Raw genomic sequence first — 115,343 nt, forward strand, 5'->3', positions numbered from 1 at the left:
TGGCGCTTTTGATGCCCGCTTCGTCGCCGTACTGCATGTCGAGCACTTCGGTCTTGTAGCCGTTGCGGTCGCCCCAGCGCAGGTACATGCGCAGGAGCATCTGCGCCCAGTCCTGCGATTCGGTACCGCCGGCGCCGGAGTTGATGTTGAGGATCGCGTTGTTGCCGTCGTTGTCGCCGGAGAGCATCGCCTTGAGTTCGGCTTCGGTGAGCGCCTGCTCGAGATCGTTCACCAGCGTCTCGCCCTCACCTTCCATGGACGCATCTTCCTCCTCTTCCATCAGGTCCAGCATGGCGTCGAGGTCTTCGCTTTGCTTGATGAGGTCCTGGTACACCTTGACGGTGCGCTGGAGGGAGGCGCGACGTTGTAAAATCTTCTGCGCGGCTTCGTTGTCGTTCCAGAAATCGGGCGCGGCGGTTTTGGCGTCGAGGGTTTCGATTTCTTTCAGTTTGTCATCGACGTCAAAGAAACCCCCTGATCCGCTCGATCCGTTTCACCTGTTCGCGATGCTGTTTTTTCAACTCGTCGATCATAACGACGCCACCTCCTGATAGGAATGTTTAACGATTGATGATGAGTCCCCGTATTGTCGCCGAGAACCGCACCCGGCGCAACGGTCCGGAGCGGGTCAATGCGCGTTGACAAGCGTGTAGGGAATCTTGCCCACGGGGTCGAGCCGGTTGTTGTTGTCGATAATGCGTTTGAGATCGTTTCCCTGGATGGCGTCCACGAACACCCGTGCCGAGGGCGACGTGACGTCGGGTTCCACCCACCGTTCGGCCAGATGGACCAGGTCCAGGTTCATGCCCGGAGGCCCGGGATACGCCGCCGCCCGTTTTTTCAGGGCGTCCGCGGTCATCCGGGATTTATCACGGGTGCCCACCGCCACCGTGGCGCGGCCTTCTTCGTCCTCGAAAAAATACAGGTGTTCGAACACGGCGGTCAAGGTCTTCCAGTCCGAGGGTTTGTGAATGTTGCTCGGCCCGTACAGGTTTGTCGCCACCACCCCGTCCGGAGACAGCACAGCGCGCAGGTTTTCATAAAACTCCACCGTTTTCAGATGAAACGGGATCGATCCGCTTTTGAACGCGTCGAGGATCACCAGGTCGTAATGCCATTTTCCCCGGACACGCTCCAGAAAGCTGCGCCCATCCTCGGTGTGCACGGTCACGCCATTCTGGTCGAGCGCATAAAAGAATCGTCGGCACAGGCGCGTGACCTTGGCATCGATTTCCACCACGTCGATCACCAAACCCGGGAACCAGTGCGACAGCGCCGCAGGCAGCACTCCGCCGCCCTGCCCGATAACGAGCACCCGTTTGGGGGGTGGCCGGAACAGCAGAGCCACCAGGGTCAACCGCGAATACACCAGCACCAGCTCCCGGGGCCGGGCGGGGTCGATGCGGCTTTGCAGGAAAAAGTCGCCGTTGCCCTTGAACCACATCTCGCGGTGCGTCCCGCTCTGGATGACGAAGATATCGTTGTACCGGCTGCGGGCGTGGGCCAGCACCTTCAAATCCTCGCCTGTTTCCTGATTTTTCGTCGGTTGGAAACTCATAGCCCGGACAGAGTAGAGAGGCGTTTCAGGGGAGTTTATTCACCAAAATTTGCCCGATTGGATCATTTTTTACAAAAATTTTTCTTTGATCCGCCTCTATGATACCATGAGAAGAATTTAAAAATTCCCAATTTTCCCTATGAAATCCGTCCGTTCCAGCACTTCCGAACGGTGAATTTCCTCAAACCCAACCTTTACTCACTTACAACAAGGGAGTGAACCATAATGGCGCAGAAAGTATTGAAACATAAAGTCGGATTGGAGCACCACGGAATCCGCAACGTGAAACAGAGCTTCTGGAACCTGAGCACGCCGGAGCTGTACGAGCACATCATCCGGAACCAGGAAGGGCACCTGTCTCACCTCGGACCCATGGTGGTGACCACCGGCGAGCACACCGGCCGTTCGCCCAATGACCGGTTCATCGTGCAGGAGCCGTCCAGCCAGGAAAACGTCTGGTGGGGCAAGGTCAACGAACCGTTTGCCATGGACAAGTTCGACTCCCTCTACGAACGCGTCCTCGCCTACCTGCAGGGCAAAAACGTGTACGTGCAGGACTGCATGGCCGGCTCGGACCCGAACTACCAGCTCCACATCCGGGTCATCACCGAATACGCGTGGCAGAGCCTGTTCGCCCGCAACATGTTCATCCAGATCAAGGACCGCCTGAAGCTGGAGAACCACAGCCCGGCGTTCACCATCATCGGCGTGCCCAATTTCAAGGCCGTGCCGAAGATCGACGGCACCAACTCGGAAACGTTCATCATCATCGACTTCAGCAAGCAGTTGATCCTGATCGGCGGCACCCACTATGCGGGGGAGATCAAGAAGTCCATCTTCTCCGTGCTGAACTACCTGCTTCCGCACCGCCACAAGGTGCTGTCGATGCATTGCTCCGCCAACATGGGCGAGGACAACGACACCGCCATCTTCTTCGGCCTGTCGGGCACCGGCAAAACCACGCTGTCCACCGATCCGCACCGCAAGCTGATCGGCGACGACGAGCACGGCTGGAGCCAGGAAGGCGTGTTCAACTTCGAGGGCGGCTGTTACGCCAAGGCCATCCGCCTGAACCCGCAAGCGGAGCCGGACATCTACGCCTGCACGCGGCGTTTCGGCACCATCCTCGAAAACGTGGTGATGGACCCGACCACGCGGCGGCTGGACCTCGACGACGCCAGCCTGACGGAGAACACCCGCGCGGCGTACCCGCTGACGCATATCGAACACACTGTCGAAGACCGGCGCGGCGGCCATCCGAAAAACGTCATCATGCTGACCTGCGACGCCTACGGCATCATGCCCCCCGTCGCCAAACTCACGCCGGAGCAGGCGATGTACCACTTCATCTCCGGTTACACGGCGAAGGTCGCGGGCACCGAGCGCGGCATGAGCCGCGAGCCCACCGCCGTGTTCAGTACCTGTTTCGGCGCGCCGTTCATGGTCCTGCACCCGTCGGTGTACGCCAACCTGCTCGGCCAGCGCATCGCCGACCACCATGTGGACTGCTGGCTTGTGAACACCGGCTGGACCGGCGGACCCTACGGGGTCGGCGAACGCATGTCCATCGCCCACACGCGCGCGATGATCAACGCCATCCTCGACGGCAAACTGAGTAACGTCGAAACGCGGCCGGACCCGATCTTCGGCATCCACGTGCCCACGTCCTGCCCGGATGTGCCGGCGGATGTGCTGAATCCGCGCAATACGTGGAAGAACCCGAAGGCGTACGATGAAAAGGCGCGCGAACTGGCGGCGCAGTTCATTGAAAACTTCAAGGAGTACGAAGGCGCAGTGAGCCGCGAAATCCTGGAAGGCGGACCCCGTCTGCCGAACGGGAAGAAAGCGTCGATCAAGAAGATCAAGTAACACACGAAGCGGCGGCCCGGGCCCCCGGGCCGCTCTTGCTTTGTTCCCACTCCTCTTATTTAAAGCACACCGTCCTGGAAGGATTCATTGACTTGGAAACACGCCCCCTCATTGCCGTCACGCTGGGCGACCCCGCCGGGATCGGTCCCGAAATCATCGCCAGGGCCCTGCCGGGGCGCGTGCTCAATTTCTGCCGTCCGCTCGTGATCGGCGACGCGGCGTGCGTCGAACGTCATCTGCAGCAATACAACCCGGCGGTCAACGTTCATAAAGTCGCCAGCCCGAAAGACGCGCAATTTGAAGCAAACCAGCTCGATGTGCTCGACTGCGCGCACGTGCCGGACGACCTGCCGATGGCGCAACCGTCGGCGGCGAGCGGCCGGGCCGCGGTGGAGGCCATCCGCAAGGCCGTCGATCTCGCACTGGCGCATGAAGTCCACGCTCTCACCACCGCACCGATCAATAAAGAAGCCATTCATCTCGCCGGGCATCCCTACCCCGGCCACACGGAAATGCTGGCCGACTTCACCGGCACCGAACACGTCGGGCTGATGCTCGCCGGCGGCGACCTGCGCGTGGTGCTCGCCACCACGCACGTGCCTCTGGAGCAGGTGAAGGCGCTCATCACGAAAGAACGTGTCGAAACCATCCTGCGCGTCACCCACCAGTGGTTGCGCCAGGTGGGCATCGACCGTCCGCGCATCGCGGTGACCGGACTCAACCCGCACTGCGGCGACGGCGGCGTGTTCGGCGACGAGGAATCCAAAGCCATCGTGCCCGCGCTCGACACGGTGCGCGCCGAGGGGATGGACGTAACCGGACCCCACTCCGCCGATGCGTTGTTCGGGCGCATCCACAAAACGCCGTGCGACGCGGTGGTGACGATGTACCACGACCAGGGCATGATCCCGATCAAGATGGCGTCGATGGGTTCCGCCGTGAACATCACGCTGGGCCTGCCCATCCTGCGCACCTCGGTCGATCACGGCACGGCGTACGACATCGCGGGCAAGGGCATCGCCTCGGCCGACAGCCTGGTGGAAGCCCTGCGCATGGCCGCCCGGTTGTCCCCCACCGCGCACGCCGCCTCATGAGAAAAAAACGCACACTCGGACAGAACTTCCTCACCGATCCCGCCATCGCGGAGGAGATCGTTGCGCACGCGCAGATCGAGGACGGCGGCACGGTGATCGAGATCGGTCCCGGTCCCGGCATCCTCACCGGTCTGCTGCTCGAACGGTGCGGCAGGCTGATCGCGCTGGAGATCGACCCCAAACTCTGCCACCTGCTCAACAAACGCTTCAAGTCGAACCCGAAATTCGACCTGCACCAGCAGGACGCGCTGGTGTACGATTACAGCCAGGCGGGGCCGCGGTTCCAGGTGGTGTCGAACCTGCCCTACTACGCGGCGATGCCGATCCTCAAACGGCTCATTCAATACGGGAGCCACATCGCCAACATGACGCTCATGCTGCAGCGCGAGGTGGTGGACCGGCTGGTGGCGCAACCGGGAAGCCGCGATTACGGATCGCTCACCGTGTTCACGCAGTTTCACTGCGAGGTCGAGCGCATCATGGAAGTCGGTAAAAAGAATTTCGATCCACCGCCGAAAGTGGACTCGTCGGTGATCCGCCTCGTTCCCCGCTCCGCGCCGCCGGTGGAGGTGGACAACCTCAAAACGTTTTTCCACGTCGTGCACGCGGCGTTCTTCCACAAACGCAAGATGCTCAAGAACAATCTCAAAAGCCTGGCGAAGCATTTCGATTTCACCTGGCAGGGCATTGAGGATGCCGGGATCGATCCCGCCCGCCGCGGCGAGACGCTGTCGCTGGAAGAGTTCGCCACGCTGGCCAATTTGATGGAGAGCAAACCGCAATGAGTGCGGCAGGCAGGCAGGGGAAAGTGATCCTCGTCGGCGCGGGGCCGGGCGATGTCGGCCTGTTCACGCTGAAAGGCAAGGCGTGGCTGGAGCGCGCCGATGTCGTCATCTACGACTACCTCGCCAACCAGCGCCTGCTGGCGTTCGCGCCGAAACACGCTGAAGTCATCTACGCCGGAAAGAAGGAAGGGCAAGTAACGTTCTCCCAGGACGAGATGAACGCCATGCTGGTCGCGAAAGCGAAGGCCGGCAACGTCGTCGTCCGGCTCAAGGGAGGCGATCCGTTTGTCTTCGGGCGCGGCGGCGAGGAATGCGTCGCTCTGCAGAAAGCGGGCGTGCCGTTCGAAGTGGTGCCGGGGGTGACGGCCTCCACCGGCGTCTCCGCCTACGCCGGCATCCCGCTCACGCACCGCGATTTCTCCTCCACCATCTCCGTCGTCACCGGTTCCAACGAAAAAGGCAAGGAAGACCTGCACATCGACTGGGAAAAGATCGCCAGCCGCGCGGGCACGCTGGTGTTCCTGATGGGCGCGCGCAAACTGCAACGCATCAGCGAAAACCTCATGAAGTACGGCAAAGACCCGAAGACGCCGATCGCCGTCATCCAGTGGGGCACCACGCCCCGGCAAAAAACCTGGACGGGCACGCTCGACACCATCGTCGCCATCGCGCAGAAAGAAGAAATCAAACCGCCGGCGCTGACCATCGTCGGCGAGGTGGTGAACCTGAAACCGCACATGGACTGGTTCGAGACGCTGCCGCTGTTCGGCAAGACGGTGGTCATCACCCGCGCCGAGGAACAGGCCGACGATTTTACGCAGGCGTTGCTCGAACGCGGCGCCGAGCCGTACCTGTTTCCGGTGATCGAAACCGTCGAGCCGGAAAGCTGGGAGCCGCTCGACCGCGCGCTGGGCGAACTGGAAAGTTACGACGGACTCATCTTCACCAGCACCAACGGCGTGCGTTGTTTCATGCAGAGGTTGAAGGAGACCGGACGCGACATCCGCGACCTCAAAGGACTCAGGCTGTTCGCCATCGGGCCGAAAACCGAACAGGCGGTGACGGACCTCGGCATCCCCGTCGAGGCGGTGCCGGAAAAATTCGTCGCCGAGTCGTTGATCGAAACGCTGGGGAAAGCGGACTTGAAGGGCAAGCGATTGTTATTGCCGCGCGCCGCCGTGGCGCGGGAGACGTTGCCGGACACGTTGCGAGGGATGGGCATTGAAGTCGATGTGTGCCCGGCGTACCGCACGGTGCTGCCGGACACGGATGCCGCCGATCTCATTGCGCGTTTGCAGGAGGGATCGGTCCACGTGCTCACCTTCACCGCCTCGTCCACGGTGAAGCACTTCATGGACCTGGTCGGCGACAAAGTAAAGGATCATCTGAAGGGCGTCACCGTCGCCTGTATCGGCCCCATCACGGCGAAGACCGCCACCGACCTCGGCCTGCCCGTCCACCTCACCGCCAGCGACTACACCGTCGCGGGGTTGATCGAGGCGATGGAAGATTTTTTTAGAGAAAACGCGTGATCAAATTGCCAACATCAGGCGGGTGCCGATGGCGAGGGTGACGGCGGCGGTGGCGTAACGGATTTTCCCCAGGTGTCGGGCGACGTGCTCGAATGCGGTGACGCGGTTCACCATCGCGGCGTACACGGCCATCGTCACAACCATCCCCAGGCAGAACAGCGCGATGTAACCGATCACTCCCGCCGGGAACTGGAACAACGCCACCGGTACCAGCAACAGCACCCCGGCCCAGCCCGCCGTGCCGTGCAACACCCCCATGCCGAACAGCACCCAGCCGGAACGCATCGGCGTGCCGCCCGCTTTCACATGCGCATCCCCTTTGCGCCGCACCTCACGCAGGGCCAGCCACACGGCGAGGTAAATCATCGACAGGCCGACGACCCGTTCCATCACGCCCAGGTTCACCTCGGCGAACACTTCGCGGAGCGGGGTGATGAGTCCGGCCAGCATGAGCAGCGTCAGGCTGTGGCCCAGGGCCCAGCGGAGCGCGAGGAACACCGTCTGTTTCAGCGAGCGGCGGTCGAGGAGAAGCGACGACACGGTGGCGACGTGGTCGGCGTCCAGCGCATGCAGGCAACCGAGGAGAAACCCCCCGGCCAAAAGAAATCCGTATTCCATAAAAACCGGCCCTCAGGCAGTTGATCCGCCTCGGATTATAGGGGGTCCCCTCACCGCCCGCAACGGCTATTCCGAAGGAAGCCCGGAAACGGCGGCCTCATTTCGACCCTCCAGAATCCGCCCCGGCCCGGCCGCCCCATTCTTTCTTGTGAATTCCGCCAAAAGGGGTACAATTTCGGTTAATCTCCCACTGTCGTCGGCATTGCACCCCGGCGGCGTTTGTGAAGGAACGAAATTCATGCGATCCATACGTGTCAGCCACATTCTGTTGAGCACGGAAGACCTGGCCAACACCCTGCTCGACGGAATGAAGGACATCGACGACCCCAAACTGTTGTACAAGATGTTCGCCAAGATGGCGAAGAAGTACAGCGCCTGCGGCACCCGCGACAAGGGCGGCGATCTGGGATTTCTCGAGTACAACTCCAACGCCAAGGAGCTGGAAGACGCCGCCATGGCCACGCCCGTCGGCAAGCTGGGCGGGCCGGTGCAGAGCAAGTTCGGCTACCACATCTTCCTCGTCACCGAAGAAGAGCGCATGGACGACCTCGGCATCGACGGCCTGCACGCCATCTCGCTCAAATAACACCCCGTATACTGTGAACGCAAACACCACCGCATCCGATTCCCAGGCCGAAGCGATCCTGCAGAAAGCGCTGGACGGCCACCGCCTGTCGCGGGACGAAGGCGTCGCCCTGTTCGAGGCCAACGACCTGACCCTGCTGGGCAACGTCGCCACGCGCCTAGCGCGCCAGCGCCGCAAGAACGCCGACAACGCCGTCACCTACATCATCGACCGCAACATCAACTACACCAACGTGTGCGTCACCGACTGCTCCTTCTGCGCGTTCTACCGCAAGGAAGACGCAGAAGATGCCTACGTCCTGCCGTTCGAGATCATCGCGCAGAAGATCGACGAAATCCTGCAGCACGGCGGGCGTCAGATCCTGATGCAGGGCGGGCACCACAAGGATTTGAAGATCGAATACTTCGAGGACCTGCTGTCACGCATCAAGGAGCGCTTCGACATCCACATCCACGCGCTGTCGCCGCCGGAGATCGTGCACACCAGCAAGATTTCGAAAATCTCCCTGAAGGAAACGATCGAGCGGTTGCAGAAGGCGGGACTGGATTCCATTCCCGGCGGCGGGGCGGAGATCCTGGTGGATCGCGTGCGGCGCGTCATCAGTCCGAAAAAATGCAATACGGACCAGTGGCTGGAGGTGATGGACATCGCACACCGCCTCGGCATGCCCACCACGGCGACGATGATGTTCGGTCACGTCGAGACCCTCGCGGAGCGCATCGAGCACCTCGACCGTCTTCGTGAACAGCAGGACAAAACCGGCGGCTTCACCGCGTTCATCCCGTGGCCGTTCCAGGCGGGCAACACGGACCTGCGGAAAGAAATCGGCGCGAAGAAAACCAGCGGCTGGGAATACCTCAAGACCCTCGCCATCTCGCGCATCTACCTCGACAACATTCCCAACATCCAGTCGTCGTGGGTGACGCAGGGGCCGAAGGTGGGACAGATGGCGCTCTACTTCGGCGCCAACGACATGGGGAGCACCATGTTCGAAGAAAACGTCGTCTCCGCGGCAGGCACGGTGTACCACCTCGACGAAGAAGCCATCCGCCGCCTCATCACCGACAGCGGCTACACACCCCAGCGCCGCACCATGCGTTACGAATACGTGTGAAGACGGTCAGGTGAACGCGGCCGATTCGCGGTACATTTTGACACCGCGCCGGACGAGGACGTTCAGGATCGCGGCCACCGGCACCGCCAGCAGGATCCCCAACAGGCCGAACAGCTCCGCGCCGATCAGCACCGCCACCATGATGGCCACCGGGTGCAGGCCGACCTTGTCGCCCACAATGTAGGGCGTGATGAGGAATCCCTCGATCGCCTGCACCACACCGAACACCGCAACCACCCCGATCAGCGGTACCCAGTCCTGCGTCTGCAGAAACGTCAGCAGGACCGCCGGGATGAATCCCACCACGATGCCGAGATAGGGAACGAGGTTGGCGTATCCCGCCATGATGCCGATCAGAAGACTCAACGGAGTTCCGCAGAAATAGAGACCGACGCTGTAAAGGATGGCCATGAACGTCGCCACCATCAGCTGCCCGCGCACGAACTGCGACAGCACATCGTCGATCTCCTTCACCACCTGTGTCGTCTGCTTGTAAAAGCGCGGCGGGATGAGCTTGCCGAGTTTCTCGACGATGACGTCGAAGTCGCGAAGCAGGTAAAACATGGCGATGGGAATGATGACGAGGTTGACCACGAACAGGAGCGTGTTGACGAAACCGGTGATCGATCCCCACACCCAGCCGCCCGCGGTGCCCAGCAGCTCCAGCGGCACGCGGCCGAGTTTCTGCATGCTGTCGTGCAGGACTTCGCCGATGCGTTCGCGGTCGATGCCCGCCAGGTCCTGCAGGTACGGTTGAATCCAGCCCTTGATGACGGTCAGGTAATCCGGCAGGTTTTCGGCGAGGCTCTGGATCTGCACCTGCAGGATGGGAATGAGCACGATGCCCGCCACCAGCACGACGATGAAAAATGAAACGATCAACACCACCACCGCGGGTGTGCGCTGGAGTTTCCAGGTTTCCAGCCGGTCCACCAGCGGGTCCAGCAGGTAGGCGATGGCGAAGGCGAGAAAGAACGGCGTCACCACGCGCCGCACGAAGTAGAGGAACACCAGCGCGACAACGGTGCTCACCAGCAGGGTTATGAGGAGTTTCTTGTCCTTTTCATCCATGCGATCACAGGTCGCCCATCATGGGCGGCAGGTTGGAAGGAATCTGTTGGGTCGGCGGCGGTTCTACAGGAGGCGGCTCGTCATCTCCACCCAACTCATCGCCGGGAGGCAAATCGTCGTCTTCCTGTTGCTGGACCACCTTCTTCTTATCCGGCCCCCAGTACCGGCCCAGCGCGTCCGCCAGAAAACGCACCATGTTTTCACTGACTTTTTCGAACGCTTTCAGCTCACCGTCGAAATCCTTTTCCACCTTGACGGTGGCGATCTCGCTTTTGGCGGCGATCAGCACACCCTGCGTCGCCGAGACGGCGCGCACGTTGAGGTTCGCCTGAATGGTTTTGGTGCCGGTGCCCGCGTCTTCGTTCACCACGGTGGACCGGGCCGTTCCCAGCACCACCACGTCGGCGGCGGCTTTCAGTCCCACCTCCACCGACGCCTGCAGGTCGCCGTTCACCGCCCGAAGCACCAGGGTTTCCGGAATCTTGTCACGCACGTCCCCGCGCTTGACGATGAGGATGTCCTTCGCCACAAGGTGTTTGTACATGGACACCTCGGCGATGGGCACCGCCTCCCAGAAGCTGTAAACCGTATCGGCGGTGAGGCTCTTTTCTTTAAGCAGGACCAGCACCGTACGCGGTTTCACCAGCGCCGCCAGCACGCCGCGGGTGTTCAGTTCCTTGTTGAGCGCTTCCTTGAAAAACATCACCTCCAGCTTCACGCGGCTGACTTTCTCGATGAGATCGTCGGTGGCCTCCAGGTAGCGGTAACTTTGAATGTACGATTCCGGGTTGGAGTACATGCTTTTGAGGGCGCTCTTATTCTGGTTGTACACCGTCGCGCCGAGCATGTCCCGCAAGGCCTCATCGAGCGAATTGCGGAAAGCTTCCCTCACCGCACGGTCGCGTCCGGCCACGTAATTCTCGTTATGAACCGCCGAATCGCCGAACGCCTCGTAACCCATCGATGGAATGTCCACCACGTCCTGCGCGTGGACCGGGGAGCCAGCCCAGGCAAAAACACACGACATCAATATCCAAAACCATGCGTGTTTGAATGCGCCAAACGGGTTCACGATGTCTTTCCCTTTCGCCTCCCGGTGGAGGCGGTTTTCGTGCGTTTCGTCGATTTCACCGCTGGCGGACCGGATCTCCGGTTTGCGCCCCTGGCGGATTTCGTCCGGGGGGCCTTCGTCCGCGAGGCGGGCCGTGCCGGCGCCTCCGGTTTGGGTTCGGATTTCTTATTCGCCACCAGCCGGCGAAGCGCCTTCACCTCGGCGATGGTCAACGGGCGGAACGTGCCGGGTGGTAGCTGGTCGTGGGTCAACGGCCCGAACTGAATGCGCGTGATCTTGATGACCGCGTGCCCCACCAGCTCGCAGATGCGGCGGATGTGGTGCTTCTTGCCCTCGATCAATTGTAATTCAAGAAAGCTGTTTTTGCCCGTGGTCCGGTGCAGGCTTGCCTTCAGGGGAAGGGTGGGACGACCGTCCAGCCTCACCCCTTTTTCCAGTTTACGCAGCGTTTTTTCAGTGGGAATGCCACTGACTTTCACGTGGTACGTGCGCGGAATTTTATTTTTCGGATCGAGCAGCTGGTCGGCCATTTCGCCGTCGTTGGTGACCAGCAGAACGCCTTCGGTGTTGTAGTCGAGGCGGCCGACGGGAAACACGCGCACACGGATTTTCTTGAGCAGGTCCATGACCGTAGGGCGGTCCTTTTCGTCTTTCGTGGTGGTGACGCAGCCGCGTGGCTTGTTGACCAGGATGTAGGTTTTTTCTTTCGGTGGGGGAATGAGGCGGCCGTTGACGTGAATGAGGTCGGCGCCCGGATCGACCAGCGTGCCCTGCTTGGTGACGACCATGCCGTTGACGGAGACTTTACCTTCTTCGATGTAGCGCTCCGCCTCGCGGCGTGAGGCCACACCGGACTGGGCAATGATTTTCTGCAAACGCATGGCCATGACGGGGCATCCTTATAGAGGGTTGCGCTCAGGCCTGGGGGTCGTTGTCGACCGGCGGTTCTGCCGGATCAGCCGACACATTGTCAGCCGTCGCCGCGGATTCCGTATCAACGGCCTCCGTGTTTTCCGGGGTAGCAGAGCCATTTTCTCCACCGCCGGAACCGAAGGACAACTCACCCTGCTGCGGCGTGTCCTCGCCTTCGATCTCTTCGCTGAAATCTTCCAGCGTCGGCAGTTCGCTCAGGTCGCGCAGGCCGAAGTATTCGAGAAATTTTTTCGTGGTCTTGTACATGATCGGCTTGCCCGGCACGTCCTTGCGTCCGCCGGGGGCGATGATCTTTTTCTCCAGCAGGGTTTTGACGACGCCGCTGGAATCGACGCCGCGGATCTCCTCCACCTCGGCGCGGGTGAGCGGTTGCTTGTAGGCGATGATCGACAGCGTGTCGAGCGCCGGTTGAGACAGGCGGAACGTTTTGTCGAGCTTCAGCATGCGGCGGATCCACTCGAAGTAATCCGGCCGCGTTCCGATCTGGTACCCTTCCGCCACCTCGACGATCTGCAGACTGCGGTCCTCGTAGTCGGCGCGCAACTCTTCCAGGATATCGCGGACGGCGTCAGCGGTGGTGCCGTCGGCCAGCACCTGCTGAAGGGTCTCCGGCGACAAAGGCGCGTCGGAGGCCAGGAGCAGGTTCTCTATGATGGCTTTGATTTTTTCGCGTTCCACGTTGTCCGGTTCCGGTCAGTTCTTGAAATACTTGCTCAACGAAAGTTCCTGCGTGTGGTAGTGCGACTGCAACTGCTTGCCGTACAGGCGCGTGGGTTCGGAGATGATTCTCTCGAACTTCATCCGGCAGAAGGTCTGGCCGTCTTCGATCATGAACGGCACGTCGTGCGGCCGCACTTCCATGACGGCGCGGGTGCCCTGGCTTTTCGCGCCCTTGCCCGGATGCCAACCGAAACCGGGATCGAAGAAGCCCGCGTAATGCGTACGCAACTCGCCGCTGTTGGGCTCGTACGCCACCATCTCGGACACGAGGTCCGGCCAGATGCAGATCTTCTCCTTCGACATCATGATGTAAAAGCTCTCCGGCTCCAGAATGAGCCGGTGCTTTTTAGAGTAATACACCGGCTCCCAAAAATCATCCGCATGATAGTGATTGGTCTTGCTGAGATCGACCACCTGGCTGTTGGCTTTGGCCTTGTAAGCGACGATGGAGTTCTTGCGGTTCGTGCCCTGCAGATCGACGCTGATGAACAGGCCGTCGTCGGCCTTCACCTTGTCCCAGTCCACCGCCCCGCCGTTTTTGTGATAGAGAATCGGTTTCTTCTTATACAGCGTCTGCAGCTGGCGGTCGGTGATCTCAGCGTTGCCCTGCTTGAGGCGCAACTGGTTGAGGGAGATGCCCTCCTGCACGCGCACCGGAAACGACCGCGACAGCACCTCCAGGTACAGCTTGCCCTTGTAGCCCGGCGCGATCTCGTCGAAGCGGTGACCGCGGTCGATGATCACCCGGGTGAACATGTCGAGCCGTCCCGTCGAGCTTTTCGGGTTGGTGCACCCGAACAGGCTGGTGGGCAGGTCCAGTTCCTCCAGCAGGGGAATCAGGTAGATCGCACCCTTTTCCAGGATTCCGCCGTCGCGCAGGTCGACCTCGTACAACTTCAGGTCCTTGAGCTTTTTCTCGACGGTTTCGTTTTCCGGCAGAAAACTGCTCTGGATGCGGTACGCCTTCTGCCCCAGGCGCAGGTCCAGACTGACAGGCTGGATCTGGCTGTCGTACAGCGTGCGCGGCGTGTGGATGATGCCCTGGTGGTACGCCAGCTCGATCTCGCGGTCGGTCAGGTAGCCGGACTTCCCCTTCAGACTTTGTTGCAGGGACGTTTTAACCAGAGACTTGGCGGTCAGCTTTTTCATTCAACCAAACGTGGGATTCGGGATTGCGCGGATCGGGGTGCCGATGGCCCGGGATCAGGCTTGGACGGACGCCAACAGGCTGGAAAATCCGATTGACAGGCCATTTGCCGCTATGATTAAATCCTAATATTCATCACTTTGCAACCATTGTTTTCGAGTCCAAGTTTCAACGAATTATGCCTCTTTACGAGTACTTCTGCGAAACCTGTGAACAGGAATTCACCCTGTTGCAATCCACCTCCGCAAACAAGGAGGAAACGGTGTGCGACCTGTGCGGCTCCGGTAACGTGAGGTACAAATTTTCCTCTTTCGCGTCCAAGGTGGTGGGAGGCACTCCCAAAACCTCCAAGCCCGTGACGATGGACGATTATCCCAACAAGGATGTGTTCAAGCTTCCTGTCCCGAGATTGCGTTCGGAACTTTAGCGGCACGTGACGAATTCTGAATAAAACACCCCGGAGTCGCAAAATCCGGGAGGCGGGATCGGGTCCCCGCCGGGCGACGGCCCTTCTCTATTATTGTTACATTCCTGCAAGGTGGGTGCATTTCATGGGTTCTTCTTCAAAACAATCGCGTAAAAAATCGTGGACCGGTCCGGTGCTGGGTGTGGTCGCGGCGGGCCTCGTCGTCTGGACGTTCACGGAGTTGTCCACCCCCGAGGCCAATCTCGAACCTTACAACCAGTTCCAGGCCATCCCCGCCAGCACCACGGAACCCGAGCCGCCCGCTCCCGTTGAAACCATATCCACCCTTGCCCCGGCTCCGGAAGAAGTCGAGCAGGCGGTGCCGAAGCAGGAACCCACGCTGGAGGACAACCTGGTCGCAGAAGCGGAGGTGGAACCCGGCATCGATCCGGCCACCGGTATCGACCTGGATAAGGAACTGCGCGAGGCGCGGCCGAAAACCCCCACAGGCAAGGACCTGCCACGTCAGACCCTGGAGCACATCGCCAAGGGCATCGAGTACTCGGAAAAAGGCATGTTCAACCACGCCGACCTCGAGTTCGAAAAAGCCTCGAAGATCAGCCCCAACGCGCCGGAAGTGTATTCCCTGTGGGGTACGTCGATGCGCATGGCGGAAAAATACGCGGGCGCCGACCGCAAGTTCAAACGCGCCCACGAACTGGCCCCGAATGACGCCGAGATCACCCTCAACTGGGGCATGGCCCGGTTGTTCGGCAAAAACGCCGACGGCGCGCTGGAACTGTTCAAGGAAACCGTGGCGCTCGATCCCGACAACCACCTCGCATGGAACTACCTGGGCAAGGCGTACGGCCTGAAAAAGGATTACGTCAACGAGGAAGAGAGCTACATGAAATCGCTGGAGCTCAAGGAGGACTTCGCGCAGGCGCATTTCAATCTCGCTGTCGTTCGCAGCCTGCAAAAAAAGTTTGAAGACGCCGCGCCGCATTTCATCCGCGCCATCGAGCTGGACAAGCAGTTCGAAAAACCCTTCGTCGTCCAGTTCCTCACCGCCATGGGCCTGAAAAACAAAACCAGCATGAAGGAAGCGAAGTTGAAAGAAACGGGTGAGGACAAGGCCCACGATCACGACAAGCACGGAGACCATGAACACGAGAAAGGCGAGGAGCACGCCAGGCACGAGCCGCAGGAAGCCAAAAAATCCGAAGGCTCCGACCACAGCATGGAGGGCTCCGGCTCCAACATGGTGAAGACCGTCACCCACCTCGACGGGCAGGTGCTCGTCAACGGCGAACCGGCGGGCAAGCGCGGCGTGGTGTACCTGGAGACCACCAACAAGCTGAAGGTGCCGGAGCAGGCCACGCAGAACATCACCATCACACAGAAGTCCAAACAGTTCCTGCCGGGTCATTCGGTGGTGATGGTCGGTTCCACGGTGACCTTCATGAACGAGGATTTCGAGGTGCACAACATCTATTCCAAATCCAGCGGCAACCAGTTCAACCTGGGGGCGATGTCCGGCGGCGTGCAGAAGCAGATCACGTTCGACACCCCGGGCCCGGTGGTTTTGCGCTGCAACATGCACAAGGACATGGTGGGCACCCTGTTCGTCGCCCCCAACGGCTACGTTGCGGAAACGGATGAAAACGGCCGTTTCGTCCTGCCGGTGGTCAAGAGCCAGGACTACAAGATGGGCTTCTGGCATCCGCGCATGTTCCCGCAGGAAGTGGAAGCGAACATGCGCTTCCTCAACCTGACCGGTGAAGACAAGACGCTCAAGCTCGAGATCAAGACGCAGTCCGATCCGGCAGACATCCACGACCTGGTGGACGGCACGGATTACAACGAGATCGTGGACAAGATCGAGACGGAAATTTACGGTGCCATCGAGCACTGGAAGCAGGGCAAGAAGTATTCTTCGCAGAAACGCATGCTGACGGCCATCACGCGTCACTTCGACGGTGGCGGACTGAAAGACGCCATCACCAAAAGCTTCAGCGAAAACCGGAGCCAGAACCTTGAAGACGGTCTTGACAAAATCCGCAAGCAGATCGCGGGCATCGACAAGTCCGAGGAAGTGACCGAGGCCTCGCTCAAGTTCAAGGCCAAGCGCATCATCGCGCAGCTGAAAAACAACGTGCGCGAGCTGGAACACCGCCTCAATCCGGACAAGAAAACCACCCAGTGACCGCCGTGCCGGGCAGTTTGATTTTGCCCTGCCGGGATGGTACTTTGAACGCATGACACTGCGCATTTTCAACACCCTGACCGGCAACAAGGAGGAGTTTGTCCCGCTCTCGCCGGGCAAGGTGCGCATGTACGTCTGCGGCGTCACCGTATACGACTACTGCCACGTCGGCCACGCACGCGCCGCCATCGTCTTCGACACCGTCTACCGCTACCTGAAACACACAGGCTTCGACGTCACCTACGTCCGCAACTTCACCGACATCGACGACAAGATCATCAACCGCGCCCGCGAGCAGAAGGTGGATTGGCAGGAGGTGACGCGCAAGTACATCAACGCGTTCTACGAGGACATGGACGCGCTCAACGTCGAGCGTCCGACCACCGAGCCCCTGGCCACCGAACACATCGGCGACATGATCGCAATGATCGAGGGCCTGGTGAAGGCGGGCAAGGCCTACCCCGCCGAAGGCGACGTGTATTATTCGGTCAAGGCGTTCCCCGAATACGGCAGGTTGTCCAAACGCAATGTCGAGGACATGCAGGCGGGAGCGCGCGTGGAGCCGGGGGAACACAAAAAAGACCCGATGGATTTTGCGCTTTGGAAAAAAAGCAAACCCGATGAACCGGCGTGGGACAGCCCCTGGGGACCCGGCCGTCCCGGCTGGCACATTGAGTGCTCGGCCATGAGCTACCAACTGCTGGGCGACACGTTTGACATCCATGGCGGCGGCAAGGACCTCGTGTTCCCGCACCACGAAAACGAAATCGCCCAGTCGTGCGGCTTCACCGGCAAACCGCCGGTGCGTTACTGGGTGCACAACGGCTTCGTCAACATCAACAAGGAAAAGATGTCGAAGTCGCTCGGCAACTTCTTCACCATCCGAGACATTTTAAAAACGTTCCACCCGGAAGTGCTGCGCCTGTTCCTGCTGACCAACCATTACCGCGGGCCGATCGATTTCTCCGACCAGTACCTGAAAGACGCCGAGAAGAACCTCGACCGCTTCTACGAATTCTTCGCGCAGGCCGAGTCCAAACACGGCGGCTTGAACGGCGGTGCGGCACAGATTCCGGAGGACACCCTGCGGGCGCAACCCCTGATGAAGAAGTTCGACGAGGCGATGGACGACGATTTCAACACCGCGGTGGCTCTGGCGGATTTGATGGAAGAGTTGCGCCGACTCAACAGGCAGTTGGGTGAAGACGGCACCGACCGGGACGCGTTTCACCGGGACGCGGCGACGCTGCGGCATGCGGGACAACTTCTGGGCCTGTTCTGCCGAAAGCCGGAGGAGTACAAATCCGAGACGCGCGTCATCAAGGGCGGCGGGCAGGAGCTCGACGTCGCGCGCATCGAACAGCTGATCGCCGAGCGGCAGGCGGCCAGGTCGTCGAAGGATTTCGCCACCGCCGACCGGTGCCGCGATGAATTGCTGAAAATGGGCGTGGTCCTGAAAGACACCAAAACGGGCACGACATGGGAAGTCCAGTAAACAGCACGCATGATTCTTTTTCCGATGCCTACCTGAAATTCTACCGGCTCCATTCGCGGATGGAGGTGAACGAGGCGGAAGAACCGCCGGTGCCGGAGAAGGTGATCCGCTGCGTGTGGAACGACCAGTTGTTCAAAACTCCCCACCTGAAAACCACCGACGGACAATCCCTCGAAGTCGTCTTTCCCGGCTACTGGAATTTCGGAAGCGGTCCGGATTTCAAAAGCGCCGCCGTCCGCATTGGCGGCGAACTTTTGGAAGGCGACGTGGAACTGCACGTGTTCGGCTCCGACTGGGCGGCGCACGGCCACAGCGGCAACAACGAATACGACAACGTCATCCTGCACGTTTTCATGTGGAAGGGCCGGGGCCGACGCAAGCTCAGCACCAAAGAAGAATCAACAACACCGGAACCGAAGCTGTCGCGTCCGCACATCCACGAACTCGAACTGAAAAAATACCTGAAGCGCGGCATCCTGAAACTGAACGAGGAGCTGGATTTTGAATCCTATCCCGTCCTGCACTCGTTCAACTACGGCCTGTGCCACCAGCCGCTGTCGCGCCTGCCGGAGGAAAAACTGCTGAAACTGCTGAACGCCGCCGGCGACGCGCGCATCCACACCAAGATGGACCGCTTTCACGACCGGGTCATAACCAGGGGTTACGAGCAGACGTTTTACGAAGGGGTGGCGGAGGCGATGGGCTATCCAAGCAACAAACTGCCGTTCCGCCTCCTGGCGGAAAATGTACCGATCGTGGAACTGCGCGAGACCCTCCCCGCCCGCGCCAGCGAGATGGAACGCACGGAAATCATCCAGGCGGTGCTGTTCGGGGTGTCGGGACTGATAGATTTCGATGAGATCGTCGAAAACGAAAACCTTCTGCCCGCCGAGCGCATCTTCTTTGACAGGATGGCGAAACACTGGACGTCCCGGCGGGACCGCTGGGAGGACCGGCTGATGAGCCCGCGCGAGTGGAAATTCGGCAAAATGCGCCCGGCCAATTTCCCGTACCGTCGCATCGCCGCCCTCAGCCACCTTCTGGTTCGGCACTGGGAAAACGGCATGTTCGCCGATTTTCTCGACACGCTGCAATCCGCCGTTTCCAATTCCGGCGAGACAGGGTATACTAGGCCGACCCGTAACAGGCTGACGCAGTTTTTCTGTGTGGAAGCCGCGGACTACTGGTCGCGGCACTACACGCCGGGAGGCAAGCCCCTCAAGCAAAATCAACAGCTTGTGGGCCCCGACCGATCGCGGGAGGTGGTGGTGAACATCGCCATTCCCATCGGCCTGATCTACGCCCGGGCGAGCAAATCGGTTCCACTGGAGCAGGCTCTCAGTTCCCTGTTCCAGGTCAAAAACCGGCCCGCGGACAACAAGTGGATCCGGTTCATGAAGCACTACATCATGGGCAACGAAGAGCGCATGCTCAAACCGTTGACCAGCGACCAGCAGACGCAGGGATTGATGCAGATTTACCAGGACTACTGCACCAAAAATGAAAACAACTGCCTGCGTTGCAAGTTTCCCGGCATGGTGGAGCGGTATTTCTCCTGAAAAGCCCCGTCCGTCCCCCGGTTTTTCGCGTAAAACCCTTGATTCGATTGAATTAAGAATATAAAGTGGGATCATTCATCCCCATCCCGGCCCTCGCGCCGCACAGGTACGTTTATCATGGATCATTTGACTGACCTCGAAGATCAGAGCATTTACATTCTTCGTGAAGCTTATAAAAATTTCAAAAACCTGGCCATGCTGTGGTCCATCGGCAAGGACTCCACGGTGATGCTATGGCTGGCGCGCAAGGCGTTTTTCGGCCACTGCCCGATCCCGCTGGTGCACATCGACACCTCTTACAAGATTCCGGCAATGATCGAGTACCGCGACCACTACGCCAAAAAATGGGGCCTGAACCTCATTGTCGGCCAGAACAAGAAGGCCCTCGACGAGGGCATGAACCACGAAATGGGGCGCCTGGTGTGCTGTGAAGCGCTCAAGACCCAGGGCCTGCAACAGACCATGGAAGAGTACAATTTCACCGGACTCATCCTCGGTATCCGTCGCGACGAAGAGGGCACGCGCGCCAAGGAGCGCTACTTTTCGCCGCGCGATAAAAACTTTGAATGGAACTTCAAGGATCAGCCGCCGGAGTTGTGGGATCAGTTCAAGACCACCTTCGCCGAAGGCACTCACATCCGCATCCATCCCCTTCTGCACTGGACGGAGTTGAACGTCTGGGAATACATCGAGCGGGAGAACATCCCCATCATCGACCTGTATTTCGCCAACAAGCAGGGAGAACGTTACCGGTCCCTCGGTTGCGCCCCCTGCACCGGCTCCATCAAGTCCAAGGCGCGGAATGTGAAAGAGATCATTGATGAATTGAAAAACACCACCGTATCCGAACGCTCCGGGCGCGCGCAGGACCAGGAAAACGCGTACGCCATGCAGAAGCTTCGGGCTAAAGGTTACATGTAAATATGGGAGACAACGGATTCAAGACTCCCCAGGATGGCCGCCTGATGAAGCTGGTCATCGTGGGACACGTGGATCACGGCAAATCCACGCTCGTGGGTCGTCTGCTTGCCGACACCGACAGCCTGCCCACGGGCAAGCTGGATTTCGTAAAGAACATCTGCGACCAGCAGGGAAAGTCGTTCGAGTTCGCTTTCCTGCTCGATGCTCTGGAAGAAGAGCAGGAGCAGGGCATCACCATCGACACCTCGCAGATCTTCTTCAAGACCGAGAAGCGCTGGTACGTCATCATCGACGCCCCCGGCCACAAGGAATTTCTCAAGAACATGGTCACCGGCGCCGCCAACGCGGAGGCCGCCCTGCTTCTGATCGACGCCCACGAAGGCGTGCAGGAGCAGTCGCGCCGCCATGGCTACATCCTGCGCCTGCTCGGCATGACGCAGGTAGCGGTGGTCATCAACAAGATGGACCTGGTGAAATACGACCCGGAAGTGTACTTTCGCATCAAAAGCGAGTACACGCAGTTTCTGGAGTCGATCGGCATCGAGGTGCGCGAGTTCATCCCTATTTCCGCGAAGGAAGGTGAGAACGTCGCCAAGCGTTCCGAGCACATGCCGTGGTACACCGGGCCGACCATCCTCGAACGCCTCGACCAGTTCCAGGAAAAAGTCAGTACCGTGGAAAAACCGTTCCGCATGCCCATCCAGGACGTGTACAAGTTCGACCAGCGACGCATCATCGCAGGCCGGGTGGAATCGGGCACGGCGAAAGTCGGCGACCGCGTCCTCTTTTCTCCGTCCAACAAGAGCACGGTGATCAAGAGTATCGAAACGTGGAATGCGGATACCCCGGCAGCGGTGGAAGCGCAGCACTCGGTGGGCATCACGCTGGCCGAGCAGTTGTTCCTGGAGCGTGGTGAGATCATCAGCCTCGAAAAGAACGCACCGGTGGTCACCACCACGTTCGACGCCAACGTGTTCTGGATGGGACAACGCCACCTGAAACGGGGCGAAACCTACAAGCTGAAACTCACCACGCAGAACGTGGACTGCGAGGTCGTCGAGTTCAAGAAAGCCATCGACGCCTCGACACTGGAAACCCTCCCGGACCAGGATTTCATCGCCAAGAACGACGTGGCGGAAGTGACGCTACGCACCAAGCGGCCCGTCGCTTTCGACCTGTTCACCGACATCGCCGAAACCGGACGATTCGTGCTGGTGGATGAGTACGACGTGTGCGGTGGCGGCATCATCACCCACTTCACCCCGCTTGAGGAAGTGGATCGCCTGCGCAACGAGGCACGCTACCGCGACTCGCACTGGGTGAAGGGCACCGTCACCTCGGAAATGCGCGCCTACCGCAACGGGCACCTGCCCGCCATGATCCTGTTCACCGGAAAGTCCGGCACCGGCAAGGCAGCGCTGGCAGGCAAGCTGGAAGAAGTGCTGTTCCACCAGAATTTCCAGAGCTACCTGCTGGACGGACGCAACATCCAGGTGGGCGTCGGCGCCGACATGGACGCGGAGACGTATTTCTCCGACGGCGAGGCGGTTCGCCGCTTTGGCGAGGTGGCCAAGTTGTTCCTCGACGCGGGCCACGTGGTCATTTCCACCTCCAACGTGTTCAACCAGGAGGACCACTCGAACGTCAACCTGCTGATCGAACCGAGCCCGCTGGTGGAGGTGCGCATCACCGACGACCAGTACCCGAAAGGCATGCCGGAAATCGTGCTCAGCCTGAACGACGCCAAGGACATCGACACGGCGGTCACCCGCATCGTTGATTACCTGAAGGAAAAGAAAATCCTGACCGGCCACAACTATTCAATCTAACCCCACTCCATGGGGTGGAAGCGGGCACGGAAAATGAATCCAGAACAGGGCCCCGGACCCTCGTTCGCGGTCAACGTGCTGACCCGTTTCCCTCCCGCATGGCGGGAGAGAATTTGTTTGACTTTTGCCGCTTCCCATGTCAATTTACAATCTTCATTCTGGGGTTAATTGACCGAAAATACGGCATTTTGAGGAAACATCCATGCCCAAGATCACCGTTCACGACACCGAAACCGGTGAACAGAAAGTCTTCAAAGTCGGCTACGGCGGCAACCTGAGAAAAGCCGCCCAGCACCACGACATCAGTCTCTACCGGGGCCTCCACGAATACACCAACTGCCACGGCATGGGGTCCTGCGGCACCTGCCTCGTGGAGATCGAGCCCATGGAACACGTGAACGATCACGGTCTCATCGAGAAACTCCACAAGATCAACGGCAACCGCAAGCTGGCCTGCCGCACCAAGGTGTACGGCGACATCTCCATCAAGACCAAGCTGGTGGAGTGAGCGCCCTCTCCGGCACTCCCCTTTCCTTCTTATCCGTCTGAACGACCCGGCAAAATATGTGGACGGCGAAAGTGCGTCTTCAAATGATCTGAAGCAGGATCAGCATCGGCAGGAAGATGAGCCCCATCACCGTCACTCCCGCATGCAAAACCACATCCCATTTGCGGCTCATCGGAATGATTGTGATAAAGTAGAGGGCCACGAGGTAATCCCAGATCGTGTTTTCTCCATGAATTGCATTGATCACGAGGTAGGAACCGAGTCCGAACAGCACCGCAATATAAACCAGCAGATGCGTCCGCACCAAAGAGGGGGTCTTCTTCTGAAACCCGAGCGACAATCCGACGAACACGTTGATGATATGCAGGCAGATGGTGGCCGCGACCCAAATCAGGGACGGCGACGCCTGCACCTGATCGATCATGTTCGGGGGATTCATGGATGCATCTCCAAAGGCTGGCTGGAAAACAGGAAAGGAATTTTAACATGGATTTGAATCTGGCAGGACGCAAAGTCCTGATCACGGGCGTGGGAGACGGCATCGGCCGCGAACTGGCGCTGGCTTTCGGAAAAGAAGGTGCGCGCGTCGCCGGGTGCGCCCGCACCACGGAGCGCCTGCAGACTCTGGAAAAGGAAATCGAAGGCGACGGGCACCTGTTCCAGTACGCCGACCTCATGCAGAAGGACGACCTCGAACGCTTCTTCTGGTTTGCGGTGGAGCAGCTGGACGGACTCGACGTACTCATCAACAATGTCGGTTCCATCACCAAAATGGCGACGTTCTTCGAACTCACCGACGACGACTGGCAGGAGGCGTTTGACATCAACCTCATGACCGCCGTTCGCCTGTGCCGGTTGGCGGTGGCGGAGCTGAAAAAATCGAAGTCTCCCTGCATCCTCAATATCTCGTCGATCGCGGGCAACCGTCCGACCGGAATCTTCCCGCATTACGCCGCCATGAAGGCGGGGATTTCGAACCTCACCGTGTCGCTCGCACACACCCTCGCGCCGGACGGCATCCGCGTCAACACCGTCGCGCCGGGTCCGGTGTGGACACGGTCCTGGGAATTCGAAGCGGAGGCCGGCGCCAAAAGTTCGGGCCAGAGCAAGGAAGAAAAAATTGAAGAGATCAAGCAGTCCACGGCGCAGGAAGTGCCGCTCAAACGCATCGGTGTGCCGGCGGACGTCACCGGTCTCACGCTGTTTCTCGCCTCGGATCAGGCATCGTGGATCACCGGCGCGCATTACACCGTTGACGGGGGCATCGTCAGCAACCCGTTTTAAAAAATAAACCGTGTCGTTAAATCCGCTTGCGCAGTCCGTCGTGTATTTCCTGGAGGGTCTGTTGCAGGGTGTATTTGTAATCCCATTCGGGATAATCGGTTTTGAAGCGCGTGACGTCACTGATCCACCAGATGTGGTCTCCCGCCCGGGCCTTATCCACATATTCCCATTTCAGTTTGTTGCCTGAAATTTCCTCGCACATCTGGATCGCCTCCAGCACCGAGCAGTTGCTGTGGCGCCCTCCTCCCAGGTTGTACACCTTGCCCACTCCCGGCCGCATGTAAAACTGGTAGAGCGCCGAGACGGTGTCGCTGCTGTGGATGTTGTCGCGCACCTGCTTGCCCTGGTAGCCAAACACCTTGTAGGGGGTTTTCTTCATGGTGCACATCATCAGGTACGAAAGGAAACCGTGCATCTCCGTCCCGGAGTGCGCGGACCCGGTGAGGCACCCCGCACGGAAGCACGCCGTCTTCATGCCGAAGTAGCGGCCGAACTCCTGCACCATCAGGTCGCCCGACAGTTTGGACACGCCGAACAGGCTGTGCATGCATTCATCGATGCTCATGCTCTCGTCGATGCCGTGGGCGTAGTACGGATGCTTGGTTTCCAGTTCCCAGCGCGTCTCTTCTTCCACGAAGGGAAAGGAATTCGGCCGGTCCCCGTACACCTTGTTGGTGGACATGTAGATGAAAACGGCGTCCGGACAGAACAGCCGGGCCAGCTCCAGAAGGACCAGCGTGCCGTTGGCGTTGACCGTGAAGTCGGTCATCGCCTGCTCTGCGGCCCAGTCGTGCGACGGCTGCGCCGCGGAATGAACGATGAGTTTCGTGTCCTTGCCGTACGTCTTGAACAACCGCTCCATGTTGGCACGGTCGCGGATGTCCACGGAGTGGTGGGAGTAGGAGTCGTAAGTCTGGGTCAGGCGCTGTTCGTTCCACACGGTGGAAGCCTGTTCGCCGAAATAGACCGAACGCATGTCGTTGTCCACGCCGTGCACATAAAATCCCTCACCCAGCAGAAACTCAACGGCTTCGGAGCCGACCATGCCGCTCGAGCCGGTCACAATCGCAATGTCTGTCATTGTATGATCCTGCAGCAGGCGTCCCGCGGCCGTATCTCGCCCGGCGTGCTCACCATTTCCTGCGTTGCCAACGGGTCGCAATTATTCTATTCTTGAAATCATTCAGCTATTCAATATAACAGACAACCTTTTCCCCCTCAAATGATGAACCCTCAAATCTTCCGCGAATACGACATCCGGGGCCTCGTGGAGCAGGACCTCGCTCCCGAAAACGTCGAGTTGATCGGCAAGGCCATCGGCACCTATTTCCGGCGCCACAACAAAAAGACATTGTCACTGGGTTGGGATATTCGCGCCAGTTCCAAAGAGTTCCGCGTCATCCTGACCCGGGCCCTGAACGCGACGGGATGCGATGTCATCGACATCGGGATGGTGCCGACGCCGGTCGCCTATTACTCCCTTCACAAACTGGACGTCGATGGCGGGGTGATGATCACCGGCAGCCACAACCCGCCGGAATTCAACGGATTCAAAATCAGTTTCGAAAAGCACAGCCTGTACGGCCAGCGCATCCAGGAATTGAAGGCACTGATCGACAATAACGATTTTGAGACCGGGAGCGGAAGCGCCCGGGAACAGGACATCAAGCAGGACTACATGGACCACATTGCCGGCCTGATTGAAATCAAGCGTCCGATCAAGGTGGTGCTGGACGGAGGCAACGGCTGTTTCGGCATCGTCGGCCCCGAACTCATCCGCCGCATCGGCGTGGAAAGCATCGAGCAGTTCTGCGAACCGGACGGCACGTTTCCGAACCATCATCCCGATCCCACCGTGGCCAAATACATGGAAAGCCTGATGGCCCGCGTAAAACAAGAACAGGCGCAGATAGGAATCGGTTTCGACGGCGACGCCGACCGCATCGGCGTGGTGGACGACAAGGGCAACCTGCTGTGGGGCGACCAACTGCTCATCCTGTTCGCGCGCGACCTGTTGAAACGCCACCCCGGTACGGCGGTGGTGGGCGAGGTGAAGTGTTCACGCAACCTGTTTGAAGACATCAAGAAACACGGAGGCCAGCCGCATATGTCCGCCGCCGGTCATTCGCTCATCAAAAAAAAGATGCAGGAAACCAAGGCCCTGCTTGCAGGCGAGATGAGCGGACACATGTGTTTCGCCGATTCCTACTTCGGATTCGACGACGCCATCTATGCCGCCTGCCGCATGCTGGAGATCGTTTCCAATACAGAGCAGCCGGTTTCCGAGATGCTCGCCGACCTGCCCGTCATGCACAACACGCCGGAAATCCGCATCGACTGCCCCGACGACCTGAAATTCAGCCTGGTGAAGGAAGTGACCGAAATCTTTCGCGCACGCTACAATGTGATCGACATCGACGGCGTGCGCATCGAGTTCGATGAAGGCTGGGGCCTGCTCCGCGCGTCCAACACGCAGCCGGTGCTGGTTCTGCGGTTCGAGGCGACGAACAAGGAAAAGCTCAACGAGTACCAGCAGCTGGTGAGCGCCGAACTCGAAAAATACAAACCTGATGTCAACTTCGTCCCGGTGCCTGCATGAAGTACGCGCACACACGCTTCCGCGTGTCCGACATGGACGCATCGCTGAAGTTCTACCGCGACGTGCTGGGAATGAAAGTGGTTGAGGAATCGACTTCGCCGCGCGGCTCGAAACTGGTGTTCCTGCAGTTTCCGGAAAACGACGCCGAACTGGAGTTGTGTTCGTTTCCCGACAGCGGCGAGGTTTCCGTGCCCGAAGACCTCGTTCACCTCGCGTTCGAGGTGGACGACCTGGATGTGTGGTTGAAACGGTTGAAGGAAGGTGGCGCGCCCATCACCGAAGGACCCACCGAAAGCCGCAGCGGCTCGCGGTTCCTCTTCACCGAGGACCCGGACAAATACGAGATCGAGATCATTCAGCGCGGAAACCCCTGAATCCGCCTCAGGTCACGATCACCCCGGCGTACCCCACCACGCTTTCCATATCGCCGCTCACTTCCCCCGACGTCATGTAGCGGCTGAGCACCGCCTGCTTCGCGCCGAGGTCGCGCACGGTGGTCAGCATGACGGTGGCGGGATTGACCCCGCACATGGTGATGCGCTCGTCGTGCACGGTGGTGTGGAGTCCGGCGGCATCGAGTTTCAATATCCGGTCAATGGCCCGGCGATCCTTTTCCAGCGCGCTTTCATGCGTTTCATAATGCGTCATGTCCGAGCTCGCCACCACCAGCACCGGTTCATTCATCTCCTCAATCGCACCCGCCAGCGCGTGCCCCACCTTCACGCAGTCATTGAGGCTGAGCCGTTTCAGGCAGAGCGGCACAAACTTGAATGTTTTTTTCAGGTATTGAAGGAAAGGCAGTTGCGTTTCCAGGGAATGCTCGTTTTCGTGCGCGGCTTCATCTTCCTCCACGCCGGGCAGGTGTTTCCTGATGGCGGCGGCGAGTTCGGTGTCGATCTGCACGTCGCCCATGGGCATGACCCACGCGCCCTGGGACTGGATGGCGACGGGCCGGCCGCGGCCCGTGTGGTTGGGTCCGATGAGAAGGATGCGTTCGGGAATCTCGATGCGCTCGTACACGGATCCCGCGACGTCACCGGAGTACATGAAGCCCGCGTGCGGCGCCACCACCCCCAATGCACGCACGGCATTGCGGTCGCCTGACAGGTGGCTTTTGACTTCCTCGATCAACGCCTGGGGCTGGTCCGGATAAAAGCGGCCGGACACCGCGGGTTGGCGAAGCATCCCACACCTCCCGTTTCAAACTACCGGTTGCGCACCGCCCCGGTCATCGGCACGAAGCGCACGCCGGTGATGACCTCCTGCGAAATGCCCCCGGCATCCTTCCGGATCAGCAACAGTTTTTGTGCCACCTCGGCTTCCACCGGAAGCACCATGCGCCCGCCGACCTTCAACTGGTCGAGCAAGGGTTCGGGCACCTTCGGGGCGGCTGCGGTGATCATGATGGCATCGAACGGCGCGTGTTCAGGCCATCCCTTGTAGCCGTCGCCGTGGCGGGTGTGAACATTATTGTACCCCAGTTTTCGCAGGCGGTCGCGGGCCTCACGGGCGAGGGGTTCGACGATCTCGATGGTATAGACTTCGCTTGCCAGTCCGGAAAGCACCGCGGCCTGGTAGCCGGAACCGGTGCCGATCTCCAACACGCGGTCGCCGGGTTTCAACTCCAGAGCCTGGGTCATGAGGGCAACGACGTAAGGTTGCGAGATGGTCTGGCGGTGGCCGATGGGAAGGGGGAAATCAGAGTAAGCGAACGGTTGCCGCGAGGCGGGCACGAATTGGTGCCGGGGAACACGGCCCATGGCCTCGAGCACCCGCGGGTCGGTGATGTCCCGCCCGCGCAGGTCCTCGCTTACCATGCGGCGGCGTTCCTGTTCGAAACTATCCGGCCAGGACAGGCCGGGTGGAAATGAAACCGAGAAGACGGCTGTGAAAAGGAAAAAAAGAAGAAGTTGTTTACAAAATGAGACCGTTCTTTTTAAGCCATTCTTCCGTATCGAAGTTTTCGCTGACGAATTCCTCAAACTCGATTTCCTTTTGCGACAAAGGCTGGCCATCGATGTACTGAGATGTGTCCGCGGCTTTCTTTTTGGAACGGCGGGGTTTCTTCTTGGGTTTTTCCGAGCCCTCTTCCACTTCCACGTCAAACCCTTCGGTCAGGGTCTGCAGCTTGAGAACCAGAACCATGAAGCTCTGCGGGCAGATTTCCTCCCGCTTCTGTATTTCCGCAACGATCTTTTTAACTTTCTCGGAGCTCAGCACCGCTTCGGTGATGGCTTTCGAAAGCTTTTCGTAATCGCGTTCGGGATCCTCGGAGTGACTCAAGGAAACCTCCTTTCCTTAATTACACGTGTTTCCCCAAACAAAACTTGATTGCTTAGAGGCACCTTAAACCGGGGACCGCCCCATGTCAAGAACGGTAAACGGAACCTCGTTGCAGGTAAGCCTAATTGAACGATTAATATTGCGGTATCGAAGTATCGATTTTCTCCGACCACTCCAGAATCCCGCCGCGCATGCTTTTGACGTTGTCGAATCCCATCGACTTGAGCGCTTTGGCCGCCTTGAGGCTGCGCACCCCGCTCTTGCAATGAATCACGATTTCGTCCGTTTTCTGCAGGCCGTTCAGCTTTTCAGGATTCCGCTCCTCGATGACGTCGAGGGGGATCATCGTGGCGGCATCGATGCGGCAGATCTGCCGTTCGCCGTCCCCGCGCACGTCGATGAAACGGAAATTCCTGCCTTGATCGAGCATGGCCTTCACCGCTTCCGGTTCGATCTCCATCGCCCGGTCGGCTTCTTCATCTTCCGCCGCTGCAGGCATGATTCCGCAGAACTGTTCGTAATCGATGAGTTCCTTGATCGTCGGGTTGTCACCGCAGATCGGGCAGTTTTTGTCCCGGCGCAGTTTCATCTCGCGGAACTTCGTGGCTAGCGAATCGAAGATGAGCAGGCGTCCGCCCATGGGATCGCCCTTGCCCAGAATGATCTTGAGGGCTTCGTTGGTCTGCAGGCACCCGATGATGCCGCAGAGCACACCCAGCACTCCGCCTTCCGCACAGCTCGGCACCAGGCCGGGAGGGGGCGGTTCCGGGTACAGGCACCGGTAGCACGGGCCGTCCGCATGGTTGAATACCGAGACCTGCCCCTCGAAGCGCAGGATGCATCCATAAACATACGGCTTGCCCAGGAGAACGCAGGCGTCGTTCGCCAGGTAGCGCGTCGGAAAGTTGTCGGTGCCGTCCACGATCACGTCCCAGTCCTTGAAAATGCGCAGGGCGTTTTCAGAGGTCAGGCGCTCGTTGTACACGACGACGTCCACGTCGGAATTGATGTCTTTGATCCGCGCCTTGGCGGATTCCGTCTTGAGCACACCGACGGTCGATTCGCCATGCGCGATCTGGCGTTGCAGGTTGCTCTGATCCACCACGTCGAAGTCGATCAGACCCAGGGTGCCCACGCCCGCCGCGGCGAGGTACAGGGACACCGGAGATCCCAACCCGCCGGTGCCGATGCACAGCACTTTCGAGTTGCAGATTTTCTCCTGGCCTTCCACGCCCACTTCAGGCAGAAGCAGGTGGCGGCTGTATCGATTGATCTGGTCTTGCGTCAAACTCATGGTTCTGTTCCAGTGAATGGTTTATCCGGGATGGTTAGGTATGAGGTCATTCTATCAAATAGTGAGATGCTCGGAAACCGCAATTGGATTTATTCGGCCTGCGGCTACCCGTTTTGCGCCTCCCGAAAGGCCGCTTCCAGCCCCGGCAGGGCCCCCTCGATGACCGCATCCGGAAAACAGTACGACAGGCGGAAATAGCCCGGAGCGCCGAATCCGCGCCCCGGCACCACCAGCACCTTTTTCGCCGTCAGAATCTCGATGAACCGCATTTCGTCCTCCAGCGGCGATTTGGGGAAAAAGTAAAACGCCCCGCCCGGTTTCACCACGTCGTAGCCGATGCGCGTCAGTTCCGAGTAAAGCAGGTCGCGGCGCCTGCGGTAGGCGTCCACATCCACCGTCACGTGCTGGACCTCTTTCACCACCCGCTGAAACAGCGCCGGGGCATTGACGAATCCCAGCACCCGGTTGCAGAAGATGAGTCCCGACATGACGTTCGCCGCATCGGCGCATTCCGGGTGTACCGCCACGTAGCCGATGCGTTCGCCGGGCACCGCGAGGTCCTTGGAGTGCGAAGTGATGTACAGGCTGTGCTCGTACACCTCAATCGGGTTCGGCGTCGGTTCGCCCTCGAACAGGATCTTCTTGTACGGATCGTCGGCGATGAGGTAGATCGGTCTGCCTCGTTTCAGCGACTGCTCCTTCAGCAGGGCTGCCAGTTCTTCCATCGCCTGCCGGGTGTACACCACGCCGGTGGGGTTGTTCGGCGAGTTGATGATGACCGCCTTGGTCCGGTCGGTGATGGCGGCGGCAAGCGCGTCGAAATCGATCGAAAAATCCGGCCTGGTGTTCACCGCCACCGCCTGCCCGCCGTGGTTGTCCGCGTAGAAAAAATATTCAACAAAGTACGGCGCGAACACGATCACCTCGTCGCCCGGATCGAGCAGGGTCTTGAGCGCGATGTTGAGTCCGCCAGCCGCCCCGCAGATCATAACGATGTCGTCCGCACCCAGCGTCACCTTGCATTCCGCCGACAGGGCCTCTGCGATGGCGGCGCGCACATCCGGGAAACCCGCATTCGGCATGTAGCGATGGCGGCCGGGGGTGGGGTCCTGCGCGGCAGCGAGGATGGCCGCCTTCACCGCTTCCGGCGGTTCCGCCACCGGGTTGCCCAGGGACAGGTCGAACACGTTTTCCTCGCCATGTTCCTGCTTCAGGCGAATGCCTTCCTCAAACATCTTGCGGATCCAGGAGGCCCGCTCCATGAACCCCGCCACTTTTTCAGAAATCGCCATGCTTCCGTCCTTGCCGTTTTATTCTTTATGCCCGCCCGCGCGGCGGACCAAAAACCGGAATGATACTCCCCCGGGCGCCAAACGCAAACCCGGAATATTTTCCGCTCCGCAGATGCAGGTCTTTTTCGAAAAACCGATATAATCAAAAATATTTCGGCTTTAGGGAATTCGAGGGTTTTCCCTTCACACAAAATCCGCAATAATTAATGTTCCAAAGCCCGGGTTTCGATAAGGGAGGGACCAGGCGCCAGTAAAAAGATTTAAACAAAACGGTTTCAATTGTTTATCACGGCTCCAGGTTGAGCTATAAGGGGTAGAAACCGAATTCGAATACCCTGAACGGAAAACAATAATTGAATGCGGTCCCGAACTTCCTGCACCCTCTCCGGGCCTTTCTGGGTTTTGCTTGATTGGATCGGCCCGTCTACCCATTGCCATGACCCCACGATTCCCGAGACTTCTCTTATTCTTCCTGCTCTTTACCGGGGGCATTTTAACACAGGCCCATTCGGGCTTTGCTGAACCCGGGGAATCGTTTGCGGTGGAGACGCCGCCGGTTTTTTCGGAGCCGCACGATACCTTGATGGAGGTGCCGCTGGAGGAATTGTTCCAGATCACCGTCACCTCTCCCGCCAAAAAAGAACAACCGCTATATAAGACTGCATCCGCTATCTACGTGCTCACCGGAGAGGACCTGCGCCGCACCGGGGCCACCAGCGTGCAGGAAGCTCTGAGGCTGGTGCCGGGCATGATGGTGGCTCAGATCGATTCCGCCAGCTGGGCCATTTCCGCCCGCGGTTTCAACAACCGGTTCGCCAACAAGCTTCAGGTGATGATCGACGGCCGGTCGATTTACACCCCGGTGTTCTCCGGAGTGTTCTGGGACGAGGTCGATCTGATCCTGGAAGACATCGAGCGCATCGAGGTGATCCGCGGTCCGGGGGCCTCGCTGTGGGGCGTCAACGCCGTCAACGGCGTGATCAACATCATCACCAAGTCTGCCCAGCGCACGCAGGGTGGCCTGGTGAGCGCGGGGGCCGGCACCATGGTGCACACCATCGATTCCTTCCGCTATGGAGGGCAGGCCAGTCCGGAAACCGCCTACCGCGTCTGGGGAAAATACGTGCAGCGCGCGCCCCTCGACACCATGCAGGGCATGGAAGGAGTGGACGACTACCGCGTGGGGCGCGGCGGGTTTCGCGTGGACTGGAACCACTCGCCATCCAACACCTTCACCTTTTCCGGAAACTATTATGACGGGGAGCTGGAACGGAGGAACCGGAACGGATTCGTTTCGTTCGCGCCTCCCCAGGCCGGGGTTCAGCAAAGCGACTGGAAGATCGACGGCGGCATGTTCCTCGCACGGTGGAACCGCAAGCTGAGCCAGGATTCCGACTTTTCCCTGCAGTTTTATTACAACCGCCAGCATCGGCGCACCTTCCAGGTCGCGGACCTGACGATCGACACTTACGACCTGGATTTCCAGCACCGGCTCCAGATGGGACCGCGCCATGAAATCATCTGGGGATTCGGCCAACGGTTCTACGACGATTCCTTTGAAAACACGCTCGGCTTCCAGTTCGACCCCGATCGCCGGTTGAATTACATCACGAGCGGTTTCGTGCAGGACCAGATCGTGCTGTCGCCGAACCTGTGGACGCTCACCGTCGGCACCAAGCTTTCGGTCAACAACTTCACCGGCTTCGAGTACCAGCCGAGCGCGCGTCTCCTGTGGACGCCGGACCCCAGACACACGGTTTGGGCGGCGGTGTCCCGTGCGGTGCGCATCCCCTCCCGCGCCGACGATTCCCTGCGCATCAACCAGCCGGGTCCGGCCGGACCGGCCATCACCGCGCTCATCGGCAAAGAGGATTATGAGTCGGAAGACATGCTGGCACTGGAGTTGGGATACCGCGTTCAGCCGAGAAAAGACCTGTTGCTGGACATCGCCACATTCATGAATTTTTACGAAAACCTGAGGACGCTTGAACAGGGGGCCGTGTTTGTGGAGGGCACGCCCGCTCCGGCTCATCCGGTGGTGCCGTTCACTTTCCAGAACCGCAAGTCCGGGTACAGCTACGGCGTCGAGGCCGCTGTCAACTGGAACCCGCTGGACTGGTGGCAACTGAAAACGGCATTCACCTGGTTCGACTTGAACCTGGAGTTGGATCCGGGAAGCCAGGACACCACCATCGGCCAGGAAGAACAGGTGGACCCGATGTACCAGTTCAACGTGCGTTCCCACATCGACCTGCCGCGCCAATTCGAATTCGACCAGATCCTTTACTACGTGGACTCCATTCTGGCCAGCAGCACCCGGATCAAATCCTACACGCGGCTGGACCTGCGTCTCGGCTGGCGGCCCAATTCATCTTGGGAGTTCAGCGTGGTGGGACGCAACCTGCTCGACCCGCATCACCTGGAACTCACGACCGGCACGGCCCAGACCACAGACCTTTCGCTCATTGAACGCTCGGTTTTCGGCCAGGTGGTCTGGAGATATTGAAATGGTCCGGTTTCGGGGCAAACAGGGAGTGGGAAGAAGGTGTGGGGCGGTGCTGTTGCTCGCAATGGCCTGGCTCTTTCTTTCCAGTTTCCTCTATCCTTCCCGGATCATCGAGGGTCAGGTCCCGGAAAAATTTGACCAGGCCAAAGCCACGGCACTCAAGGTGGCTTACCTGCGTTACATCGCCGAATACACCACGTGGCCTTCACCGAAACTGGGAGCGACCGGCAGGCCGATCAAATTCTGCGTACTGGGTCACGATATTGAGGGCATGGCCCGGAGTATCGACCGGCTCATCATTGAATCCGGTTCTTCCATACAGGGCCGGCCGGTTCACCTGGAAATCCTGTCGCTGGGCATCCTGCCATTTTTCTCCACCAACACGGAACTTGCCGAATCGGTCCGATCCTGCCACCTCCTCTACGTATTGCCCTCCGAAAAAAACCGTTGGGATGGCCTGAAGGAACTCATCTCCAACCTGCCCATTGTTACGGTGAGCGAAATCGAAGGATTTTCGGAACAAGGCGGCATGATCCAGTTCGTGCTGACACCCGTGGCCGATGGCACATTGCGCTACACCCTGCACATCAACTTAAAACACTGCCAACGGACGGGACTGCGATTGAGCGCCAAGTTTCTGAACCTGAAACAAGCGGTGCGAATCGTTGAGTTCCCGGACTGATTGAAATGCTTTGAGGGGTGTGGGGAGAGGATTCAGAACCGGTGGCCAATCCAGACGACCGGGCCGATGATGGCATAACGCGGGATGTCCTCTTCGGACAGGATGAACTGCTCGTATTTGGGGTTGTCGGACTTGACGGCCAGCCTCTCGCCCGGAAGTCTTTGCAGGCGCTTGACCAATATCTCGTCCCTTGGCGTTCGCAGGCAATAGATGCCGTCATCACGAATGTAATTCACCGAGCCGTCGATCAACAACAGGTCGCCTTGATTAAGGGTCGGCTCCATGCTGTCGCTGATGGCCTCGATCAGCACCAGCCGGTCCTCTGGAACCTGGAGGTTTTCCTGCACCCATTTTTTCTTGAAAGCAAGGTGATCCACCATCTCACGGTGGTCCAGCGAGGCTTTCAGATTGGGGTCCGCCTCCCGGTAAATGCGGCTGAGGTAAAGGAATTCCTCCGCAGACGGGATCCTCTCCTCGTTTTCCTGAACCGGATCCTTGGCTTTGGGTCCCTGGCCGGAAACCAGCCACTCCAGGTTCACCTGCGGGTCCTGCAGCCGGCAAATGTTCAGCAACAGTTCCGGAGACGGGTTCACGGTCTCGCCGCGTTCAAGTCGGCTGATGTCCACCTGGTGTACATTCAGTTTGCGGGCAAACGCCAGCTGGCTCAATGACCCGCGCAAATTCCGGATGCGCTGACCCACTTCCTTCAAGTCTATTTTTTTATACTGGACGGCCAATTTATTAGTTTTTGTTTGACAGAATACGGGTGAACTGGATATAGTTTAGGTGCTCCGAAGTAGAGTCCTTTTTAGCAAACCCTTCCGTGCTGTCTTTAAAAAGAGCGTGCCCGTCCCATTGGGACGACCCTGAATGAATTGTTTGGATGTCAGGCTGAGTTGAGGAGGGGTAAACTATAAAATTCGGGCACTCGTCAGCCATAAGAGCGCCACATCGGCTTTCGGACAAAGTTCCCCTCCCCCGTCCAAAAGCGATTTTTGTACTGGTTTTGAAGCCCCGAGGCAGGGCCTGAGCAACCAGCTTTCCAGCCAGAAATACCTCTTTAATTGCGCAAGAATCAATCCTGCGAACGCGAAGTATATAACATTTTCCCGAAAATTCTACAGTTTTGTCAGGTTATATTGATTTTTTTGTTGAGGTTTTCATAACCTCTTTACTTTCAAATTGTTTCGACTGGAAACATTTTTGGAATTTCAGGAAAAGGGAATAGACACCCTGAATGGGTAATGATGTGTCTAACTACAGGGATTGGAACACCGCCTTGAACTGGGCCCCGTCCATCGGTTCCTCTCGGCACACCGCCAGGTTTTCCTCGATGTGGTTCAGCCGCTTCATGCCCACCAGCGCGGTGGCGATGCCGGGGGTGCTGCGCGTGAACTGCAACGCCCGTTGCAGATCGTTGAAGGGAGCGTCGCCGAACAAATGCCGCTGCTCTTCGGAAAGCGGTTCCAGCTTGCCCTGTGCGATGGAACCACTGACCACCGGGATCAATCCCAGTTCCCTGGCGGCGACCACGGCGGAAGTCACCTTGCCGTTGAGCGGCTGGGTCGGTCGCCCCACCGCTTCGCGCATCATCAGGTTGAACGGCAACTGCACGTACTGGAAATGATCCGCCCCGCTTTCCGTCACCGACCGGGCGATCTTCTTGGCGCGTTCCAATGACAGATGCTTGGCCTGCCCCGGCGGCAGGCGCAACGCGTTCCACGTCGCCAGCCCGTACGCGCGGATCTTGCCCTCCACCACCGCCTGCTCCAGAAACGCAAACGCGTTTTCCAGCCGGTCCCAGAACACCTCCTGCGGCACGTTGCCCAACTGGGCTTCGGGATTGTGCACGTAGTAGATGTCGATGGTTTCGAGGCCCAGGTTCCGGCGGCTCCGCTCCAACTGGTCCTGCAGATAGAGCGGGTGCATGCAGTGGCAGTCCGCCACCAGGTCGTCCATGCCGATGGCCGGCTCCTCGCCGGCCCCGTACTGTTCCTGGAACCACTCGACGCCCAGCGACTGCGGCAGGAACCCTCCCTTGGAACAGACGATCACCTCGTTGCGGTGCACTGCACCCTGCCCGACCAGTTCCTCCAGTGCGCGGCCGACGCAGCGCTCGCCGCGCTCACCGCGGTAATTGATGGCGGAATCGATGACGTTGATGCCCGCGTTCACGCAGTTGACGATGGACTGGTACACCATGTCGTCGGTGTCGTCGTCCGCATTGCCCAGGTAGGTGCCGAGGCCCACGGAAGACCAGTACAGCGGCCCCGCTTTTTGAAAATGCTCTTCACCGCATTGGAGTTCGAACCGGTCCCGATACTGCTTCGTGCCTTCCGGCGTGGCGTAGCCTGCAATCATAAACTCCCCGTAATGGAATGAAATGTCGTGTCGTTACCCATTGGTTCCGTGCGCCCTCACCTTACCATTTTATCCCATCACCCCAAAAAGCAAATCCACCGGGCCATGTCCGGAGCGAACGGTTTGCGTTGGGAGCGCGTCCGGTCTCCTTTATCCTTCCATAATTCAACAGCAATACCCCACCACACGTTCGAAATTGCCCCCACGGACCATCGCAGTCACCACCACGCAGTAGCCATTTTGCCCCCCGCCACGCGGGGTGATAAAGGTTTTCAAAATCAGTTCGCGAAATGATTTCTTTAGAAAAGCTTGCATCGGGGCGGTTTCGATTTCATCTAAACAGTACAAAGGGATATTGCGATCCGGGCCGCACCCGGACTACTCTAGAGGTAGTTTTTATTATTGTCCCGCAACCTTGTGAACAGGCAAAAAGGAGGGGCATCACCCATGACGACCAAACCAACGATTTATCAGGAAACCATGGCCGAAGGACCGAAGTTGGCCAAGGACATGGTTAAGGGCGCCGAGAACACCCGCGTGTTTCTGACGGACCTCACCGACGCGCTCAAGTTTCTTCTGCAGAAAGGCTTCTGGAAAAGCTGGGAGCGGATGAAAGAGGAGATCAAATTTCTTTACGGCAAGTTCACCACGTTCGACTACGTCTGCGGCGGCATCAGCTTCGCCCTGTGGGGCTTTGGCATGCTGATCGGTGCGATCGGCACCGGCCTCCTGCTGTACCAGGTGTTCCTGTGGTTGCAGGCGGGTGACTGGCAGTTCATGCCGCTGATGATGATCTGGACGTTCCTGTTCGAGGGCACGGCCCTGCACGGCTGGATGACCAGCCCCGAATCCTGGCTGGGCCTGCACACGATCCTCGAATGGATGCTGACCAACATCCCGATTTCCGTTGTGATGATTCTGGGCGGCGCGGCATTGAGCGGATTCATGGTCGCGGTCATCGTCGCCGCGCTCACCATCCGGCGCTTCCAGTTCGTACAGCAGGAGAAAAGCTAGGCAGGACAGGTGCGGTTCCAAAACGTGCAGGACCGCTTGTTGCGTGATTGCTTTTGAAGGAAGGAGGACCTCCGGGTCCTCCTTTTTTTGTTCAGGTATTCCGCGAAGGGTCGTGTTCCGGATATTTGCGGTAGAGTTTGTTGAGCAGCCGTTGCGCGGTGGCTTGTTTTGAGGGATCGTTCTTCAGCAAAAACAGATCGCGCGCCTTTTCGGCGTGGTGCACCGCCTTCTGCCCCTGCCCGATCTGGTCCGCCACCAGCCCCAGGTTGAAATGCGTCGCCGGGTGGTTGGGATCGTAGCTCAGGGACTTTTCGAATTCGGCAACCGCCTCTTCCAGTTTTTTGGCACGGCGGCACTGCCACGCTTTTCGGAAATGAATCTCGGCGGGATCCGTCGGGACGTTGCCCGGTTCCGGGTCGTCCGGTGTGAAAGCGGTCATGACCAACTCCCTGTCGGTATCGGGTGGGGGGGTTAATGGATGATGTCTTCCGGCCGCATCTTGAATTCCTTCAGCATCACTTCCTTGGCCTGCCGGGCCTGCGCCGTCCAGTTGGTTTCGCCCTGCGCCTCGTACAGGTCCTCCGCCAACTGGATGTGGCGGATGGCGGGACCGGAATCCTTCTGCTTGTAGTAGGCGCGGGACAGGTTGTAATGCGCTTCCGCGGAATTGGGATCGATCTCCAGAGCCGCCTGCCCGGTCAGGATCGCCTTGTCCAGTTGATCCATTTTCAGGTACGTCGAGCTTAACAGGTTCCACGCCTTGACGGAACGGGGATTGTTGCGGGCGCCGCGTTTGACGACGAGAATGGCTTTTTCATTCCGGTCCTGCCGGATCAGGATTTCTCCCAGTGTCAGGTAAGGCAGGGTTAACCTTGGGTTCAAGCGGACCGCCTCCTTGGAATGCTCGATGGCCCGGTCCACGTGTCCGCCCGCCAGGTAACAGGCCCCGGCCAGGGCGTGTTCCCGTGCGCGTTCGGGATCCTTCTCCAGCGCCCTCTCTGCCAGTTCCAACGCCCGTGCGTAGCGGTCAAACCGGTAACTCAACCACGCCCCCAGCGCCAGGTGATCGGAGGGAGCGTTTTTTTTCCGGAGCAGGGGTGCGAGCGTGCTCAATGATTCCTCAAAACGGCCTTCCTTGTATTTATCCAGCGCACTGTTGAAACGCATGGAGTCCAGCAGGCCGGATTTTTTCATTTCCTCGACGAAGGCCAACTGCAAAGGGTTGCCGGTGAAGTGCACGTAATAAAAAAATCCGCCGATCAGAAACAGAACCAGCGAAACAGCCTGCCAGATTTTTCGTTTGGTATTGGATTCCACTACAAGCTCCGCCACGGGGGTGGCAGTGGGGGCGTCAGAAATGATGGCAAGTACGTGGATGCGGCTCATGCCATCGTATCGGCCGCGGGTTCGACTTTAATTAGTGTAAAGGATTGGAGGAAACGGTCAAGCCGTATCGGCAATCCTTATAATTTCGAAATCATTCTCCCATCAGGTGCAAAACGACCTTACGGCGGTGCGGCTCGGTACGGTGTTCGAACAGGTACACGTCCTGCCAGGTGCCGAGGGTGAGCCGTCCTTTTACCAGTGGAATGGCGATTTGCGTCTGCGTGAGGGCGGCGCGGATGTGCGCCGGCATGTCGTCCGGGCCTTCGGCGTCGTGACGGTATCTGGGATCGCCGTCAGGCACCAGCCGCGTGAGGTACGCATCCAGATCGTGCAAAACGTCGGGATCGGCGTTTTCCTGAATGACGAGGGACGCCGAGGTATGCCGCAGGAACACGTTCAACAGTCCTGTGGTCAGCCCCTGCTGCTCCACCCAGTCCACCAGTGTGGCGTTGATGTTGTGCAGTCCGCGTCCGCGTGTGGCGACGGTGAATTCGTGGGTGCGCTGTTGCATGACCTCTTTCGCAAAAATGGGCCGACTTTGAAAGCACATGGTAACACGGCATGCGCCGGGCTCCTCTTCAGTCGAAGAGGCTGACGGCGGAAATTTTGTAAATTTCCCGGACAGGCCATTTTTTACTGTAAAGCCGGGCTTTGGAGTTTTACATTGTAAAAGGCAACGCAACAGCAGAGGAGCCCGAAACCCGATGCCCAAAGTGACCACGCAGGAGAAAAGTTTCCGCGAAAACGTCAACCTGTCTTTTGATCTCGCCGCCGCGACTCTGGATATACCGGAAGGCCTGGCCTATTTCGTCAAGGGCGCGGTCAACGTGTACCAGGTGCGGTTCCCGGTGCGCATTCACGGCCGGTTCGAAAGTTTCATCGGCTGGCGCGCGGTGCACAGCAACCACAAACTTCCGGTGAAAGGCGGTATCCGTTTCTCCCCCATGGTCACGCAGGACGAGGTCGAGGCGCTCGCCGCCCTGATGTCGTACAAGTGTGCGCTGGTCAATGTGCCTTTCGGCGGTTCCAAGGGCGGTCTGGTGGTCGATCCGAAGCATTTCGAACCGGACATCATGGAGCGCATCACCCGCCGTTTCGCCTACGAGCTGATCAAGAAGGACCTCATCAACCCGGCGTTGAACGTACCCGCTCCGGATATGGGAACGGGCCAGCGCGAGATGGCCTGGATCGCCGACACCTACATCCAGCACCGGCCGACGGACATCAACCACCTCGCCTGCGTCACCGGAAAACCCGTATCGGCGGGCGGCATCCGCGGTCGCGTGGAGGCTACGGGACGCGGTGCGGTGTTCGGCCTGCGCGAGTTCTTCCGTCACGCCGAAGACAAAAAACAGGCGCGGCTCGAAGGCACGCTGGAAGGCAAGCGCGTCATCGTGCAGGGTCTCGGCAACGTCGGCTACCACGCCGCCAAGATTCTTCAGGATGAAGACGGCGCGAAGATCATCGGCATCATCGAGTGGGACGGCGGCCTGTACGATTCCGCCGGACTCAACGTCGATGAGGTCGCGGAATTCAAAAGGGTGCACGGCGGGGTGAAGGGATTCCGCTGTGAACAGTTTTACGACGACGGGAGCGCCCTGCTGGAAGAGGCCTGCGACATCCTCATCCCCGCCGCCATGGAGGGCGTCATCACACTGGAAAACGCGCCGCGCATCCAGGCGAAACTGATCGCCGAAGCGGCGAACGGTCCGGTCACCTTCGACGCGGAAACCGTTCTGCGCAAACGCGGGGTGTGGATGATCCCGGACATCTACCTGAACGCAGGCGGCGTCATCGTTTCCTATTTCGAGTGGATCAAGAACCTGTCGCACATCCGCTTCGGCAGGATGACGCGGCGCTGGGAGGAGACGCAGAACGAACTGCTCATCCAGGCGCTGGAAAGCAACGGCCATAAAATCGAGGGCACCCTCGCCGCCAAGCTGATGGTCGGGCCGGGTGAAGGGGAACTGGTGCTTTCCGGTCTCGATGACACCATGCGCGAGGCGTTCCAGCACATGCGCGAGTATTTCTGGCGGAACGAAAACGTGGAATCGTACCGCATTGCCGCCATGGCCATCGCCATCGAAAAAATCGCCAACAGCTACCTCGAAATGGGCGTGTACCCGTAACGCTCCCTCCCAGCTATTTGTAATGCTCGAACATTCTTCCTCTTCCAAACCCTGCTCTTCATCCGCAAACGATGCCCGGTTTCCCCGCTGGGTGTGGGGCGTGTTCGCGATCCTGATCGTGGCGATGATTCCCATCTGGCCGATCGATGGCAACTGGCTCGGCATTCCCGGCTGGGCAATATTCGCGCTGGGGGTCAGCGTGGCAGCCAGCGGCTTCATCGCGTGGGTGACGCTCCGCGTCTGGCGGGAACCGGAGAATGACGAGGACCCCGCCGCATGACGGAGCTTCCCTTCGGACCCGGTGCGCTGTTCGTCGTCGCCATCTACATCCTCTCCCTGCTCGGTATCGGCTGGTACGCCTATTCGCGGCGAAAGGAAAACAGCCTCAACGATTTTTTTCTCGGCGGCCGGGAGATGGGGTTCCTCGTTCTGGTGCTCACGCTCTACGCCACGCAGTACAGCGGCAACACGCTGTTCGGGTTCAGTGGCGCCGCCTACCGCGAAGGCCTGCGTTTCCTGGTGTGCGTGCACTTCATGACGGCCATCGTCATCGCCTATCTCATTTTCGCGCCGGGCCTGCACCGGCTGAGTCGGGAACACCAATTCATCACACCGGGAGATTACGTTTATCACCGCTTCGGCAGTCACGCCCTCCGCATTGCGGTGACGCTCATTATGGTGTACGTGCTGTGCAACTTCACCCTGGCTCAAATGAAAACACTGGGTACGGCGTTCGCCGGCATTTCACAGGGCCGCATCCCGATGTGGGTCGGCGTGGTGGGACTCGCCCTCATCATGCTGGTGTACGAATCGCTGGGCGGCATGCGCAGTGTGGCGTGGACCGACGTCATCCAGGGCGGCATCCTGATGACCGGGTTCCTCATCCTCCTGCTCCTCGCATTCGGTCAGCTGGGAAGCCTGACCGATGCCTTGACCACGCTCGCGGCCAATCCCGAAACGAGGTTTAAAGTGTCGCCACCCACCGGCGAGGGCGCACGCACGTGGTTGAGTTTCATATTGATGGTCGGACTGGGCGCGGCCATTTATCCGCAGGCCCTGCAACGCATCTACGCCGCCAAAAATGCCGGGGCCCTCAAGCGCTCGCTCGCCGCCATGGGATTCATGCCACTCCTCACCACGGTGATCGCGGTGGCGGTTGGCATCCTGATGGCGGCGCATTATCCGGACCTCGACCGCCTGTTTCTCGCGGAGACAGGAGAGGCGGTGGTGCCGTCGGAGACGGTGCTGGCGCTGATGTGCCGGGAGGTGATGCAGGCGTCGGCACTGGGTTACTGGCTGGTTGTGTTCATTTTCGCGGCGATCCTCGCGGCGGTCATGTCCACCGCCGACTCGGCGCTTCTCAGCATCAGTTCCATGATCACGCAGGACCTGTACGGCCAGTACGTGCGTCCGGATGCAACACAGGCGCACCTGACGCGCGTCGGAAAGGTATTGACCTGGGTGCTCATGGTGCCGATCACCGGACTCGCTCTGGGTTACGAGGGCACGCTCATCCAACTGCTCAAGGTGAAGTTCGACCTCCTGTTGCAATGCGTGCCCGCGTTTTACATGGGCGTGCACACAACGCGTCTCGGGGCGCGGACGGTGATGACGGGTCTGCTGGCAGGGTCGGCTTTAGCGATGGGACTGAACTTCGCCGGAGACCTGGGCCTCGCCGACGCCAACCACCCGAAAGTGTGGGGCATCCATTCCGGCGTTTTGGGAATGACTCTCAACCTCGTCATCTGTTTTGGTTCGCTCGCGGTTTCCAAAAAGATTCAACCGTCCGGGCAATAATGATATAGTGAAAAAAACTCCATCAACCCTGCGACCTGCCATGCCGAACAACAACCCGACCCCTTCAAAATACGAAGAAAGCGGCGTCAGCCAGACCGGCGCTGAAACCGCGCTCGACCATATACTCAAACACATCCTGCCGACCCGGCAGTTCAACACCGAATTCCCGGTCAAAGCCGACATCGGTTACTTCGCCAACGTCATCGACCTGGGCAACGGAACCGGTGTGGCACTCTGTACCGACGGTGTCGGCACCAAGATGCGCGTGGCCGAGATGATGCACCAGTACGACACCATCGGCATCGACTGCGTGGCGATGAACGTCAACGACCTCATCTGCATCGGCGCCAAACCTGTCAGCATGGTGGACTACATCGCCTGCTCGCACCTGGAGCCGCAGGTCTTCGATCAACTGGGCCAGGGACTGGCGGAGGGGGCGCGGCAGGCGGGCATCAGCATTTCCGGCGGCGAAATCTCCCAGATCCGCGAGATCATCTGCGGCATCGACCTCATCGGAGCGGCGCTGGGGCACATCCAGCTCGACCGCATCAACACCGGCCAGAACATCGCCGAAGGCAACCTGATCCTGGGAATGGCGTCGAGCGGGGTGCACAGCAACGGGCTCACCCTGGCCCGACGCGTGCTGCTGGGCGAAACGGAAGACGAACAGAAGGAAAACGTGCACAAATACGAGGAGTCGCTGGAGCGCACGCTGGGCGCGGAACTGCTGGAACCGACCTGTATTTACGTTCCCGCGGTGCTGGAGATGTTCGATGCCGGCCTCGACCTGCGAGCGCTGGTGCACATCACCGGCGGCGGTCTGTTGAACCTGCTCCGCGTGCAGAAAAAAGGCATCCGCTTCGTCATCGATCCCCTGCCGGACGTTCCCCCTGTATTTTCACTCATTCAACAAAGGGGGGAGATCAGCGATGCGGAGATGTACGAGGTGTTCAACATGGGCGTGGGGTTCTGCGTGATCGTCGAGCACGCCAACGACGCCGAGGCGGTGCAGAAAATCTGCAAACGCCACGGCATCTCCTGCCACGGTATCGGTTACGTGGAAACAACGGGGGACGACGGCAAGGAAGTGGTCATTCCCTCCAAAAAACTGAAAAGCGAAGGCGGCCACTTCACTCCCATGTAACCGGTCAACTGCCTTCGCGGTAGGGCGGTTGCCGAGTCGCAGCCTGCGAGGTGTCTTTTTCCCGCCACTGCGGTTTCAGGTTGCCCGCCAGCGAGTTGTCGATGTCTTTCATCGTCGCGTCCACGCACCCGCCCCACATCAGCCACGTGTCCTTCACCACCGCCTTCACCTTGTCGCCGAAGTCGAAGCGGCAGGCGTCCGGTCCGTTCGCCAGATACTTCATGGTGCCGGGATAAAAGAACAGCACCTCGACAATATTGGACGGGTCGTAGGGCGGATCGCATTGGGTACCGGACTCGGCGGCATACGCCGGCCCCGATACCAGCAGGGAAAACGCGAGCATGCCAAGGATTCGTTTCATGACCACCTCCGGTTCGAATAACTCTTATTACTTCCAGTGTATCAAACCGGGAATCCCCGAATGTGGAAAAAACCGGATGCGTGAAGGGGATCGCTGCGGGACGGTTTCGACAAGTGGAGCGCAGGCATGACAGAGGAATTCCGGCCGGCTAAAGGCTCTTTTGTTTTGCGGATTTACACAGCCCTCAATGTGTCGGGCGTGGTTGTGCTGTTGTTCGCCGTCATGGAGCACGGCTTTGAAAACCATCACCCGCTGTTCGATGTCGGCGCCCCACTGGGACTGGTGATCCTGTTCTTCCTGATTCCCCTCGGCTGGCTCGGTGTCTGGCTGGCGAAGCGGAAAAGGGCGGCGGCGATTCCCCTTCCTCAACGCTACCTGCTGATTTCCAACCTGTTCCTGGGAGCGATGTGGATGCTGTCGTGCGTCCTGGTGGGATTTTACGCATTCATCTATCTTTCCTTTCTTCCGCAACCCTGGCTGGCTTCCAATCAGGGTCCGGACACTCCGGCGGCACAACTGGAGTTTGAAAAATATTTCGGCGTCGAACCCGGAGGCGGGGTGCGCAATCTGTATCACCTGCATTCGCCGGATATGGCCTTGTTCCGTTTCGATCTGGAAGAGAACGCTCCGGTCCTGACCGCCCTGAAGGAGGCGAAGAAAATGGTTCCGCAAGCGGGCCCCTGCCCGATGAACCTGGCCCATCCACCGGAGTGGTGGGGCTCACCGGAAACCTCTTATTCGGGAGAATGTTTCGGAACTCCGGCCGGGAAAGACCCGGCCAATCCCATCATGCGGGTGCACCCTGATTCCGGCCGGGTGTTCTTCATGGATTTCCGGCCCTGACCCGGCCGCAACGGAATGGCACTGCAGGAATGAAACAAAGAGGAAGGAAAGAATCCTAAGCCGCTTCGACGTGGGCGACTTCCACTTTTGGAAGGCGGATGAGAAAACGCGTGCCGCGCCCGACTTCGCTTTCGACTTTCAGTTCGCCCTTGTGGCGGTCCACCACCTGGCGGCAGATGGCCAGCCCGATGCCCGACCCCTCCACCTTGTCCCTCGAATGCAGGCGTTCGAACGGCAGAAAAATCATGTCGATGTTTTCTTTGGGAATACCAATGCCATTGTCCTCGACATAGAACTGGTATTCGTCCTCGTTTTCGTACAAAACACCGATGGAAATTTTCGGCGGCAGGTTCATCCGGCGATACTTGAGCGAGTTCGAAATGAGATTGCGGAACAGCAACTGCATCTGAAACGGATCGGCATGAAGCACCGGCAGACGGTTGACCTGAATTTCCGCCTGCGTCTCCACGACGCGCACTTCCAGATCCTGCACCACTTCCCGAAGGACGCGGTTGAGGTCGGTTTCCTCCAGCATCTGGCTGCTCTGGGACACCCGGCAGAGCTTCATGAGACCGTCGATCAGGTCCTCCATGCGGGCGACCGCCTTGCGCATGCGCTGCAGGAACGAGTCGATCTCCTGCGCGATCTCCGGTTCCTGTTGTTCGATCATTTCGCTGTAGGCCACGATCTTGCGCAGGGGTTCTTTCAGGTCATGGGACGCGATCGCGGCGAAGTTTTGCAGGTCCTTGTTGTTCTGCTCCAGCTCACGGGTGCGGTCGGCGACCTTGTCTTCAAGGTGCTGCGTGTATTCGTTCAGGCGCGCGTTGGTGATGTTGAGGAGAATGCGGTCTCTCTGCATGTCTTCACGTAGACGATTGCTTTCCTTCAATTCCTTGCGCAGGTTTTCCGTGAGGGTGCCGATCAGCCACGCCGCCAGGATGAGGAACGACGCCCAGACCGTCATGTTCATGTTGAAGTCGAAACGGCTTTCGATGGTGATGGGCTGGTCCTGGTTGGCCAGAAGGAAATACCAGACCAGCAGAATGGCGAGAAACGCACCCAGCACCGCAAACCGCCGGCCGATGTAGTACCCGGCCAGCACCGCGAGCAGGTAGAACATGTCAAGGAAAGCGATCTTCGAGTAGATGAAATAATTGATCACCACCACCCCGAGCAGGATGGCCAGGATGATCACCTCGCTGATGTTTTCCTTGATGTAGGCTTTAAATTTTTCCACCGGAACTCCTCAACCCTGTTTTCCTTTGTTCAGGAAGATCTGGATGAAATGTGCGGTTCCCGAAACCCATTCCGAATAATGGGAACGTTCCATTTCCGGTGTGTGCCGGTTGCGCCAGCCAACCTGCAAACCATTCTAATACTTGATTTAGTTTCCCAGGAATGCAACCGGTTTCAATATAAAAAATTTTCCCACGTTCGATGTCAAAACAAAAGCCTTTTCCAGCCCGTCCGCTGCCCCGTGATTTGCAAGGCGGGGGCGCCACCTTCCCGGCGGGACCCGGTTTCGTTTACATCTGATTCAATTTTAAGGCTAAATCCCACTTTGTCAAAACAAACAGGAGGACAAAATCGGCTCAGCAAACGATTGGGGAAAATTCAGTTTGAATTACCACCGGTTTCAGTCGGCAGGCAGGAAATGCGTGATGAAGACGATGGCGACGGCCACGGGACTGACGTACTTCAGGATGAACTCCCAGTAGCGCGCCCAGTGAAAAGTGGTTTCATGCCGTTCGATCTCCTTGTGCGCTTCCTTCGTGCCCCACACCCAACCGACAAAGACAGCGGTCAACATGCCCCCCAGCGGCAGCAGGAAATTGGATGACAGGTTGTCCACCACGTCGAAGAAAGTCATGCCGAAAAAGGTCACATCCTGCATCACCCCGAAAGACAGGCCGGAGGGGATGCCGAACAGGTAGATGACCACGCCGGTCACGATCACCGCCTTCTGCCGCGGCCAGCCGCGCTGGTCAATGAAGTAGGCCGACACCGATTCCAAAAGGGAAATGGCGGAGGTGATGGCGGCGATGGTCAACAGCGCAAAGAAAATGATCGATACCAGCGTGCCGAACGGCATGCTCGAAAACACGGCGGGCAGGACGTTGAAAACGAGGCTCGGACCGCTTTCGGGCTCCAGCCCCATGGCGAACACGGCGGGAAAGATCACCATCCCCACCAGCAGCGCGATCATGGTATCGAACAGGACGACATAAAACGTGCAGGAAGTCAGGTTTTCTTTCGGCGACAGGTAGCTTCCGTAGGTGATCAGGCAGCCCATGCCGAGGCTGAGCGAAAAGAACGCCTGGCCCATCGCCAGTAAAACCGTCTGCCCTGTTATCTTGCTGAAGTCGGGATAAAGATAAAACTTCACCCCCTCTTCCGCGCCGGGCAGGGTGAGGGCGCGGATCATCAGGAGGAACAGCATGATGACGAGCGTCGGCATCAGGATGTCACAGGCGCGCTCGATCCCGCCGTGCACCCCCCGGTACACAATGGCCATGCACATCGCCATGAACAGCGTGTGGTACACCATGATCTCGCCCGTATTGGCGATGAACTGGCCGAAGAACGCTCCCGCCTCCGCAGAGGACGCGAAGTGATCCACCACGTGCGTCAGCGATTTCACCACGTAGGCCAGCGTCCAGCCGCCGACCACACCGTAAAAGGAAAGGATCAGGAAGCCGGCGAGCACGCCCATGTACCCGACCAACACCCACGGCGTGCCGGGTTTAAGCATGTTGAAAGCGCCGACCGGGTTCAGGTTGGTGCGCCTGCCGATGGTGAACTCGCACAGCATGATGGGCAGGCCGACGACCAGGATGCAGACGAGGTAAATCATCACGAACGCACCGCCGCCGTTCTCGCCGGTGATGTAGGGAAACTTCCAGATGTTGCCCAGCCCGACCGCCGAACCGGACGCGGCGAGGATGAATCCCAGCCGCGACCCCCAGAATCCGCGCTGTTTGCCTTGAGTCTCCATGGCCTTCAATTATAAAGAGTTAACGTGGTTCCGCAACAAGCCACCAAGTATATCAGCGTTCCAGAAGCCTTTTTAAAAAATTTCGGGCCCGGTCCGTTGCCGGGGCGGAGAAGAACTGCGCCGGTTCGCCCGCCTCCACCACCTCGCCGCGGTCGAGCATCACCACCCGGTCGGCCACACTGCGTGCGAAATCCATTTCGTGCGTCACGATCAGCATCGTCATGCCCTCGTCGGCGAGTTCGCGCAGGACGCGCAACACCTCGCCCACCATTTCCGGATCGAGCGCCGAGGTCGGCTCGTCGATCAGCACGCAGTTGGGATTCATCGCCAGCGTTCGGGCGATGGCGACGCGTTGCTGTTCGCCGCCGGAGAGGTCGCCGGGATAGCGGTGCGACAGGTTGTGCAGGTGCACCTTGCCAAGCAGGGCGCGCGCTTTTTCCTCAGCGGCCGCACGCGGAAGGCCCAGCACCTGCACCGGCGCCTCGATGAGGTTCTCCAAAACGCTCATGTGCGGAAACAGGTTGAACTGCTGGAACACCATGCCGACGCGGATGCGCAGGGCGCGCACGCGTTTCGGGTCCGGCGCGCGGTGGCCGTCGGTTTCGGTACCGGCGATTTCCAGGTCATCCACGCGCACACGGCCTGCCTCAAATGCCTCCAGTGCGGCGATGCAACGCAACAGGCAACTCTTGCCTGCGCCGGAGGGCCCGATCACCACGTGCACGCCGCCGGTCGGCACGTCCAGGTCGATGCCGCGCAGGAGTGTGTGGTCGCCGATGCGTTTGGTCAGGCCCTCGACGTGGATCATGCCGTCTGCAACCTCCGCTCGAGGCGCGCGGACAGCAACGACAGCGGGTACGCCATCATCAGGTACAGCAGGCCGGTGAGCAGTCCCAGTTCCAGAAAACGCATGGAGGATACGGCCAGCATGTTGTAACTTTTCGTCAGCTCGACGATGGCGATGATGGACACGAGCGACGTGTCCTTGAACAGCGAGATGAAATCGTTGGTGACCGGCGGCAGCACCACGCGCACCGCCTGCGGCAGAAGGATGCGCCGGTAGATCATGAACGGCGTCATGCCGAGCGACAGCGCCGCCTCCCATTGTCCTTTTGCGACCGCTTTCAATCCGCCGCGGTACACTTCCGCCTCGTACGCGGCGTAGTTCATGCCGAGTCCCACCACGGCGGCGGTGAAGGCGTCGAGCCGGATGCCGATGTTGGGCAGGCCGTAATAGATGATGTAGAGTTGAAGCAACAGCGGCGTGCCGCGCACGATCTCGACATACGTCGCGGCCATCCCGCGCATCAAGGGTCTGCCCAGCTGGCGCATGCCGGTCAGCACCAGCCCCAGTAGAACCGCCAGCGTCATTGCGAGCACGGAGATGACCACCGTCATGCCCGCGCCCTTCATCAGTATCAACAGGTATTCCTGCATGGCTTGATCCTCGTTAAAGTCGAACACCCGCCTGGCTGTGTGATCTTCCTCCACCAGCGCGCGCTGGGTGTCGTTCCACAGATTCCATTTCTTATAAATCGATTGCAGGGTGCCGTCGTCGTACAACTTACCGATGGCCGCATTGACCGCGTTCAGGAACGCGTCGTCTCCCTTTCGCATAGCGATGACGTACAGCCCCTCCCCCACCGGCGGCCCGGCGAAGCGGAATGCGGGGTCCGGCGCGGCGTAGTATTGCGCGATCGGCAGGTCCAGCAGCACCGCGTCACTGCGTCCCAGTTTCAGGTCGCGGTACGGTTCCACCTGTCCCTCGTACACGCGCACCTTGACGCTCCCCATTTTTTTCAGGATGGAGTGGGCGACCGAGTTCACCAGCGTGCCCACCGTCATGCCGGACAGGTCGCTCAGCTTGTCGATGCGCGTGTCGTCCGCGCGCACCACGAGTTGCTGTTCGTAGATGTAGTAGGGACGCGAGAGGTCCACGGCGCGGGCGCGTTCCCCGGTCCATTCGAGGCCGTTCATGGCCATGTGGAAGTCGCCGCGTTGCAGTGCCGGGAGGAGCGAGCTCCAGTCGTTCTGCACCATGCGCGCGGTGACGCCGAGTTCGTGCGCCAGCGCGTTGGCGAGATCGACTTCAAAACCGATGAGGCGGGAGGGGTTTTCGGGATCGGGAAAGACGTACGGCGCGCCGCCTTCGGCATCGGCGCCCCACAGCAGAACACCCTGTTCGCGCACCGTATCGAGCGTGCCGGTGGCGTGGGCCGGGACGCCCCACAGCAGGGCACAAAGAAGAACGATCCCCCACGTCTGAAAAGGGTTCATGGCGCGTCCGCAGGCGGGGGACTGGCGGCGGGTGAAACGCGTGCTATATAATTGAAGAGAATTCCAAACCGGCACACCGGTGCGGTCCGAAGCATATAAAAAGGAAGGTCGCCTTGCCCCCGAGTGATTCCATAAAAGACATTCTGAAAACCATCCCGAAAGTTCCCGGCATTTATATCATGAAAGATAAAGCCGGAGAAATTCTTTATATCGGGAAGGCCAAGTCGCTGTATCCCCGCGTGCGGTCCTACTTCACCGAGTCGCGCGACCACGCGCCGCGCACGCGCATCTTCGTGCGCAAGGTGGCGGACATCAAGTTCCTCACCACGCAGACCGAGCAGGAAGCGCTGATCCTCGAAAGCAATTTCGTCAAAAAGCACCAGCCGCGCTACAACGTGATGCTGAAGGACGACAAGCATTACCCCTACCTGCGCCTGACCACGCAGGAGACGTATCCCCGGCTGGAAGTGGTGCGGCGCGTGAAGAAAGACGGCGCGACGTACTTCGGTCCCTACACCATGGTGCGCGAGGTGCGGGAGACCATCCGCCTCATCTACAAAATCTTTCCGCTGAGGCAGAGCAGTGACGAACTCGACGGCACGCCCAAACGGCGGCCCTGCCTCAACTACCACATGAAACGCTGCCTCGCGCCGTGCGCGTCTCTGGTGTCGCCGGAAGACTACGCCAAGGTGGTCAACGACGTCATCCTGTTCCTCAAGGGCCGCAACACGGAACTCATCGACAGCCTGAAAGATAAAATGAACGCCGCATCGGAAGCGCAACGCTACGAAGAGGCGGCGGTGTTCCGCGACAAGATCGAGGCCGTCAACACGGTTCTCGACAAGCAACGCATCATCTCCACCGGCATGGAAAACCAGGACGTCCTCGCCTGCTACACGGAATCGAAAGCCACCATGGTGCAGGTGCTGATCGTGCGGAACGGCAAACTGCTCGCCGAAAAACTGTTCAAGATGAACAACCCGAGCGAGGAAGCCGACGCAGAAACGCTGGCTTCCTTCATCAAGCAGTACTACGCCGACGAAACCATCCTGCCCTCGGAGATCCTGGTGTCGCAGGAGATCGAGGACCGCGAACTGCTGGAAGACTGGCTGAGCGAAAAAAGGCAGGCCAGGGTGAAGATCGAAATCCCGCAACGCGGCAAGAAACGCTCGCTGGTGCAGATGGCGGAGGAGAACGCGCGCTTCGCCATGCGCGCCGAGATGGACAAGGGCGACGTCGCCACGCGCAGTCTGGAGGAATTGCGCGAGACGCTGGGACTCAAAAACTTTCCGAAAACGATCGAGGGCTTCGACATCTCCAACATCGGCGGCACGCACGCCGTGGGATCGATGGTCTACTTCCACAACGCCAGGGCGGAGAAAAGCAAGTACCGGCGGTTCAAGATCAAGACGGTGGAGGGCATCGACGATTACGCCATGCTGACGGAAGTGATGACGCGGCGGTACGCCCGGTTATTGGACGAAGACAAGCCGCTTCCCGACCTCATCCTGATCGACGGCGGCAAGGGTCACCTCAACACCGGTTACAAGGTGTTGCAGAGCCTGGAACTGGAGGGACGCATCGACCTTGCGTGCATCGCCAAGGGCAAGTTCCGCACGAACCTCGATACGGACGAAGTGTTCCTGGTGGGGAAGAAGGAGCCGGTGTGGTTCAAGGAGAATTCGCCGTCCAGGTTTTTACTGCAACGCGTGCGCGACGAGGCGCACCGTTTCGCCATCGACTACCACCGCAGTCTGCGCGGCAAGAACGCGCTCAAGTCGCCGCTTCAGAACATCCCCGGCATCGGCAAGAAGCGGCATCTCCTGCTGCTCAAGACCTTCGGCAGTCTGGAGAACATCAAGCACGCCTCTCTGGAAGACCTGCAAAAACTCCCCGGCGTCACCGAACCCCTGGCCAAAAAGATCAAGGAAGTGGTGTCGAATTGAATGGACTTTAAAATACTAACCTTCACGATAATCCTTTTCGATTTCTCGATAAGCCAGCCAATCCATCAAACCTTCTTCACTCCCAAAAAGCGAAAAGGCGTTTATGTTCATGAAATCCAGTTTTCTGAGGACCTTTTCCCTTTCGGTGGAAGGGAGGGTATATTTTTTCAATCGATCCTGATCTTCGCCAAACTGCGCATCCTCGTGCGGACAATAGACCTCTGCACCCTCAACATCCTTATGACAAATAGTATATAAACACTGTTGCAAATAATGCCTTTTTTGGGCTGTAACGTATGGCCCTAGGCCTTTTATAGCTGGGGAAGAAGTTGTATAAGCCTTTCCTGCACCAACGTATTCTCTGAATGAGAATATGGCTACATGAGAACTATCTGTAATGGAACTAAAAGCAAAAAAAGCGGCAACATAAGGAGAGCGCGTCCAATCCAACATTGGCGAAGGAAAACCATGGTGCCTAGCATAAATCATTAGCTCATAACCAAGCGGAAAGGGATTTATCGGATTCACTTTAAAATCCATAGGCAATTCATATTCTTGGGAGGCTAGCGAGGAAACCGCGGGAAGTATTCGCCGCAAAACATTAAAATATTCTTCCCAAAACCAGATAGGTGGTAACCCCTTGTCCTTAGAAAACCTCTCCAAAGTTGTAGACAATTTCCAATTAGCGTCCGCATGCCCCCTAAATAGCAAATCCGAAAAATGGAGTGGGTTATCTTTCTTAAGTTCGGTTATTGCATTGTGCTCTTCCTCAATTGCCTGTTCAAATTCCTCCCAGCTTTCCAGTTCGATGATTTCCATACAGCCTCACCAGTAAGATTTATCTATTCGCTTTCATCGCTTTCCAGCCAGCCTTCGATGGTTTACCAAATAGCAGAGGAATCATGAATCCCCCTCATCCTAACCTTCTCCCACCCGGGGAGAAGGGGTTCCCTCCCTTTCCCTTCAGGAAAGGGAGAGAGGAAAGTATTTTTCGATCTGTTTCCATCCATGTCCACCTTTGTTCATCTGTGTTTATCTGTGGCTCCTCTACGAAGAGGGAAACGGTTTTTTTGAAACGGGCCCTCGGACCATCGTTCGCCCACCGGGCATTACCCGCTTCCCCCGGGTGTAACCCGGTCACTTCTTCTTTGCGATCACAAGATAACGGGTGGACCAGCAGGTTTCGTCGGAGGGGTCGAGGGGATGGAGCGTCGCGGCGTCGTACACGTCGACGGGACCGCGGAACGCCTGTTCGAACCAGCCACGCACGCGCGTCACCGACGGCAGGCACCGCAGGTGACGTCCTTCATCGGTGATCTGCAACGTGCCGTGCAGACGGCTCACGTTCAGTATCGCGCTCCTTTGGAAGATGTGCCCTTCCTGCTCGATCAATTCCGGCTGGCGGAGCGAGATGACGTTGCCGCAGTTCGAGCGGATGACATGCGGATAGACGCGGATGTGATCCGGGGTGATGAAGTCGCCGACAAAGTACCCGCCGGGCCGGGTGATGTGCGCGGCCACGCGAATGGCCTGTTCCATCTCTTTCGGCCGCAGGTACTGGAACACGTTGAGCCCGTTGTAGGTGACGTCCCACGCGTTTTCTTCGTCGAGTTTCAGGATATCCCCTTCCCACGCGTTGATGCGTTCTTTCGCCACCTTCACCATCGCCGGCGACTTGTCGACTCCGTGCATGCGGTCTTTCGGCACGCGGCCGCGCCGCACCAGGTGGTTTTCCACCATGCCCGTGCCGCAGCCCAATGACAGAAACCGCCCGCCCTTGTTGAGCAGGCGGTATTTGCGGAAGGCGAACTCCAGGTAGCTTTCCATGAAGCTGTCCAGGCACGGTTCGCCGACCACGGCGTCGTACAACTCCGCGTAGGTGTCGAAGGGATCGCCGTTGTCGGCTTCCTCGCGCAGTTTCTCCTGGAGCTCCGCCACGGCCTGCACTTCCTGCCGCAGCCTCTGCCAGTAACCGAGATCGGTCATGCACCCGGTGCCGGTATCCACGTGCAGGAACAGGTCGTGCTCGAACGCGTCCCAGTGCTTCGCGTCGAACAGGTCCTCGGTGACGCGCTGGTCGCGCGTGTCCAAAAGCGGCGGCAGGGATTGCGTGTCCGACGCGGCGCGCATGCGGTCGAGGCGGTGCTTCAATTCCACCTGATGGCGGAAGTGCGTCATGAAATCCGGCATGGGCCCGGCGATGCGCGCGTTGATGGCGGACTCCGGCAATGCGAAGAACACGCCGTTGTTGGTGAGGTGCACCTGGTCGGCGTCGAGATCGAACACGCGTGCGTTGGCGGTGATGCCTCCGCGCCGCCCAACGCATCCGTACAGATGAAACGTGAGGAACTGGATGCCGGAGGTGTTGCCCATCTGGTGCACCCATTCGTGGCCGACGTGCATAACGTCGCCGGGCTTGAGGCGCGTGCGCGACTGCGTGTGCAGTTCGCCGTTGATCAGCCAGAACGAGGCGTGCTCCGCCGGACCAAACACCTTCACCGCGCCCCACTGCGCGTAACCGTGGTCGTGCAGCGCGGAGACGTCGCCGGGATTCCAGGACATCACCATCATCTCGTAATGCCCGCCGTCGTGCACCAGCTTGCGGCCGTAGCTGTCCTTCACCGGGTGATCGAAAAAGGCCCAGGGCATCAGGTCCTGCTGGGTGATGTCCGCTTCGCGCAGAATCTGGGCGGCGCGCTGGGGGCTCCAGTGCGTTTCCTTTTCGACGGCTTCAATCAGGGATTTTAAGGATTCAGGAAAGGGCGGGGATTTCGCGTCCATCGGCGCGTCCTTATGTAATAGGATCTTTCAGGGTTCGCAGGAGTTCTTTCAGCGCTTCCGCGTCGCAGGCACCAAACAGTTTTTCCACCTGACGGGTCAGCTCTTCTTCAGTAGAAAACTTCAATTCGATTTTTACAAGATCCTGCTCGAAATTTTCCGGCAGTTTCAGCTTCGTCTTCGGGTCCAGTTGCAGCCGCTCGGCGGCCCGGCGCACCCGGCTTTGCAGTTCCGACAGGTGCGGATACCGCCGGGCATGCAGCCAGGAAAAAATCGCGTCGTACTTTTCATTCGTGGGAAGCGAGGCGTCCTCCAGCGTTTTCAGGATTGCCGCGTGCTCCAGCACCTCAGCGGGGGCGGTGCCGTCGCGCGTGGCGGTCTCGTCGACCGTCTCCAAAACGGCACGCCACTTGTTGTGGCCGGGCCGCAGTTGGGCAAACAGGCGTTCCGCGGCGGCGCGGTCGGCGTCGTCCCACTTCGTCATCAACGAAAAGACGCGCAGGGGGATGTTGAGTTCGTGCAAAAGGCGCTGGAACGATTCGGCAAACACCCGCACGCCCAACAGGTCGGCGGCGCGCTTTCTGGTTTTCGGTTCACCCAGGACGGGCAGGACCCCGGCCACCAGCTCCGCCTCGCCAACGCCCGCGGAGTGCAGGCGGTGGAGGATGCGGCCTTTTTCGATATCGGTATAACGGCGGTGGGCGCGGTTCTCCTGCAGGTTCCACATCAGGCGGTCGGCGTCGGGCATGGGTTCCACCAGATGAGCGGGCACCGTGTCCAGTCCCAGCACCTCCGCCGCTTCGAGGCGGCGGTGGCCGCACACCACGCAAAACCCGTCTGCCTGGGGAACCAGCACCAGCGGGTGGGTGATGCCGAGGGCTCGGATCGATTCCACCAGCTCGCCGGGAACCGGGTCCATGCCGAAGGCGGTGAGCGCGTCCCGCCGGATCGCCTCCCGCGGCACCCGGTCGCTTTGCATGGTTTGTGGTTCGGTCATGACAGGCTGTCCCCTCCCGCGTTCCTTCATGCGTTCCTTTCAAGGATATAGTAAACTAATGAGAGATGCCACCTTCCCTCCATTTGCTCGGGGCGCCATGAACAGTCGCCGTCAATTCATACCGGGTCGCCGCGGACCGTTCTGGTTGTGCGTGGCGTTGCTGTGGCTCCTTTCCGCCTGCACGCCGCCCGCGCCGGAAGGCATGGTTCTGATCCCCGACGGGTACTTCAGCATGGGCACGGATGAAGTTGACGAGAAAGGCCACGCACTGTCGCTGGGACTCAACAAACCGTGGTTCGCCGACGAGTCGCCGCAACAGCGCCTGCACCTGCCCGCGTTTTACATCGACAAGTACGAGGTCACCAACCTCCAGTACTACATCTTCACGCAGGCCACCGACCACCGCACGCCCCCCGGCTGGGACGGACCCAAGTATGCCGAAGGCCGGGACCATTATCCGGTGACGCAGGTGAATTTTTACGATGCCGCCGCTTACGCCAAGTGGGCGGGCAAGCGATTGCCGACAGAGATGGAATGGGAAAAGGCCGCGCGCGGACCGAACGTCATCGATTACCCCTGGGGCAACCAGTTCGATTTCTCCAAGGCCAATGTCAGCAAGTCCCCGCGGAGGAAACGAGGACACGGGCTGGAACCCATCGGCCAGCACCCGGAGGGGGCGAGCCCCTACGGGGTTGAGGACATGATCGGCAACGTGTGGGAATGGATCTGGGATTACTACCTGCCCTATTCCGGCAACACCGCCACCAACCTGAAATTTCCGAAGGACGTGGTGGTGGTGCGCGGATTGTCCTACATGGGCGTCGGGCATTTTCCCGAGAAGGAATACAAAAAGGTGGTGGCGCTCAAGTCACGCGTGTCCTACCGCGAGAACCTGCATCCCATCCTGCGCAAACCGGACGTCGGCTTCCGCTGCGTGAAGGAAGTGCCCTCCACGTTTGAAATGCTGTTTGGTGACTGGTCCGGAGAACCCGTTTCCGCCGACACGAAAAACAAACCGTGATTTCCTTCGCGTTCATTTCCCGGTGATGCGGTACACCACGCCGAGGTAGTCGTCGGAGACCAGCAGTTCGCCCCTGGGTGAAACGATCGAGTCCACCGGCCGCCCGGCCTTGGAGCCGTCCTTCTGCAACCAGCCTTCGATGAACACCTCGTCCGACTGGATGTTGCCCTCGGCGTCCAGCTGCAGTCGCCGCACCTGGTACCCGGCGGGCATCGACCGGTTCCACGATCCGTGAAACGAGACGAACAGGCTGTTGTTGTAACGCACAGGCAAGGCGCCTTCCTTGTAAAACTCGAGGCCCAGAGGGGCCATGTGGGCGGTGAAGGTGTGCGCCGGGGGTTCGGTCAACTTGCAGTCGTACTGGTCGCCGAAATCCGGGTCGGAAACGCGGTCCTCATAGCAGTACGGCCAGCCGTAGTGTTTCCCCAGGCGGATGATATTGAGTTCCTCCCGCGGGTGGTCGTCGCCCAGCCAGTCACGGCCGTTGTTGACGCCCCACAACTCACCGGTGTAGGGCGAAAACTCGATGCCGACGGAATTCCTCAGGCCGCGCGCGAACACTTCTTCGTTTTTGCCATCCACGTCGAAACGGATGATGGCCGAACGCCACGGGTGCTCCTCGATGCACACGTTGCAGGACGAGCCGACCGACAAGTAGAGTTTGCCGTCCTGGAACTTGATGGTGCGGGTGGAGTGGCCGCCGGTGGGGATGCCGGTGACGATCACTTCCGGCTTGCCGAAAGTGAAGGGTTTGGCGGTGCGTTTCAACCGCACAACCCGGTTCTCTTCCGCAATATAGAGGTAGTATCCCGAATCCAACTGCAGAAAGGCCAGGCCGTGGGGTCCGTTCCCGCCCTTCATGATCGGCACCGCCCGGTCCGCCTTGCCGTCCCCATCCGCATCCGGCAGGGCCACCACCTTGCCCGCCTTGGTCTGCGACAGAAACAGCACTCCCTGGTCATCGTAGGCCATGTGGCGCGCCTTCGGGGCCTCGGCAAAGATGGTGATTTGCAGGTCCTTCGGGTATTTCAGTTGATTTTCAAGGAGATTGCCGTAGTCCCGGTCCTTGGCCCAGCCACACCCCTCTAGCAAAAGCCAGAGCAGGCCCAGGCAGACAATCCCGAAAGTTTTGGATCGCGTAACGGGTTTTGGCATAAGCAGTTAGCCCCTTCTGAAAAAGAGTTGGACCATGTCCGCACCTTGTTCCCCTCCAGCGTATCATATATAGTATGGACTTCACCGATTACATCGACACACCACGCAAAATATTGCAAACCCATTGATTACGGGAGCTTATGAAGTTTGAAGACGCTTTAAAAGAGCACGTTCTGGTTCTCGATGGTGCCATGGGCACCATGGTGCAGAACCTGGACGTCACCGACGAGACCTTTGGCGGGTCGCTGTTCCGCATGCTGACCGACCTGTTGACCTTTTCCCGGCCGGAGTGGCTGGAAGACATACACTTCAAATACCTCGATGCAGGCGCGAACCTGATCGAGACCAACACCTTCGGCGCGTCGCCCCTGCGGCTCAAGGAATTCGACTGGGCGAAGATCAAGCAGGATGTCATGCAGGCGACCCCTGCCGGGCTGGACCTGAAGCAAGGCGACCTGGAAGCCATCGCCTACCACCTGAACGTGGAAGGTTGCAGGATCGCCCGGAAGGCCATCGAGCGCTACAAGACCTCCGAAGGCTACGATGGGCGGCCGCTGTTCGTGGCCGGGTCCATCGGCCCGTCCAATTACGTCGTCTCCAGCACCGACGCCAACCTGGCCAAGGCCACCTTCGACATGATCGTGGACAACAACCGCATCCAGGTGGAAGGCATGGTCGACGGCGGCGCGGACGTCATCCTGTTCGAGACCCAGCAGGACATCCTGGAGACCAAGGCGTCGGTCATCGGCGCCCAACGCGCCTTCCAGAACAAGGGCAAGACCCTGCCCATCATCGCCCAGGTCACGGTGGACGGGTTTTCCAAGATGCAGATCTTCAACACCGACATCCACGCGGCCTACACCGCGCTGGCGGGCATGGGCGTCACCGTGTTCGGCATGAACTGCAACGTCGGCCCGGAAGACCTGGTGGACACGGTGAAACGCATCACGCATCAGAGCGCCCTGCCGGTGTCCGTCGTGCCCAACGCCGGCCAGCCGTTCTCCGAGGACGGAGTCACCGTGTACAAGCTGGAACCGGAGGCCATGGCCGAGATCATGAAGCCCTTTGTCTATGAATATGGGGTCAACATCGTCGGCGGCTGTTGCGGCACCAACCCGGAACACATCCGCGCCCTGCGCAAAATGGTGGACAACGCCAAACCGGTTGAACGCGAGATCGACCGCCGGACCTACATCTCCGGCCCGCAGGAAGCAGTGCTCCTGGACGGCACCGAAAGCCTGGTGCGCTTCGGCGAACGCCTCAACGCGCGCGGCAGCAAAAAGGTGCGCGATGCCGTGGAGAACGGCGAAGGCGTGCGCATGGAGGAACTGGAAGACGTGGTGCGTGAGCAGCTGGACGACCTCGGCATCGACATCATCGACGTGTGCATGGATTCCAACATCGTCGAGACCGAAACCGTTCTGCCCGAGGTCATTCACAAGCTGACCACCGACTTCAAGGGCGCGATGGTGATCGACTCGTTCTCCGTCGAGGCGCTGGAAGCGGGACTGAAAACCTATCCCGGACGCCCCATCATCAATTCCATTTCGCTGGAGGAGTATGCGCCGGGGGTTTCCAAACTGGACGCGGTGCTGAAAGTGACGGCGGAACATCACCCGATCTACATCGCGCTGGTCAACGGCGAGTCGGGACCGGCCATCACCGCCGACGAGAAGTACGACCTGGCGGCGGAGATCGTCAAGCAGTGCGGCGAGAAGTACGGCGTCACGCCGGACCAGATCCTGATCGACATCAACGCCTATCCCATCGGCAGTGAGTCGCAGGAAGGCATGAACTTTTCGCTGGAAGCGCTGGAGAGCCTGCCGCGCATCAAGGCCATCCATCCGGACCTGCGCACCTCCATCGGTGTCGGCAACCTGACGGCGGGCCTGGCGAAGAAACCGTACATGCGCAAGGTGCTGACCAGCGTGTTCCTCGACGAGGGACGGAAACGCGGACTCGACTGTGCCATCCTCAATCCCAACCACTACGTGCCGGTGGAAAGCCTGCCGCCGGAAGATGCGGAACTGGGGCGCAAGGTGGTGCTCGAACGCGACATGGAGGCATTCGAGAAACTCGAGGAGATCGCCGAGCAGAAAAAAACAGGCACGGTCAAAAAGAAATCCAACTACGCCGACCTGTCGCTGGAAGACAGCATCTGCCAGAAAATCTTCGACGGCTACAAGGACAAGGAAAAAGGCGCCGTCGAGGTGCAGGGATTCAAGTACGAGTACACCGACCGCATCGTGCTTGAAGCGGTCCAGACCATCGACAAGCACGAACCGCTGGTGTTCATCAGCGATTACCTTATGAAAACCATGCGCGAACTCGGGGACGGGTTCGGGCGGGGCGAGATCAGCCTGCCTCACCTGCTCAAAAGCGCCGACGTCATGCGCAGTGTCATGGGCTTCCTCGAAGCGTGGATGCGGCACACCAGCGGCGTCGAACCGGGGGACGCCATCAACTACAAGGGCACTGTGGTCATCGGCACCGTTTACCAGGACGTGCACAGCATCGGCAAGGACCTCGCCAAGACCCTGCTCGAGAACTACGGCTACCGCGCCATCGATCTCGGCGTGCAGGTCCCGCTGGAGAACTTCGTCGAGACGGCACGCAAGGAGAAAGCCGACGCCATCGGCATGAGTGCGCTGTTGGTTCAGACGTCGAACCACATGATCACCGTTGCCAAAATGCTGAAGGAGCAGAATTACGAGATCCCCATCCTCATCGGCGGCGCGCCGGTCAACCACCGGCACGCGGGTTACGTGGCCATGCACGGGCAGGAGGAACTGGAGGACATCCTGTCCACGGTGTTCTACTGCGAAAGCGGCATGGACGGCGTCAACACCATGAACAAGCTGGTGGAGAAGGAGAAAGACCTGCTTCAAACCTTCATGCAGGAAAACCGGGAGAAACTCATCCGCCAGTACAAGAAGGCCAAGGGCATGGAGGAAGACCGGGCGAACCTGCTGAAGTCGCTCGACCGCAGGAAGGTCGATTTCAAGAAATACCAGCCGGTGAAGGACGGCTACGGCATCCAGAAAGTCGAGTTCAAGCTCAAGAAGCTGGCGGACGTCATCGATTCCAAGAGCCTGTTCTCGCTCAACTGGAAATACGGCAAGCAGTCGTCGTGGTCGAAGAAGGGCGTGACGATTGAAAACCTCAAGCGGCTGCAGCAGGAATGGATCGACAAGGCCGACGCCAACCAGTGGATCATCCCGCGCGCGCGGTTTGCCCTGCTCCCCGCACAGAGCGAGGGAGACGAACTGATCATCTACGATCCGGAGAACCAGGAGCGCGAGCTGGGACGCATCACCTGGACCGTCAACATCGGCAAGGCCAGAAACGGCAAGCGCGACAAATTTTCTGTCGCCCAGTACTTTCATTCCAGGGATTCCGGTGTTATGGACGTAGTGGGCCTGCAGATCACCACCGCCGGATCGACGCTGGAGAAGGCGATCAACACCTTCAAGGCTGAAAACGACTCCGAGTCGGCGTTGTATTTGCAGGGATTGGGCGACCGCATCGCCGAGGACTTCGCCGAATACGTGCACGGCCTGTTGCGCCAGCGCACCGGCACCAGGGACAAGGGGGGCGAGCGCTACAGCCCCGGCTACCCGGCACTGGAGGATTTGATCAACAACAAGCGCATTTACGAGATTCTCGGAAGCGAGGACCTGGGTATCAAGCTGACCGATGCCAACGAGTTCGATCCGCCCAGCACAACAGCCGCCGTGGTGTGTTTCCACCCCGATGCGGGTTATTTTTAACCCACCCCGAAGGGCTCCGCAGGAAGGCGCCCGGGACGGCGGGATCATAAAAAATAGTCAATATTGGCATTTTTTATCGGAAGCAAAATGGATCGCGCCCAAATCGCCACATTTACGGAAAAATCTTATAATTGCCCGTAATAAAAGAAGTTGGCGGAACATGCGCGGGGAAAATAATCCTTGTATTATGGCGTTGGTTTGCTAAAATGCTTAATAGAATTACCAGCAGAACCTCACAACTCCTTTTGGATCGTAGGTTTCTAGGTGATTTCACCGCAGACCCGTTTTTCATTCTCTTTTGGAAAGAACCAATATGTTTAAGCGATTCACAGAAAGAGCCAGACGAGTCATCATCTTAGCGCGCGAAGAAGCTGAGTTGTACCGACATGAATATTTGGGTACGGAGCACATTCTTCAGGGCGTGATCAAGGACGGAGGCGGCATTGCTGTGGCGCTTCTTCAGAAATCCGGCGTCGATCTCAGCCAGATCAAGCAGGAGTTGGAGAAGAACCTTCCTCGCAGTTCCAATTCCCTTGTCATCGGCGACATCCCGTTCACATCGCGGGCCAAGAAGGTTCTGGAGTTCGCCGTCGAGGAAGCCCGTTCCCTGAACCACAATTACATTGGTACCGAGCACCTGTTGCTGGGTTTGTTGAAAGAAAAAGAAGGCGTGGCCTGCCGCGTGCTGAACAGTTTCGGCATGTACTTCGACGACGTGAAGGAAAAACTGGTGGAGATGTTCAAGGAACCCGCCGAATCCTCGCGCGAAGCCGGCAAGACGCCGACACTGGATGAATTCAGCCGCGATCTCACGCAGATGGCGCTGGCTGGCAAGCTGGATCCCATCATCGGCCGCTCCAAGGAAATCGAGCGGGTGATCCAGATTCTCAGCCGCCGCACCAAGAACAACCCCGTGCTCATCGGCGAGCCGGGCGTCGGCAAGACGGCCATCGTCGAAGGGCTGGCGCAGTTGATCGTGGAACGCGAAGTTCCCGATTCGTTGTTCGACAAGCGCGTGGTGTCTCTCGACCTGGGTTCCCTGATCGCCGGCACCAAGTACCGCGGTCAGTTCGAAGCCCGGCTGAAGGGCATCATGAAAGAGATCACGCAGAACGACAACATCATCCTGTTCATCGACGAGTTGCACACCTTGGTGGGCGCCGGTGCCGCGGAAGGTTCCGTGGACGCGTCCAACATGCTGAAACCGGCGCTGTCGCGCGGCGAGATTCAGTGCGTGGGTGCCACCACTCTCGAGGAATACCGCAAATACATTGAAAAGAACGGTGCTCTGGAACGCCGCTTCCAGCCGATCATCGTCAACCCGCCGTCGGTGGAGGAAACCATCGAGATCATCCGCGGCCTCAAGGTGCCTTACGAAGTGCACCACAAGGCCAAGATCACCGACGACGCCATCATCACCGCCGTGCGGTTCTCGGACCGGTACATCAACGACCGGTTCCTGCCCGACAAGGCCATCGACGTGATCGACGAGGCGGGTTCGCGCGTGCGCCTGCGCAAGGCCACGCAGTCTCCGGAAATGCGCCAGATCCAGCGCGAGATCGATACCCTGGTGCGCGAAAAGAAAGTGCGCATCGAAAACCAGGAGTTCGAGAAAGCCGTGGACCTGCGCGACAAGGAAGAAGAACTGCGCACCAAGCTGGAACAGGCCCGCAACAGCTGGGAGCAGGAAAACCAGCTGCAGGAGCCGAGCATCACCGAGGAAGACATCGCCGCGGTGGTTTCCAGCATGACCGGCATTCCGCTCAACCGCATCGAGGAAAAGGAGTCCACCCGCCTGCTCAACATGGCGGAGGAACTGGGCAACAAGATCGTCGGCCAGAAGGAAGCCGTCGAGGCCATCACCAAGGCCATCCGCCGCTCGCGGTCGGGCCTCAAGGACATGCGCCGCCCGATCGGCACCTTCCTGTTCCTCGGTCCGACGGGTGTCGGCAAGACGGAGCTGGCGGGCGCTCTGGCCGAGTTCCTGTTCGGTCAGCGCGATGCGCTCATCCGCCTCGACATGTCCGAGTACATGGAGAAGTTCAACGTCTCCCGCCTCACCGGGGCGCCTCCCGGCTACGTGGGATACGAAGAAGGCGGCCAGCTGACCGAGAAGGTCCGCCGGAAGCCCTACTCCGTGGTGCTGTTCGACGAAATCGAAAAGGCCAACCCGGATGTCTTCCACCTGCTGTTGCAGATCATGGACGACGGCCGGCTGACCGACAGCTATGGACGCAACGTCGATTTCAAGAACACCGTGATCATCCTCACCTCCAACATCAGTTCCAAGATGCTGGACAAGGGATCCCTCGGGTTCCACAAGGATGACGTGGACATGAGTTTCGACAAAATGGAGAAGGACCTGAAACAGGACCTGCGCAAAACGTTCAACCCGGAATTCATCAACCGCCTGAACGACGTCATCGTGTTCCGGCCGTTGACCCTGGAGGACGTCACGCAGATCCTCGACATCCAGATCGGTCAGTTGAACGAACAGTTGATCCAGCAGGGACTCACCATCGACATGACCGAGGACGCCAAGAAATGGCTGGCCGAAAAAGGCTACGACCGCAACTTCGGCGCCCGGCCGTTGAAGCGCGCCATCCAGAAATACCTGGAAGACGTGCTGTCCGACGAAATGCTGAAAGGCCGCTTCAAATCGGGCGGCGTGGTGGAAATCACTCTCGGAGACGACGAACTCGTCTTCACCGAAAAAACCGGGGCGCTCAACACCGTCTAACGGTGTTGGGTGCCGTTACCCGGCACCCGGATTTCCCAACCCTTGTTTTTGATAGACAAAGTATTAAGCTTTATGGTTATTTATGCCGTAAAGCTTAATACTTTTTTTTGCCCGAAAAACCCACTCCCTGCAAGACATTGGACGGATGCCGAATTGAACACACCCGGTCAGGTCCACCGGCACGGATTTGCCGGATTGCGCTCGTTTATCTCTGCCTGCTGCTGACCGCCCTTTTTGCCGCTCCCCTACACGCCCAGTTCGAGGACTCACCCACCGTAAGCGGCCTGGAAATCCGGGGCAACCAGCGCGTGGATTCCTCCACCATTCTTTACTACATCAAAACCGAAGTCGGCAAACCGCTGTCCCGGCCCCTCGTCGGACGCGACATCGAACAGATCTACAGCCTCGGCCAGTTCTCCGATATCCGCGTGGAAACCGAACCGATGGGGGACGGTGTGAAGGTCATCTACATTGTCGAGGAGATTCCCTCCATCGGCGACGTCACGTTCCGCGGCAACTCCAACATCAAAACCGAGGACCTGCGACCGCTCATCGCTCTCAAGCGCGGAGCCACCTTCCGCGACCATCTCATCCAGGACAGCATCACCAAACTCACTCAGCACTATAAGGAGAAAGCTTATTTCCTTGCCAAAATCGACATCCAGCACAAGGTGAACGAGTTCGGTCTCGTAAATGTGGTCATTCAAATCCAGGAAGGCGAGAAGGTGAAGATTGAGGAGATCCGTTTTCACGGCAACAAGGCGTTCGACGGCGACGACCTCGAAGACCATATGGAAACCAAATCCGAAACCTGGCTGTCGTGGTTCGACGAATCCGGAATTTATAAAAAAGACACCCTCCGTATCGACGTATTGCGGCTGGAATCCTTTTATCACGACAATGGCTATCTGAAGGTCCGTATCGAAGATCCCACCATCGAGATCAACCGGGAAGAAAAAGAAATCTACGTGGACATCCGCATCCAGGAGGGAGAGCAGTACCGGCTGGGAGGCATCTCCGTGGAAGGGGACGAAACGTACACCCGCGAGGAGTTGCTTAAAGTCGTGGAGTCCAAAAAGGGCGAAATCTATAACGCCACGAAAATGAGGGAGGACGCGCTGCGCGTTTCGGAGCTGTATTCGGAGAAAGGCTACGCCTACGCCGACGCGCTGCCCCGAACCAGGCTGGACGACGAAAACAAAACCGTCGATGTCGAAATCGGAGTCACGCCTGGCCGCAAGGTCTATGTGGGCAAAGTGGATATTTACGGCAACACACGCACGCAAGACAACGTCATCCGCCGGGAATTTCGCCTGAAAGAGGGCGAGCTGTTCAACAGCAAGAAACTCAAACGCAGCAAGCAGCGCATCAACAACCTCGGCTTTTTTGAAAACGTGAAGATCGACACCCACCGTGGCGACAGCCCGGAACTGGTGGACCTCACCACCACCGTCACCGAACGCCCCACGGGAGCCGTGACCTTCGGCGCCGGGTTCAGTTCGGTTGAAAAGGTCGTGTTCAACGCCTCCATCTCGCAGAACAACCTGTTCGGCACCGGTCGCAGTCTGAACCTGTCGACCGATCTTTCGGCACGCCGCACCAATTTCAATTTCAATTTCACCGATCCGCGGGTGTTCGACAGCGACATCTCTTTCGGGGTCGACCTGTTCAACCGCAGGTCCAATTTCTTCAGTTTCGATTCCCGTTCCACGGGTGGCGGCCTCCGCCTGGGTAAAAACCTTTCGGAAACGGACTGGCTGGGCATTGGCTACCGTTTTGAGAAAGTGAAGGTTTCGGACGTGGAACCCGCAAACCAGACGGTGTTCCTGAGAAACGGAACACGCACCACCAGCCGCATCGGTCCCACCTTCATCCGCGACACCCGGGACGACTTTTTAAACCCTACACAGGGCACGAGGCATGTGGTACGATTTGAGTTCGCCGGCAGTTTTCTGGGCGGCGCGGACTTCTACAAGACCAGCTACGAAGGAACCTACTACACCCCGCTGATCGGCGAACTGGTGTTAGCCCTGCACGGGGAAGTCCAGTTTGCCGAGGATTACGGCGGTGAGGGCTTGCCGATTTTCGAACATTATTTCATGGGTGGGTCAAATTCCCTGCGCGGGTTCACCATCCGGCAGGTCGGTCCCAAGGACCGCAACGGCGATCCGCTGGGGGGCGATCAGTCCCTGCTGATCAACGTCGAGTTGCAGTACCCGATCACCCGGGAATTTCGAATCTTCGGTTTTTACGACAGGGGCAACGTGTACGGAACCGGTTTCGATGTCTCGACCACATCGCGAACCATGGACCCGTTTGACATGCGGCAAAGTGTCGGTGGCGGCGTTCGGTTTCTCAGTCCCTTCGGTCCCATATCCCTGGCTTACGGCATAAAACTCGATGCCGTGCCGGGCGACAGCAACGCCGAATTCCACTTCTCCGCGGGAAATGCTTTTTAACGTTAACGACGTTTCACAAGAGAGGTTTTCATGAACAGGTCTGGAGACAGATTGGCAATCGTATGGAAATGTGTCCTGGTGCTGGGACTCGCCTGGGCTTCACTCCCCCTGTCCGGCACTCAAGCCCTTGCGGCGGACGTCAAAATCGGTTTCATCAACATGCAGGAAGCCGTTTCCGGAACGAAGGAATTCAAAAACGCGCTTAACAAATTCAAGGCCGACTTTGAGGAAGAAAAAAAGCGCATCGCGCTCAAGGAAAAACGGGTGCAGAAACTGCTTGAAGAAATCAACAAGCAGAGCTTTGTCCTCGATCCCAACCTGAAAAAGAAAAAAGAAGAGCGCTTCATCCAGGAGAAAAAAGATCTGGAGCGATACGTTCAGGACAGGAATGACGAGTTCGCCCGCAAGGAACAGGAAATCACCAACCGTATCCTGAAAAAAATGCTGGACGTCATCAAAAAGATCGGGAAACAGAAGAAACTGACCATGATCCTGGAACAGAAAACGGTGTTTTACAGCGATGACTCGGCGGACCTGACCCAACTCGCCACCGAAACCTACAACCGCATGAATAAATAAGGTGCGAGGGCGCGCGGACGTCTGTCGCGGCCCCGGCCCACCCGCTTCAAACTGAGGAAACCATGCTCGACATCAATGACATCAAAAAAATCATTCCCCACCGCTACCCCTTTCTGCTGGTGGACAAGGTGATTGAATGTGATGACGACAGCCACATTGTCGGCATCAAGAACGTCACGCACAACGAACCGTTTTTCCCAGGCCATTTCCCGGAGTTCCCGGTGATGCCCGGTGTGCTGATCGTCGAAGCCATGGCGCAGGTCGCGTGTATCCTGGCGCTTCGCGTCCTGAACAAGGAAGGGCACGCATCCGTTTTTTTCACGGGGATCGACGGTGTCAAGTTCCGCAAACCCGTAGTTCCCGGCGACACCCTGCGCATGGAACTGACCAAGATCAAGCAGCGCGGCGAATTATTCCGCTTCCAGGGCAAGGCCATGGTGGGGGACACTCTCGCCTGTGAGGGACAGTTGCAGGCGGTTCTGGGAAAAGATTGAAAACGTTTTTCATCCGGGTTTAAAATTTATCGGTACCTTGTCTTGTTCCCGGTCAGCCTGACCCCAATCCCGCCGGCCGGTCGACCTCGTTCATAATCCTTCTTTATGGAACCGCTACAGTGAGCATCGCGAATACCGCCATCATCGATCCCAAAGCCCAACTCGGCCCCGGCGTTTCGATCGGACACTACAGCATCATCGGGCCCAACGTGGTCATCGGTGAGGGCACCGAGATCGGTCCGCATGTGCTGATCGAACCCGGCAGCACCATCGGTAAGCACAGCCGCATTTTTCAGGGAGCGCAGATCGGCGGGGAACCGCAGATCACCGGTTTCAAGCGCGACATGGTGTCGTTCGCCCGCATCGGCGACCACACCACCATTCGCGAATACGTCACCGTTCACCGGTCCGGGCACGAAAACGGCACCACCCGTGTCGGCAACAATTGCATGTTGATGGGCTACGCCCATCTTGCGCACGACTGCGAGGTCGGCAACAACGTGGTTGTAGTCAACTACGCGGGGTTGGCGGGGCATATCGTGGTGGAAGACTTCGCCTTCATTTCCGGGCAGGTTGGGATCCACCAGCACGTGCGTGTCGGCACCGGCTCCATGGTGGGCGGCATGTCCGGTGTCAATCAGGACGTCCTGCCCTACACCACGGTGGCGGGCAATCCCGCGGGGCTCGTCGGGCTGAACGCGGTGGGCCTGCGCCGCCGGGAGGTGAAACCGGAAGTGCGCACCGCCATCAAAACCGCCATCAAGTTGATCCGCAGTCCGGAGTGGAACACAACACAGGTTATTGAAAAGATTGAGGCGGAAATTGAAATGCACCCCGAAATCCGATATCTTATTGATTTTATGAAGAACTCCAAACGAGGATTTATCGATTGATGGAAGCACTGCGAGCCGGCGTGGTCGGCATTGGAAAAATGGGACAGTACCATGTCGGTGTGCTGTCTGAAATGCGCGATATCAAACTGACGCATATCGCCGACGTCAACGAGGACCGGTGCCGGGAGATCAGCAACCGTTACGGCCTGACTGCCGTCTCCGATTACAAGGAAATGTTCGGCCAGGTGGACGCCGTCGTGGTGGCCGTGCCCACCGCCCTGCATTATCCCGTCACCAAGGACTTCCTGCAGGCGGGCATTCACGTCCTTCTGGAAAAACCCTGCGCCACCAACCTCGAACAGGCCCGCGAGTTGTTTGACATCGCAGAGAAAAAAAAGCTCATCCTGCACATCGGCCACGTCGAGCGCTTCAACGGCGCCGTGCAGGAACTGCACAAACTGGTGCACGAACCCATCTTTGTGGAATGCAAACGCATGGGCCCGTTCAACCAGCGTATCAAGGACGACGGCGTGGTGCTGGACATCATGATCCATGATATCGACATCCTCCTCAACCTCATGCAATCCAAAGTGGTCGGCATCAACGTCATGGGCACTTCCGTGTTCACCAACCGGGATGACCTGGTGAACGTGCAGATGGAATTTGAAAACGGGTGCATGGCCAACATCATCGCCAGCCGCGCCTCGCAGAACAAGATCCGCACCCTTTCCGTGACACAAAAAGAGTCTTACATCCTGCTCGATTACACCGACCAGGAAATCTACGTGCATCGCCAGACTTCTTCCGAGCACCAGTTGAGCAAGGACGCTCTGCGTTACAAGCAGGAATCGTTGATCGAACGCATATTCGTGCACAAGGACAACCCACTCAAGCTGGAGCTCCAGCATTTCCTGGACTGTGTGCAGAACGGCACACCGCGCAACGTGGCCGTGGACAAGGAATTGTACTCGCTGGAAATTGCACTCGACATTGTGGGCGCGTTCAAAAAGCAGAGAAACGGGAAGTGAACGGTCCCGCCCGCAACGCTTCCCCCGCGGAATCAACCTTTCAAGAGTCGCGGTCCGGTGAAGGAAACCAGCCGTCATGAACCACGACAGGGAACAGCCCATCGGTTTGATCGCCGGAGCCGGAGACATCCCGGTGTACTTCGCCCGCAAGGCAAAGGAGCGCGGCATTCCACTGATCTCCGTGTCGTTCACCGAAGCCATCGGTGAAACCCTTCAGCCCTACGTCGAACAGAATTTCTGCATCAGTCCCGTCAAGGCTGGAAAGATTTTCAGCACCCTGGAAGCCACCCATGTCCGCGAGGTGCTCATTCTGGGCAAGGTGGAAAAGGAAATGATTTTCCGCCCGCAGATGTTTGACATGTTTTCCCTGAAGTTCATGATGTCGCTCACCACAAGTCAGGACAAGGACATCCTGACCCGCATCATTGAAGAAGTTGAAAAACGCGGCTACACGGTTCTCGATCAAATGGATTTCATGAAGGAACTCTACCCTTCCGCCGGAGTCCTGACCCGCGCCAAACCGTCAAAAAAATCCCTGGCTGACATTGAAGCGGGATTCGCCATCGCCAAGTACATGGCCGACCAGGAAATCGGTCAGACCCTTGTGATGAAAGACGGCACCGTCATCGCCGTCGAGGCGGTGGAAGGCACCGACCGCACCCTGGCCCGCGGGTGTGAATTGTCGCAGGGCGCATGCACCGCCATCAAGGTCAGCCGCACCGACCAGGACTACCGGTTCGACAGCCCCGGCATCGGACCCAAAACCGTCGAAACCCTGATCGCAGGCAACGCCGCCGCGCTGGCCATCGAAGCCGGCCGCGTCATGGTGATTGAACGCGAGAAGGTGGTCGACATGGCGGACGCAGCAGGACTCGCCATCGTCTCGGTACAACCCCCCGTGCCCCCTTCCCATTCCACACCCACTCCGGATGCGGCATGAACGGGCCGAACCAACGCATCCTGATCGTGGCCGGAGAAGCTTCGGGCGACCTGCATGGTGGCAACCTGGTTCATGCCATGAAGGAACGCCATCCCGAAATCGAATTTGAAGGCGTCGGTGGCCACCACATGCAGAACGCCGGTGTGCGCACCCTGTTCGACATCCAGCGCATGGGAGGCATGGGTCTTTTTGAATTTTTCAGCAACCTGTGGCACCACATCGCCGTCTTCCGCAAACTTTCACGCGAAATCGCCAAAGGACAGTACGCCGGCGCCATCCTCATCAACTACCCGTTCTTCAACCTGCGCCTCGCCCGCGTGTGCAAAAAACACCATTGCCCCGTTTACTATTACATCAGCCCGCAGGTCTGGGCTTCGCGCAAAGGGCGCATCCATACCATCGCCGCGACCGGGAAAAAGATGTACGTCATCCTTCCCTTCGAGAAGGACATCTACCGCGAAGTGGACGTGGATGTGGAATACTTCGGGCATCCGTTCGTGGACATCGCCAAACCGCATCTGTCGAAAGAAGATGCGTTCCGCGAGTTCGAGCTCGATCCCGGCAAAACCACCGTCGGCCTCATGCCCGGAAGCCGGATGAGCGAGATCAATTACCTGCTCGACGACATCCTCGGCGCGGCGCGCATTCTGAAAGACAAACTCGGCGACGTGCAATTCCTCCTGCCGGTGGCGGACTCCATCGACCCCGACCTCCTGCGGGAACGCCTCGGCAACAATCCGCTCGATATCCGTCTGGTCACCGGGCGTAATTACGAAGTGATGGCGGGGAGCGATTTCCTCATCATGGCATCGGGTTCCGCGACCCTGGAAGCGGGACTGCTCGAATGCCCCATGGTCATCATCTACAAAGTGCATCCGCTGACGTATTTCATCGCGCGATTTTTCACCGACATCCGCCTGTTCGGGCTGATCAATATCGTTGCCGAAGAACAGGTGGCCACTGAACTTTTGAACGAACAGGTGACGCCGGAAGCCATCGCCGACGAAGCGCTCAAGGTGTTGAACGATCCCGAACACGCCGCCGAGTTCCGCCAGCGCCTCAAAGACGTGCGGCGCTCGCTGGGCGAGCCGGGCGTGGTGGACCGCATCGCGCAGAACATTCTCGACTCGTTGAATCTGCCCTCCGGCACGGCCGATGAAAAAGTTTCTCTTTAACCACATCCTGCCACCCCTCATTTTCTGCCTGGTGCACCTGTGGTTCAAAACCCTGCGCATCCAGGTTTTGAATCCGGAGATCGAGCAGGAGGTATTCCGGCAGGGCCGCCCGCACATTCTGACCTGCTGGCACCAGCACCTGGGCCTGTTCTTTTATCATTTCCGCGGCTGGAAGGAACTGACCATCCTCATCAGCCCCAGTACCGACGGCGACCTGGCGGCAAGCATGTGCAAATGGATGGGCTACCAGGTGGTGCGCGGCTCGTCGTACAAGCAACCCACCGCCAGCACCCGTACCCTGATCCGGGCTCTCAAAAATAGTTTTACCGTCGGCATCATGGCCGATGGATCGCGCGGCCCCCGGCACGTTGCGCAGATGGGCACCCTGTATCTGAGTCGGCTGACCGGTGCACCCTATTCCGCCTGTTCCTGGGATGCCCGCTGGAAAATCCAGTTCAAAAGCTGGGACCGGTTCATGTTGCCCCTGCCCTTCAGCCGGTGCCGCATCGCCTACAGCCCGTTCCGGGACCTCCCCCGTGAAGCAGACAACGCCCTTCTGGAAGTCCGCCGGAGTGAACTGGAAGCCGAACTGAAGCGGCTGGCACAGGAGGTGAGCTTCCCCTGACTGCCCCAATTTCCATCACCATTTTTGAGTTTGACGCATTAACAGGCAACCTTGTGGCGAATCACAGGACCCGCCACCGGATGCTTCCGGCGTCGACACCACAACTCTTTGTTCTGTAATGAGTAACAGACTTCAAGTTTTGCACCCAAAATTGGGAAATTGGCACGGAAATTGGATATTAAGGGAACCATCTATGGTCTGGGAGGACGGCGGTTTACCAAAATTTGCTAGCTCGGTTGGTAATTTTGGTTTAAGGTTCGAATCCATCGACCCATCCAAACCAGCTTGACCCCAACAGATCCGAACGATCCCCTGGTTTTGGCCTTCGGGCGAAAAACCGCGGAGCGTTCCTTTCGACGTGAGGATATGTTTATGAAAAAAGTGGAGGCAGTGATCAAGCCGTTCAAACTCGACGAGGTCAAGGAAAAGCTCAACGAGATCGGCATCAAAGGCATTACCGTCAGCGAGGTGAAAGGGTTCGGCCGGCAAAAGGGACATACTGAGCTCTATCGCGGCGCGGAATACGTCGTGGATTTCCTTCCCAAGATCAAACTGGAAATCATCATTCCCGACAACCAGTTGGACGACGTTGTCGACGCCATCATGAAAAGCGCCCAGACGGGCCGGATCGGCGACGGTAAAATTTTCGTCACCGACCTGGTAGACACCATTCGAATTCGCACAGGGGAACGAGGCGAAGAAGCTATCTGACCCATTGCCGGTCCTCCCCGCAATGGCGCCGGGTTTCCACGAGCGTGCACCTGTTCTGAATTGTTTTATCCATACACAAGCTTGAGGAGAGCATAATGACCCCCAAAGAGGTAATCGATTTTGCAAAAAACAAAAACGCCGAGATGGTGGACCTGAAGTTCATGGACCTTCTTGGCACGTGGCAGCACTTCAGTGTTCCCATGAGCGAATTGGAAGAGCATTTGTTTGAAGACGGCCTGGGGTTCGACGGATCCAGCATACGCGGCTGGCAGGCCATCAACGCCAGTGACATGCTGGTCATGCCGGACAGCACCTCGGCGGTGATGGATCCCTTCATGCAGGTCCCGACCATCAGCATGATCTGCAACATCGTGGATCCCATCACCAAGGAAAAATACACCCGCGACCCGCGCAACATCGCCCAGAAAGCGGAGGCGTACCTGAAATCGACGGGCATCGGTGACACGGCTTATTTCGGACCGGAACCGGAATTCTTCCTGTTCGACGACGTGCGTTACGAAGTGGACATCAACCGCTCTGCCTATTACGTGGATTCACGGGAAGGCAACTGGAACACGGGACGCGACGAAGGCCCCAACCTGGGTTACAAACCGCGCCATAAGGAAGGCTACTTCCCCGTCGGGCCGAGCGACAGCCTGCAGGACATCCGCACCGAGATGCTCCTCCTCATGGAAAAAGTAGGCATCGCCATGGAATGCCATCACCATGAAGTGGCCTCCGGCGGCCAGTGCGAAATCGACATGCGTTTCTCTGACATGGTGAAATGCGCGGACAACCTGATGTGGTTCAAGTACATCGTGAAGAACGTCGCCCGCCGCCACAACAGGACGGCCACCTTCATGCCGAAACCCATTTACGGAGACAACGGTTCCGGAATGCACGTGCACCAGAGCATCTGGAAGGACGGCAAACCCCTGTTCGCGGGCAACAGCTACGCGGGCATGAGCGAGATGGGCATGCACTACATCGGCGGCGTGCTGAAACATGCACGCGCCCTTGCGGCATTCGTCGCGCCGACCAACAACTCCTACAAACGGCTGGTACCGGGCTTCGAAGCTCCGGTCAACCTGGCGTATTCCAGCCGGAACCGCAGTGCATCCATCCGCATCCCGATGTACTCGCCGAGCCCGAAGGCAAAACGGATCGAGTGCCGCTTCCCGGACCCGACCGCGAACGGTTACCTGGCGTTCTCGGCGTTGCTGATGGCCGGCCTCGACGGCATCGAAAACAAAATCGATCCGGGCGAGCCGCTGGACAAGGACATCTACGCCCTCGGGCCGGAAGACCTGGCGAACATCCCCAGCCTGCCCACGTCTCTTGAAGAAGCGTTGGATTGTCTGGAGGAAGATCATGAGTTCCTGCTCAAAGGCGACGTCTTCACGCAGGACATCATTGATCGGTGGATCTCCTACAAGCGGGAAAACGAAGTGGCTCCCATCCGCCTGCGCCCGCACCCGTACGAGTTCTACCTTTACTACGACGCGTAATCCGGACGGAAAAGAGGCAAAGTTTCCACCGTTGCAGGTTGCCATTGCAAAACCCCTCCGGAATTATCCGGAGGGGTTTTTATATATGGTAGAGTAATGCACATATTCTTTTTTTCCCAATTGCCGTCATGAATGTTGTCACTCATTTGAGCTCGCTTGTACTGGAAGGGGAAACCTGGTCGGACTCGTGGACCCAACCGCTATCGGGAGTCGGTTTCGACGACCCCAAAAAAGCCTGGCACAATTTGATGATGCTCAAGGAGCAGGCCAATTTCCACGAGCTTTATCCCGCATTTTTCCCAAGCCTGCTCGAATGCCTGGAACAATGCTACGATCCGGATCTCGCGCTCAACAACTTCGAGAGGCTTTCCTCGAAGTTGCCGGACAAGGAACACTTGTATTCGTTCCTCACGCGCACGCCCGATTTTCTCAATGCGCTCATGATCCTTTTTTCCGGAAGCCAGGTCCTCACGGATTCGTTGCTGCGCCATCCGGAATTTTTCGACTGGCTGGTGGACCCGGAAACGCTGAATACTTCGCGCACCAAAGACCAGTTGTACCGGGATTATTACACGATGATGGACCGGGCTGCGTCCGGCGTCACCACAACCTCCCTGCTCCGCAAATTCAAAAAGCGCGAATACATACGCATCGGCTTGCGGGACCTCATGGGTCGCGCCGACACGCTGGAGACTTTGGAAGACCTGTCGAACCTGGCCGACGTCTGCCTGCAGGTCGCTTATGAACATGCCCACCGGGAACTGGTAAACAAACACGGTGCGCCCATGTTCCGCGACCACGATGGCACGGAAAAGGAATCGGAGTTCACCATTCTTGCCATGGGCAAACTGGGTGGACGCGAATTGAACTACAGTTCCGACATCGACCTCATCTACATTTACACCAGCGCCGAGGGCGAAACAAAGGCGCACAGCCTGATCAGCCCCCCTTCCGGAACCATCACCTGTTATGAATTCCACACCAAGCTGGGACAACGCATCACCCGCCTCATCAACGAAATCACCAGCGACGGCAACGTGTTCCGGGTGGACCTCAACCTGAGGCCGGAAGGGCAGAACGGAGAGATCGCGCACTCCCTGTCTTTCTGTGAAACGTATTACGAATCGGTGGGGCGCACCTGGGAACGGCAGGCGTTGATCAAGGCGCGGGTTTCCGCAGGCAGTGAAAAACTCGGACAGCAGTTCTTTTCCATGATCCGTCCCTTCGTTTACCGGAAAACTCTGGACTTCAACGCCATTGAGGAAGTCAAGGCACTGAAGCGAAAGGTCGACGCCAACCTCAAACAGAAAAAGCAGGAAAAGGGCAATATCAAACTCGGCTTTGGAGGTATCCGGGAAATTGAGTTCATCATCCAGTCTTACCAGTTGCTGTTTGGAGGACGCGACTCCAGCCTGCGCGACACGGGCACCCTGTCCACGCTGGCCAAACTCAAGGAACGTGAATTTGTCGGTACCGACGAATACAACAAACTTTACGACGCCTATATTTTTCTCCGCAACCTCGAGAATCGGGTGCAGTTGACCTTCGGTCTGCAAACCTACAGCATCCCCAGGGAAACACGAAGCCAGGCGGTGCTGGCGCGGAAAATGGGGTGCCAGGCCGGAAACGTTTCAAGCCTTGCGGACAACCTGCAAAAGGAATTCGAACGTCATACCTGTTTTGTCGGCGCCATGTTCGACCAGTTGTTTTCGGAGGACAAGGATCAGAAGGCCGCACACGACACATCGCAGAAATGGGACGCCCGGCAGGATATCGAGAGCCGCTTTTCCGAAGAGTATCTTTCCCAGTACCCCTTCAACGATTCCAAACGGGCCTTTCAGTTTCTGTGCTCCCTGCGCGACGGGCCTTCCTCCAAACCGGCGACGGAACGGGGAATTCAAACCTTCTACAAAGTTCTTCCCCAGGTTTTGAATTTGTGCCGCAAGGTGCCCAACGCCAACTTCGCCGTTGAAAACCTGGTGAAGTTTGTCGAGGCCAGCAAGGCCCGGGAAACATACCTGGACCTGTTCCATGACAACGAAAAATTCCTGGAACTCCTGCTGATCCTTTTCGGCTCCAGTGAAACGCTTTCCACGTTCCTGATCAAGCAACCCAATTTCATTGACGTTCTTTCCAACGTGGAATCGCTGTACCGGTTCAAAACCCCGGAAAAAATGAAACGCGGGTTGGACGATTTCCTGTCCACCTGTGAAACGCCGGAACAGCGCAACCTGTCCCTGCGCTGGTTCAAGCAGGCGGAGGAGCTGCGTATCGGCACCCGTTACCTCATCCATGAAGCGGACCTGCCCGGCACGTTGCTGGATCTGTCCAACCTGGCGGACCTGTACCTGCAATCGGTTCTGGATTTGGCATGGAACCGCATTCAGGAAGGGCCCGCGAATTCGGCCCCACGCGAAGGCTTCGCCATCATGGGTTTGGGCAAACTGGGTGGTCGCGAATTGAATTTCGGCTCCGACCTCGACATTGTTTTTGTCTACGACAACAAAGAGGAAGATCCGGAAAACGACCTCACCGCCATGACGCTTTATTCTCAACTCGCGCAGGGGATTTTTCAGTTGTCGTCGGAGAGTTCAGCCGTGGGCCCGGCCTACAAGATCGATACCGACCTGCGTCCGGAAGGAAGCCGCGGCGCGCTGGTGCTGTCGCTCAAAGGCTACAAGGACTACTTCGAATCGCGGGGCCGGATATGGGAACAACAGGCGATGACGCGCGCACGTTTCATTGCGGGGGACAGGGAACTGGGAGACCGGTTTCTCGAGGTCGCGCACAAGTTCACCTACCGGTCGAAACTGGAGTACGGGTCCCTGATTGAAATCGCACGTCTGCGGGAACGCATGGAAAAAGAGCTTGCAGAGGAAAGCAAAAAAGGCAGAAACGTGAAGCTCGGTCACGGCGGACTGGCGGACATCGAGTTCACCGTCCAGATTCTCCAACTCATGCACGGCCGACGCAATCCCAAACTGCGCGCCACCAACACGCTGGAAGTCATCAACACCCTGTCAGCCTACGGCATCCTGCAATACGAACAGGCGGAGGCCTTGCAGAAACATTACGAATTCCTGCGCAACGTGGAGTGCAGCCTCCGCCTCATCAACCCGCAGTTCAGCAACCACCTTCCGAAAGACCCGGTGGCCCTGCAAACGCTGGCGCGTATTCTGGGGTACAAAGGGGAAAACGGGGGAGCGGCGGAAGAGTTGATGAGGGACTACGAGGAAACCACCCAAAGCGTCCGCACGTTTTACACCACCAACGTGGACACGTTTTTACGTACGGCGCTGTGACGCCGATCAAATTTTCAGGTGAAACCGGGAGCCCCGGCGCTCCAGCTTGGGCTGGGTTTTGGACTCGGCTTTTTCCTTGGCGTGGCGGGGAGCCACACCCAGCTTGTAGATGATGGCATCGATCAATGCCTGCCAGCTGGCCTCAATGATGTCTTCGGAGACACCGACGGTGCCCCACTTGGCATTCTGGTCTCCGGACTCCAGAAGCACCCGGATTTTCGCGCTCGTCCCCTTGCTCTCGTCGAGGATGCGCACCTTGTAGTCGTACAGGCTCATCTCCTCCAGTTCCGGGTAGAAACGCGTGAGCGCTTTCCGCAACGCCTTGTCCAGCGCGTTCACCGGACCGTCGCCTTCCGCCGCGGTGACTTCCTGCACGCCGTTGACTTTCACCTTGACCGTCGCTTCGGCGATGGGGGCCTCGTCCTCCTTGCGTTTTTCGACGATCACACGGAAACCGACGAACTCGAAATGTTCTTCCCGCTGGCCCAGCGCCTCGCGCATGATGAGTTCGAACGAACCTTCCGCGCCTTCATATTGAAAGCCCAGCCGCTCGGCCCGCTTGAGTTCTTCCAGGAGTTCCTGCACCTTCGGATCCGCGGAATCGATATCCAGCCCGAACTCCTGCGCCTTGAACACGATATTGCTCTTGCCGGAAAGATCCGATACCAGGATGCGTGTCTGGTTGCCCACCAGTTCGGGATCGATGTGCTCATACGTTTCGCGGTTTTTGCGGATGGCGGAGACGTGCACACCGCCCTTGTGGGCGAAGGCGCTTTTGCCGACGTAGGGTTGGTGATTCCAGTGCGAACGATTGGCAAGTTCATCCACAAACGCCGACAGTTCCTTAAGCTTCTTCATCTGTTTGGCGTCGAGACAATCCATTCCCATCTTCAATTTCAGGTTGGGAACCACGGAGATGAGGTTGCAGTTGCCGCACCGCTCGCCGATACCGTTGACAGTGCCCTGCACCTGACGTGCGCCCGCCTTCACCGCGGCCAGCGCGTTGGCAACACCCAGCTCCGAGTCGTTGTGCGTGTGGATGCCAAGCTTGCCCTTCAACTCCGCCGCTACGGTTTCAAAGATCGAGTGCACTTCCCATGGCATGGAACCCCCGTTGGTGTCGCAAAGCACGATCCAGTCCGCTCCGGCGTTCTCCGCCGCTTTCAACACCTTGAGCGCATATTCGGGGTTGTGCTTGTAGCCGTCGAAAAAATGTTCCGCGTCGAACATCACTTCGTCGGTATTCTTTTTGAGGTACTGGATGCTTTCCGCAACCATGCGCAGGTTTTCATCGAGGTCGGTTTCCAGCGCCTCCTTGACGTGCATGTCCCAGCTTTTGCCGAAGATGGTGATCACTTCCGTACCCGCTTTCAGCAACTGGTTCAGGTTCGGGTCCTGGTCCGCCCGCTTGCGGGGCGAACGCGTGCTGCCGAAAGCGACGATTTTGGCCTGCTCGAACTTGAGGTGCTTCACCTTTTCGAAGAAATCCACGTCCTTGGGATTGGACCCCGGCCACCCGCCTTCAATGTAATTGAATCCGTTTTCGTCGAGCTTGTGGGCGATGCGGATTTTGTCCTCGACGGTGAAGGTGATGTCTTCAGCCTGGGAACCATCGCGCAATGTGGTGTCGTAGATTTTGATGACGGGCATGGCCGGTTTATTCAGGTTCACCGGGTTCGACGGAGGAAGCGGGCTCCGGCTCGGTGACGCGTTCGGGTTCGTGTTCCAGATCAAAGGCGTCGTGCAGCGCACGCACCGCGAGCTCTGTGTATTTTCTTTCAATGACGCAGGAGACACGGATCTCCGACGTGCTGATCATGATGACGTTGATGCCCTCGTCGGACAATGCCTGGAAGATGCGCGCCGCCACGCCGAAATGGCTGCGCATGCCCGCACCGACGACGGAAATTTTCGAAATAAGTGAATCCGATTCCACACTTTTGGCGCGAATGGCATCGGCCACCTGCTGGACAATGGGCTCGGCTTCCTTCAGGTGCGCGGTGGGCAGGGTGAACGAAATGTCCGTGTGCCCTTCGGCGCTGACGTTCTGGATGATCATGTCCACGGAAAGCGACTCCGCCGCCAGCGCGCTGAACAGTTTCGCCGCGACGCCCGGCTGATCCGGCACACCCTTGACCGTGATCTTCGATTGATCCTTGTCATACATGACACCCGAGACGACGGGATCTTCCATATCCGGACTCTCCTTGCAGATGTACGTGCCTTCATCCTCCTCGTCGAAGGTGGACCTCACGACCAGGGGAATGTTGAAATTCTTGGCGAACTCGACACAACGCAGTTGCAGGACCTTCGCGCCGAGGCTGGCCATCTCCAGCATTTCATCAAAGGATACCACATGCAGTTTGCGCGCGTTGGGCACGACCCGCGGGTCGGCCGTATAAACCCCTTTGACGTCGGTATAAATCTCGCACCGGTCAGCTTTCACCGCCACCGCCAGCGCCACCGCCGAGGTATCCGATCCGCCCCGGCCGAGGGTGGTGACGTCGCCCAGCTCGTTGATGCCCTGGAACCCGGCGCACACCACAACGTGGTTGCGAGCCAGCACCTCATGCGCGCGGTCCGCCGAAATCTGCTTGATCCGCGCCCGGGTGTGCGAATTGTCGGTCAGCAGGCCCATCTGCCGTCCCGTCAGCGCCACCGCCGGACAGCCGATGTTGTGCAGCGCGATCGACAACAAGGCGCTCGATACCCGCTCGCCGGACGACAGCAGGAGATCGATCTCCCGCCGCTCCGGGCGTTCCGATAATTCATGCGCCATGCCGAGCAGCTTGTCCGTTTCCCCGGCCATGGCCGAGACCACGACGAGGATGTTCTGCCCCGCTTCCCATGCGGTTTTCACGCGGCGCGCCACCGTGCGTATCCGGTCCAGCGACCCCACCGAGGTGCCGCCGTATTTCTGAACGATCAATGGACGGCTCACAGGGCTCCTTTCAACAGGGCCTCGACCAGCGACGGCCCGTCCTTGAAATGCTCGGAACCGTTCTGCACGAGGTCTTCGTCAAATCGTTGAATGGAGTCCCCGCCTTTGCCGGAGGGGTACACGGCAAAGGGAACCGGCGCTTCATCGTAACGCATGCGGTCCACACTGCTCATGTGGTTTTCCGTGACCAGCAGGGTGACGTCTTTGTGCGTCTCCAGGTAATCGAGGATCGGTTCCAGCACCTGCTGGTCCATGTCCTCCATGGCGGCGATCTTGTCGTCGATGTTGCCCTGCAGGGACACGATCTCCGCGCCGGTCATGTGAAGGTACACCACGTCGTGCGATTCAAGCGCAGTGATGGCCGCTTCGACTTTTCCTTTATAGTTGGTATCGGCGAAACCCGTTGCGCCCTCAACCTCCACCACCGTCATTCCCACCTGCCGCGCCACACCCTGCAGGAGGAGCGAGGCGGTGACCATCGCCCCCTTCTTTTCAAAGCGGCTGAAAAAGGCGGGCATGGTTTCCTTGCCGCGGCCGTTTGTGTTGCCCCAAAACCACACACTGTTGACAGCATCCGTGCCATCCGCCATGCGCTTTCTGTTGAACGGGTGGTTGTGCAGGATGATCTGCGCCTGGTTCATGATGTTGACCAGATCGCGGTACGGCGCGTCCTGCGGGATGTGCTGGCGGATGCCCTCGCCGATCAACCCGTTCGGCGGCATGAGCCGGTTCGGCAGCGGATCGCTCTCCATCACCATCAGGTTGTGGTACCCGCGGCCGGCATGGAACGTCACCGCCGTGTCCGCCATCACCTGCTGCTGCAACGCCTCGATCAGCGTGCGCGCGTCGGCGTCGGCCAGCTGCCCGGCGGTGAAATCCTTCACGATCATGTCGTTGTGGCTGGTCTGCAGGATGATGAAGTCACAGCACAACGGCACTTCGCTGGCCTTCACCTCCACGCCCAGAGCCTGCGCCACGTACTGGCCCGCCCCGGCGCCGTGTTTCAGCGGATCGTAACCGAGGAGCGACAGCGCCGTCACCTCGCCTCCGGCGGGCAGGCCCTCCGGCACCGTGCGCACCGAGCCCGTGCGGCCTTCGGCGGCGATGCGGTCGAGATTCGGCATGTCCGCCAGGGTCAGCGGGGTTTTATTGTCACGTTCGGCAATGGGGTGATCGCTCAGTCCATTGGCGAGAACTATTAAATATTTCATTAACTTACGCGTTATTCGGGGTTTTCGATAGAAAATTATAGCTTGGAATTAGGATGAAATCCACGCCCAAAGGCTTTGAAATCATACAAATTTTCCCCATATTGCACCTGGAAACAATTGGGAAGTGCGTTGGGGGCGAACGATATTCGGTGGCCTGGGCAGGGGCCCGGTGCCAGAGGGGCGATGCCCGGTTGCCTCCCGGCGGGGCCGGGCTAGAGGTACGCGCGGTAGTCGACGAAGGGAAAGGCGTTGTCGCGGAGTTCCAGGTCTTGCAGCCAGGCTTCGTCGATGTGGTGGCGGTTGATGTCTTCGTACAGCCTGTTGAAGCGGACGAGGTGGTCCTTGGTGCGTTTCACGGCGTACTCGACCATCGTCCCGGCGAACATGATGAACGCCCAGTCGCTCGACTGCGCCAGCAGCAACTCCCGCGCCGCCTGGTTGAGCGCGCGTTCCATGGTGCCGCGGGCGTTCGGGTGTTTCTCCGCCAACTCCACCATGCGCTCGGCGGCCTTGTGCAGGTGGCGGTAGATCCAGTCGTTCTCGCCGCTCATCCAGTGTTCGTGGTACCCCTTGTAGCCCCAGCTGGACATGCACGGTCGCACCACCTGGTTTTTTGGAAACCGGCCGAGGTGCCGGCCCGGCGTGGTGAGTTCGATTATCTCGCTGTCGTGCGCGACCTTGCGGATGAGGTAGTTCAAAAAGTCCGGCCCCTCGAACCACCAGTGACCAAACAACTCGGCATCGTACGGCGCAACGACGATCGGCGGCTGGCCCATGAGCCCGTTCAGGTGCTCCACCTGCCGCTCGCGGTTGAACATGAAGTTGCCCGCGTGGTCCGCCGCCTTGTCCATGGCGCGGAACGGATGGTACGGCTCTTTGTGATCGGTCTTGCCGGTGATGCGGTAGTACTTGATCCCCGTCATCTTGCGGTCGCCGGTCGAGGCGATGTACGGCTTGATGTATTCGTAATCGAGATCGAACCCCACGTCGCGGTAGAAGTCGCGGTAATCAAAATCGCCGGGATACCCTTCCTTCGAGCTCCACACCTGTTTCGACGACTCCACATCGCGGGCGAAGGCGGCGACGCCGTTCGGGCAGAACACCGGCGCATAGACGCCGTACTTGGGTTTCGGGTCGGCGTACAGGATGCCGTGCGTGTCCACGAAGAAATAACCGATTCCTTCGGATTTAAGAATCTCCTCGACGCCCGGCACATAGGCGCATTCGGGCAACCAGATGCCCGGCGGCTTGCGTCCCAGATAGACTTCGTGCGTGCGCACGGCGGTGCGGACCTGCGCCCGGATGGCGTTCATGTTGCCGTTCATGAGCGGGAAATAACCGTGCGTCGCGCCACAGGTGATGAGTTCCAGGTGGCCCCGGTCCTGGAATTCGACGAACGCGTTGACCAGGTTTTCCAGGTACTGTTCGCAGAACAGGTCGCGCGTCTCTTCCAGCCGTTCCTTGTACATGAGCGCGACGGTGTAGAAATCCGGTTCGTGGCGCGTGCGGTCGACTTCCTTGTTGGCGAGCTCCAGCGTGCGGTCGAGGTAACGCACGTAACGGGTTTGCAGGAGCGGGTCGCTCAGCATGGAGATCAGGGTCGGGGTGAGCGACATGGTGAGGTGGAACGGCACCTTGTCGTGCACCAGTCCGCGGAACATGCGGATGAGCGGGATGTAGGTTTCCGTGATGGCCTGGTACAGCCAGTCCTCCTCCAGGAACTCGTCGTATTCCGGGTGGCGGACGAACGGCAGGTGGGCGTGTAAAACGAGCGCGAGGTATCCTTTGGCCATGAGCGGTCCTTTGGCGAAAAATTATTTTTTGGAAGAAGACGGCGGACGGTACTCGCTGGCTCCCCCCGGCTGCACGGGCCGGCCCGACTGCCCCTCATCAAACAGGGTGGCCTTGCCCGTGGGTTTCATGCCTTCCTCGTGGGGGAAATCCATGCCCGCGTAATGGTGGTGCAACTCCTCGTCGCTCAGCATCCACTGCTCGTCCATATTGGCGGAGGGACGGTCCATGGGCAGGGTCACACTGTTGGAACGCACCACGGCAACGTATTGCCCGGCACCGTCACGAACCCCGATCTCGGCGGTGAACGTCGCGCCCGGCGGAGCGAGGTGGATGTACCAGCTGCGTGCGCGGGTGTCGATTTCCGTATCGAAATGATCCGTCCCGGCCTGCCCGCCCTGCGAGTGGATGCGAATAACCCAGCGGACCTCGTGCGCCTGGCGGCCCAGCCGGGATAGCGCTTCTTCCACGTACTGCGGCTGCAGCTCCCAGTAACAGTAAACCCAGTAGGGGTCGCGCACCATCATCACCAACCGGTGATCGCCGTATCCCGCAGGGAGGTCCATGCGCGCTTCCTGCCCGGATTCGTCCTGCATGGTGGCGGCACCGAGAACGAATTTCGCTGTCAACTCCTCGTCCACCTCGCGCTGCGGGCGGATGCGGCCGGCAGAAGCCGGGCGCTTTCTGGCCTGGACGGGGGTCCGGCTTTTGCGTGCCGGGGTTTTGTCCGCGGTTTTTCTGGTTTTTCCCTTCACCGCCCTGGCGGTGGGTTTCGTTTTGGCTTTGGCCTGCGCCTTGCCGGTTTGGGTCGCGGCTTTTTTTGTATTGGCGGTGGATTTGACAGCGGTTTTCTTTTTGGTTTTGACCTGGGCCTTTGCCTTGGGTTTCCCTGTTGCGGCCTTCCTGGCGGTGGACCGGACCCTGCCCGACTTGGGGCTGGCCGCCTTCTTTCCGGCTTTCGCGACACCGGTAGAACGCGAGCCGCCTGCTTTCTTCGTGGACGGTTTTACGGCGGCCGCCTTTTTTGTCGCGGTTTTTCTGGAACCGGTCTTCCTTGCGGTGGTTTTTCCGGCTGGCCCCTTGCCTCCTGCAGCCTTCTGTTTTTCCTGTTTGCGCAGCTCCCGCCCGATTTTGGACACCATCTCATTTTTCAACAGGCTGGAGGAGACAGGTATCTTCTTACGCCGGGCCAGGTTCTGCAGTTGCTGGCGGGTCATTTTAGACAGGTCCGATGGCTTCATGGCCACTCAATGCCTCCCCAATAGAGCCAAAATATATAGCAGATCCTAAATTTGGAATAAGATTTGCATTTTATTCGACAAGGCGCGGGTGCCGCCCCGGTTTCGAGTTAACGAAACCTTGACGGAACCTTTTGATTTTTATTGTTTTTGGCCTGATTGCAATAACCGAAAAGCGTCAAGAAATTGTTTTTAATTTCCTCTGTATAATAATACAATAAATGGGATCTTGTCAGAATAATCACGGATTCCATACAGATTATCCAAAAACCGGACCTTCTGCCATGTATAAATTAACCGATACTTTTGACCAGGGAAACCCATTGCCGCTGACCACAGACGGTGAACTGCGCATCGTTTTCGTGGGAGTGGGTTCGGCATTCGCAAAAAGAAATCGACAATCCAATATTCTGATCATCCAGGGCGACCACCACCTGCTGATGGACTGCGGCACACAGGGCCCGCTGGCGCTCAATGACGTGGGGCTGGACGTGAAAAAGGTGCGCACCTACCTGCCCACTCACAGCCACGCCGACCACATCGGCGGCTTCGAAGAGATCATGCTGACCAACCGCTACTTCGGCAAGCCCACCCCGCCCGAACTGATCATCCTGCGGGATTACCAGGAAATTCTGTGGACCAAGAGCCTCTCCGGCGGTGCGGAGTACTGCGAGGCCAACCAGGGACGCCCCCTGCAACTGAACGACTTTTTCGAAATTCTGCGCCCCAAGGCGACGCAGGTCCTCGGCCGCAAATGCTGGGTGTACCAGCACGGTCCCATCGAAGTGGTGCTGGTGCGCACGCGGCACTTCCCGGACTCGGCAGACAGCGTGGACGAGTCGCAGTGGTGTTGCGGCCTCTACATCAACCGCCGTGTCTGGATTTCCGGCGACACCATGTTCGACCGGGAGTACCCGGAGCGGTTCGCTCAGGAAGCGGAATTGATGTTCCACGACTGCCAGTTGTTCACGGGTGGCGTTCACGCCTCCTATGAAGAACTGATGACCTTGAGTCCGGAAATTCGCGCCAAGTGTTATCTCTACCACTTCGGCGACAACTGGGACCAACCGGAAGGCTGGGTGAAGGAGTCGGACAAGTTCACCGGCGTTCCGGAGGAAGACGGCTTTCTCGGCTGGGCCCAACCCCGGGTCGCCTATGATTTCTTTTAACCTTCCCGAACAGTTTTTCATATCTTCAAGGCGTCCATTCCCCTTGTGGCAAATGGGGGCATGGTTTCTGCTGATCTGCTTGCTGGCCCTCACCGGCACGTCCTGCGGCAAGGACGAAAAACAGGTTGCGCTCGATGACCTGAAAACCGGCATGGCCGTCGTCGAGTACCTGACCCGCCACGACATCCTGATGATCTCCAATTTCCCCTACCGGTACCCGCGCCAGCGCGCAAAAGATTTTGTAAAATGGGTGTTTTCGCCGGGCGCACAACGGGTCTGGCCCGTCACCGAGGCCATGATCGAGGCCAATCCCGATCTCGAAGGCTGGCGGAACCTGCCGGGACATCCCCTGCTTCCCAAAACCGTTCAACTGGTGCCCAACGAACCCGATCCGCAGTACGAACGGCAGGTGGTGTTGAAAGCCGGCGAGGGGCCGGACAGCATCGTCGCCGAAGCCTATTTGAGTCCCGACACCCCGCCCGTGTTCCAAAGGGAATTTTCCCTGCCCGAACTGCAGATCTGATCCCCCTCCCCTCCGGGTCCGCGATTCACGCAATACCCAGTTTCCTGGCTCTTTTTGTTTATTTTTACTTTGCTTTTCCCGGCGAATCGTTGATACTAGTAAGATCAAACAATCCAACCATTTAACAAAAAAACCAACCAGTGAGGAGACCCATGAGCCACTACATTTTATTGAACGGTTGGATGGGCGCCGACCAGGATGAAGCCACCGATAAGATGGCCCGCATATTTCGCCTGAGCAACGAAGAGGCCGGTCCCATTGTGGATCTTTTGGCAAACGGCAACCCGTGGCAGTTCGAATATCAGGTTTCCGATCAACAAACGGAAGTCGCCAGGAATTTTTTGACCGATCTGGGATTTGAAGTCGAAACCATTCCCGCCATCGTCAAGGGAGGGGCTCCGGAACCCATGCCGCAGGAAATGGCGGCGCCGGCGAAAAAGGCCAAAGGCGGAATGCTGGGTGGACTCATGGCAAAACTTTCAGGCCTTTTCTCGCGCAAAAAGAAAAAAGCCGAGCCGGAAATGGAAGCCGCGGCCATGGACGATTCCATGGATATGGATGCTGAAATGAGACAGGACATGGAAGCCGGCATGGATGAGGATTTCGGTTTCGAAGAACAACCCAAACGGGATGACTGAGTTGCATTCTTCTTAAAAGGGTGAGGGCAATCATGAATCATTACATCAGCCTCAATGCCTGGAGCGGAAACGACGTCAACCGGGCCGCCTTTCGTCTGGCCACGATGTTCGCCCTGACGCAGAAAGAAGCGGGACAGGTTGTCAAGCAGGTCAAAAAAGGCATTCCCTGGAGGTTTGCCAATCCGCTCGACAGCCAGAACGCCCAGAACGTGAACCGCTATCTGTCCAACCAGGGGTTTTCCGTTGAACTGATCCCGATCGACGGCCAGGAATCGAATTCCATGGTCGAAACGGCAAACACCGTTTATGGTGACGACTCCCCGGCAGACGACACCGGCATGGATGCGACCGGCGCCGACACCGATCTGGACGATGGGTTCGACGATGCGCCTCCCGCCGACACCGCAGTGGACCAGACCATGGTGGCGGAAGGTCCGCAGAAAACGTATAAAGTCGAGTTCCACGGCGTCGGCGGAGAGTTGTTCCGCATCATGTTCGTCAACAGCATCCTCACCATCCTCACACTCGGCATATATTCCTTCTGGGCAAAAACCAAAGTCCGCAAGTACACGCTGGACCACACTTCCTTCAATAAGGACTATTTTACCTATCACGGCACCGGGGCGGAGCTGTTCCGAGGCGCGGCATTCTTTTCCCTCATCCTGATTCTTGTCGGTGTCGGGAGTGCGGGGCTGGGGATGTACCTCGGTCCCGGTTCGCAGGAAATTGTGGATCCCATCGTGGGTCTGGTGATCCTGCTTTTGATTCCGGCGCTCATGGTCGGGGCGTACCGTTACCGCCTGACCCGCACCTCACTCCGAAACATCCGTTTCTCGTTTTACGGCAAACGCGGACAGGCCATGCTGAATTACTTCGTCGGGTACATGCTGACCCTGTTCACGGTGGGGCTGTATTACCCGTTCTTTCTGGCCAAGATCAAAAAGTTCTGGATTGAAAATTCCAACTTCGGCAACCAGGCGTTTCACTACACCGGTCAGGGCAAGGACCTCTTCGGCAAGTTCCTGTTGTTTGTCCTGTTGTTTCCGCTGACGGCGGGACTCAACATTCCGTGGTGGCAGGCGTTTTTATCCCGTTACAACTGGAGCCACACGCACTTCGGGAGCGGTTCGTTCAAATTCACCGCAAGCGGCTGGGAGATGTTCAAGCTTCAGTTCGGCAATCTGCTGATCCTGGTCTTCACGCTGGGAATCGGCTTTGCCTGGGTGGTCTGCCGACGCCAGCAGTTCCTGGCCAAACACCTCTCCTTCGAAGGGGCCATCGACATGAACCGGGTGATTCAGGACATGCAGAAAAGCGGCGCGTTCAGCGAAGGCGGTCTCGACGCACTGGATATCCCGCTCGATTTCGGTTGATTCCCGCACCTCGATAAACAGGAGCGCAGCATGGCGGCCAACCCGGCGGTTTTCCGCGCCTGGTACTATGACGGCCGGACGGCCAACAAACACCCCGTGCTCCTCCGCGCCACCGCACAGTCATTGACACTGCGGTTAAAGAGCGGGGAGGAAATCGAGTGGCCCTACCCGCAGATCCGCCTTTCTCCTTCCGGCAAGGGCAAAAGTGGCGTCCACCTGGAACGCACCACCGGAGACCCGGCCCAATCCGTAACCGAACAATTGCTGGTAGAAGACCCCACCTTCCTCGATCGCGTGGAAGCCATCGCTCCGGACGCGCTGGGCAGTTTCTGGTCGCGGCCAAAACACGCCTCCAGCCGCCGCATCCTGTTGTGGCTGGCGGTGGTGGCCATTCCCTTTTTGCTGTATGGCGTGTGGACGCTGTTCATTCCCGCCATGGCGGACCGGGTGGCCGAGAACGTTCCGGTGGAATGGGAGGTGAAGCTGGGCGACACGGTCCACGAATCCCTTTTTCGCGGGGCTTCGCAGACCGCCGTGGGCACGCAGAAAAAGATGCTGGACGCCATCACGCAGCGCCTGCTGGCCACGGTTCCGGACCAGCCTTACGATTTCCGCGTATCGATCCATCCCTCCAACCAGATCAACGCGCTGGCCCTGCCCGGCGGCATCGTGGTCGTGTTTCAGGGATTGGTCAACCAGACGGAATCGCCGGAAGAACTGGCGGGCGTTCTTGCTCACGAGTTCCAACACGTGTTGCACCGCCACTCGACTCGCGGTATCATCCGCCAACTGGCTTCCGGCATGTTTCTTTCCATGATGGTGGGCGACGCCAACGGCGTCATGAACGCCGTCCTGCAAACCGCGGGGGAACTCGACAGCCTGCGATTCAGCCGCAGCATGGAAACGGAAGCGGACCGTGAGGGTATGAAAATGATGGTCGCCGCGCGCATCGACCCCCAAGGCATGGTGCGTGTGTTCGAGAAACTGGAAAAGGAAGAAAAGAAACTGCTCGCCGTGGTTCAGAGCGAGGAAGGCGAGGTCCCCGAATGGATGCAGTACCTCTCCACCCATCCCGCCGCGGGCAACCGGGTGAAGATGCTGGAAAAAATGTCCGGCAACGCTGACGTCTCGCCGGAACCGATCCGGCTCGAAGCGGACTGGAATACCCTGCACAAAAAACCAACAACCACCCCTCAACGGGAAACAAGAAACTCAAAACCATGATCATAGTCACAGGAGGAGCGGGATTCATCGGCAGTGCGATCGTGCACAGCCTCAACCAGCGCGGGCACGACGACATCTGGATAGTCGATGTGGACGATCATCCGGAAAAAAAGAAAAACCTGGAAGGCCTGACCCACACCCGCTTTCTCGACCGCGATGAGTTCATCAATGCGGTGCGGGGGGGAAGCGTGCCGAAGGTGGAGGCCCTCTTCCACATGGGTGCGTGTTCCTCCACCACGGAAACCGACGAAGAGTTTCTGCGCATCAACAACCTCGAATACACGCAGACGCTCGCCCGCTTCGCCCTCGACCAGGGGGCGCGATACATCTATGCCTCCAGCGCGGCCTCCTACGGCAACGGGGAACAGGGGTACAACGACGACGAAAGCCGTCTGGACGAACTGGAGCCGCTGAACCCGTACGGCCACAGCAAGCACCGCTTCGACTTGTGGGCGCGTGATGAAGGATTGCTGAAACACATCGTGGGATTGAAATACTTCAACGTGTTCGGTCCCAATGAATACCACAAGGAAGACATGAGGAGCATGGTGCTGAAAGGCCACGAACAGGTGCGCGACACCGGACGCATCCGCCTGTTCAAATCCTACCGCCCCGAATACGCCGACGGCGGACAGGAGCGGGACTTCGTCTACATTAAAGACGCCGTGGCCATGACGCTTTTTTTCTTCGATCACCCGGAGGTGAACGGCATCTTCAATATCGGCTCCGGGAGCGCGCGCAACTGGAACGATCTCGCACGCGCCATCTTCAACGCCATGGGTGAAAAACCGTTTATCGAATACATCGAAATGCCCGCCTCCATCCGGGACCAGTACCAGTACCACACCTGCGCCGACATACGGAAAATCCGGGAGGCCGGGTTCAACAGGAGTTTGTCTTCATTGGAGGAAGGCGTTCGCGACTACATTTGCGAATATCTCATCCCCGGCAGGAGGCTCGGCAGCAACCCCTGAGACGCCCCGGGACCCCCGCCCCTTTCCCTTTGGTTTTTCAATTCCCACCTCCTTTTGGGGTTTTTTTCCCGGAGCATTTCGGTCTATGATTGGGTTTCAGCACCCAAATTCAATCATTCATCAATTCACCAGATATAAAGCAAAGGCAATTCAATGAGACATCTTTCAGAAGAAGAACTGCTCCAGTTGTGGGAGCAATACCGAGAAGGCCAGGCCGCCTCCGAGGTGGAAAAGAAAGGTGAAATTCTGAATGCCATGTGGAAGAACCGCCTGAGCATTCCCACGCTGGCCAACCTGCACATGCCCAAAGTGGACCTGTGCGGCATGGACCTCACTTACGCCGACCTTTGCGGCACCAACCTGCAAAACGCCATTCTCATCGGCACGATTTTCGTTTCCGCGGACATGATTGGTGTGGATTGCCGGGAGGCCAACCTGGGCGGCTCCAACTTTTTCGACGCCGAGATCAACGAAGGCAACTTTTCCAGGGCCAACCTCGCGAAAGTGGATTTCACTGAAGCGCGTGCCGTGGGAACGGTATTTGCCGGAGCGGACATGGGACACGGCTCCATCCTCATGGATGCAGATCTTACCAATGCCGATTTGACCGGCACCAGCCTGCAGGGAGCCAAGTTCCGCGGCACCAACCTGTCCGGCGCCATCCTCAAAGGTGCGGACCTGCGGGGCGCGGAAGAACTGACCGCGGAACAGCTGCATGCCGCCATCATCGACCGCGAAACCAAACTCCCCATGTACATGAAGGTCAACTGGATCTCCGACAGCGAATACGAGTGCCGCGTAGAATACCTGGAGTGACCCCTCCTGCCCCGCGTTCCAGAAAACGGTGGTGCCCCCGCCCGGATCACCCTATAATTTAGGGGATTTCACCATTCAGGGGCAACTGGATGAAGGTTTTCCGCAGTCACCGGATTCAGCACAGCCTGGGCCGCAACCTGCTCACCGCGCTGTTATATTTCCTTTGCGGGTTCGGCATGGTGCACCTGGCCAATGTGTACGGCTATTCCATTCCCCTGTTCGCCCCCGCCGGGTTTGCACTGGGAGCCTACCTGCGCTGGGGAGCGGGGATCCTGCCCGGGATCTGGCTCGGGTCGCTGACCTTCACCGTGTTCCTGTGGAGTTCCATGGCCTCGGTGCGGGAATTCACCCTCCTCGAGTTCTTTCCAGTCGCCACCTTCATCGCGCTGGGAGCCGTCATCCAGACCGCCACCGGGGCCCTGCTTCTCAAGTACGGCGTCGGTTCGATCAATCCCCTGACCCGCATCAGGGACGTCCTGATTTTCATCTTCGGCGTCGGCGCGCTGAACTCAACCATCCATTCGACTCTCGCTCAAACCAGCCTCCTGCTGGGTGGATTTCTGGAACAGGATCAATTCGCCTCGGCGTGGGTCACCTGGTGGCTTGGTGACACAATGGGGGTGTTGACCGTGGCGCCGCTGTTCATGGTTTACCTTTCCGGCACCTTGAGACTGAGGCGCAGCCAGGCGCTGGAAGCGACCGCGCTCGCCTTTTTCTTTTATTTCACGACGCAGATGGCGTTCGGCGACTGGCTGATCTACTGGCATTATCCGCTGGTGTATCTCCTGTTCCCCGTCCTCGTGTGGTCGGCGTTCCGCTTCCGGCAGGCAGGCGCGGTGATCGCCATCCTGTTCGTTTCGCTGGCTGCCATCTGGGGCACGGCGCAGGGACGCGGTCCCATGGCACTGCAGACCATCGAAAGTTCGCTGCGCCTTCTTCAGTTTTACCTGCTGGTGCTCACCATCATGACCCTCATCCTCACCGCGGCCATCAGTGAAACCGAAGCGGCGGAACAGCGCACCTCCTCGCTCGGCCGAATCCTGGAAAATTCATCCAACGAAATTTTCGTGTTTGACGCGCAAACCCTGAAGTTTCTCCAGGTGAACCTGGGCGCGCGGCAGAACCTGGGCTATTCCATGCGGGAACTTGAGGAATTGACGCCCCTCCAACTGAAACCGCATTTCACCCTGGAAAAATTCATCAAGATGCTGGAACCCCTGCAGGGAGAACTTCAGCAGATCGTGTTCGAAACCCACCACCGAAGAAAAGACGGATCGACCTACCCCGTCGAGATGCGTATTCAATATTCGGAGATGGCCTCGCGCCCGGTCTACTTTGCCATTGTGCAGGACATCACCGAAAAGAAAAAAGCGGAAGAAGAGTTATTCAAGTACCGGCACAAACTGGAGGAACTGGTGGAACAGCGCACCGCCGATTTGGAAAGTGCGCACCGCCAGTTGATGCACGCGGAAAAACTCTCGGCCACCGGTAAACTCGCCGCCTCCATGGCTCATGAGTTCAACAACCCCATCTACGGCATTCGCAGTGTTCTGGAAAAAATATTCCGCCGTGGCAACCTCCAGGAAAAGGACCGTGATTTTGTCTCGCTCGCCATCAAGGAATGCGACCGCATCTCCAACCTCATTAAAAAACTTCTCAATTTTCACAGCCCGTCATCGGACAAAAAAGAGGTATTCAACTTTCACGAAGCGGTGGAGGATATGGTGTTTCTGACCAAAAAGAAACTGAAGGAAAAAAACATCGACCTCATCCGCAACTATTCACCTCAAGTCAAAAACATTGAGGCCGTACCGGACCAGATACGGCAGGTCATTTTGAATATTTTGCAAAACGCCGAAGAAGCCATCACGGAGCCGCAGGGCAATATCTCCATACGCACCGACCTCGAAAAGAACAACATCCATCTCGAAATCACGGACACCGGGCAGGGCATTCCTCCGGATGGCATGAAAAATATTTTTGATCCTTTTTTCACGACCAAACCCTCGGTCAAGGGCACCGGGCTCGGACTTTCCGTAAGCTACGGAATCGTGAAGATGCACGGCGGCGACATCCAGGTAGAGAGCAAACCGGGGGAAGGCACCCGGTTCATTGTCATCCTTCCGGTCAAGGCCCGGAACCTCCATACCGACGTTCTGCAGGACCCGGCGCTTCAGTCATTCAATCAGAATCCGCCGGGCTCCGACCCGCCGCTCACCTGATCTCAGGAAATTGGCCATTTGTGGAAACTGTTTTATAATGGTTTTTTTGTGGCTGACGATTGAAACTCCATTTGTGAGCTGCCTGGACCCCGCAATTTACGAATTCGAAAATGTCCATTTTAAACATACGCAATTGTCTCGACCCGGTGCTTCGTAAAAAGTGCGCGCCGGTGCAGAATATCGACGGAAACCTGGTGACGCTTTCCAATGACATGATCGAAACCATGTTCGATTCGGTGGGCGTCGGCCTCGCCGCCAACCAGGTGGGCATTCCGCAACGCCTGATCGTGGTCGATTTCGGTTTCGATGCCGAAAAAAAGGAAGACCACAACCCCATCATCATCGTCAACCCGGTCATCACTGCCGCGGAAGAAGAGCAGGACGGGCAGGAAGGATGCCTCAGTATCCCGGATATCGTCGCCGACGTGCCCCGCTTCAAGCGGGTCGAAGTGAAGGGGGTCGATCTGGACGGCAACGACGTGCGTTACGAAGTTGAAGATTACCTCGCGCGTGCCTTCCAGCACGAGCTCGATCACCTGGAAGGCAAGCTGTTCTGGGACATGCTGGGCCGCACCAAACGCGACATGCTGAAACGCAAGTTCAAGAAACTGCTCAAAGAACAAGGAGACGAATGAACCTCGTCTTCCTGGGCACCCCCGATTTCGCCGTCCCCACGTTGAAGGCCCTGCATGCATCACGCCATACCGTGCAGGCGGTGGTCACCCAGCCCGACCGGCCGAAAGGTCGCGGCCGTGCCGCCCAGCCGCCGCCCGTCAAGGAATTCGCGCTGGCCCACGGACTCGACGTCCTGCAACCGGTGAAAGCCAGCGCCCCGGATTTCGTCGAACAGTTAAACCTTTTGAAGCCGGACCTCATCGTCATCATCGCCTACGGTCAACTGTTGAAACCGAACTTCCTGGAAATCCCGAAACACTTCTGCATGAACATCCACGCGTCCATTCTACCGAAGTACCGCGGCGCCGCGCCCATCAACTGGGCCATCATCAACGGCGAAACCGAAACCGGGGTGACCACGATGAAAATCGACCCCGGCCTCGACAGCGGCGACATGCTGTTGATCCGCAAGGTGCCCATCGGTCCAAACGACACGGCGCAGGACGTGCACGACGCGCTGGCCGACGCCGGGGCGGAGCTGGCTTTGGAGAGCATCGACCAGCTCGAGGCGGGAACGCTTCCCATCACACCGCAGAATCATGACGAAGCCACCTTCGCCCGCAAACTGAAAAAAGAAGACGGCTTCATCTGCTGGAACCAGCCGGCTCGACGCCTTCACGACCTGGTGCGCGGACTCAACCCTTGGCCCGGTGCATTCACGTTCCTGAACGGGCACCGGCTCAAACTGTACAAAACAGAAACCGCACCGAGGCAGCAAACAGACGAAGCCGGAATGGTGATGCGCGTCACCAAACACGGCATCGAAGTCGGCACCGCCGACGACCGGCTGATCCTCACCGAACTGCAACCCGAGGGCAAAAAGAAAATGAACGCGCAGGATTTCCTCGCCGGACATGACGTGCAGATCGGCGACCGGTTCGAATCCGCGCCGCAACCCATTCAATCCGACTAAAGGAGCCCCATGCCAACCACCCTGGTGACCGGCGGCGCCGGATTTGTAGGATCGCACTTCTGCGACCTCCTTCTGGAAAAGGGACACGACGTGGTGTGCCTCGACAACTTCATCACCGGCTCACGCGACAACATCGCTCATATCTCCGATCCCCGGTTCCGGTTCATCGAGCAGGACATCACCGAACCGTTTTCGTACGACGGGCCGCTCGACTACGTGGCGCACATGGCGTCGCCGGCCAGCCCCCCGGACTACTACGCGCACCCCATCGTGACGCTCAAATGCGGCTCCTACGGCACACACCACACGCTGGACCTGGCGCGGGAGAAAAACGCCGTTTACCTCACCACCTCCACCTCCGAGGTGTACGGCGATCCGCACGAGCATCCGCAGCCGGAAACCTACTGGGGCAACGTGAACCCCATCGGACCGCGCAGTGTGTACGACGAAGCCAAGCGTTATGCCGAAGCGCTGATCACCGCTTACCACCGCACGCATGGCATGGAGGTGCGTATCGTTCGCATCTTCAACACCTACGGGCCGCGCATGCGCCTGAACGACGGCCGGGCCATCCCCAACTTCATGCACCAGGCGCTGAACGGGCTGGACCTCACCGTATACGGGGACGGCACCCAGACCCGCAGTTTCTGCTTCGTGTCCGACCTGGTGGACGGCATTTTCCGCCTGATGACGTCCTCCATCAACGAACCCGTCAACATCGGCAACCCCAAAGAAATGAGCCTTCTGGAGATGGCCCAGAAAATTTTGCAAGTCACCGGGAGCCAGAGTAAAATCGTCCACAAACCATTGCCGGAGGACGACCCCAAACTGCGGCGGCCCAACATCGACAAGGCCCGCCGGCTCCTGAACTGGGAACCCAGGGTCGATCTGGAAACGGGACTCCGGGCCACCCTGGATTATTTCAAGCAGCAGATGGAACCCCCGAAGTCATGATGGCGCCCCTATGGCAGACAACTCCACGTCCTCGTCCTCAATCAAGCATTGGCCCGAGGATGAACGTCCCCGCGAACGGCTCGTCCGTTACGGCGGTGATAAACTGTCCGATGCGCAGCTGCTCGGCATCCTGATCGGGTCGGGGGACCATCGATCGCAGAAAAACGCGGTGGACATCAGCCGCGACCTCCTGCATGAATTCGGGAATTTCCAAAGCATCGACCGCGCCTCGGTGAACGAACTGTGTTCCGTTCCCGGCATCGGTGTGGCCAAGGCCGCACAGATCAAGGCCGCATTGGAAATCGGCAAGCGCCTGGCCGCACACAGCGTCGGCCAGCGGCAGAAAATGAATTCCTGCCAGTCGTTTGTGGATCTGTACGCACCTTTCCTGAAAAATCTCAGAAAGGAAATCGTCAAAGTCGTTCTTCTCAACCAGAAGCTGAACATCATCCGCGATCTCACCATCTCCGAGGGAAGCGTGGACGCCAGCATCGTGCATCCGCGGGAGGTGATGATCCCGGCCATCAAGGAATCTGCCGCGCGGATCGTTCTCATCCACAATCATCCCAGCGGCGACCCGACCCCCAGCCAGGCGGACATCGAGATCACCCACCGCGTTTCGAAAGCGGGCGAGATCATCGGCATCCCGTTGATCGACCACATCATCATCGGCGGCTCGGAGTATTACAGTTTTTCTGAAGAAGGTTTTTTGTAAGCGAGAATTCAAAGGAACCCCATGGACCGGATCAAGGAATTTCTGAACGAAAGCGCGGATCTGAAACGCGAAGTCGCCAACACGCTGGCGCCGCAGATCCTCGAAGCGATCAACCACGTACGCACCAGTTTCGAGAACGGCGGCAAGTTGTTGCTCATGGGCAACGGCGGCAGTGCGGCGGACGCCCAGCACCTCGCGGCCGAGTTCATCGGCCGTTACAAGCGCGAGCGCAGTCCCATCCCCGCCATCGCGCTCACCGTCGATTCGTCCATCCTCACCTGCGTCGGCAACGACTACAGCTTCGACGACGTGTTCGTGCGGCAGGTGAAAGGCCTCGCCCGCAAGGAAGACGCCGTGATCGCCATCAGCACCAGTGGCAACTCCGGCAACGTGATCAAGGCGGTGGAAGCCGCAAAAGAAATCGGTGCCGTCACCATCGGGTTTCTCGGAAAGGGCGGCGGTAAACTGAAAGACATGGTGGACCTGCCCATCGTCGTGCCGTCTGACGACACCGCGCGCATCCAGGAAGTGCACATCACCATCGGTCACATCCTCTGCGAAATCCTCGACCAGGAGTTCTAGGATGAAAACCAAATTCCAGCATCTGTTTGACGAAAAGAAGCGGGTCAAGATCCTCGTGGTGGGCGACCTCATTCTGGATGAATACATCTGGGGATCGGTCAGCCGCATCTCACCGGAGGCGCCGGTGCCCATCCTGGAGAGCAAATCCGAAAACCTGGCGCTGGGCGGTGCGGCGAACGTGGCCAACAACCTCGTGGCGCTGGGGTGCGACGTGTACCTCGTCGGCGGTGTCGGCAAGGACGAAAAAGGCGACAAGCTGCTGGAGCTCATCGGCAACCGCAACATCCACACCGACGGCATCTTCCGTTTCGTGCACCGGCCGACGACTTCCAAAATCCGCGTCATCGCGCACAACCAGCAGGTCCTGCGCATCGACAAGGAGGACAACCGGCCCATCCTGCCCGAGACGGAAAAAAAGATCATCAATTACATCAACGAAACCGTGCCGAAGATGGATGGCGTGATCTGCTCCGATTACAACAAGGGCATCCTCACCGAAAAAGTGACGCACACCATCATGCACCGCGCCAAAAACGCGAAGAAGCACGTGGTGGTCGATCCCAAGGGGACCGATTTCAGCAAATACAAGGGATGCACGGTGATCACGCCGAACCAGCTGGAAGTGGAGCGCGTCGCACCGATCAAGATCGCAACGCAGGAAGACCTCGACCGCGCCGCCGAATACCTGATCTCGCTCGCGAAGGCGGAATCGATCCTCGTCACCCGCGGCAAGGAGGGAATGATCCTCTATCGCAAGAAAAAGAAGCCGGTGGACATTCCCACCGTCGCGCGAGAGGTGTTCGACGTCACCGGTGCGGGCGACACGGTCATCAGCGTGTTCGGCATGTCGCTGTTCAGCGGCTTCACGTTTGAGGAAGCGGCGCGCCTGTCCAACATGGCGGCGGGCATCGTCGTCGGCAAGATCGGCACCGCCGTCGTCACGTTGAACGAGCTCAACCAGTTCCTGCAGGAAGACATGCTGCGGACGTCGCCGACCATCCTCGAAGTCGAGGAAGCGAAAAAGATCGTCAGCCTCGCCAAGAACATCGGCAAGAAGGTGGTGTTCACCAACGGCTGTTACGACCTCATCCACGGCGGGCACATCGAGTTTCTACAGAAGTCCCGGCGCATGGGCGACATCCTCATCCTCGGCCTCAACAGCGACGAATCGGTGAGCGCCATCAAGGGTCCGAACCGCCCCATCAAAACCCAGCAGGAGCGCGCAAATATTCTCTCCGCCCTGCAGGACGTGGACTACATCGTCATCTTCAACGAACAGACGCCGGAGAACCTGATCCGCGAACTGCGCCCGGACATTCTCGTCAAAGGCGACGACTACAAGATCGACCAGGTGGTGGGACGCGAGATCGTGGAAAGCTACGGCGGCAAGGTGGCCCTGGTGCCCATCGTCAAGGGCCTGTCCACCACCAACACCCTCGACCAGATCCTGCAACACCACAAAAGCTGACGCGCCATACGCACGCACGAAAAAAGGGCCCGGCTCGTTCGCCGGACCCTTTTTGTTTTTCACGCAGACAATGCGGCGTGCCGTCAGATCATCCTGATCAGTTCCTTCACCGTCTTTTCGATGCCTTCGGCCACCTCCGAAATGCTCTTGCCCAGCATGTACGCGGGGCTGGTGACGATTTTTGCCGCCTGGTCGATGACGATGTCTTCCACCGCGCAGTCCTGGTGCTTGCTTCCCATCGCCACGATCTTGCCGCTCGTGCCCTTGTCGTTGCCGATGGTGAGTGTCGGGTGCATGTCGGTGTTTTTGTAGATGCCCGCCATCACTGCCGGGGCAATGCACACTGCGCCCTGCGGTTTCTGCTTGTCCTTGAACTCGCACACCAGCCGATGGACTTCCGGATGCACCTTGCAGTTCTCGCCGTTCACCGCAAAATCGCACAGGTTCTTGGCCGCGCCGAAACCGCCGGGGAAAATGATCGCGTCCAGGTCATCCGCCTTCACCGTGGCGATGTCCTTGATCTCGCCTCGTGCGATGCGCGCCGATTCCACCAGCACGTTGCGGCTTTCGCCCTTCGCCTCTTCCCCGGTGAGATGGTTGATGACGTGCATCTGGTCCACGTTCGGAGCCATGCACACCGCTTCCGCCCCGTTGCGGTCGATGGCCAGCAGGGTGATCACGGCTTCATGGATTTCCGATCCGTCGTAAACTCCGCACCCGGCCAGCACCACACCAATTCGCTTTTTCATGATGGACACCTCCCCCTGGAGCCCCAGGTTGAATGATTGAATATGGGTCGATGGTTCGTATTCTGATTTTTGCGGAAATTCTAGCACAAATGCCAAACGCCTTCCAAAATCCGTGTGCGCCCTTCCTCACAGCCAGAATCCCCACCCTGCTGTAAAAGAAAACAGGGCTTTTTGGTTTTATTTGGGTCTGGAAGCCGGATGTACTAGAATGAGTTCAAATTCTTAAATCAACTCGGAACCCACAGGTTACAGAAACGGCGCGTCGGGTCTCATGCATTGCATCGCATGCGACGAACGCGGACCTTCTCGATTTTCATCAACGGATCCATGACAGACACCCACACCGTAGAAACCAACATCAAGTATTCCATCGAAAAGAACGGCTACCCGGGGAAAACGGTGAAACTGCCGTTCAAGCCGGTCTACCAGAGCTGCAAGGACCACGGCACCGCGCTGAAGACCGTTCTGGCCAATTTGCAGGACGAACAGATCACCGGGCACATCGAAGGCGACTACATCGTGTTCCCGTCTCCCCACCGCAAAGAGGGCGTGGCGGAGCCGGAGGTCGAGCCGGCCGGAAATTCGTACACTCCGCCGGGGGGCGGTGCGGAGTCGTGGCTCGACATGCTGAAGCGCATGCCCGGACTCAACAACCTGTCCAACCTCGAAGGCGAAATGCAGAAGGCCATGTCCCAGCTCACGCCGGAACAACTGCGCGAGGTCCAGGAACGCGTGAAAAACATGACGCCGGAAGAAAAACAGGCCATCATGAAATCGCTGGGCGACCTGTTCAAACCCAAACCCGGGCCGCGCTGAAGCGTGTCCGTTCCTCTTTTATTATTAATGCCGAACTCAATCCCACATTCATGCTGATCTTCGCCAAAGACATTTACGAAAGAAACCCGCGCGTTCAACGCGAGGCGGACCATCCGGAACTGGCAAAGTACATGGAATACCAGCGCCAATTGTTTCCCTACACCATCGTGCGCGCCGGGCTGGACCTCGCTTACAAGGAACTCGACGACATTCTGAACTACGTCGAGAACGACCACCAGAAACCCGAAGGCTCGCAACGCGACTCGTATCCCGCGGACGTCCCCGCGTGGTACCGCGACCGCTTTCCATGGTCCGCGTCGTTTTTGAGCATGGAAGACATGCACAGCCTGATGGTGACGCTGATCCAGTCGCTCGACTCCTTCCGCACCTTCGAGCGCGGCACGACGTACCAGTGGGTCATCCTCTACGACGCCACGCACAACATCGTGCGCGTGTACAACGACCTGTTGCAAACCAATCCCAACGGGGCACGCGACATCCGCCTGAGCCGCGAGGTGGAGGTGGACTTCGACGACTTCATCAACACCTACTGGCCGCACCTCGAGTTCATGATCCTGTCGAAACCCGATTACCCGCACCGGCGTCTGATGGAACGCAACCACGAAATCGAGGAAGCCATCAAGGCGCAGCTGGCCGATGGTGCCTCGCCGTTGAAAGCGTTGGAGGACGCGGCGAAGCAGTTCTCTTTCGCGCCGGGCACCCTGCCCCTTTTGCGGCGCGACCCCGTCACCCCGGACGTCGCCATACTGGAAGAGGTGCCGATCGAGTCCAATCCCTACGACGCGATCCAGCAAGCCACGCCCGCCGACGCACCGGTTCCCAACGTGCCGTGGGTCGAGGCCGAGTACGAGCTCAATTTTCTCAGCAACCGCGGCATGGCCACAAAGGAGTGACCTCCGGTTCCAGGTTTTCATACAAACTCTGCACCCCTCTCCTTTACCCAAAAAAGACAATCCTGTTCGTAAACCTGCTCCGACAAAAGCCGTGCTCCCGCCTTGTTTTCCCTTTCGGTTTTTATCAGACGTTACAGGCTAATTTTCTGAACTTGCCAGAAACGGCAAAATATTCATTTTTTGTGTTAGAATTTCGGAGTTCTTGAACCCCCGTACCGCCATGCTGAAGCCGACCCCTCTCCAAACCCGCTTACGTATCCAGGGCACCGACGGCATCCGCCGCGAGGTGATGCTGTCCTCGCACCCTTCCATGAAGGGACTCACACCGCAGGAAGCGTTTCTTAAAAAAGGCGTCATCACCGACCTGTTCATGGAACAGTACGCCTACGCCCACGTGCGGACGGTGTTGCAAGAGCGGCGGTCCTCCATGCGCCCGGTGTTTGCAGTGGCGTGGGACCCGCGCGATATCGAGGGCAAATTCAACGAGGCCGTGGTGCGCGGCATCCGCAAGGCCGGAGGCGACGCGCACGTATTGGGCATCGCCCCGACGCCCCTGGTGCCGCTTTACATCCAATATGCGAATGCCGACGGCGGCTTCATGGTGACCGCTTCGCACAACCCCAAGGACCAGAACGGCATCAAGATATTTCTCGCGCACCGCGGCATGAAGCTGTTGCCCGAAAACGACATCGCTCTCACCGATGCCCTTCTGGACACGCCCTCGCTCGTCAACAAACCGTTGAAGGGAAAACGCGTCGACCGGCAGAAGGCGGCGACCAACCTGTTTCTCAATTTTTCCCTCGATCCGGAAAACAGCTGGGTGGACAATGCCGGCCTCCTGAAAAACATCACGCTGGTGGTGGACCCCGCCTGCGGTGCGTTGACGGGGGTGGCCGCCGCGGTGTTGAGTCGCGCCGGGTTCGGCAAGGTCATCGAGGTCAACACGCACATGGACGGCCACGTCAACGTGAACAGCGGCGTCGCCGATCTGGAAGGCCACCGTAAGATTCCCCCCGAGGCCATCGCGGCCCGAAGCGGTGCGTTCCGAAAACACAAGGCGGTGGTCAAGCTGTTCCAGCTCGGCCGAAAACATCGGGCCGAGATCATCAGCGGACAACGCCGAATCGCAGCCGCTGTGTTCGACGCCGACGGCGACCGCTTCTACCGGCTCGACTACGATCCGTTTACCGACCACCTCACCGTGTCGAGCGGCGATGAAACCGCGTACCTGCAGGCGGCTTACCTGTCAGCCAGGGACCCGGACCGTTACCGGAACGCGGCATACGTCCACACCGTCGAAAGCGACCTCAACACCGGTGTGGCAGCGCAAAAACTGGGACTCAAGCGCGAACTTTCTGCCGTCGGTGACAAGTGGATTCTGTACCGAATCGCAGGGATGATCGCCGCGGCGCGACTGAAACGGTTGAAGGGTCCGGCGAAGCTGGATTTGGCAAACCGTTTGAAGTCGATTTTGCAAGGCGTCTGCTTTGACGTGGGGCAGTTCGAAGCTTTGGAAAAAGAAATCGACCGGGTGAGTGTGGGCCTGCCCGAGACCGCCCTGTCCATTCCGTTTGCGGTGGGGAGCGAAGAGACGGGCCACAACATCACCCTTGGCTGGCTGGACACGCCGCTCGGCCGGCGGGTCCCTGTCTTCTGCGGCAACGGGCTCAAAAGTGCGCTCAACACCTTCGCCGCTACGGAATCACTCCTGCAAAACAAACCCGCGAAGCGGTATTACTCCGTGCTCGCCAAACCGTTTCCTGCCGGGTTCAAGGCCACCCTCTACGCCTATTATGTGAAGCAGGCGGAGTTTCATCACAATTCGCCTGTTTGGAAACAGGTGCTGGCGGTGATCCGCAAACAGGCCAGGCCGCTGGGCTTCACCTGCAAGACGGTTCGTTTCAGTGAAGACCCGGACATGCTTTACGTGGCGATGGCCTCTGCGGACGGACGAGAGGCGGCGGTGTTTGTGCGCAATTCGGGCACGGAAAACAAGATCGGCGTCAACCTGCGCGGCGCGAAGTCAAGCGCCAAAGCGCTGAACACCCTGGGCGAGGCGGTCCTGCACCTGCTCATGCGGTCGCTCAAGGACAGCGCGCATCCGTTGTACGCGGTGGAACAGGACCTCCTGCAACGCATGGTGACAAAACCGCTGGCCGCGCCCAAAGCAAACGAAGACAGCCTCCAGCGCGTTCTTCGCGAGATGGGCAAGCAGGGCCTCACCCGCCTCACCCCCAAAGGATTCGTTTTAACGCCACGGGGGAAATGGTATATTGAGGGCTGACTGTTTCAGCACACCCACCCGTAAGGCGGGCCCCCTCCATGCGCAACCTCAACTCATTTTTCGATCACCTCGATGAATTCGAACACAAGGCGGTGTTCGACGGCATCGATCGCGTGTGGGAACCGCTGACCCAACTCAAAACCTCCATTACGAACATCCTTGACCGCCTGCCTGATTCCGTCCACTGCATGCAGGGAATGGAAGGCATGCAGTTGCTGCCGGCAAAATCGCTCACCCGCTTTCCCGAACCCGCCGTGCTGGTGGAGTGCTGGATCGAATTTCAGGAACCCACCTACATACAACCGGCACAGGTTTATTTCGGCGCGGGCACGGTGGTGGAACCGACCGCGGTCATCAAGGGCCCGGCCGTCATCGGCAACCACTGCGAAGTGCGGCAGGGCGCGTACCTGCGCGGCACCCTGCTTGCTGGCGATCACTGCGTGCTGGGTCACAACACGGAGATCAAGAACTCCATCCTCATGAACCACACCGAAGCCGGGCACTTCAACTACATCGGCGACAGCATCGTCGGAAGCTACGTGAACCTCGGCGCGGGATCGAAGCTCGCCAACCTGCGCTTCCGTTCGCCGCAGGACAAAATCGACGTCGCTTTTCCGCCGATGACACTGGAGCTCGACGGCGAGACCATCGAATCCGGCATGTCCAAGCTGGGAGGGGTCATCGGCGACCATGTGGAGATCGGGTGCAACGCGGTGCTGTGTCCGGGTGTCCTCCTGGGCAAGCAGACCTGGGTGTATCCCAACATGACCGTATCGCAAGGTTACTACCCGCCCGACAGTCTGCTGGCCTCGCGCGAGAACAAGGGCCGCACGCGCAAAGCCACCTGATCCCCTGCACCCTGCGCCTGCCCGTTGCGGCATGGATTTTCATGAAAGCCTTTTCTTTGTCCCGCGACTGCCTATACACTGTTCCCATCTGAATCCACTTATACGAAGGCACATGGCCCCCTCCCCCATCGAAGAAGCCCGGCAACTGCTGGAAGACGCGATCATTCACCACAAGGGCCGTCCCGTGGGTACGGCGGCGGCGCGCGATCCCAACCTCGCCTCTCCCAATTACGCCGACTGCTTCATCCGGGATTTCTTTCCGGCGGCACTGGTGTTTTTGAACGAAGGCAAACCGGACATCGTTAAAAACTTTCTGGAGACGGTGCTGGAACTCCGCAACCAGCAGAGGCAGGTGAGCGGCCACCAGATCCATCCCGGGGTCATGCCCGCGAGTTTTCACATCGAACAAAGCGAGGACGGCGCGGAGAACCTGGTGTCCGATTTCGGCGACCGCGCCATCGGCCGTGTCGCCCCGGTGGATTCCATGATGTGGTGGGTGCTGCTGCTGGGGGCGTACGTGAGGAAGACGGGCGACCGCGAACTGGCACACACCGACGCCTTCCAGAACGGCATGCGGTTGTCGCTGGAGCTGTTTCTGCGCGACACGTTTGAAGTGTTCCCGACGCTCCTCGTGCCCGACGGCAGTTTCATGATCGACCGCCGCATGGGGGTGTACGGGCACCCGCTGGAGGTGCAGGCCCTCTTCTACGGCCTCCTCCAGACCACCCTCGACCTGCTTCCGGATAACGACGACACCTGCCGCAAACTGCGCGGCATGGCGGAGCAACGCATCAAGGTCCTGCGGACCTACGTGCGCATTTTCTACTGGCTGGACATCGAACGGCTGAGCGAGATCCACCGCTTCAAGACCGAGGAATTCGGCACCGGCAGTGTGAACATGCTGAACATCTACCCGGAATCCATTCCCGACTGGCTGAGCAACTGGATTCCGGAAAAAGGCGGCTACCTCGTGGGCAACCTGGGGCCGGGGCGCATGGATTTCCGCTTTTTCGCACAGGGAAACCTGCTGGCCATCCTGTTCGGCCTGGCCACGCCGGAGCAATCCCAGAGCATCCTGAACCTGTACACCGAGCACTGGAACGACCTCATCGGCGCCATGCCGATCAAGATCTGCTTTCCGGCACTGGAGGGCGTGCGCTGGAAGATGCTGACCGGAAGCGACGCCAAAAACGCGGCATGGTCGTACCACAACGGCGGCAACTGGCCGGTGCTTCTGTGGCCGTTCGTCGCGGCGGCATTGAAATCCGGGCGCGACGACCTGGCGGAGACGGCCTTCGAGCAGGCCTGCAACCGCCTGCCGAAGGACCGCTGGCCGGAGTATTACGACGGCCACATGGGACGGCTCATAGGCCGGCGCGCCAACCTGTACCAGACCTGGTCGGCTTCCGGCCTGCTTCTCGCCAACCAGCTTCTGGAGGAAAGAAAAGGGCTGGAACTGTTCCCCGCGAGCCCGGATCACGGCGCCGGCGAAGCCCCGCCAGAGGCCGTGGACCCCCTTCGTTGACAGCCTCTGGAAAAGGTGGTCTAATTTTCCTTTTGAATTTTGCGAGGGTGGCGGAACTGGTAGACGCGCTGGATTTAGGATCCAGTGGGCAACCGTGGGGGTTCGACTCCCCCCTCTCGCATGCCCGGAACCTTTATCCATTCACCCGGAAACGAACCGAATCATGAAATGTGAAGTTGAAGAGATCGACAAGTGCAACCGGAAGCTCAAGATCGAGATTCCGCTCGGCGACTACCAGTCCCAGGTCAGTGCCTACTACAAGAAACTGAGCCACCAGGTCAAAATGCCCGGCTTCCGGCCCGGCAAAATCCCGCAGTCCATCATGGAAAAGCGCTTCGGCCCGGAAGTCAAACAGGAAGTGCTGACGCTGATGGTCTCCGAGAGCATCAACCAGGGCATCCAGGACAACCACCTGCACGCCATCGGCGAACCCAGCATCGTGGAAATCCACGCCGAGGAGGGGACGGACATCACCGTCACCGCCAACGTGGAGGTGCTGCCGGAGTTTTCCGCGCCGGACATCAGCAAGCTTGAGGTGCCGGTCAAGGTGCCGAAGGTCACCGACGAGCAGGTCGAGCAGACCCTGGAGTCCTACCGCGAGCAGAAGGCGGTGAACGAAACCGTCACCGACCGCGGAATATCCAAGGACGACCTCATCAAGATTGATTTCGAAAGCACCTGTGACGGCAAGCCCTACGAGAACAGCAAGGCCGAGGATTATGTCGTGCAGGTGGGCGGCCACTTGATCGGCGGCTTCGACGACAAGGTGCTGGGCATGAAGATCGGCGAGACGCGCTCGTTTTCGCTCACCCTGCCGGACGACCATCCCAACAAGGAAGTGGCGGGGAAAGAAGTGGACTTCACCGTGACGCTCAAGGGCATCCAGGTGAAGAAACTGCCGGAACTGGACGACGCCTTCGCGCAGACGGTGGACCCCGACAAGAAATACGAGAACCTGGACGCGTTGAAATCGGGTATCCGCGCCGAGCTGGAGGAACACCACCGCAAGCAGGCGCGGGTGGAGGCGCAGAAAACCCTCGCCGACAAACTGGCCGACGTCAACCCGATCGACGTGCCGGAAAAACTGGTTCAGGAGCAGATCAAGTTCATGGTCAACAAGGAGAAACAACAGGACGCCGCAGGTGTGGTGCACGAACACCAGACCGACCACGTGGCGTTGACCGACGAAGACCAGAAAAAACACCGCGAGCAGGCGGTGAAACTGCTCCAGCAGGAACTGGTCATCAACAAGTTCTCGGACGAGTTGGCCATCGAGGTCAGCGAGCAGGAACTCGACCGAGAACTGCAAGTATTCATGTCCCTTTTGCAGATCAAGGACCTGAAGAAAATGAAGCAGGAATGGGCCCAATCCGGCGCATTACTGAGACTCCACAACCGGATGCGCCGGGACCGGACCCTGGAGAAGCTGCTCGACCAGGTTCAGCTGCAGGAAGAAATGGTTGACAGCGCCGACCTTAAAAAAGATAATTAATTGTAATGATTACCCTTTCAGTTTCCCCCTGCTCCGGCAAGATTCGTTTGCATCTGGCAGGAAATTCCGTCATAAACACGCCTGTTTGCGTCACCACCCATATAGAAAGTGAATTCGTGTGCCTATGAGACAAGACATCTACAATCAGATCACCAACCAGCTGGTTCCCATCGTGGTCGAGCAGACCAGCCGCGGAGAAAGATCCTATGACATCTATTCCCGCCTGCTGAAAGATCGTATTATATTTATAGGACAGCAGATTGAAGACCACATGGCCAACCTGATCATCGCGCAGCTTTTGTTTCTGGAATCGGACGAGCCGGACCAGGACATTTATCTATACATCAACAGCCCCGGCGGGCACGTGTCCTCCGGCCTGGCGATTTACGACACCATGCAGTACATCAAGCCGGACGTGCAGACCATCTGCATCGGCCAGGCGGCCAGCATGGGCGCGTTGCTGTTGACGGCGGGCACCAAAGGCAAACGCTTCGCCCTGCCCAACTCGCGGGTGATGATCCATCAGCCCTCCGGCGGGTTCCAGGGGCAGAGCACGGACATCCAGATTCATGCAGAAGAGATTCTCAAGGTGCGCGACACGCTGGACGACATTCTCGCCAAGCATTCCGGTCAGCCGAAAGAGGCGATCCGGCGCGATACGGAGCGCGACCATTTCATGACCGGCCAACAGGCCAAGGAATACGGGCTGATCGACAATGTCATCACCAGCCGTACCGAATCGAAGGACCTGTCCAAGGGAATCGATGATTAAATTGCCGGATCAAGGGAACCGGGAGGTTCTCCCAATAGCGGACGCACTCGGAGGCATTCATGGCTAAGAAAACTTCCAACTCAGGTAACTACCGTTGTTCTTTTTGTGGTAAGAGCCAGGAAGAAGTTAAAAAACTGATCGCAGGCCCCACGGTTTACATTTGCGACGAGTGCATCGAGCTGTGCAATGAAATCATGGTCGAGGAGTGGGCGCAGGAAAAGACCGAGGATTTCAAGCACCTGCTCAAGCCGAAGGACATCTTCACCCACCTGGACCAGTACATCATCGGCCAGGAGCGTTGTAAAAAAATCCTGTCCGTTGCCGTGCACAACCACTTCAAGCGGGTCGATGCGGGCATCGACATGGAAGACGTGGAACTGCAGAAGAGCAACGTCCTGCTCATCGGCCCCACCGGCTCCGGCAAAACGCTGATGGCGCAGACGCTGGCCCGCATTCTCGACGTGCCGTTCACCATCGTGGACGCGACCACGCTGACGGAAGCCGGGTACGTCGGTGAAGACGTGGAAAACATCATCCTGAAACTGCTGCAGGCGGCCGATTACGATGTGGAGAAGGCCGAGCGCGGCATCATTTACATTGACGAGGTGGACAAGATCAGCCGCAAGTCGGAGAACCCGTCGATCACGCGCGACGTCTCCGGCGAGGGTGTCCAGCAGGCCCTTTTGAAAATCATCGAAGGCACGCACGCCAGCGTTCCGCCGCAGGGCGGACGCAAGCATCCGCACCAGGAGTTCCTTCAGGTCAACACCACCAATATTCTGTTCATTTGCGGCGGCGCGTTCGTCGGCCTGGACAAGATCATCCGCAACCGCATCGGCAAGAAAACGATGGGCTTCGGGCAGGAGCTGGTCAGCAAAGAAAGCCAGGACATGACCGAGGTTCTGGAAAAGGTGCAGCCGGAAGATCTTCTGAAATACGGATTGATCCCGGAATTCGTCGGCCGCCTCTCCATCACCGCCACGTTGAGCGAACTGGATGTGGACGGGCTGGTGCAGGTGCTGACCGAACCCAAGAACGCGCTCATCAAGCAGTACAAGAAACTGTTCGAGTTCGAAAACGTCAAGCTGAAGTTCACCGACGGCGCCATCCGCGCCATCGCCGAGAAGGCCTACCGCATCAAAACCGGGGCGCGCGGCCTGCGTTCCATCCTCGAAGAAGTCATGCTCGAAATCATGTTCGACCTGCCGTCCCGTGAGGACGTGGAAGAAGTCGTCATCAACGAGGAAGTCATTTCCCATCTGGAAAAACCGTTGATGGTGTACCAGAATCAGAAACAGGCCAGTTGACCCCTATGACATCAGAACGAACCATTCTTCCGCTGGTCCCCCTGCGGGACATTGTGGTGTTTCCTTTCATGGTCATCCCGCTTTTCGTGGGACGGGACAAATCTGTCCTGGCGCTGGAAAAAGCGATGGCCGACCAGAAAAACATCTTTCTCGCAACCCAGAGAAACGCCAACCACAACGATCCCGGTCCCGCTGACATCTTTGAAACGGGAACGCTGGCCAACATCCTGCAGATTCTGAAACTCACCGACGGCACCATGAAGGTGCTGGTGGAAGGCGTCCAGCGCGGCCGCATCATCAGTTTCCAGGACAACCCGAACTACCATGAGGTCGAGATTGTCCGCATCGAGGAAAACATCCAGGTCGTCCCGGACGTCAAGGCGCTGATGCGGAGCATCGAAAACCTGTTCGAGCAGTACGTCAAACTCAACCAGAAGATTCCGCTGGAAGCCATCTCCGCCATCGCCAACATCGCGGAACCGCACCGCTTCGCCGACACGATCGCTTCCTACATGGTGTTCCAGACGACCGAGAAGCAGGAGTTGCTCGACACCTACAGTCCTGTGGATCGCCTCAACAAACTGATTTCCTCGCTCAAGTCGGAAATGGAAATCCTGAAGATCGAAAAGCGCGTTCACGGCCGCGTGCGCAAGCAGATGGAGCGTTCGCAGAAAGAGTTCTACCTGAACGAGCAGATGAAGGCCATCCAGAAGGAACTGGGCAAGCGCGATGAGTTCAAGTCCGACATCGACGAGCTGACGCAGAAAATCAAGAAAGCCAAGATGCCCAAAGATGTCCAGGAAAAAGCCATGAAGGAAGTCCGGCGGCTCGAGATCATGCAGCCGATGTCGGCCGAGGCCACGGTGGTGCGCAACTACATCGACTGGCTGGTGGACATCCCCTGGCACAAGGGGAAAAACTCGGACAAGATCAACATCAAGGAAGCCCAGAAGATCCTGGATGGCGACCACTACGGTCTCGAAAAAGTAAAGGAACGCATCGTCGAGCACCTGGCGGTGATGAAGCTGGTGAAAAAGATCAAGGGCCCCATCCTGTGCCTCGTCGGCCCACCGGGCGTCGGCAAAACCTCGCTGGGCAAATCCGTCGCCCGTGCGACGGGACGGGAGTTCGTCCGCGTGTCCCTGGGCGGGGTGCGTGACGAGGCGGAGATCCGCGGCCACCGCAAAACCTACATCGGTTCGCTTCCGGGCAAGATCATCCAGTCCATGAAAAAAGCCGGCACCACCAACCCCGTGTTCCTGCTGGATGAGGTGGACAAGATGAGCATGGATTTCCGCGGCGATCCGTCGTCCGCCCTGCTGGAGGTGCTCGACCCGGAACAGAACGTGAATTTCAACGACCACTACCTGGAAATCGACTACGACCTGTCGCAGGTGCTGTTCATCTGCACCGCCAACGTGTTGCACGCCATTCCGCAACCGTTGCAGGACCGCATGGAGATCATCCGCATTCCCGGTTACACGGAACAGGAAAAGCTGGCCATCGCCCGGAATTTCCTGATCCCCAAAAAGCTGAAGGAACACGGGCTGACGAAAAAGCAGTTGACCATCAGCGAATCGTCGCTGACGAAACTCATCCAGGAATACACCCGCGAGGCGGGCGTACGCAGCCTGGAACGGGAAATCGGTTCCCTTTGCCGCAAGACCGCAATGAAGGTCGTGGAGGAGGGCAAGAAAACGGTCATCGATGTCAAGCCGCAAACCCTCTCCAAACTGCTCGGCGTTCCCAAATACCCCGGCGACCGCGAACGCGACCGGCCGGAAGTCGGCGTCGCCACAGGGCTTGCGTGGACGGAGTTCGGCGGCGAGATGCTGAACATCGAGGTCTCCGTCACCCCCGGCAAGGGCATGGTGATCAGCACCGGCAAGCTGGGCGACGTGATGAAGGAATCCGTGCAGGCGGCGATGAGCTATGTGCGCAAACGCTCGGATCAACTCGGGCTCAAACCGAATTTCCACATGGGCGTGGACGTCCACGTGCACATCCCGGAAGGCGCCATCCCGAAAGACGGTCCCTCGGCGGGCATCACCATCGCCGTGGCGCTGATCTCCGCCCTCACCGGAAACGTGCCGCGGAGCGACATCTGCATGACCGGAGAGATCACCCTGACCGGCAAGGTCCTGCCCATCGGCGGCCTCAAGGAAAAAGCCCTCGCCGCGCACCGGATGAAGATCGAAAACGTCATCATCCCGAAAGACAACGAAAAGGACCTGCCGGACATCCCGGAGATCATCCGCAAAAAACTGAACTTCATTTCCGTGGAAACGATGGACGACGTGCTGGAGCACAGTTTCGAGAAGAAGCTGAAGGTCAAACCCCAGCGCGCCGCCAGAAAATCCGCAACAAAGAAAAAAGCCGCCAAGCCGAAATCCCGGTCGCGCAAGACGCCGGCCCGGAAATCGCCCACCACGGCGCATTTGAACTGACGGTAACGAGCGGCCCCGCCGTTCCCGTTACCGCACCACCCCTTCAACGCTGAGTGCGATTAAAGAAAGGAAACCCCCTCTACTATGTTTCATCCGTGGCATGACGTGGAACTGGGCGACGAATTGCCGGACATATTTCCGGCCATCATCGAAGTGCCCAAAGGCTCCAAGACCAAGTACGAACTCGACAAGAAAACCGGCATGATCAAGGTGGACCGCATCCTGTACAGCTCCGTGCAGTATCCCGCCAACTACGGGTTCATCCCGCGCACGCTGGGCGACGACCACGATCCCCTCGATGTCCTCGTGCTGGGACAGGACCGCGTGTACCCGCTGTCCATCATGCGCGCCAAACCCATTGGCGTGATGGAAATGCTGGACCAGGGCGAGGAAGATGACAAGATCATCGCCGTGCACATGGACGACCCCGAATACAACCATTACGAGTCGATCGACGAGCTGCCGCCGCACCGGATGGAAGAGGTGAAACGGTTTTTCCAGGACTACAAGAAGCTGGAGAAGAAGGAAGTGGTGGTGGAGGACTTTTTGAGCCGGGAAGAGGCCGTGCGCATCCTCAACGCCGCCATCGACCTCTACAAGAAGGAAATCGGGAAATATAAAGTTTAGAACAACAATCGTTCAAAAATGGCCAGCCACTTATATTTATTTTTGGATGTTGGTTGAGTTGTCAATAAGTCACCACCGGCCGCGACGAAGCCGTGCGCATCCTCAACGCCGCCATCGACCTCTACAAGAAAGAGTTCGGGAAATAGGCAGCCCTGTAAGTCGGCCGATTTCATATCCAATTTTGCCCCGCATCACAGCCGTTGCTTTCCCTCTGGCATTTCGGAATAATTGAATTAATCTGAAAGGCAGTATCCATAATGACCGTATGGAATCGGGAGGAACACGTGCGTGCGGGAACCCACATCGAAATGGCATTCAACGTTCGACGCCCCCCCTTGTCTTCAGGTCCTTTCGCCGGGAGAGGGCGCAGGGTGGGGTACTGCACTCTGCTCCTCCTCTGCGCCTTGTTCCTCACCGCCTGCGACACCACCCGCTACGCCCGCAAGCAGATTCCCAAACAACAGATGCAGGCGTACCTCGAAAACAAACCGGAACCGCTCCACAACGTTTACCGCGACGTGCTGGAAGAGGGCCAGCGCAACTTCGTGCTCAACCACATGCGCGCCGGACTGGGCGCGATGGAACTGGGCCGTGACCGCCTCGCCGCGGAGTCGTTCGAGACCACCCTTCTCAGCATCGAGGCCGTCTATGCGGAAAACGAGTCTGCGGAAAAAGCGCGGAGCGTGTGGTACGAGGAAGGCAAAAAAGACTTCAAGGGCGAGCCGTATGAGCGCGCCATGGCCTATTACTATCGGGGCCTGCTGTTCCTGAAGGAAGGCGATTACGAAAACGCCCGCGCCTGTT

General features: G+C 58.6%; 100 protein-coding genes and 1 tRNA gene (2 of these 101 running past the window's edge). 65 read left to right on the forward strand and 36 right to left on the reverse strand.

Features of this window, described 5'->3' with window-relative positions:
* Both prfB and ACTRXA_RS04445 read right to left on the reverse strand, forming a co-directional pair.
* Positions 1–533, reverse strand: a protein-coding gene (prfB, locus tag ACTRXA_RS04440; RefSeq protein ID WP_442426000.1) for a peptide chain release factor 2 whose coding sequence is annotated in 2 segments (ribosomal slippage) — positions 1–472 and positions 474–533 — 1,104 coding nt in all; it reaches 572 nt to the left of the window's first position. Because the reading frame shifts where the segments join, the coding sequence is not laid out codon by codon here.
* Positions 534–628: 95 nt separating this feature from the next.
* Entirely contained in the window at positions 629–1,558 is a 930-nt protein-coding gene (locus ACTRXA_RS04445) for a spermidine synthase (protein ID WP_442426001.1), read from the reverse strand.
* Positions 1,559–1,783: 225 nt separating this feature from the next.
* Here ACTRXA_RS04445 and ACTRXA_RS04450 point away from each other — a divergent pair, with 225 nt between their 5' ends.
* From ACTRXA_RS04450 to cobA, 4 genes are all read left to right on the forward strand, one after another.
* Complete coding sequence (locus ACTRXA_RS04450; protein WP_442426002.1) at positions 1,784–3,427, forward strand: phosphoenolpyruvate carboxykinase; 1,644 nt, start codon at positions 1,784–1,786, stop codon at positions 3,425–3,427.
* Positions 3,428–3,519: 92 nt separating this feature from the next.
* Positions 3,520–4,521 (forward strand): 4-hydroxythreonine-4-phosphate dehydrogenase PdxA, encoded by a 1,002-nt coding sequence (gene pdxA, locus ACTRXA_RS04455; RefSeq protein WP_442426003.1) that lies wholly within the window; start codon positions 3,520–3,522, stop codon positions 4,519–4,521.
* The gene (gene rsmA, locus ACTRXA_RS04460) at positions 4,518–5,306 is read left to right on the forward strand and encodes a 16S rRNA (adenine(1518)-N(6)/adenine(1519)-N(6))-dimethyltransferase RsmA (protein WP_442426004.1); all 789 of its coding nucleotides are present in this window, start codon (positions 4,518–4,520) and stop codon (positions 5,304–5,306) included. Before pdxA ends, rsmA begins: the two co-directional genes overlap by 4 nt.
* The gene (gene cobA, locus ACTRXA_RS04465) at positions 5,303–6,838 is read left to right on the forward strand and encodes a uroporphyrinogen-III C-methyltransferase (protein ID WP_442426005.1); all 1,536 of its coding nucleotides are present in this window, start codon (positions 5,303–5,305) and stop codon (positions 6,836–6,838) included. The genes rsmA and cobA overlap by 4 nt, the downstream gene beginning before the upstream one ends.
* On the opposite strand, the gene ACTRXA_RS04470 is transcribed toward cobA, so the two are convergent.
* Positions 6,839–7,456, reverse strand: coding sequence for a HoxN/HupN/NixA family nickel/cobalt transporter (locus tag ACTRXA_RS04470; protein ID WP_442426006.1), 618 nt, complete (start codon positions 7,454–7,456; stop codon positions 6,839–6,841).
* 238 nt (positions 7,457–7,694) lie between these two features.
* Between ACTRXA_RS04470 and ACTRXA_RS04475 the strand changes: the two genes are divergently transcribed.
* Positions 7,695–8,042, forward strand: a complete 348-nt coding sequence (locus ACTRXA_RS04475; protein ID WP_442426007.1) for a peptidylprolyl isomerase — start codon at positions 7,695–7,697, stop codon at positions 8,040–8,042.
* Positions 8,043–8,055: 13 nt separating this feature from the next.
* Positions 8,056–9,156, forward strand: a complete 1,101-nt coding sequence (gene mqnC, locus ACTRXA_RS04480) for a cyclic dehypoxanthinyl futalosine synthase (RefSeq protein ID WP_442426008.1) — start codon at positions 8,056–8,058, stop codon at positions 9,154–9,156.
* 6 nt (positions 9,157–9,162) lie between these two features.
* Here the strand turns inward: mqnC and ACTRXA_RS04485 are convergent, their stop codons facing one another.
* Genes ACTRXA_RS04485 through ACTRXA_RS04505 form a run of 5 tightly spaced genes read right to left on the reverse strand, consistent with a single transcriptional unit; the run spans position 9,163 to position 14,101 of the window.
* Positions 9,163–10,227: an AI-2E family transporter gene (locus ACTRXA_RS04485; RefSeq protein WP_442426009.1), complete on the reverse strand. Its 1,065-nt coding sequence runs from the start codon at positions 10,225–10,227 to the stop codon at positions 9,163–9,165.
* A gap of 4 nt (positions 10,228–10,231) precedes the next feature.
* Entirely contained in the window at positions 10,232–11,254 is a 1,023-nt protein-coding gene (locus ACTRXA_RS04490; RefSeq protein WP_442426010.1) for a hypothetical protein, read from the reverse strand.
* A 41-nt stretch (positions 11,255–11,295) separates the two neighbouring features.
* On the reverse strand, positions 11,296–12,186 hold the full coding sequence (locus tag ACTRXA_RS04495; RefSeq protein ID WP_442426011.1) for a pseudouridine synthase: 891 nt from the start codon (positions 12,184–12,186) through the stop codon (positions 11,296–11,298).
* Positions 12,187–12,214: 28 nt separating this feature from the next.
* The gene (scpB, locus tag ACTRXA_RS04500) at positions 12,215–12,910 is read right to left on the reverse strand and encodes an SMC-Scp complex subunit ScpB (RefSeq protein ID WP_442426012.1); all 696 of its coding nucleotides are present in this window, start codon (positions 12,908–12,910) and stop codon (positions 12,215–12,217) included.
* Positions 12,911–12,925: 15 nt separating this feature from the next.
* Positions 12,926–14,101: a 2'-deoxycytidine 5'-triphosphate deaminase gene (locus ACTRXA_RS04505; protein WP_442426013.1), complete on the reverse strand. Its 1,176-nt coding sequence runs from the start codon at positions 14,099–14,101 to the stop codon at positions 12,926–12,928.
* Positions 14,102–14,277: 176 nt separating this feature from the next.
* On the opposite strand from ACTRXA_RS04505, the gene ACTRXA_RS04510 reads away from it, so the two are divergent.
* The 7 genes from ACTRXA_RS04510 (at position 14,278) to ACTRXA_RS04540 (ending at position 23,023) form a co-directional block, all read left to right on the forward strand.
* A complete protein-coding gene (locus ACTRXA_RS04510; protein ID WP_442426014.1) occupies positions 14,278–14,526 on the forward strand; it encodes an FmdB family zinc ribbon protein in 249 nt (82 codons plus the stop codon).
* A gap of 124 nt (positions 14,527–14,650) precedes the next feature.
* A complete protein-coding gene (locus ACTRXA_RS04515) occupies positions 14,651–16,711 on the forward strand; it encodes a hypothetical protein (RefSeq protein ID WP_442426015.1) in 2,061 nt (686 codons plus the stop codon).
* A gap of 52 nt (positions 16,712–16,763) precedes the next feature.
* The gene (cysS, locus tag ACTRXA_RS04520; RefSeq protein WP_442426016.1) at positions 16,764–18,206 is read left to right on the forward strand and encodes a cysteine--tRNA ligase; all 1,443 of its coding nucleotides are present in this window, start codon (positions 16,764–16,766) and stop codon (positions 18,204–18,206) included.
* Positions 18,191–19,765: a DUF2851 family protein gene (locus ACTRXA_RS04525; protein WP_442426017.1), complete on the forward strand. Its 1,575-nt coding sequence runs from the start codon at positions 18,191–18,193 to the stop codon at positions 19,763–19,765. Before cysS ends, ACTRXA_RS04525 begins: the two co-directional genes overlap by 16 nt.
* Positions 19,766–19,882: 117 nt before the next feature.
* On the forward strand, positions 19,883–20,686 hold the full coding sequence (gene cysD, locus ACTRXA_RS04530; RefSeq protein WP_442426018.1) for a sulfate adenylyltransferase subunit CysD: 804 nt from the start codon (positions 19,883–19,885) through the stop codon (positions 20,684–20,686).
* Between the two features lie 2 nt (positions 20,687–20,688).
* On the forward strand, positions 20,689–22,515 hold the full coding sequence (locus ACTRXA_RS04535) for a GTP-binding protein (protein WP_442426019.1): 1,827 nt from the start codon (positions 20,689–20,691) through the stop codon (positions 22,513–22,515).
* A gap of 202 nt (positions 22,516–22,717) precedes the next feature.
* Positions 22,718–23,023: a 2Fe-2S iron-sulfur cluster-binding protein gene (locus tag ACTRXA_RS04540; protein WP_005005479.1), complete on the forward strand. Its 306-nt coding sequence runs from the start codon at positions 22,718–22,720 to the stop codon at positions 23,021–23,023.
* A 79-nt stretch (positions 23,024–23,102) separates the two neighbouring features.
* On the opposite strand, the gene ACTRXA_RS04545 is transcribed toward ACTRXA_RS04540, so the two are convergent.
* Positions 23,103–23,462, reverse strand: a complete 360-nt coding sequence (locus tag ACTRXA_RS04545) for a hypothetical protein (RefSeq protein WP_237100533.1) — start codon at positions 23,460–23,462, stop codon at positions 23,103–23,105.
* Positions 23,463–23,509: 47 nt separating this feature from the next.
* Between ACTRXA_RS04545 and ACTRXA_RS04550 the strand changes: the two genes are divergently transcribed.
* The gene (locus ACTRXA_RS04550; protein WP_442426020.1) at positions 23,510–24,307 is read left to right on the forward strand and encodes an SDR family NAD(P)-dependent oxidoreductase; all 798 of its coding nucleotides are present in this window, start codon (positions 23,510–23,512) and stop codon (positions 24,305–24,307) included.
* A gap of 16 nt (positions 24,308–24,323) precedes the next feature.
* On the opposite strand, the gene ACTRXA_RS04555 is transcribed toward ACTRXA_RS04550, so the two are convergent.
* A complete protein-coding gene (locus ACTRXA_RS04555) occupies positions 24,324–25,388 on the reverse strand; it encodes an NAD-dependent epimerase/dehydratase family protein (protein ID WP_442426021.1) in 1,065 nt (354 codons plus the stop codon).
* Between the two features lie 144 nt (positions 25,389–25,532).
* On the opposite strand from ACTRXA_RS04555, the gene ACTRXA_RS04560 reads away from it, so the two are divergent.
* Positions 25,533–26,906: a phosphomannomutase/phosphoglucomutase gene (locus ACTRXA_RS04560; protein ID WP_442426340.1), complete on the forward strand. Its 1,374-nt coding sequence runs from the start codon at positions 25,533–25,535 to the stop codon at positions 26,904–26,906.
* Positions 26,903–27,280: a VOC family protein gene (locus tag ACTRXA_RS04565; RefSeq protein ID WP_442426022.1), complete on the forward strand. Its 378-nt coding sequence runs from the start codon at positions 26,903–26,905 to the stop codon at positions 27,278–27,280. Before ACTRXA_RS04560 ends, ACTRXA_RS04565 begins: the two co-directional genes overlap by 4 nt.
* A gap of 7 nt (positions 27,281–27,287) precedes the next feature.
* Here ACTRXA_RS04565 and amrB read toward each other — a convergent pair whose 3' ends face one another.
* From amrB to ACTRXA_RS04590, 5 genes are all read right to left on the reverse strand, one after another.
* Positions 27,288–28,091, reverse strand: a complete 804-nt coding sequence (gene amrB / locus ACTRXA_RS04570; RefSeq protein ID WP_442426023.1) for an AmmeMemoRadiSam system protein B — start codon at positions 28,089–28,091, stop codon at positions 27,288–27,290.
* A 20-nt stretch (positions 28,092–28,111) separates the two neighbouring features.
* On the reverse strand, positions 28,112–28,762 hold the full coding sequence (locus tag ACTRXA_RS04575) for a protein-L-isoaspartate(D-aspartate) O-methyltransferase (protein WP_442426341.1): 651 nt from the start codon (positions 28,760–28,762) through the stop codon (positions 28,112–28,114).
* 58 nt (positions 28,763–28,820) lie between these two features.
* Positions 28,821–29,189, reverse strand: a complete 369-nt coding sequence (locus tag ACTRXA_RS04580; RefSeq protein ID WP_442426024.1) for a hypothetical protein — start codon at positions 29,187–29,189, stop codon at positions 28,821–28,823.
* Between the two features lie 133 nt (positions 29,190–29,322).
* Positions 29,323–30,483 carry a molybdopterin-synthase adenylyltransferase MoeB gene (moeB, locus tag ACTRXA_RS04585; RefSeq protein WP_442426025.1) on the reverse strand — a complete coding sequence of 387 codons (1,161 nt, stop codon included), beginning with the start codon at positions 30,481–30,483 and terminating at the stop codon, positions 29,323–29,325.
* Between the two features lie 104 nt (positions 30,484–30,587).
* A complete protein-coding gene (locus ACTRXA_RS04590) occupies positions 30,588–31,775 on the reverse strand; it encodes a pyridoxal phosphate-dependent aminotransferase (protein ID WP_442426026.1) in 1,188 nt (395 codons plus the stop codon).
* 541 nt (positions 31,776–32,316) lie between these two features.
* Here ACTRXA_RS04590 and ACTRXA_RS04595 point away from each other — a divergent pair.
* Complete coding sequence (locus ACTRXA_RS04595) at positions 32,317–34,281, forward strand: TonB-dependent receptor plug domain-containing protein (RefSeq protein ID WP_442426027.1); 1,965 nt, start codon at positions 32,317–32,319, stop codon at positions 34,279–34,281.
* 1 nt (position 34,282) lies between these two features.
* Positions 34,283–34,963 carry a YfiR family protein gene (locus ACTRXA_RS04600; RefSeq protein WP_442426028.1) on the forward strand — a complete coding sequence of 227 codons (681 nt, stop codon included), beginning with the start codon at positions 34,283–34,285 and terminating at the stop codon, positions 34,961–34,963.
* Positions 34,964–34,995: 32 nt separating this feature from the next.
* On the opposite strand, the gene ACTRXA_RS04605 is transcribed toward ACTRXA_RS04600, so the two are convergent.
* A complete protein-coding gene (locus ACTRXA_RS04605) occupies positions 34,996–35,664 on the reverse strand; it encodes an XRE family transcriptional regulator (RefSeq protein WP_442426342.1) in 669 nt (222 codons plus the stop codon).
* 556 nt (positions 35,665–36,220) lie between these two features.
* A complete protein-coding gene (locus ACTRXA_RS04610) occupies positions 36,221–37,324 on the reverse strand; it encodes an aldo/keto reductase (RefSeq protein WP_442426029.1) in 1,104 nt (367 codons plus the stop codon).
* Positions 37,325–37,771: 447 nt separating this feature from the next.
* Between ACTRXA_RS04610 and ACTRXA_RS04615 the strand changes: the two genes are divergently transcribed.
* Positions 37,772–38,338, forward strand: coding sequence for a hypothetical protein (locus ACTRXA_RS04615; RefSeq protein WP_442426030.1), 567 nt, complete (start codon positions 37,772–37,774; stop codon positions 38,336–38,338).
* Between the two features lie 91 nt (positions 38,339–38,429).
* Here ACTRXA_RS04615 and ACTRXA_RS04620 read toward each other — a convergent pair whose 3' ends face one another.
* From ACTRXA_RS04620 to ACTRXA_RS04630, 3 genes are all read right to left on the reverse strand, one after another.
* Positions 38,430–38,777, reverse strand: a complete 348-nt coding sequence (locus tag ACTRXA_RS04620) for a tetratricopeptide repeat protein (RefSeq protein ID WP_442426031.1) — start codon at positions 38,775–38,777, stop codon at positions 38,430–38,432.
* A 32-nt stretch (positions 38,778–38,809) separates the two neighbouring features.
* A complete protein-coding gene (locus ACTRXA_RS04625; protein ID WP_442426032.1) occupies positions 38,810–39,724 on the reverse strand; it encodes a tetratricopeptide repeat protein in 915 nt (304 codons plus the stop codon).
* Between the two features lie 91 nt (positions 39,725–39,815).
* Positions 39,816–40,235, reverse strand: a complete 420-nt coding sequence (locus ACTRXA_RS04630) for a secondary thiamine-phosphate synthase enzyme YjbQ (RefSeq protein ID WP_442426033.1) — start codon at positions 40,233–40,235, stop codon at positions 39,816–39,818.
* A 193-nt stretch (positions 40,236–40,428) separates the two neighbouring features.
* On the opposite strand from ACTRXA_RS04630, the gene ACTRXA_RS04635 reads away from it, so the two are divergent.
* The 4 genes from ACTRXA_RS04635 to purM are packed head-to-tail and all read left to right on the forward strand — an operon-like array spanning position 40,429 to position 44,794.
* Positions 40,429–41,853, forward strand: a complete 1,425-nt coding sequence (locus tag ACTRXA_RS04635; protein ID WP_442426034.1) for a Glu/Leu/Phe/Val family dehydrogenase — start codon at positions 40,429–40,431, stop codon at positions 41,851–41,853.
* 22 nt (positions 41,854–41,875) lie between these two features.
* Positions 41,876–42,133: a hypothetical protein gene (locus tag ACTRXA_RS04640; protein ID WP_442426035.1), complete on the forward strand. Its 258-nt coding sequence runs from the start codon at positions 41,876–41,878 to the stop codon at positions 42,131–42,133.
* Complete coding sequence (locus ACTRXA_RS04645) at positions 42,130–43,650, forward strand: sodium:solute symporter family protein (protein WP_442426036.1); 1,521 nt, start codon at positions 42,130–42,132, stop codon at positions 43,648–43,650. Before ACTRXA_RS04640 ends, ACTRXA_RS04645 begins: the two co-directional genes overlap by 4 nt.
* A gap of 40 nt (positions 43,651–43,690) precedes the next feature.
* Positions 43,691–44,794, forward strand: coding sequence for a phosphoribosylformylglycinamidine cyclo-ligase (purM, locus tag ACTRXA_RS04650; RefSeq protein ID WP_442426037.1), 1,104 nt, complete (start codon positions 43,691–43,693; stop codon positions 44,792–44,794).
* A 4-nt stretch (positions 44,795–44,798) separates the two neighbouring features.
* On the opposite strand, the gene ACTRXA_RS04655 is transcribed toward purM, so the two are convergent.
* The gene (locus ACTRXA_RS04655) at positions 44,799–45,155 is read right to left on the reverse strand and encodes a hypothetical protein (protein WP_442426038.1); all 357 of its coding nucleotides are present in this window, start codon (positions 45,153–45,155) and stop codon (positions 44,799–44,801) included.
* A gap of 126 nt (positions 45,156–45,281) precedes the next feature.
* Here ACTRXA_RS04655 and ACTRXA_RS04660 point away from each other — a divergent pair, with 126 nt between their 5' ends.
* Entirely contained in the window at positions 45,282–45,998 is a 717-nt protein-coding gene (locus tag ACTRXA_RS04660; protein ID WP_442426039.1) for a hypothetical protein, read from the forward strand.
* Positions 45,999–46,053: 55 nt separating this feature from the next.
* Here ACTRXA_RS04660 and ACTRXA_RS04665 read toward each other — a convergent pair whose 3' ends face one another.
* The 4 genes from ACTRXA_RS04665 to ACTRXA_RS04680 form a co-directional block, all read right to left on the reverse strand.
* Positions 46,054–47,235, reverse strand: coding sequence for a sensor histidine kinase (locus ACTRXA_RS04665; RefSeq protein WP_442426040.1), 1,182 nt, complete (start codon positions 47,233–47,235; stop codon positions 46,054–46,056).
* A gap of 399 nt (positions 47,236–47,634) precedes the next feature.
* A complete protein-coding gene (locus ACTRXA_RS04670; protein WP_442426041.1) occupies positions 47,635–48,993 on the reverse strand; it encodes a sodium-dependent transporter in 1,359 nt (452 codons plus the stop codon).
* Positions 48,994–49,045: 52 nt separating this feature from the next.
* Complete coding sequence (locus ACTRXA_RS04675; RefSeq protein ID WP_442426042.1) at positions 49,046–49,801, reverse strand: amino acid ABC transporter ATP-binding protein; 756 nt, start codon at positions 49,799–49,801, stop codon at positions 49,046–49,048.
* Positions 49,798–51,270, reverse strand: coding sequence for an ABC transporter substrate-binding protein/permease (locus tag ACTRXA_RS04680; RefSeq protein WP_442426043.1), 1,473 nt, complete (start codon positions 51,268–51,270; stop codon positions 49,798–49,800). The genes ACTRXA_RS04675 and ACTRXA_RS04680 overlap by 4 nt, the downstream gene beginning before the upstream one ends.
* A 113-nt stretch (positions 51,271–51,383) precedes the next feature.
* On the opposite strand from ACTRXA_RS04680, the gene uvrC reads away from it, so the two are divergent.
* Positions 51,384–53,216 (forward strand): excinuclease ABC subunit UvrC, encoded by a 1,833-nt coding sequence (uvrC, locus tag ACTRXA_RS04685; RefSeq protein ID WP_442426044.1) that lies wholly within the window; start codon positions 51,384–51,386, stop codon positions 53,214–53,216.
* A 15-nt stretch (positions 53,217–53,231) separates the two neighbouring features.
* On the opposite strand, the gene ACTRXA_RS04690 is transcribed toward uvrC, so the two are convergent.
* From ACTRXA_RS04690 to ACTRXA_RS04700, 3 genes are all read right to left on the reverse strand, one after another.
* Positions 53,232–54,035, reverse strand: a complete 804-nt coding sequence (locus tag ACTRXA_RS04690; RefSeq protein WP_442426045.1) for an FRG domain-containing protein — start codon at positions 54,033–54,035, stop codon at positions 53,232–53,234.
* A 318-nt stretch (positions 54,036–54,353) separates the two neighbouring features.
* Positions 54,354–55,997: a methyltransferase domain-containing protein gene (locus tag ACTRXA_RS04695; RefSeq protein WP_442426046.1), complete on the reverse strand. Its 1,644-nt coding sequence runs from the start codon at positions 55,995–55,997 to the stop codon at positions 54,354–54,356.
* A gap of 10 nt (positions 55,998–56,007) precedes the next feature.
* Complete coding sequence (locus ACTRXA_RS04700; RefSeq protein ID WP_442426047.1) at positions 56,008–56,991, reverse strand: ParB/RepB/Spo0J family partition protein; 984 nt, start codon at positions 56,989–56,991, stop codon at positions 56,008–56,010.
* A gap of 97 nt (positions 56,992–57,088) precedes the next feature.
* Here ACTRXA_RS04700 and ACTRXA_RS04705 point away from each other — a divergent pair, with 97 nt between their 5' ends.
* Positions 57,089–58,012, forward strand: coding sequence for a formylglycine-generating enzyme family protein (locus ACTRXA_RS04705; RefSeq protein ID WP_442426048.1), 924 nt, complete (start codon positions 57,089–57,091; stop codon positions 58,010–58,012).
* 12 nt (positions 58,013–58,024) lie between these two features.
* Here ACTRXA_RS04705 and ACTRXA_RS04710 read toward each other — a convergent pair whose 3' ends face one another.
* A complete protein-coding gene (locus ACTRXA_RS04710; RefSeq protein WP_442426049.1) occupies positions 58,025–59,167 on the reverse strand; it encodes a PQQ-dependent sugar dehydrogenase in 1,143 nt (380 codons plus the stop codon).
* Between the two features lie 140 nt (positions 59,168–59,307).
* Between ACTRXA_RS04710 and ACTRXA_RS04715 the strand changes: the two genes are divergently transcribed.
* The 13 genes from ACTRXA_RS04715 (at position 59,308) to glnE (ending at position 79,331) form a co-directional block, all read left to right on the forward strand.
* Positions 59,308–62,937 (forward strand): homocysteine S-methyltransferase family protein, encoded by a 3,630-nt coding sequence (locus tag ACTRXA_RS04715; protein ID WP_442426050.1) that lies wholly within the window; start codon positions 59,308–59,310, stop codon positions 62,935–62,937.
* Between the two features lie 313 nt (positions 62,938–63,250).
* Complete coding sequence (locus tag ACTRXA_RS04720) at positions 63,251–65,677, forward strand: ATP-dependent Clp protease ATP-binding subunit (protein WP_442426051.1); 2,427 nt, start codon at positions 63,251–63,253, stop codon at positions 65,675–65,677.
* 107 nt (positions 65,678–65,784) lie between these two features.
* Positions 65,785–68,136 (forward strand): outer membrane protein assembly factor BamA, encoded by a 2,352-nt coding sequence (bamA, locus tag ACTRXA_RS04725; protein ID WP_442426052.1) that lies wholly within the window; start codon positions 65,785–65,787, stop codon positions 68,134–68,136.
* 51 nt (positions 68,137–68,187) lie between these two features.
* Entirely contained in the window at positions 68,188–68,715 is a 528-nt protein-coding gene (locus ACTRXA_RS04730) for an OmpH family outer membrane protein (RefSeq protein ID WP_442426053.1), read from the forward strand.
* A gap of 62 nt (positions 68,716–68,777) precedes the next feature.
* Positions 68,778–69,209 carry a 3-hydroxyacyl-ACP dehydratase FabZ gene (gene fabZ / locus ACTRXA_RS04735; protein ID WP_442426054.1) on the forward strand — a complete coding sequence of 144 codons (432 nt, stop codon included), beginning with the start codon at positions 68,778–68,780 and terminating at the stop codon, positions 69,207–69,209.
* A 119-nt stretch (positions 69,210–69,328) separates the two neighbouring features.
* Positions 69,329–70,102: an acyl-ACP--UDP-N-acetylglucosamine O-acyltransferase gene (gene lpxA / locus ACTRXA_RS04740; protein WP_442426055.1), complete on the forward strand. Its 774-nt coding sequence runs from the start codon at positions 69,329–69,331 to the stop codon at positions 70,100–70,102.
* The gene (locus ACTRXA_RS04745; RefSeq protein ID WP_442426056.1) at positions 70,099–71,070 is read left to right on the forward strand and encodes a Gfo/Idh/MocA family oxidoreductase; all 972 of its coding nucleotides are present in this window, start codon (positions 70,099–70,101) and stop codon (positions 71,068–71,070) included. The genes lpxA and ACTRXA_RS04745 overlap by 4 nt, the downstream gene beginning before the upstream one ends.
* Before the next feature lie 76 nt (positions 71,071–71,146).
* Complete coding sequence (locus tag ACTRXA_RS04750) at positions 71,147–72,010, forward strand: LpxI family protein (protein WP_442426057.1); 864 nt, start codon at positions 71,147–71,149, stop codon at positions 72,008–72,010.
* The gene (gene lpxB / locus ACTRXA_RS04755; protein ID WP_442426058.1) at positions 72,007–73,185 is read left to right on the forward strand and encodes a lipid-A-disaccharide synthase; all 1,179 of its coding nucleotides are present in this window, start codon (positions 72,007–72,009) and stop codon (positions 73,183–73,185) included. Before ACTRXA_RS04750 ends, lpxB begins: the two co-directional genes overlap by 4 nt.
* On the forward strand, positions 73,166–73,810 hold the full coding sequence (locus tag ACTRXA_RS04760; RefSeq protein ID WP_442426059.1) for a lysophospholipid acyltransferase family protein: 645 nt from the start codon (positions 73,166–73,168) through the stop codon (positions 73,808–73,810). Before lpxB ends, ACTRXA_RS04760 begins: the two co-directional genes overlap by 20 nt.
* 372 nt (positions 73,811–74,182) lie before the next feature.
* Positions 74,183–74,521 (forward strand): P-II family nitrogen regulator, encoded by a 339-nt coding sequence (locus ACTRXA_RS04765; protein WP_005006120.1) that lies wholly within the window; start codon positions 74,183–74,185, stop codon positions 74,519–74,521.
* Between the two features lie 95 nt (positions 74,522–74,616).
* Positions 74,617–76,029 (forward strand): type I glutamate--ammonia ligase, encoded by a 1,413-nt coding sequence (gene glnA, locus ACTRXA_RS04770; protein ID WP_442426060.1) that lies wholly within the window; start codon positions 74,617–74,619, stop codon positions 76,027–76,029.
* Positions 76,030–76,157: 128 nt separating this feature from the next.
* The gene (glnE, locus tag ACTRXA_RS04775) at positions 76,158–79,331 is read left to right on the forward strand and encodes a bifunctional [glutamate--ammonia ligase]-adenylyl-L-tyrosine phosphorylase/[glutamate--ammonia-ligase] adenylyltransferase (RefSeq protein ID WP_442426061.1); all 3,174 of its coding nucleotides are present in this window, start codon (positions 76,158–76,160) and stop codon (positions 79,329–79,331) included.
* Between the two features lie 6 nt (positions 79,332–79,337).
* Here the strand turns inward: glnE and cimA are convergent, their stop codons facing one another.
* The 5 genes from cimA to ACTRXA_RS04800 all read right to left on the reverse strand — a co-directional run bounded on the left by cimA (position 79,338) and on the right by ACTRXA_RS04800 (position 86,515).
* Positions 79,338–80,981 carry a citramalate synthase gene (gene cimA, locus ACTRXA_RS04780; protein WP_442426062.1) on the reverse strand — a complete coding sequence of 548 codons (1,644 nt, stop codon included), beginning with the start codon at positions 80,979–80,981 and terminating at the stop codon, positions 79,338–79,340.
* 7 nt (positions 80,982–80,988) lie between these two features.
* Entirely contained in the window at positions 80,989–82,272 is a 1,284-nt protein-coding gene (locus ACTRXA_RS04785) for an aspartate kinase (RefSeq protein ID WP_442426063.1), read from the reverse strand.
* Entirely contained in the window at positions 82,269–83,483 is a 1,215-nt protein-coding gene (gene apgM / locus ACTRXA_RS04790) for a 2,3-bisphosphoglycerate-independent phosphoglycerate mutase (RefSeq protein ID WP_442426064.1), read from the reverse strand. Before apgM ends, ACTRXA_RS04785 begins: the two co-directional genes overlap by 4 nt.
* A gap of 212 nt (positions 83,484–83,695) precedes the next feature.
* Positions 83,696–85,276, reverse strand: a complete 1,581-nt coding sequence (locus tag ACTRXA_RS04795; RefSeq protein WP_442426065.1) for a glycoside hydrolase family 57 protein — start codon at positions 85,274–85,276, stop codon at positions 83,696–83,698.
* A 21-nt stretch (positions 85,277–85,297) separates the two neighbouring features.
* Positions 85,298–86,515: a DUF4912 domain-containing protein gene (locus ACTRXA_RS04800; protein ID WP_442426066.1), complete on the reverse strand. Its 1,218-nt coding sequence runs from the start codon at positions 86,513–86,515 to the stop codon at positions 85,298–85,300.
* Positions 86,516–86,835: 320 nt separating this feature from the next.
* Here ACTRXA_RS04800 and ACTRXA_RS04805 point away from each other — a divergent pair, with 320 nt between their 5' ends.
* The 14 genes from ACTRXA_RS04805 to rfaE1 all read left to right on the forward strand — a co-directional run bounded on the left by ACTRXA_RS04805 (position 86,836) and on the right by rfaE1 (position 100,758).
* A complete protein-coding gene (locus ACTRXA_RS04805; RefSeq protein WP_442426067.1) occupies positions 86,836–87,681 on the forward strand; it encodes an MBL fold metallo-hydrolase in 846 nt (281 codons plus the stop codon).
* A 52-nt stretch (positions 87,682–87,733) separates the two neighbouring features.
* The gene (locus ACTRXA_RS04810; protein WP_442426068.1) at positions 87,734–88,204 is read left to right on the forward strand and encodes a hypothetical protein; all 471 of its coding nucleotides are present in this window, start codon (positions 87,734–87,736) and stop codon (positions 88,202–88,204) included.
* Between the two features lie 152 nt (positions 88,205–88,356).
* A complete protein-coding gene (locus tag ACTRXA_RS04815) occupies positions 88,357–88,842 on the forward strand; it encodes a hypothetical protein (RefSeq protein WP_442426069.1) in 486 nt (161 codons plus the stop codon).
* Between the two features lie 32 nt (positions 88,843–88,874).
* A complete protein-coding gene (locus ACTRXA_RS04820; RefSeq protein WP_442426070.1) occupies positions 88,875–90,215 on the forward strand; it encodes a YjgN family protein in 1,341 nt (446 codons plus the stop codon).
* Positions 90,216–90,245: 30 nt separating this feature from the next.
* Positions 90,246–91,439 carry a M48 family metallopeptidase gene (locus ACTRXA_RS04825; RefSeq protein ID WP_442426071.1) on the forward strand — a complete coding sequence of 398 codons (1,194 nt, stop codon included), beginning with the start codon at positions 90,246–90,248 and terminating at the stop codon, positions 91,437–91,439.
* Positions 91,436–92,413 carry an ADP-glyceromanno-heptose 6-epimerase gene (gene rfaD / locus ACTRXA_RS04830; RefSeq protein WP_442426072.1) on the forward strand — a complete coding sequence of 326 codons (978 nt, stop codon included), beginning with the start codon at positions 91,436–91,438 and terminating at the stop codon, positions 92,411–92,413. The genes ACTRXA_RS04825 and rfaD overlap by 4 nt, the downstream gene beginning before the upstream one ends.
* Before the next feature lie 153 nt (positions 92,414–92,566).
* Entirely contained in the window at positions 92,567–93,229 is a 663-nt protein-coding gene (locus ACTRXA_RS04835) for a pentapeptide repeat-containing protein (RefSeq protein ID WP_442426073.1), read from the forward strand.
* Positions 93,230–93,318: 89 nt separating this feature from the next.
* The gene (locus tag ACTRXA_RS04840) at positions 93,319–95,451 is read left to right on the forward strand and encodes an MASE1 domain-containing protein (protein WP_442426074.1); all 2,133 of its coding nucleotides are present in this window, start codon (positions 93,319–93,321) and stop codon (positions 95,449–95,451) included.
* A 110-nt stretch (positions 95,452–95,561) separates the two neighbouring features.
* Positions 95,562–96,086 carry a peptide deformylase gene (gene def, locus ACTRXA_RS04845; protein WP_442426075.1) on the forward strand — a complete coding sequence of 175 codons (525 nt, stop codon included), beginning with the start codon at positions 95,562–95,564 and terminating at the stop codon, positions 96,084–96,086.
* Positions 96,083–97,039: a methionyl-tRNA formyltransferase gene (gene fmt / locus ACTRXA_RS04850; protein ID WP_442426076.1), complete on the forward strand. Its 957-nt coding sequence runs from the start codon at positions 96,083–96,085 to the stop codon at positions 97,037–97,039. The genes def and fmt overlap by 4 nt, the downstream gene beginning before the upstream one ends.
* Before the next feature lie 9 nt (positions 97,040–97,048).
* Positions 97,049–97,993 carry a UDP-glucuronic acid decarboxylase family protein gene (locus tag ACTRXA_RS04855; RefSeq protein WP_442426077.1) on the forward strand — a complete coding sequence of 315 codons (945 nt, stop codon included), beginning with the start codon at positions 97,049–97,051 and terminating at the stop codon, positions 97,991–97,993.
* Positions 97,994–98,003: 10 nt separating this feature from the next.
* The gene (gene radC / locus ACTRXA_RS04860; protein WP_442426078.1) at positions 98,004–98,708 is read left to right on the forward strand and encodes a RadC family protein; all 705 of its coding nucleotides are present in this window, start codon (positions 98,004–98,006) and stop codon (positions 98,706–98,708) included.
* 21 nt (positions 98,709–98,729) lie between these two features.
* Positions 98,730–99,290, forward strand: coding sequence for a D-sedoheptulose-7-phosphate isomerase (locus ACTRXA_RS04865; RefSeq protein WP_442426079.1), 561 nt, complete (start codon positions 98,730–98,732; stop codon positions 99,288–99,290).
* Position 99,291: 1 nt separating this feature from the next.
* Positions 99,292–100,758, forward strand: a complete 1,467-nt coding sequence (rfaE1, locus tag ACTRXA_RS04870) for a D-glycero-beta-D-manno-heptose-7-phosphate kinase (RefSeq protein WP_442426080.1) — start codon at positions 99,292–99,294, stop codon at positions 100,756–100,758.
* A gap of 83 nt (positions 100,759–100,841) precedes the next feature.
* Here rfaE1 and elbB read toward each other — a convergent pair whose 3' ends face one another.
* Positions 100,842–101,507, reverse strand: a complete 666-nt coding sequence (gene elbB, locus ACTRXA_RS04875) for an isoprenoid biosynthesis glyoxalase ElbB (RefSeq protein ID WP_442426081.1) — start codon at positions 101,505–101,507, stop codon at positions 100,842–100,844.
* A 285-nt stretch (positions 101,508–101,792) separates the two neighbouring features.
* On the opposite strand from elbB, the gene ACTRXA_RS04880 reads away from it, so the two are divergent.
* From ACTRXA_RS04880 to ACTRXA_RS04930, 11 genes are all read left to right on the forward strand, one after another.
* Positions 101,793–102,323, forward strand: coding sequence for a hypothetical protein (locus ACTRXA_RS04880; protein WP_442426082.1), 531 nt, complete (start codon positions 101,793–101,795; stop codon positions 102,321–102,323).
* 50 nt (positions 102,324–102,373) lie between these two features.
* Entirely contained in the window at positions 102,374–103,237 is an 864-nt protein-coding gene (locus tag ACTRXA_RS04885) for a hypothetical protein (RefSeq protein ID WP_442426083.1), read from the forward strand.
* 202 nt (positions 103,238–103,439) lie between these two features.
* The gene (locus ACTRXA_RS04890) at positions 103,440–105,521 is read left to right on the forward strand and encodes a hypothetical protein (protein WP_442426084.1); all 2,082 of its coding nucleotides are present in this window, start codon (positions 103,440–103,442) and stop codon (positions 105,519–105,521) included.
* A 38-nt stretch (positions 105,522–105,559) separates the two neighbouring features.
* The gene (locus ACTRXA_RS04895; protein WP_442426085.1) at positions 105,560–106,369 is read left to right on the forward strand and encodes a UDP-N-acetylglucosamine diphosphorylase; all 810 of its coding nucleotides are present in this window, start codon (positions 105,560–105,562) and stop codon (positions 106,367–106,369) included.
* 112 nt (positions 106,370–106,481) lie between these two features.
* On the forward strand, positions 106,482–107,894 hold the full coding sequence (locus ACTRXA_RS04900) for a glycoside hydrolase 100 family protein (protein WP_442426086.1): 1,413 nt from the start codon (positions 106,482–106,484) through the stop codon (positions 107,892–107,894).
* Between the two features lie 41 nt (positions 107,895–107,935).
* A tRNA-Leu gene (locus ACTRXA_RS04905) sits at positions 107,936–108,015 on the forward strand.
* Between the two features lie 42 nt (positions 108,016–108,057).
* Positions 108,058–109,386 (forward strand): trigger factor, encoded by a 1,329-nt coding sequence (gene tig, locus ACTRXA_RS04910; RefSeq protein WP_442426087.1) that lies wholly within the window; start codon positions 108,058–108,060, stop codon positions 109,384–109,386.
* Positions 109,387–109,510: 124 nt separating this feature from the next.
* Positions 109,511–110,158: an ATP-dependent Clp endopeptidase proteolytic subunit ClpP gene (gene clpP / locus ACTRXA_RS04915; protein WP_442426088.1), complete on the forward strand. Its 648-nt coding sequence runs from the start codon at positions 109,511–109,513 to the stop codon at positions 110,156–110,158.
* A gap of 59 nt (positions 110,159–110,217) precedes the next feature.
* Positions 110,218–111,465 (forward strand): ATP-dependent Clp protease ATP-binding subunit ClpX, encoded by a 1,248-nt coding sequence (gene clpX, locus ACTRXA_RS04920; RefSeq protein ID WP_442426089.1) that lies wholly within the window; start codon positions 110,218–110,220, stop codon positions 111,463–111,465.
* A gap of 5 nt (positions 111,466–111,470) precedes the next feature.
* A complete protein-coding gene (gene lon, locus ACTRXA_RS04925) occupies positions 111,471–113,912 on the forward strand; it encodes an endopeptidase La (protein WP_442426090.1) in 2,442 nt (813 codons plus the stop codon).
* Between the two features lie 84 nt (positions 113,913–113,996).
* The gene (locus tag ACTRXA_RS04930; protein WP_442426091.1) at positions 113,997–114,539 is read left to right on the forward strand and encodes an inorganic diphosphatase; all 543 of its coding nucleotides are present in this window, start codon (positions 113,997–113,999) and stop codon (positions 114,537–114,539) included.
* Here ACTRXA_RS04930 and ACTRXA_RS04935 read toward each other — a convergent pair.
* Positions 114,536–114,712, reverse strand: coding sequence for a hypothetical protein (locus tag ACTRXA_RS04935; RefSeq protein WP_442426092.1), 177 nt, complete (start codon positions 114,710–114,712; stop codon positions 114,536–114,538). The two genes, ACTRXA_RS04930 and ACTRXA_RS04935, sit on opposite strands and share 4 nt — an antisense overlap.
* An 84-nt stretch (positions 114,713–114,796) precedes the next feature.
* Between ACTRXA_RS04935 and ACTRXA_RS04940 the strand changes: the two genes are divergently transcribed.
* On the forward strand, positions 114,797–115,343 hold the beginning of the coding sequence (locus ACTRXA_RS04940) for a hypothetical protein (protein ID WP_442426093.1). Its footprint extends 911 nt past the window's final position; the window shows 547 of its 1,458 coding nt (coding positions 1–547); the start codon lies at positions 114,797–114,799; its stop codon lies off the right edge, out of view.

It is taken from the genome of Nitrospina sp. P1_D6, assembly GCF_052156615.1.
Taxonomy (GTDB): Bacteria; Nitrospinota; Nitrospinia; order Nitrospinales; family Nitrospinaceae; genus Nitrospina.

Coding starts and splice junctions, on each gene's coding strand:
- ACTRXA_RS04675 (WP_442426042.1), bottom strand. CDS start 49,801: ATGATCCACGTCGAGGGCCTGACCAAACGCATCGGCGACCACACACTC.
- ACTRXA_RS04680 (WP_442426043.1), bottom strand. CDS start 51,270: ATGAACCCTTTTCAGACGTGGGGGATCGTTCTTCTTTGTGCCCTGCTG.
- ACTRXA_RS04510 (WP_442426014.1), top strand. CDS start 14,278: ATGCCTCTTTACGAGTACTTCTGCGAAACCTGTGAACAGGAATTCACC.
- ACTRXA_RS04935 (WP_442426092.1), bottom strand. CDS start 114,712: ATGAAATCGGCCGACTTACAGGGCTGCCTATTTCCCGAACTCTTTCTT.
- ACTRXA_RS04700 (WP_442426047.1), bottom strand. CDS start 56,991: ATGACCGAACCACAAACCATGCAAAGCGACCGGGTGCCGCGGGAGGCG.
- ACTRXA_RS04710 (WP_442426049.1), bottom strand. CDS start 59,167: ATGCCAAAACCCGTTACGCGATCCAAAACTTTCGGGATTGTCTGCCTG.
- cysD (WP_442426018.1), top strand. CDS start 19,883: ATGGATCATTTGACTGACCTCGAAGATCAGAGCATTTACATTCTTCGT.
- ACTRXA_RS04505 (WP_442426013.1), bottom strand. CDS start 14,101: ATGAAAAAGCTGACCGCCAAGTCTCTGGTTAAAACGTCCCTGCAACAA.
- lpxB (WP_442426058.1), top strand. CDS start 72,007: ATGAACGGGCCGAACCAACGCATCCTGATCGTGGCCGGAGAAGCTTCG.
- ACTRXA_RS04720 (WP_442426051.1), top strand. CDS start 63,251: ATGTTTAAGCGATTCACAGAAAGAGCCAGACGAGTCATCATCTTAGCG.
- ACTRXA_RS04840 (WP_442426074.1), top strand. CDS start 93,319: ATGAAGGTTTTCCGCAGTCACCGGATTCAGCACAGCCTGGGCCGCAAC.
- ACTRXA_RS04565 (WP_442426022.1), top strand. CDS start 26,903: ATGAAGTACGCGCACACACGCTTCCGCGTGTCCGACATGGACGCATCG.
- cimA (WP_442426062.1), bottom strand. CDS start 80,981: ATGCCCGTCATCAAAATCTACGACACCACATTGCGCGATGGTTCCCAG.
- fmt (WP_442426076.1), top strand. CDS start 96,083: ATGAACCTCGTCTTCCTGGGCACCCCCGATTTCGCCGTCCCCACGTTG.
- rfaE1 (WP_442426080.1), top strand. CDS start 99,292: ATGAAAACCAAATTCCAGCATCTGTTTGACGAAAAGAAGCGGGTCAAG.
- ACTRXA_RS04540 (WP_005005479.1), top strand. CDS start 22,718: ATGCCCAAGATCACCGTTCACGACACCGAAACCGGTGAACAGAAAGTC.
- ACTRXA_RS04450 (WP_442426002.1), top strand. CDS start 1,784: ATGGCGCAGAAAGTATTGAAACATAAAGTCGGATTGGAGCACCACGGA.
- ACTRXA_RS04715 (WP_442426050.1), top strand. CDS start 59,308: ATGAAGTTTGAAGACGCTTTAAAAGAGCACGTTCTGGTTCTCGATGGT.
- ACTRXA_RS04705 (WP_442426048.1), top strand. CDS start 57,089: ATGAACAGTCGCCGTCAATTCATACCGGGTCGCCGCGGACCGTTCTGG.
- ACTRXA_RS04660 (WP_442426039.1), top strand. CDS start 45,282: ATGACAGAGGAATTCCGGCCGGCTAAAGGCTCTTTTGTTTTGCGGATT.
- ACTRXA_RS04760 (WP_442426059.1), top strand. CDS start 73,166: ATGAAAAAGTTTCTCTTTAACCACATCCTGCCACCCCTCATTTTCTGC.
- ACTRXA_RS04815 (WP_442426069.1), top strand. CDS start 88,357: ATGAGCCACTACATTTTATTGAACGGTTGGATGGGCGCCGACCAGGAT.
- ACTRXA_RS04825 (WP_442426071.1), top strand. CDS start 90,246: ATGGCGGCCAACCCGGCGGTTTTCCGCGCCTGGTACTATGACGGCCGG.
- rfaD (WP_442426072.1), top strand. CDS start 91,436: ATGATCATAGTCACAGGAGGAGCGGGATTCATCGGCAGTGCGATCGTG.
- ACTRXA_RS04810 (WP_442426068.1), top strand. CDS start 87,734: ATGGGGGCATGGTTTCTGCTGATCTGCTTGCTGGCCCTCACCGGCACG.
- moeB (WP_442426025.1), bottom strand. CDS start 30,483: ATGAGTTTGACGCAAGACCAGATCAATCGATACAGCCGCCACCTGCTT.
- ACTRXA_RS04610 (WP_442426029.1), bottom strand. CDS start 37,324: ATGATTGCAGGCTACGCCACGCCGGAAGGCACGAAGCAGTATCGGGAC.
- ACTRXA_RS04895 (WP_442426085.1), top strand. CDS start 105,560: ATGCGCAACCTCAACTCATTTTTCGATCACCTCGATGAATTCGAACAC.
- ACTRXA_RS04625 (WP_442426032.1), bottom strand. CDS start 39,724: ATGAGCCGCATCCACGTACTTGCCATCATTTCTGACGCCCCCACTGCC.
- ACTRXA_RS04555 (WP_442426021.1), bottom strand. CDS start 25,388: ATGACAGACATTGCGATTGTGACCGGCTCGAGCGGCATGGTCGGCTCC.
- purM (WP_442426037.1), top strand. CDS start 43,691: ATGCCGAACAACAACCCGACCCCTTCAAAATACGAAGAAAGCGGCGTC.
- ACTRXA_RS04655 (WP_442426038.1), bottom strand. CDS start 45,155: ATGAAACGAATCCTTGGCATGCTCGCGTTTTCCCTGCTGGTATCGGGG.
- ACTRXA_RS04630 (WP_442426033.1), bottom strand. CDS start 40,235: ATGCAACAGCGCACCCACGAATTCACCGTCGCCACACGCGGACGCGGA.
- ACTRXA_RS04855 (WP_442426077.1), top strand. CDS start 97,049: ATGCCAACCACCCTGGTGACCGGCGGCGCCGGATTTGTAGGATCGCAC.
- clpP (WP_442426088.1), top strand. CDS start 109,511: ATGAGACAAGACATCTACAATCAGATCACCAACCAGCTGGTTCCCATC.
- ACTRXA_RS04495 (WP_442426011.1), bottom strand. CDS start 12,186: ATGGCCATGCGTTTGCAGAAAATCATTGCCCAGTCCGGTGTGGCCTCA.
- glnA (WP_442426060.1), top strand. CDS start 74,617: ATGACCCCCAAAGAGGTAATCGATTTTGCAAAAAACAAAAACGCCGAG.
- ACTRXA_RS04560 (WP_442426340.1), top strand. CDS start 25,533: ATGAACCCTCAAATCTTCCGCGAATACGACATCCGGGGCCTCGTGGAG.
- ACTRXA_RS04550 (WP_442426020.1), top strand. CDS start 23,510: ATGGATTTGAATCTGGCAGGACGCAAAGTCCTGATCACGGGCGTGGGA.
- ACTRXA_RS04765 (WP_005006120.1), top strand. CDS start 74,183: ATGAAAAAAGTGGAGGCAGTGATCAAGCCGTTCAAACTCGACGAGGTC.
- lon (WP_442426090.1), top strand. CDS start 111,471: ATGACATCAGAACGAACCATTCTTCCGCTGGTCCCCCTGCGGGACATT.
- fabZ (WP_442426054.1), top strand. CDS start 68,778: ATGCTCGACATCAATGACATCAAAAAAATCATTCCCCACCGCTACCCC.
- ACTRXA_RS04690 (WP_442426045.1), bottom strand. CDS start 54,035: ATGGAAATCATCGAACTGGAAAGCTGGGAGGAATTTGAACAGGCAATT.
- cobA (WP_442426005.1), top strand. CDS start 5,303: ATGAGTGCGGCAGGCAGGCAGGGGAAAGTGATCCTCGTCGGCGCGGGG.
- ACTRXA_RS04865 (WP_442426079.1), top strand. CDS start 98,730: ATGGACCGGATCAAGGAATTTCTGAACGAAAGCGCGGATCTGAAACGC.
- rsmA (WP_442426004.1), top strand. CDS start 4,518: ATGAGAAAAAAACGCACACTCGGACAGAACTTCCTCACCGATCCCGCC.
- ACTRXA_RS04600 (WP_442426028.1), top strand. CDS start 34,283: ATGGTCCGGTTTCGGGGCAAACAGGGAGTGGGAAGAAGGTGTGGGGCG.
- ACTRXA_RS04640 (WP_442426035.1), top strand. CDS start 41,876: ATGCTCGAACATTCTTCCTCTTCCAAACCCTGCTCTTCATCCGCAAAC.
- tig (WP_442426087.1), top strand. CDS start 108,058: ATGAAATGTGAAGTTGAAGAGATCGACAAGTGCAACCGGAAGCTCAAG.
- ACTRXA_RS04795 (WP_442426065.1), bottom strand. CDS start 85,276: ATGGCCAAAGGATACCTCGCGCTCGTTTTACACGCCCACCTGCCGTTC.
- clpX (WP_442426089.1), top strand. CDS start 110,218: ATGGCTAAGAAAACTTCCAACTCAGGTAACTACCGTTGTTCTTTTTGT.
- ACTRXA_RS04475 (WP_442426007.1), top strand. CDS start 7,695: ATGCGATCCATACGTGTCAGCCACATTCTGTTGAGCACGGAAGACCTG.
- ACTRXA_RS04930 (WP_442426091.1), top strand. CDS start 113,997: ATGTTTCATCCGTGGCATGACGTGGAACTGGGCGACGAATTGCCGGAC.
- ACTRXA_RS04695 (WP_442426046.1), bottom strand. CDS start 55,997: ATGGACGCGAAATCCCCGCCCTTTCCTGAATCCTTAAAATCCCTGATT.
- amrB (WP_442426023.1), bottom strand. CDS start 28,091: ATGCTTCGCCAACCCGCGGTGTCCGGCCGCTTTTATCCGGACCAGCCC.
- cysS (WP_442426016.1), top strand. CDS start 16,764: ATGACACTGCGCATTTTCAACACCCTGACCGGCAACAAGGAGGAGTTT.
- apgM (WP_442426064.1), bottom strand. CDS start 83,483: ATGAAATATTTAATAGTTCTCGCCAATGGACTGAGCGATCACCCCATT.
- glnE (WP_442426061.1), top strand. CDS start 76,158: ATGAATGTTGTCACTCATTTGAGCTCGCTTGTACTGGAAGGGGAAACC.
- ACTRXA_RS04880 (WP_442426082.1), top strand. CDS start 101,793: ATGCGACGAACGCGGACCTTCTCGATTTTCATCAACGGATCCATGACA.
- ACTRXA_RS04820 (WP_442426070.1), top strand. CDS start 88,875: ATGAATCATTACATCAGCCTCAATGCCTGGAGCGGAAACGACGTCAAC.
- ACTRXA_RS04535 (WP_442426019.1), top strand. CDS start 20,689: ATGGGAGACAACGGATTCAAGACTCCCCAGGATGGCCGCCTGATGAAG.
- ACTRXA_RS04485 (WP_442426009.1), bottom strand. CDS start 10,227: ATGGATGAAAAGGACAAGAAACTCCTCATAACCCTGCTGGTGAGCACC.
- ACTRXA_RS04445 (WP_442426001.1), bottom strand. CDS start 1,558: ATGAGTTTCCAACCGACGAAAAATCAGGAAACAGGCGAGGATTTGAAG.
- radC (WP_442426078.1), top strand. CDS start 98,004: ATGGCAGACAACTCCACGTCCTCGTCCTCAATCAAGCATTGGCCCGAG.
- ACTRXA_RS04885 (WP_442426083.1), top strand. CDS start 102,374: ATGCTGATCTTCGCCAAAGACATTTACGAAAGAAACCCGCGCGTTCAA.
- ACTRXA_RS04670 (WP_442426041.1), bottom strand. CDS start 48,993: ATGGAGACTCAAGGCAAACAGCGCGGATTCTGGGGGTCGCGGCTGGGA.
- ACTRXA_RS04615 (WP_442426030.1), top strand. CDS start 37,772: ATGACGACCAAACCAACGATTTATCAGGAAACCATGGCCGAAGGACCG.
- ACTRXA_RS04470 (WP_442426006.1), bottom strand. CDS start 7,456: ATGGAATACGGATTTCTTTTGGCCGGGGGGTTTCTCCTCGGTTGCCTG.
- ACTRXA_RS04620 (WP_442426031.1), bottom strand. CDS start 38,777: ATGACCGCTTTCACACCGGACGACCCGGAACCGGGCAACGTCCCGACG.
- ACTRXA_RS04900 (WP_442426086.1), top strand. CDS start 106,482: ATGGCCCCCTCCCCCATCGAAGAAGCCCGGCAACTGCTGGAAGACGCG.
- ACTRXA_RS04800 (WP_442426066.1), bottom strand. CDS start 86,515: ATGAAGCCATCGGACCTGTCTAAAATGACCCGCCAGCAACTGCAGAAC.
- ACTRXA_RS04515 (WP_442426015.1), top strand. CDS start 14,651: ATGGGTTCTTCTTCAAAACAATCGCGTAAAAAATCGTGGACCGGTCCG.
- ACTRXA_RS04750 (WP_442426057.1), top strand. CDS start 71,147: ATGAACCACGACAGGGAACAGCCCATCGGTTTGATCGCCGGAGCCGGA.
- ACTRXA_RS04490 (WP_442426010.1), bottom strand. CDS start 11,254: ATGTCGTGTGTTTTTGCCTGGGCTGGCTCCCCGGTCCACGCGCAGGAC.
- ACTRXA_RS04835 (WP_442426073.1), top strand. CDS start 92,567: ATGAGACATCTTTCAGAAGAAGAACTGCTCCAGTTGTGGGAGCAATAC.
- ACTRXA_RS04635 (WP_442426034.1), top strand. CDS start 40,429: ATGCCCAAAGTGACCACGCAGGAGAAAAGTTTCCGCGAAAACGTCAAC.
- ACTRXA_RS04525 (WP_442426017.1), top strand. CDS start 18,191: ATGGGAAGTCCAGTAAACAGCACGCATGATTCTTTTTCCGATGCCTAC.
- ACTRXA_RS04545 (WP_237100533.1), bottom strand. CDS start 23,462: ATGAATCCCCCGAACATGATCGATCAGGTGCAGGCGTCGCCGTCCCTG.
- elbB (WP_442426081.1), bottom strand. CDS start 101,507: ATGAAAAAGCGAATTGGTGTGGTGCTGGCCGGGTGCGGAGTTTACGAC.
- ACTRXA_RS04645 (WP_442426036.1), top strand. CDS start 42,130: ATGACGGAGCTTCCCTTCGGACCCGGTGCGCTGTTCGTCGTCGCCATC.
- def (WP_442426075.1), top strand. CDS start 95,562: ATGTCCATTTTAAACATACGCAATTGTCTCGACCCGGTGCTTCGTAAA.
- ACTRXA_RS04590 (WP_442426026.1), bottom strand. CDS start 31,775: ATGGCGATTTCTGAAAAAGTGGCGGGGTTCATGGAGCGGGCCTCCTGG.